The organism is Agrobacterium radiobacter (assembly GCF_040801995.1).
GTDB lineage: Bacteria > Pseudomonadota > Alphaproteobacteria > Rhizobiales > Rhizobiaceae > Agrobacterium > Agrobacterium radiobacter.
Genome location: NZ_JBEGHX010000002.1, coordinates 1 through 115,343, shown reverse-complemented (window position 1 = coordinate 115,343; position 115,343 = coordinate 1). Strand labels below are relative to the sequence as shown.

At 54.7% G+C, this 115,343-nt stretch carries 92 protein-coding genes, 2 tRNA genes and 14 pseudogenes (1 of these 108 running past the window's edge); 52 read left to right on the top strand and 56 right to left on the bottom strand.

The genetic code is table 11. From position 1 onward, the window contains the following. A protein-coding gene (locus MRBLRC7O_RS14520; protein WP_364653781.1) for a sensor histidine kinase crosses the window boundary here: on the bottom strand, window positions 1-299 show its 5' end (the start). The gene continues 1,282 nt to the left of window position 1, outside the view; only the first 299 of its 1,581 coding nucleotides appear in the window; its start codon is at window positions 297-299; its stop codon lies off the left edge, out of view. Window positions 300-549: 250 nt separating this feature from the next. Then, window positions 550-2,844 carry an FdhF/YdeP family oxidoreductase gene (locus MRBLRC7O_RS14515; protein WP_080866677.1) on the bottom strand — a complete coding sequence of 765 codons (2,295 nt, stop codon included), beginning with the start codon at window positions 2,842-2,844 and terminating at the stop codon, window positions 550-552. 415 nt (window positions 2,845-3,259) lie between these two features. Here MRBLRC7O_RS14515 and MRBLRC7O_RS14510 point away from each other — a divergent pair, with 415 nt between their 5' ends. The 4 genes from MRBLRC7O_RS14510 to MRBLRC7O_RS14495 all read left to right on the top strand — a co-directional run bounded on the left by MRBLRC7O_RS14510 (window position 3,260) and on the right by MRBLRC7O_RS14495 (window position 5,371). After that, entirely contained in the window at window positions 3,260-3,778 is a 519-nt protein-coding gene (locus MRBLRC7O_RS14510; protein ID WP_060723817.1) for a Dps family protein, read from the top strand. A gap of 19 nt (window positions 3,779-3,797) precedes the next feature. Next, window positions 3,798-4,778 carry an alpha/beta fold hydrolase gene (locus tag MRBLRC7O_RS14505; RefSeq protein ID WP_112354845.1) on the top strand — a complete coding sequence of 327 codons (981 nt, stop codon included), beginning with the start codon at window positions 3,798-3,800 and terminating at the stop codon, window positions 4,776-4,778. 67 nt (window positions 4,779-4,845) lie between these two features. Next, window positions 4,846-5,016, top strand: coding sequence for a hypothetical protein (locus tag MRBLRC7O_RS14500; RefSeq protein ID WP_003508313.1), 171 nt, complete (start codon window positions 4,846-4,848; stop codon window positions 5,014-5,016). A 151-nt stretch (window positions 5,017-5,167) separates the two neighbouring features. Next, the gene (locus MRBLRC7O_RS14495; RefSeq protein WP_003508314.1) at window positions 5,168-5,371 is read left to right on the top strand and encodes a hypothetical protein; all 204 of its coding nucleotides are present in this window, start codon (window positions 5,168-5,170) and stop codon (window positions 5,369-5,371) included. A 153-nt stretch (window positions 5,372-5,524) separates the two neighbouring features. Here the strand turns inward: MRBLRC7O_RS14495 and MRBLRC7O_RS14490 are convergent, their stop codons facing one another. The 10 genes from MRBLRC7O_RS14490 to MRBLRC7O_RS14445 all read right to left on the bottom strand — a co-directional run bounded on the left by MRBLRC7O_RS14490 (window position 5,525) and on the right by MRBLRC7O_RS14445 (window position 16,532). Continuing rightward, entirely contained in the window at window positions 5,525-6,847 is a 1,323-nt protein-coding gene (locus MRBLRC7O_RS14490) for an epoxide hydrolase family protein (protein ID WP_364653784.1), read from the bottom strand. Between the two features lie 186 nt (window positions 6,848-7,033). Next, window positions 7,034-8,452: an aldehyde dehydrogenase family protein gene (locus tag MRBLRC7O_RS14485; protein WP_112354847.1), complete on the bottom strand. Its 1,419-nt coding sequence runs from the start codon at window positions 8,450-8,452 to the stop codon at window positions 7,034-7,036. 307 nt (window positions 8,453-8,759) lie between these two features. Continuing rightward, entirely contained in the window at window positions 8,760-9,176 is a 417-nt protein-coding gene (locus MRBLRC7O_RS14480; protein WP_111797096.1) for an organic hydroperoxide resistance protein, read from the bottom strand. A 149-nt stretch (window positions 9,177-9,325) separates the two neighbouring features. Further along, window positions 9,326-10,642, bottom strand: a complete 1,317-nt coding sequence (locus MRBLRC7O_RS14475; RefSeq protein WP_111797097.1) for an ATP-binding protein — start codon at window positions 10,640-10,642, stop codon at window positions 9,326-9,328. Further along, the gene (locus MRBLRC7O_RS14470; protein WP_026372362.1) at window positions 10,639-11,379 is read right to left on the bottom strand and encodes a response regulator; all 741 of its coding nucleotides are present in this window, start codon (window positions 11,377-11,379) and stop codon (window positions 10,639-10,641) included. Before MRBLRC7O_RS14470 ends, MRBLRC7O_RS14475 begins: the two co-directional genes overlap by 4 nt. 94 nt (window positions 11,380-11,473) lie before the next feature. Continuing rightward, window positions 11,474-12,520, bottom strand: coding sequence for an alpha/beta fold hydrolase (locus MRBLRC7O_RS14465; protein WP_111797098.1), 1,047 nt, complete (start codon window positions 12,518-12,520; stop codon window positions 11,474-11,476). Between the two features lie 202 nt (window positions 12,521-12,722). Next, a complete protein-coding gene (locus MRBLRC7O_RS14460; RefSeq protein WP_111797099.1) occupies window positions 12,723-13,481 on the bottom strand; it encodes an alpha/beta hydrolase in 759 nt (252 codons plus the stop codon). A 41-nt stretch (window positions 13,482-13,522) separates the two neighbouring features. Beyond that, on the bottom strand, window positions 13,523-15,274 hold the full coding sequence (locus MRBLRC7O_RS14455; protein ID WP_080866671.1) for a cytochrome c biogenesis protein DipZ: 1,752 nt from the start codon (window positions 15,272-15,274) through the stop codon (window positions 13,523-13,525). A gap of 180 nt (window positions 15,275-15,454) precedes the next feature. Continuing rightward, window positions 15,455-15,964: a cytochrome P460 family protein gene (locus tag MRBLRC7O_RS14450; protein ID WP_111797100.1), complete on the bottom strand. Its 510-nt coding sequence runs from the start codon at window positions 15,962-15,964 to the stop codon at window positions 15,455-15,457. A 130-nt stretch (window positions 15,965-16,094) separates the two neighbouring features. Beyond that, window positions 16,095-16,532, bottom strand: a complete 438-nt coding sequence (locus MRBLRC7O_RS14445) for a hypothetical protein (RefSeq protein ID WP_112354850.1) — start codon at window positions 16,530-16,532, stop codon at window positions 16,095-16,097. A 346-nt stretch (window positions 16,533-16,878) separates the two neighbouring features. Here MRBLRC7O_RS14445 and MRBLRC7O_RS14440 point away from each other — a divergent pair, with 346 nt between their 5' ends. Continuing rightward, entirely contained in the window at window positions 16,879-17,967 is a 1,089-nt protein-coding gene (locus MRBLRC7O_RS14440) for a hypothetical protein (protein ID WP_112354851.1), read from the top strand. Between the two features lie 100 nt (window positions 17,968-18,067). Here the strand turns inward: MRBLRC7O_RS14440 and MRBLRC7O_RS14435 are convergent. From MRBLRC7O_RS14435 to MRBLRC7O_RS14415, 5 genes and pseudogenes are all read right to left on the bottom strand, one after another. Continuing rightward, a pseudogene (locus MRBLRC7O_RS14435) lies at window positions 18,068-18,694 on the bottom strand (MFS transporter); the annotation flags it as partial. Window positions 18,695-19,674: 980 nt separating this feature from the next. Continuing rightward, on the bottom strand, window positions 19,675-20,583 hold the full coding sequence (locus MRBLRC7O_RS14430) for an MBL fold metallo-hydrolase (RefSeq protein ID WP_112354906.1): 909 nt from the start codon (window positions 20,581-20,583) through the stop codon (window positions 19,675-19,677). Window positions 20,584-21,009: 426 nt separating this feature from the next. Then, window positions 21,010-22,962, bottom strand: a complete 1,953-nt coding sequence (locus MRBLRC7O_RS14425) for a mechanosensitive ion channel family protein (protein WP_112354852.1) — start codon at window positions 22,960-22,962, stop codon at window positions 21,010-21,012. A 218-nt stretch (window positions 22,963-23,180) separates the two neighbouring features. Continuing rightward, on the bottom strand, window positions 23,181-23,765 hold the full coding sequence (locus MRBLRC7O_RS14420) for a glutathione binding-like protein (protein ID WP_060726448.1): 585 nt from the start codon (window positions 23,763-23,765) through the stop codon (window positions 23,181-23,183). A 234-nt stretch (window positions 23,766-23,999) separates the two neighbouring features. Further along, complete coding sequence (locus MRBLRC7O_RS14415; RefSeq protein ID WP_060726447.1) at window positions 24,000-24,179, bottom strand: hypothetical protein; 180 nt, start codon at window positions 24,177-24,179, stop codon at window positions 24,000-24,002. A 284-nt stretch (window positions 24,180-24,463) separates the two neighbouring features. Between MRBLRC7O_RS14415 and MRBLRC7O_RS14410 the strand changes: the two genes are divergently transcribed. Continuing rightward, the gene (locus MRBLRC7O_RS14410; protein ID WP_111798614.1) at window positions 24,464-25,399 is read left to right on the top strand and encodes an MBL fold metallo-hydrolase; all 936 of its coding nucleotides are present in this window, start codon (window positions 24,464-24,466) and stop codon (window positions 25,397-25,399) included. 192 nt (window positions 25,400-25,591) lie between these two features. Here MRBLRC7O_RS14410 and MRBLRC7O_RS14405 read toward each other — a convergent pair whose 3' ends face one another. Both MRBLRC7O_RS14405 and MRBLRC7O_RS14400 read right to left on the bottom strand, forming a co-directional pair. After that, window positions 25,592-27,742, bottom strand: coding sequence for a PAS domain-containing sensor histidine kinase (locus MRBLRC7O_RS14405; RefSeq protein WP_060726445.1), 2,151 nt, complete (start codon window positions 27,740-27,742; stop codon window positions 25,592-25,594). A gap of 83 nt (window positions 27,743-27,825) precedes the next feature. Beyond that, window positions 27,826-29,139, bottom strand: coding sequence for an MFS transporter (locus MRBLRC7O_RS14400; protein ID WP_367727469.1), 1,314 nt, complete (start codon window positions 29,137-29,139; stop codon window positions 27,826-27,828). Between the two features lie 249 nt (window positions 29,140-29,388). Here MRBLRC7O_RS14400 and MRBLRC7O_RS14395 point away from each other — a divergent pair, with 249 nt between their 5' ends. Further along, on the top strand, window positions 29,389-30,342 hold the full coding sequence (locus MRBLRC7O_RS14395; protein WP_077998610.1) for an alpha/beta fold hydrolase: 954 nt from the start codon (window positions 29,389-29,391) through the stop codon (window positions 30,340-30,342). Between the two features lie 62 nt (window positions 30,343-30,404). On the opposite strand, the gene MRBLRC7O_RS14390 is transcribed toward MRBLRC7O_RS14395, so the two are convergent. Genes MRBLRC7O_RS14390 through MRBLRC7O_RS14380 form a run of 3 tightly spaced genes read right to left on the bottom strand, consistent with a single transcriptional unit; the run spans window position 30,405 to window position 33,492 of the window. Beyond that, window positions 30,405-31,544, bottom strand: coding sequence for a hypothetical protein (locus MRBLRC7O_RS14390; RefSeq protein ID WP_236731811.1), 1,140 nt, complete (start codon window positions 31,542-31,544; stop codon window positions 30,405-30,407). 54 nt (window positions 31,545-31,598) lie between these two features. Continuing rightward, window positions 31,599-32,810 carry an NO-inducible flavohemoprotein gene (hmpA, locus tag MRBLRC7O_RS14385; protein ID WP_112354854.1) on the bottom strand — a complete coding sequence of 404 codons (1,212 nt, stop codon included), beginning with the start codon at window positions 32,808-32,810 and terminating at the stop codon, window positions 31,599-31,601. 16 nt (window positions 32,811-32,826) lie between these two features. After that, complete coding sequence (locus tag MRBLRC7O_RS14380) at window positions 32,827-33,492, bottom strand: TehB-like domain-containing protein (protein WP_112354855.1); 666 nt, start codon at window positions 33,490-33,492, stop codon at window positions 32,827-32,829. 105 nt (window positions 33,493-33,597) lie between these two features. Between MRBLRC7O_RS14380 and MRBLRC7O_RS14375 the strand changes: the two genes are divergently transcribed. Continuing rightward, window positions 33,598-34,017 (top strand): Rrf2 family transcriptional regulator, encoded by a 420-nt coding sequence (locus tag MRBLRC7O_RS14375; protein WP_111801623.1) that lies wholly within the window; start codon window positions 33,598-33,600, stop codon window positions 34,015-34,017. 43 nt (window positions 34,018-34,060) lie between these two features. Here MRBLRC7O_RS14375 and MRBLRC7O_RS14370 read toward each other — a convergent pair whose 3' ends face one another. Further along, complete coding sequence (locus MRBLRC7O_RS14370; RefSeq protein ID WP_060726442.1) at window positions 34,061-34,474, bottom strand: cupin domain-containing protein; 414 nt, start codon at window positions 34,472-34,474, stop codon at window positions 34,061-34,063. A gap of 874 nt (window positions 34,475-35,348) precedes the next feature. Here MRBLRC7O_RS14370 and MRBLRC7O_RS14365 point away from each other — a divergent pair. Next, the gene (locus MRBLRC7O_RS14365) at window positions 35,349-37,355 is read left to right on the top strand and encodes a PAS domain-containing sensor histidine kinase (RefSeq protein WP_112354856.1); all 2,007 of its coding nucleotides are present in this window, start codon (window positions 35,349-35,351) and stop codon (window positions 37,353-37,355) included. 186 nt (window positions 37,356-37,541) lie between these two features. Beyond that, complete coding sequence (locus MRBLRC7O_RS14360; RefSeq protein ID WP_367727715.1) at window positions 37,542-39,038, top strand: catalase; 1,497 nt, start codon at window positions 37,542-37,544, stop codon at window positions 39,036-39,038. A 1,096-nt stretch (window positions 39,039-40,134) separates the two neighbouring features. Here MRBLRC7O_RS14360 and tnpC read toward each other — a convergent pair. The 3 genes from tnpC to tnpA all read right to left on the bottom strand — a co-directional run bounded on the left by tnpC (window position 40,135) and on the right by tnpA (window position 42,518). Next, on the bottom strand, window positions 40,135-41,712 hold the full coding sequence (tnpC, locus tag MRBLRC7O_RS14355) for an IS66 family transposase (RefSeq protein WP_111797203.1): 1,578 nt from the start codon (window positions 41,710-41,712) through the stop codon (window positions 40,135-40,137). Between the two features lie 69 nt (window positions 41,713-41,781). Then, window positions 41,782-42,135 (bottom strand): IS66 family insertion sequence element accessory protein TnpB, encoded by a 354-nt coding sequence (tnpB, locus tag MRBLRC7O_RS14350; RefSeq protein WP_135522033.1) that lies wholly within the window; start codon window positions 42,133-42,135, stop codon window positions 41,782-41,784. Then, window positions 42,132-42,518, bottom strand: a complete 387-nt coding sequence (tnpA, locus tag MRBLRC7O_RS14345) for an IS66-like element accessory protein TnpA (protein ID WP_112295772.1) — start codon at window positions 42,516-42,518, stop codon at window positions 42,132-42,134. Before tnpA ends, tnpB begins: the two co-directional genes overlap by 4 nt. Before the next feature lie 83 nt (window positions 42,519-42,601). Between tnpA and MRBLRC7O_RS14340 the strand changes: the two are divergent. The 8 genes and pseudogenes from MRBLRC7O_RS14340 to MRBLRC7O_RS14305 all read left to right on the top strand — a co-directional run. Then, window positions 42,602-43,648: pseudogene (locus tag MRBLRC7O_RS14340) on the top strand (alpha/beta hydrolase); the annotation flags it as partial. A 225-nt stretch (window positions 43,649-43,873) separates the two neighbouring features. After that, window positions 43,874-44,617: an SDR family NAD(P)-dependent oxidoreductase gene (locus MRBLRC7O_RS14335; RefSeq protein ID WP_060726439.1), complete on the top strand. Its 744-nt coding sequence runs from the start codon at window positions 43,874-43,876 to the stop codon at window positions 44,615-44,617. 229 nt (window positions 44,618-44,846) lie between these two features. After that, window positions 44,847-45,629 carry an alpha/beta fold hydrolase gene (locus MRBLRC7O_RS14330; RefSeq protein ID WP_060726502.1) on the top strand — a complete coding sequence of 261 codons (783 nt, stop codon included), beginning with the start codon at window positions 44,847-44,849 and terminating at the stop codon, window positions 45,627-45,629. Window positions 45,630-45,791: 162 nt separating this feature from the next. Then, window positions 45,792-46,445 (top strand): response regulator transcription factor, encoded by a 654-nt coding sequence (locus MRBLRC7O_RS14325; protein ID WP_111801602.1) that lies wholly within the window; start codon window positions 45,792-45,794, stop codon window positions 46,443-46,445. Window positions 46,446-46,643: 198 nt separating this feature from the next. After that, window positions 46,644-47,057: a hypothetical protein gene (locus MRBLRC7O_RS14320; protein ID WP_060726437.1), complete on the top strand. Its 414-nt coding sequence runs from the start codon at window positions 46,644-46,646 to the stop codon at window positions 47,055-47,057. Between the two features lie 518 nt (window positions 47,058-47,575). Further along, a complete protein-coding gene (locus MRBLRC7O_RS14315) occupies window positions 47,576-48,223 on the top strand; it encodes a response regulator transcription factor (protein ID WP_060726436.1) in 648 nt (215 codons plus the stop codon). A 220-nt stretch (window positions 48,224-48,443) separates the two neighbouring features. Beyond that, entirely contained in the window at window positions 48,444-48,923 is a 480-nt protein-coding gene (locus MRBLRC7O_RS14310; RefSeq protein ID WP_060726501.1) for a carboxymuconolactone decarboxylase family protein, read from the top strand. Window positions 48,924-48,980: 57 nt separating this feature from the next. Further along, a complete protein-coding gene (locus MRBLRC7O_RS14305) occupies window positions 48,981-49,742 on the top strand; it encodes an SDR family oxidoreductase (RefSeq protein ID WP_112354858.1) in 762 nt (253 codons plus the stop codon). Window positions 49,743-49,962: 220 nt separating this feature from the next. Here the strand turns inward: MRBLRC7O_RS14305 and MRBLRC7O_RS14300 are convergent, their stop codons facing one another. The 5 genes from MRBLRC7O_RS14300 to MRBLRC7O_RS14280 all read right to left on the bottom strand — a co-directional run bounded on the left by MRBLRC7O_RS14300 (window position 49,963) and on the right by MRBLRC7O_RS14280 (window position 54,548). Further along, a complete protein-coding gene (locus MRBLRC7O_RS14300) occupies window positions 49,963-50,931 on the bottom strand; it encodes an alpha/beta fold hydrolase (RefSeq protein WP_112354859.1) in 969 nt (322 codons plus the stop codon). 151 nt (window positions 50,932-51,082) lie between these two features. Then, complete coding sequence (locus MRBLRC7O_RS14295) at window positions 51,083-51,673, bottom strand: hypothetical protein (RefSeq protein ID WP_111801606.1); 591 nt, start codon at window positions 51,671-51,673, stop codon at window positions 51,083-51,085. 352 nt (window positions 51,674-52,025) lie between these two features. Further along, a complete protein-coding gene (locus MRBLRC7O_RS14290; protein ID WP_367727714.1) occupies window positions 52,026-52,556 on the bottom strand; it encodes an adenylate/guanylate cyclase domain-containing protein in 531 nt (176 codons plus the stop codon). A 914-nt stretch (window positions 52,557-53,470) separates the two neighbouring features. Further along, window positions 53,471-53,842 carry a response regulator gene (locus tag MRBLRC7O_RS14285; RefSeq protein WP_060726432.1) on the bottom strand — a complete coding sequence of 124 codons (372 nt, stop codon included), beginning with the start codon at window positions 53,840-53,842 and terminating at the stop codon, window positions 53,471-53,473. A gap of 67 nt (window positions 53,843-53,909) precedes the next feature. Next, complete coding sequence (locus tag MRBLRC7O_RS14280; RefSeq protein WP_112354860.1) at window positions 53,910-54,548, bottom strand: response regulator transcription factor; 639 nt, start codon at window positions 54,546-54,548, stop codon at window positions 53,910-53,912. 323 nt (window positions 54,549-54,871) lie between these two features. On the opposite strand from MRBLRC7O_RS14280, the gene MRBLRC7O_RS14275 reads away from it, so the two are divergent. The 5 genes from MRBLRC7O_RS14275 to MRBLRC7O_RS14255 all read left to right on the top strand — a co-directional run bounded on the left by MRBLRC7O_RS14275 (window position 54,872) and on the right by MRBLRC7O_RS14255 (window position 61,506). Next, entirely contained in the window at window positions 54,872-55,492 is a 621-nt protein-coding gene (locus tag MRBLRC7O_RS14275) for a glutathione S-transferase family protein (RefSeq protein WP_111801716.1), read from the top strand. Window positions 55,493-55,603: 111 nt separating this feature from the next. Continuing rightward, complete coding sequence (locus MRBLRC7O_RS14270; protein WP_112354861.1) at window positions 55,604-57,052, top strand: mechanosensitive ion channel family protein; 1,449 nt, start codon at window positions 55,604-55,606, stop codon at window positions 57,050-57,052. Between the two features lie 11 nt (window positions 57,053-57,063). Beyond that, window positions 57,064-58,032: a LysR substrate-binding domain-containing protein gene (locus tag MRBLRC7O_RS14265; protein ID WP_236731809.1), complete on the top strand. Its 969-nt coding sequence runs from the start codon at window positions 57,064-57,066 to the stop codon at window positions 58,030-58,032. A gap of 77 nt (window positions 58,033-58,109) precedes the next feature. After that, on the top strand, window positions 58,110-59,000 hold the full coding sequence (locus MRBLRC7O_RS14260; RefSeq protein WP_112354862.1) for a LysR family transcriptional regulator: 891 nt from the start codon (window positions 58,110-58,112) through the stop codon (window positions 58,998-59,000). A 202-nt stretch (window positions 59,001-59,202) separates the two neighbouring features. Next, a complete protein-coding gene (locus MRBLRC7O_RS14255) occupies window positions 59,203-61,506 on the top strand; it encodes a PAS domain-containing protein (RefSeq protein WP_112354863.1) in 2,304 nt (767 codons plus the stop codon). Window positions 61,507-61,546: 40 nt separating this feature from the next. On the opposite strand, the gene MRBLRC7O_RS14250 is transcribed toward MRBLRC7O_RS14255, so the two are convergent. Together MRBLRC7O_RS14250 and MRBLRC7O_RS14245 are read right to left on the bottom strand one after the other, a co-directional pair. Beyond that, window positions 61,547-61,909, bottom strand: coding sequence for a response regulator (locus tag MRBLRC7O_RS14250; protein ID WP_111801720.1), 363 nt, complete (start codon window positions 61,907-61,909; stop codon window positions 61,547-61,549). A gap of 11 nt (window positions 61,910-61,920) precedes the next feature. Continuing rightward, window positions 61,921-67,536 (bottom strand): trifunctional serine/threonine-protein kinase/ATP-binding protein/sensor histidine kinase, encoded by a 5,616-nt coding sequence (locus MRBLRC7O_RS14245; protein WP_367727467.1) that lies wholly within the window; start codon window positions 67,534-67,536, stop codon window positions 61,921-61,923. Window positions 67,537-67,921: 385 nt separating this feature from the next. Here MRBLRC7O_RS14245 and MRBLRC7O_RS14240 point away from each other — a divergent pair, with 385 nt between their 5' ends. Continuing rightward, window positions 67,922-68,401, top strand: a complete 480-nt coding sequence (locus tag MRBLRC7O_RS14240; RefSeq protein ID WP_060726807.1) for a carboxymuconolactone decarboxylase family protein — start codon at window positions 67,922-67,924, stop codon at window positions 68,399-68,401. Window positions 68,402-68,508: 107 nt separating this feature from the next. Here the strand turns inward: MRBLRC7O_RS14240 and MRBLRC7O_RS14235 are convergent, their stop codons facing one another. After that, a complete protein-coding gene (locus MRBLRC7O_RS14235) occupies window positions 68,509-68,742 on the bottom strand; it encodes a GNAT family N-acetyltransferase (RefSeq protein WP_269084498.1) in 234 nt (77 codons plus the stop codon). Window positions 68,743-68,970: 228 nt separating this feature from the next. Between MRBLRC7O_RS14235 and MRBLRC7O_RS14230 the strand changes: the two genes are divergently transcribed. Further along, a complete protein-coding gene (locus tag MRBLRC7O_RS14230; protein ID WP_367727466.1) occupies window positions 68,971-69,537 on the top strand; it encodes a YceI family protein in 567 nt (188 codons plus the stop codon). A 301-nt stretch (window positions 69,538-69,838) separates the two neighbouring features. Here the strand turns inward: MRBLRC7O_RS14230 and MRBLRC7O_RS14225 are convergent. Next, a pseudogene (locus tag MRBLRC7O_RS14225) lies at window positions 69,839-70,687 on the bottom strand (BID domain-containing protein); the annotation flags it as partial. Between the two features lie 266 nt (window positions 70,688-70,953). Between MRBLRC7O_RS14225 and MRBLRC7O_RS14220 the strand changes: the two are divergent. Next, window positions 70,954-71,399 (top strand): annotated as a pseudogene (locus tag MRBLRC7O_RS14220) (MEKHLA domain-containing protein); the annotation flags it as partial. 442 nt (window positions 71,400-71,841) lie between these two features. Beyond that, window positions 71,842-72,111, top strand: coding sequence for a hypothetical protein (locus tag MRBLRC7O_RS14215; protein WP_162734248.1), 270 nt, complete (start codon window positions 71,842-71,844; stop codon window positions 72,109-72,111). Here the strand turns inward: MRBLRC7O_RS14215 and MRBLRC7O_RS14210 are convergent. Then, window positions 72,056-72,196 (bottom strand): ATP-binding protein, encoded by a 141-nt coding sequence (locus tag MRBLRC7O_RS14210; protein ID WP_364653112.1) that lies wholly within the window; start codon window positions 72,194-72,196, stop codon window positions 72,056-72,058. The genes MRBLRC7O_RS14215 and MRBLRC7O_RS14210 overlap by 56 nt on opposite strands. A gap of 241 nt (window positions 72,197-72,437) precedes the next feature. On the opposite strand from MRBLRC7O_RS14210, the gene MRBLRC7O_RS14205 reads away from it, so the two are divergent. Together MRBLRC7O_RS14205 and MRBLRC7O_RS25525 are read left to right on the top strand one after the other, a co-directional pair. Continuing rightward, the gene (locus MRBLRC7O_RS14205) at window positions 72,438-73,085 is read left to right on the top strand and encodes an HD domain-containing protein (RefSeq protein ID WP_060726812.1); all 648 of its coding nucleotides are present in this window, start codon (window positions 72,438-72,440) and stop codon (window positions 73,083-73,085) included. A 365-nt stretch (window positions 73,086-73,450) separates the two neighbouring features. Further along, window positions 73,451-73,582: pseudogene (locus MRBLRC7O_RS25525) on the top strand (catalase); the annotation flags it as partial. Between the two features lie 54 nt (window positions 73,583-73,636). Here MRBLRC7O_RS25525 and MRBLRC7O_RS14195 read toward each other — a convergent pair. Continuing rightward, a pseudogene (locus tag MRBLRC7O_RS14195) lies at window positions 73,637-74,053 on the bottom strand (NAD(P)H-dependent oxidoreductase); the annotation flags it as partial. 106 nt (window positions 74,054-74,159) lie between these two features. Here MRBLRC7O_RS14195 and MRBLRC7O_RS14190 point away from each other — a divergent pair. Continuing rightward, a complete protein-coding gene (locus tag MRBLRC7O_RS14190; RefSeq protein ID WP_367727464.1) occupies window positions 74,160-74,690 on the top strand; it encodes a glutathione S-transferase family protein in 531 nt (176 codons plus the stop codon). A 22-nt stretch (window positions 74,691-74,712) separates the two neighbouring features. Here the strand turns inward: MRBLRC7O_RS14190 and MRBLRC7O_RS14185 are convergent, their stop codons facing one another. Continuing rightward, window positions 74,713-74,997: a GNAT family N-acetyltransferase gene (locus MRBLRC7O_RS14185; RefSeq protein WP_364653096.1), complete on the bottom strand. Its 285-nt coding sequence runs from the start codon at window positions 74,995-74,997 to the stop codon at window positions 74,713-74,715. A gap of 444 nt (window positions 74,998-75,441) precedes the next feature. Between MRBLRC7O_RS14185 and MRBLRC7O_RS14180 the strand changes: the two genes are divergently transcribed. From MRBLRC7O_RS14180 to MRBLRC7O_RS14170, 3 genes and pseudogenes are all read left to right on the top strand, one after another. Next, entirely contained in the window at window positions 75,442-76,977 is a 1,536-nt protein-coding gene (locus MRBLRC7O_RS14180) for an MFS transporter (RefSeq protein WP_113138265.1), read from the top strand. Window positions 76,978-76,990: 13 nt separating this feature from the next. After that, window positions 76,991-78,016, top strand: a complete 1,026-nt coding sequence (locus MRBLRC7O_RS14175) for an HlyD family secretion protein (RefSeq protein ID WP_364653098.1) — start codon at window positions 76,991-76,993, stop codon at window positions 78,014-78,016. Between the two features lie 279 nt (window positions 78,017-78,295). Further along, window positions 78,296-78,574: pseudogene (locus MRBLRC7O_RS14170) on the top strand (integrase core domain-containing protein); the annotation flags it as partial. A gap of 318 nt (window positions 78,575-78,892) precedes the next feature. Here MRBLRC7O_RS14170 and MRBLRC7O_RS14165 read toward each other — a convergent pair. Together MRBLRC7O_RS14165 and MRBLRC7O_RS14160 are read right to left on the bottom strand one after the other, a co-directional pair. After that, window positions 78,893-79,354, bottom strand: a pseudogene (locus MRBLRC7O_RS14165) (IS110 family RNA-guided transposase); the annotation flags it as partial. 6 nt (window positions 79,355-79,360) lie between these two features. After that, window positions 79,361-79,696: pseudogene (locus MRBLRC7O_RS14160) on the bottom strand (sigma factor-like helix-turn-helix DNA-binding protein); the annotation flags it as partial. A 137-nt stretch (window positions 79,697-79,833) separates the two neighbouring features. Between MRBLRC7O_RS14160 and MRBLRC7O_RS14155 the strand changes: the two are divergent. Continuing rightward, window positions 79,834-80,178: pseudogene (locus MRBLRC7O_RS14155) on the top strand (hypothetical protein); the annotation flags it as partial. Window positions 80,179-80,278: 100 nt separating this feature from the next. On the opposite strand, the gene MRBLRC7O_RS14150 reads toward MRBLRC7O_RS14155, so the two are convergent. Then, window positions 80,279-81,487 (bottom strand): MFS transporter, encoded by a 1,209-nt coding sequence (locus MRBLRC7O_RS14150; RefSeq protein ID WP_364653100.1) that lies wholly within the window; start codon window positions 81,485-81,487, stop codon window positions 80,279-80,281. A 153-nt stretch (window positions 81,488-81,640) separates the two neighbouring features. Here MRBLRC7O_RS14150 and MRBLRC7O_RS14145 point away from each other — a divergent pair. After that, a pseudogene (locus MRBLRC7O_RS14145) lies at window positions 81,641-81,772 on the top strand (HNH endonuclease); the annotation flags it as partial. A gap of 74 nt (window positions 81,773-81,846) precedes the next feature. On the opposite strand, the gene rsgA reads toward MRBLRC7O_RS14145, so the two are convergent. Next, window positions 81,847-82,872 (bottom strand): ribosome small subunit-dependent GTPase A, encoded by a 1,026-nt coding sequence (rsgA, locus tag MRBLRC7O_RS14140; RefSeq protein WP_112539459.1) that lies wholly within the window; start codon window positions 82,870-82,872, stop codon window positions 81,847-81,849. Between the two features lie 51 nt (window positions 82,873-82,923). On the opposite strand from rsgA, the gene MRBLRC7O_RS14135 reads away from it, so the two are divergent. Continuing rightward, a complete protein-coding gene (locus MRBLRC7O_RS14135) occupies window positions 82,924-83,475 on the top strand; it encodes a hypothetical protein (protein ID WP_162706166.1) in 552 nt (183 codons plus the stop codon). Here MRBLRC7O_RS14135 and MRBLRC7O_RS14130 read toward each other — a convergent pair. From MRBLRC7O_RS14130 to MRBLRC7O_RS14120, 3 genes are all read right to left on the bottom strand, one after another. Then, window positions 83,451-83,520 (bottom strand) — tRNA-Ser (locus tag MRBLRC7O_RS14130). The two genes, MRBLRC7O_RS14135 and MRBLRC7O_RS14130, sit on opposite strands and share 25 nt — an antisense overlap. Before the next feature lie 97 nt (window positions 83,521-83,617). After that, a complete protein-coding gene (locus MRBLRC7O_RS14125) occupies window positions 83,618-84,565 on the bottom strand; it encodes a hypothetical protein (RefSeq protein WP_162706168.1) in 948 nt (315 codons plus the stop codon). A gap of 2 nt (window positions 84,566-84,567) precedes the next feature. Then, entirely contained in the window at window positions 84,568-85,518 is a 951-nt protein-coding gene (locus tag MRBLRC7O_RS14120) for a DUF5655 domain-containing protein (RefSeq protein ID WP_112539463.1), read from the bottom strand. 128 nt (window positions 85,519-85,646) lie between these two features. On the opposite strand from MRBLRC7O_RS14120, the gene MRBLRC7O_RS14115 reads away from it, so the two are divergent. The 6 genes from MRBLRC7O_RS14115 (at window position 85,647) to MRBLRC7O_RS14090 (ending at window position 93,554) form a co-directional block, all read left to right on the top strand. Then, window positions 85,647-87,137: a type I restriction-modification system subunit M gene (locus MRBLRC7O_RS14115; RefSeq protein ID WP_112539465.1), complete on the top strand. Its 1,491-nt coding sequence runs from the start codon at window positions 85,647-85,649 to the stop codon at window positions 87,135-87,137. Then, complete coding sequence (locus tag MRBLRC7O_RS14110; protein ID WP_112539467.1) at window positions 87,127-88,395, top strand: restriction endonuclease subunit S; 1,269 nt, start codon at window positions 87,127-87,129, stop codon at window positions 88,393-88,395. The genes MRBLRC7O_RS14115 and MRBLRC7O_RS14110 overlap by 11 nt, the downstream gene beginning before the upstream one ends. A gap of 7 nt (window positions 88,396-88,402) precedes the next feature. Beyond that, window positions 88,403-91,417, top strand: coding sequence for a type I restriction endonuclease subunit R (locus tag MRBLRC7O_RS14105; protein ID WP_112539469.1), 3,015 nt, complete (start codon window positions 88,403-88,405; stop codon window positions 91,415-91,417). A 1-nt stretch (window position 91,418) separates the two neighbouring features. Then, entirely contained in the window at window positions 91,419-92,162 is a 744-nt protein-coding gene (locus MRBLRC7O_RS14100; RefSeq protein WP_112539470.1) for a M48 family metallopeptidase, read from the top strand. A 65-nt stretch (window positions 92,163-92,227) separates the two neighbouring features. Continuing rightward, the gene (locus MRBLRC7O_RS14095; RefSeq protein ID WP_112539472.1) at window positions 92,228-92,836 is read left to right on the top strand and encodes a hypothetical protein; all 609 of its coding nucleotides are present in this window, start codon (window positions 92,228-92,230) and stop codon (window positions 92,834-92,836) included. Between the two features lie 274 nt (window positions 92,837-93,110). Continuing rightward, complete coding sequence (locus MRBLRC7O_RS14090; protein WP_162706170.1) at window positions 93,111-93,554, top strand: hypothetical protein; 444 nt, start codon at window positions 93,111-93,113, stop codon at window positions 93,552-93,554. Window positions 93,555-93,665: 111 nt separating this feature from the next. Here MRBLRC7O_RS14090 and MRBLRC7O_RS25555 read toward each other — a convergent pair whose 3' ends face one another. After that, window positions 93,666-94,091 carry a hypothetical protein gene (locus MRBLRC7O_RS25555; RefSeq protein ID WP_162706172.1) on the bottom strand — a complete coding sequence of 142 codons (426 nt, stop codon included), beginning with the start codon at window positions 94,089-94,091 and terminating at the stop codon, window positions 93,666-93,668. A gap of 169 nt (window positions 94,092-94,260) precedes the next feature. Here MRBLRC7O_RS25555 and MRBLRC7O_RS14080 point away from each other — a divergent pair, with 169 nt between their 5' ends. After that, window positions 94,261-94,842: a recombinase family protein gene (locus MRBLRC7O_RS14080; protein ID WP_112539476.1), complete on the top strand. Its 582-nt coding sequence runs from the start codon at window positions 94,261-94,263 to the stop codon at window positions 94,840-94,842. 39 nt (window positions 94,843-94,881) lie between these two features. Here the strand turns inward: MRBLRC7O_RS14080 and MRBLRC7O_RS14075 are convergent, their stop codons facing one another. The 6 genes and pseudogenes from MRBLRC7O_RS14075 to MRBLRC7O_RS14050 form a co-directional block, all read right to left on the bottom strand. After that, complete coding sequence (locus MRBLRC7O_RS14075) at window positions 94,882-95,178, bottom strand: hypothetical protein (RefSeq protein WP_367727463.1); 297 nt, start codon at window positions 95,176-95,178, stop codon at window positions 94,882-94,884. Between the two features lie 180 nt (window positions 95,179-95,358). After that, the gene (locus MRBLRC7O_RS14070; RefSeq protein ID WP_367727462.1) at window positions 95,359-96,351 is read right to left on the bottom strand and encodes a hypothetical protein; all 993 of its coding nucleotides are present in this window, start codon (window positions 96,349-96,351) and stop codon (window positions 95,359-95,361) included. 945 nt (window positions 96,352-97,296) lie between these two features. Then, a complete protein-coding gene (locus tag MRBLRC7O_RS14065) occupies window positions 97,297-98,289 on the bottom strand; it encodes a site-specific integrase (RefSeq protein ID WP_112539482.1) in 993 nt (330 codons plus the stop codon). A gap of 139 nt (window positions 98,290-98,428) precedes the next feature. Then, on the bottom strand, window positions 98,429-99,121 hold the full coding sequence (locus MRBLRC7O_RS14060; RefSeq protein ID WP_367727461.1) for a hypothetical protein: 693 nt from the start codon (window positions 99,119-99,121) through the stop codon (window positions 98,429-98,431). Between the two features lie 48 nt (window positions 99,122-99,169). Further along, a tRNA-OTHER gene (locus tag MRBLRC7O_RS14055) sits at window positions 99,170-99,250 on the bottom strand. Between the two features lie 197 nt (window positions 99,251-99,447). Beyond that, window positions 99,448-99,711: pseudogene (locus MRBLRC7O_RS14050) on the bottom strand (site-specific integrase); the annotation flags it as partial. 182 nt (window positions 99,712-99,893) lie between these two features. Between MRBLRC7O_RS14050 and MRBLRC7O_RS14045 the strand changes: the two are divergent. The 3 genes from MRBLRC7O_RS14045 to MRBLRC7O_RS14035 all read left to right on the top strand — a co-directional run bounded on the left by MRBLRC7O_RS14045 (window position 99,894) and on the right by MRBLRC7O_RS14035 (window position 101,872). Continuing rightward, window positions 99,894-101,165 carry a PAN domain-containing protein gene (locus tag MRBLRC7O_RS14045; RefSeq protein WP_367727460.1) on the top strand — a complete coding sequence of 424 codons (1,272 nt, stop codon included), beginning with the start codon at window positions 99,894-99,896 and terminating at the stop codon, window positions 101,163-101,165. Window positions 101,166-101,180: 15 nt separating this feature from the next. Continuing rightward, window positions 101,181-101,534, top strand: coding sequence for a DUF6998 domain-containing protein (locus MRBLRC7O_RS14040; protein ID WP_364653107.1), 354 nt, complete (start codon window positions 101,181-101,183; stop codon window positions 101,532-101,534). Window positions 101,535-101,734: 200 nt separating this feature from the next. Continuing rightward, complete coding sequence (locus MRBLRC7O_RS14035) at window positions 101,735-101,872, top strand: hypothetical protein (protein ID WP_367727459.1); 138 nt, start codon at window positions 101,735-101,737, stop codon at window positions 101,870-101,872. A gap of 199 nt (window positions 101,873-102,071) precedes the next feature. On the opposite strand, the gene MRBLRC7O_RS14030 is transcribed toward MRBLRC7O_RS14035, so the two are convergent. Together MRBLRC7O_RS14030 and MRBLRC7O_RS14025 are read right to left on the bottom strand one after the other, a co-directional pair. Continuing rightward, entirely contained in the window at window positions 102,072-102,746 is a 675-nt protein-coding gene (locus tag MRBLRC7O_RS14030; protein ID WP_112539514.1) for a spermine/spermidine synthase domain-containing protein, read from the bottom strand. A 408-nt stretch (window positions 102,747-103,154) separates the two neighbouring features. Then, a pseudogene (locus MRBLRC7O_RS14025) lies at window positions 103,155-103,274 on the bottom strand (transposase domain-containing protein); the annotation flags it as partial. Between the two features lie 221 nt (window positions 103,275-103,495). On the opposite strand from MRBLRC7O_RS14025, the gene MRBLRC7O_RS14020 reads away from it, so the two are divergent. Next, window positions 103,496-103,921 (top strand): hypothetical protein, encoded by a 426-nt coding sequence (locus MRBLRC7O_RS14020; RefSeq protein WP_162734263.1) that lies wholly within the window; start codon window positions 103,496-103,498, stop codon window positions 103,919-103,921. Window positions 103,922-104,156: 235 nt separating this feature from the next. Here MRBLRC7O_RS14020 and traA read toward each other — a convergent pair whose 3' ends face one another. After that, window positions 104,157-107,888 (bottom strand): Ti-type conjugative transfer relaxase TraA, encoded by a 3,732-nt coding sequence (traA, locus tag MRBLRC7O_RS14015; RefSeq protein WP_112539488.1) that lies wholly within the window; start codon window positions 107,886-107,888, stop codon window positions 104,157-104,159. 379 nt (window positions 107,889-108,267) lie between these two features. On the opposite strand from traA, the gene MRBLRC7O_RS14010 reads away from it, so the two are divergent. From MRBLRC7O_RS14010 to MRBLRC7O_RS13990, 5 genes and pseudogenes are all read left to right on the top strand, one after another. Further along, window positions 108,268-109,299: an IS110 family RNA-guided transposase gene (locus tag MRBLRC7O_RS14010; RefSeq protein ID WP_111796833.1), complete on the top strand. Its 1,032-nt coding sequence runs from the start codon at window positions 108,268-108,270 to the stop codon at window positions 109,297-109,299. Window positions 109,300-109,976: 677 nt separating this feature from the next. Then, entirely contained in the window at window positions 109,977-110,903 is a 927-nt protein-coding gene (locus MRBLRC7O_RS14005; protein WP_112539490.1) for a nucleotidyltransferase and HEPN domain-containing protein, read from the top strand. 185 nt (window positions 110,904-111,088) lie between these two features. Beyond that, the gene (locus tag MRBLRC7O_RS14000) at window positions 111,089-111,397 is read left to right on the top strand and encodes a mobilization protein (RefSeq protein ID WP_162706174.1); all 309 of its coding nucleotides are present in this window, start codon (window positions 111,089-111,091) and stop codon (window positions 111,395-111,397) included. Beyond that, a pseudogene (locus tag MRBLRC7O_RS13995) lies at window positions 111,394-113,057 on the top strand (type IV secretory system conjugative DNA transfer family protein). The gene MRBLRC7O_RS14000 and the pseudogene MRBLRC7O_RS13995 overlap by 4 nt, the downstream one beginning before the upstream one ends. Window positions 113,058-113,474: 417 nt before the next feature. Continuing rightward, the gene (locus MRBLRC7O_RS13990; protein WP_112539498.1) at window positions 113,475-113,846 is read left to right on the top strand and encodes a hypothetical protein; all 372 of its coding nucleotides are present in this window, start codon (window positions 113,475-113,477) and stop codon (window positions 113,844-113,846) included. Window positions 113,847-114,775: 929 nt separating this feature from the next. Here MRBLRC7O_RS13990 and MRBLRC7O_RS13985 read toward each other — a convergent pair. Continuing rightward, on the bottom strand, window positions 114,776-115,084 hold the full coding sequence (locus tag MRBLRC7O_RS13985) for a hypothetical protein (RefSeq protein ID WP_112539500.1): 309 nt from the start codon (window positions 115,082-115,084) through the stop codon (window positions 114,776-114,778). Window positions 115,085-115,343: the final 259 nt, after the last annotated feature.

The window sequence follows — 115,343 nt, the reverse complement described above, 5'->3', positions numbered from 1 at the left end:
GCGACGACCAACCGAAGCGCCGACTGGAAATCCGCATCCTGCGCGTGGGTCGCTGCATAGGACAGGAGGGAAAGAATGGCGCAGGCGCAGGAGATCGCGATCAGTCCCGACCAGCTTACAGTCTGCGCAGCCAAAAGGACCGTGATGACATAAAGCACCGCGATCGCGCCTTCTATGTCGGTATAGGTATCGACGTAAAATACCGCGGCCGCCAGCGCCAGCGCCCCAAGGCCAAAGGCCAGATGGTGGGCTCGGCCTTCCGGCTCGCGCGCGCGAAACATCCTTGACGCAATCGACATTGTTCCCCCGATGCGATTTTTGCCGACAATACGGTTTTTTCAGCACAACCTGACCTATACATAGGTCTTGGTTGCCACCGTCGTCGAAACATCAGGATAGCGGTAAAACGGCACGGCGCTATATCGAAAAATCCGCATATATTGCCGGTCATCCACAGGCCATGCCTGATGGCCCGAGGTGAGGTCCAACCCAAACGGTGGGGAGAAGAGCGCGCAACGACCGCTGCGTTGCGCGCCGGGCCTTCGGTCGTCAGGCGGCTGCCGGGCTCACCGTGATCGGGACACCCTTGTAGGAAGGCGTTCCGGAAAGGCGGTCATAATGGCCGAGCGCCACCACCGCATTCATTTCCGGATAATAGCCTGCGGCCGACCCCTTCGGGATATTGTATTCGACGGCGGTGAAACCCTGAACGAGGTGTCGGTCTTTATTTTCTGGGCCGATGCCGTGAATATCGATGCGATCACCATCCTTCAGGCCGCGCTCCGCAAGGTCGTGCCGGTTCATGAAGATGATGTCCCTTCGGCCGAAGACGCCGCGATAACGGTCATCCATGCCATAGATCGTCGTATTGTACTGATCGTGGCTGCGGATCGTGGTCAGCACGAGGGCTTCCGGATTGGAGATGAGCGGATCTTCTTCAAGCCCCGTGGCGACAAGGAAATTGGCCTTGCCACTCTGCGTGTTCCAGCGGCGGAACGAGGCCGCGACATCAAGGCGAAAGCCGCCTTTTATCCGAACCCGGCTGTTGAAATCCCTGAAATCGGGAAAGACCTCTTCGATCTTGTCGCGGACGCGATCGTAATCGGCAATCAGCCAATCCCAGTCTATTCCATGGCGGCTGCCGATTGTCGCTTTGGCGATGCCCGCGATGATGGCCGGCTCCGACCTGACCAGCTCCCCGGGCGGGTTCAGGAAACCGCGAGAGGCATGCACCATCGACATCGAGTCCTCGACTGTCACGGCCTGCGGGCCCAAGGACTGGGTATCCAGATCGGTGCGTCCAAGGCACGGCAGGATCAGCGATATCTTCGCTGTCAGAAGGTGCGAGCGGTTGAGTTTTGTTGCGATGTGAACGGCGAGATCGAGGTTGCGCATGCCCTTGAAGGTCGCGCCGGTATCCGACATGGCGACGGCGAGGTTTCCACCAAGACAGATTAGCACCCGGGACTCGCCGGCAATGATCGCCTCGACGGCCTCTATGGCATTGTGGCCTTTTTCCGCAGGGGGACGAAAACCGAAAGCGCGCTCCATGCCGTCCAGCAGCGCCTTGTTCGGGATTTCGGTGATGCCGACGGTGCGGTCGCCCTGTACGTTGGAATGGCCGCGAATGGGCGCTATTCCCGCACCCGGGCGGCCCATATTGCCGCGCAGCAGCAGGAGATTTGCGATCTGCTGCACGTTGCCCGTGCCTTTGGCGTGCTGCGTGATGCCCATGCCGTAACAGATGATGACATTGGAGGCGTTCACATAAATCCGGGCAGCGCTTTCAAGCGCCTCCTTCGTCAGCCCACTGACGGAGCAGATGGTGTCCCAGGAGGTAGCGTCGATGTCGGCGCACAGTGCGTCGAGACCGTCGGTGTGTTCTTCGATGAAGGTTCGGTCGAGCACACCGGCACCACCCGCCTTCTGGTTTTCCGCATCCAGTTCGAACACCGCTTTCATGATGCCCTTGAGGGCTGCGAGATCGCCGCCGGTGCGCAGTTGATGGTAGGCGGAGGCGATGGGCGTCGAAGAGAGTGTCGCCATTTCGATCGGGTCCTGTGGCGCGGCGAAGCGTTCCAGCGCCCGTTCCTTCAGCGGATTGAAGACCACGATCGGCACGCCGCGTTTTGCGGCATTATGCAGCGTCGTCATCATGCGCGGATGGTTGGTGCCGGGATTGTGGCCGAAGCTGAAGATCGCATCGGCATGATCGAAATCCTCCAGCGTCACCGTGCCTTTGCCGACGCCGATGGATTTCGGAAGGCCGACGCTGGTGGCCTCGTGGCACATGTTGGAACAATCAGGGAAATTGTTCGTCCCATAGGCGCGCACGAAAAGCTGATAGAGAAAGGCGGCCTCGTTGGACGCCCGGCCGGATGTATAAAATTCCGCCTTGTCGGGGTCGTCGAGCTTGTTGAGTTCCTGCGCGATCAGATTGAAGGCGTCGTCCCACGCGATTGGCTCATAGCGATCGCTTTCGGCATTGTAATGCAGGGGAAGGGTCAGCCGGCCGGCATCCTCCAGCTTGTGATCCGTCCATTGCCACAGTTCGGAAACCGTATGCTGGGCGAAAAATTCGGGTCCGGATCGTTTCGCCGTCGATTCCCAGGTGATGGCCTTGGCGCCGTTTTCGCAGAACTCAAAGGATGAGGTGTGTTTGGGGTCGGGCCAGGCGCAGCCGGGACAGTCGAAACCCTCGGGCTGATTGGCCTTGAGCAGCGTCATCGTGCCCTGCGCGACGATCTGCTGGTGCGCGAGCGTTTTCGCGACGGCTTTCAATGCATCCCAGCCGCCGGCTGGGTGATCGTATTTTTCAATACCTTCGGGCCGTTCTTCCGCCATGTTGGAATTCCTTCGATTTTGCAGATTGACGATTGTCGTGCCCGCTGAGGCTAACGCAACGGCGAAAGAGTAAACATAATACTCAGGCATAGGTTGCCTGCAGGTCCGAGGCCGAAACGAAAAAAAGGCCGCCTCCTGCGGCGGGGGCGGCCTTGGCGGATCGGGAGGAGATCCGCAGCTCCGGGGGAGGGGGACACCGGAGACGATGGCTTCTGCGAGCCAATCGCCCTGGGGTGGGGCGACAGGTGAAAACTATCCCGGGTTCGAAATTGCCGAAACTACACTTAGGTATCGGGTGGACTGTACCAGCAGCCGATTTCTCCCGAGCCATCCTTCTTTCTATCCTCGGTGCCGATCAGACAGCCGCAACAGGGGCGCTCAACAACGGGCGGTCGATTGCAAAAGGAGAACGATCATGGACACGACCACAGCCGCCAAAAACCGCAAGCTTCCACTCGCAACGCCGACCGACCTTGGCGCTGAAGCGAGCCGCGACATCGCCGCTGCGCTGACCGCGCTGCTGGCGGATGTCTTCACGCTCTACATCAAGACCAAGAATTTCCACTGGCATGTTTCCGGTCCGCATTTCCGTGATTATCACACGCTGCTGGACGAACAGGGCGCCCAGATCTTTGCGATGACCGACGACATTGCCGAAAGGGCGCGCAAGATCGGCGGCACGACCATCCGCTCCATCGGCCATATCGGCCGCCTCCAGCGTCTCCTTGATAATGACGCCGACTTCGTCACGCCGGAGGATATGCTTGCCGAACTGCGTGAGGACAACAAGCAGCTTACCGCCATCCTGCGGCAAACGCACAGCCTCACCTCCGACCTCAACGACCACGCCACCACCAGCCTGATCGAAAACTGGATCGACGAGACCGAGCGCCGCACCTGGTTCCTGTTTGAAACCACCCGCCGCGCCCGCTGAAACCAGGCAGGAAACCGAAATGACCGACAATCCTATCGAGCTCGCAATTTCCAGACGGCATGTTCTGCTGGCCGGCGCCGCTCTTTCCACCGCGATGGCCATGCCATCAACAGCCTTTTCAAAATCCATCCCATCCCGCAACGAAGGAGCATTTCCAATGACCGGATCATTCGTAAAGACCAAGGACGGCGTCGATATCTATTTCAAGGACTGGGGTCCGAAGGATGCCCAGCCGATCGTCTTCCATCACGGCTGGCCTTTGTCCTCCGACGACTGGGACGCGCAGATGCTGTTCTTCGCCCAGAACGGTTACCGCGTCGTGGCCCATGACCGTCGCGGCCACGGCCGTTCCCAGCAGGTGAGCGACGGCCACGACATGGATCATTATGCCGCCGATGCATCCGCCGTTGCCGAACATCTCGATCTCAGGAATGCGGTTCACATTGGCCACTCGACCGGCGGCGGAGAGGTCGCGCGTTACGTCGCCAAATTCGGCGAACCGCAGGGCCGCGTTGCCAAGGCCGTGCTCGTCTCCGCCGTTCCGCCGCTGATGCTGAAGACGCCTTCCAATCCCGACGGCCTGCCGATCGAAGTCTTCGACAGCTTCCGCAAGGGCGTGGCCGAAAACCGCGCGCAGTTCTTCCTCGACGTGCCGACCGGTCCGTTCTACGGCTTCAACCGTCCGGATGCCAAAGTCTATCCCGGTGTCATCCAGAACTGGTGGCGTCAGGGCATGATGGGTAGCGCCAAGGCCCATTATGACGGCGTCAAGGCCTTCTCGGAAACCGATCAGACGGAAGACCTGAAGGCGATCACGGTGCCGACGCTCGTTCTCCACGGCGATGACGACCAGGTCGTGCCGATCGCAGATTCTGCCGAATTGTCGGTCAAACTGCTGAAGAATGGTACGCTGAAGGTGTATAAGGGGTATCCGCACGGCATGCTGACCACCCATGCCGATGTCATCAATCCGGATCTGCTGGCCTTTGTGAAGAGCTGATCACCGGAAACGGCCGCCGCCGGAAAAAGCGGATGGCGGCCAATTTCTCGCGCGGAAGGAGATTCCGATGCCGTTCAAACCATCTTATGAAGACCTTGCCCTTCGTGACGGCATCGCAAGCCTGCCCGAGATGGAGGATATTCAGCTGGAGCTTCCTCTGTCCCCGCAGGCCGAGGCGGAAAACCGGATCGACGCGAACCCGGAGCCGTCGAGCGACGAAACGAAATTTCAGGACTGATCGATGCGATCGCCGTCCTCGACGGTAGCTTATTGTATCAGCAACCAGTCTGACTACATCGAGGTACCGTTTTCGGTTTCGGTGGAAAACTCTCGACACAACGCTTCTCCATCAAGTGACGCAATATCGTTATTCATGATGGAGATCCGAGATGACCAACGCAGTGTCGCTTCTGTCGATCCGCAGGGTTTTGAATGAGTTCTGCGCAGAGAACCGCCTGCCGATCGGCTGCTCGATAGCCGTTGACGCCGCAAAATACCTGATCAGGATCGCCTCCACGGACGCCGTGTCCGGATCAATGCTGCGATCTGCGCTGGATCAGTGGATGGCGGAACGTGTCGCGGTTGCGGCCTGAAATCTCCTGGCCTCAGATACGGAAAAAGCCGTTCCTCGACTGGTGTCGAGCGACGGCTTTTTTGGTGCAGAAACGCCCAAGCGTTAAATCGGACAGCAACACGAGGATGTGGTGAAGCGCGGTCCGGGAACCGCGCTTCCAGAATGACGTCTCTCAGCGCAGCTTTCTGAAAGCGTCACGAAGCTCTCTTGAGAAAATCCCGGGCTGCTCCCAGGCGGCGAAATGTCCGCCATGATCGACCTGATGATAATAGGTCAGCGATGGATAGGCCTGCCTGCTCCAGCTCTCCGGCGCCTGATAGATTTCCTTCGGGAAAACGGTGATGCCGACGGGGATCTTGATGTCCCTGGTCTTCTGGGCGTCCGCGCTGAAGTTGTTGTTGTTGTTTTCCCAATAGAAGCGTGCGCCGGACGCGCCGCTGTTGGTCAACCAGTAGAGAGTGATGTCGTTGAGCATTTCATCCCTGGAAAGCACGCTTTCGGGCTCGCCATTGCTGTCGCTCCATTGCGCGAATTTCTCGTAGATGAAGGATGCAAGACCGACAGGTGAATCCGACAGGGAATAGCCGATCGTCTGCGGTCTTGTGACCATCATTGCGCCATAGGCAGCGTTCCTGCCGAAAAACTCTTTGAGCGAGTCATAGGCATTTCGTTCCTGCGCAGACAGGTCCGCAGGGGCCGGATCACCGCTGTTGATGCCCTTCATGAGCGCGCCGGGAACGGCGGCCGGCATATTGAGATGGATGCCGAGCAGACCCTTTGGCGCCTGCCGGGCAAGCGCATCGGAAATGACCGAACCATGATCGCCGCCCTGGGAAACATAACGCGTGTAGCCGAGGCGCTTCACAAGGGTGTCCCAGGCGCGCGCAACACGGTCCGGTCCCCAGCCCAGATCGGTCGGATGGCCTGAAAAACCATAGCCGGGGATGGAGGGAATGATCACGTCGAACGCGTCTTCGGCTTTGCCGCCATAAGCGGTCGGGTCCGTCAACGGGCCGATGACTTTTGTGAACTCGAAGATTGAACCCGGCCAGCCGTGGGTGAGGATGACAGGCAAGGCGTTGGGATGGCGTGAGCGGACATGAATGAAGTGGATGTCGACGCCGTCGACCCTGGTGATGAACTGCGGCAAGGCGTTGAGTTCTTTCTCGGCATTTCGCCAGTCATAGTCGCTGCCCCAGTATCGGACGAGATCCTGAACCCGCGCCAGCTGGATGCCCTGGGAAATATCGTCAACGGTTTCCTTATCCGGCCAGCGCGCATTCCTGATCCTCGCCTTGAGGTCGTCAATCCGTGACTGATCGACATGAACCTGGAACGGCCGAATGCTGTCGTCGGCAGAGGCGGTTTCGGATTGGGGTGGTTTGACAGTCTCAACTGCCAAGGCAGGGGTGAAGGCCATCAACACGGTCATTGCAGACCCAAGGACAATCGCGGTGTTGTTTCCGCCTTTTGCAGGGTGAAGGACGTCGGTCATATTTCTCTCCATATCGATGTGTTTCGCGACCATTTCGCGTCCGAAACAGGTAGATGTTGATCGTATCCCGGCTGTTTCTTTCGACCTGCTGTTGCGTCACCAAACGTCGGTTTTCGCACGGCTGACACTTCTGGATACAAAGTCGGCCTGAAGCAGAACGGAGAGTGCGCCGGGATCGGCGCTGCGTTACGGGGTGAGAACGGCTCGCGGTTCGAGCATGCCGTCGAGACCGAAGGCACCGATCTCCCTGCCGATACCGGATTGCCTGAAACCGCCGAAGGGGGCGCGAGGATCGTGCGGTGCGCCGTTGATGACGACGCGGCCGGCCATCAGCCTTGCGGCTATGTGTTCGGCACGTCTGAGGTCGGATCCAAGCACATAGGCCTGCAATCCGTAATCGCTATCATTGGCGATCTCGACGGCCTCATCTTCGTCCTCATAGGCGAGAAGACACAGGACGGGACCAAAGATTTCTTCGCGGGCGATGCGCATCTCGTTCGTGACATTTGCGAAAATTGTCGGGCGGGCGAACCATCCTTTTTCAATTCCGTCCGGCCGTCCGGTTCCGCCTGTCAGCAGGGTCGCTCCTTCTTCGACACCAAGCCGGATGTAAGTCTGGATCCTCTCCCACTGGGCAAGGCTGGCGAGAGGGCCTATCCGAACCTCCGGATCACGGGGATCGCCAACTTTGAATTTTTCAGTCGCCGTCCTCAACCGCTCGGCAATCTCGGGGAGACGGGACCGCGGAGCCAGAATGCGGGTACCCGCGACGCAGGCCTGGCCGCTGTTTGCAAAGCCAGACATCAGGGCGACTGGTATGGCCTTGTCGAGGTCGGCATCCGGCAGGATAATGGTGGGTGCTTTTCCGCCCAGCTCCAGAACCACTCTTTTCATGCCGTCGATCGCCGCGCGTTGAATGATCTTTGCAGCTTGGGTGGAGCCGGTGAAACTGATGGTCGCAACGTCGGGATCCTGCGTCAGTGCCGCGCCGACCACCGGACCCGTGCCGTTGACAACGTTGAAAACCCCTGCCGGCAGGCCGGCCTGATGCAGTCTTCGCACGAGAATATCCGTCTGAAACGCACTCTGTTCGGCCGGTTTGATGACGAGGGACGAGCCGGAACCGATTGCATGCGCAAGCTTGGTGGCGATAAAACCGAAATTGCTGTTCCAGGGCGTGATGGCGGCGAGAACGCCGCGCGGCAGCATCGTGACCGTGCTTTTACCCACGACCCGGTCAAAGTCGTAGTTCGCCACGGTCTCAGCCATAACATCAAAAATCGACGCTGCGTTTTGAACGGAGAAAGCCGTGAAATAAGCGGGCGCGCCGTATTCTTCGGTCATGGCCTGCGTGAGTTCATCCGGCCGCTCTGCGATCGCATCACGCAGGCTGCGCAGCATATCGATACGTTGCGCCTTGGTGGATGTTGCCATGGCGGGAAAAGCGCGTTTCGCGGCTGCCACTGCGGCCCTTGCATCATCAGCGTTGCCAAGCCTGACATCGCCGATTTTTTCTTCCGTTGCCGGATTGAAAAGGTCCAGCCGTTCATTGCCGTCTGGCGCTACAAATTCACCGTCGACATAGATGTGTTCAATTGATCGCATTGATCTGGCCTCGTTTAAGATGGTTGGAAATCCCGCTCGTCTGGCCGCAGTGGAACGCGCTGGAAGCGCGCCGCATGGGGCGCAGGCAGGCTTCCTTCAGTTGATCAGAGGGGTAGGAAGAAGTGGAAACGCGAAAACGGCTGCGGCGGGCGCCGAGCCGTTCCCTTGTGGTCACATCGATGAGACCGCGCCCAGAAGTCCCGCAAGCGGCGTGGGCTCGTCGGACGTAACATCATATACGCACGGTGCTGCGAATATCGCCGCAAACACGATGGCGATGACAAGCGCACGGACGGAAACAATCGGCTTAAGCGAGCTTGAGCGTAACATCGATGTTCCCCCTGGTTGCCTTCGAATAGGGGCAGATCTGGTGGGCATCCTCGATGATCGCCTGTGCCACGGCACGATCGATCCCGGGCAGGCTGACCGAGAGGCGAGCCTGCAGAAAGAACTCGCCGCCCGTCGTGCCGAGGTCGACTTCCGCATCGACGGCGGTGTCGGCTGGAAGCCGGAGCTGGCGTTTCCCCGCCGCCTTTGTCATGGCGCCGATGAAACATGCCGACCAGCCGGCCGCAAAAAGCTGTTCGGGATTCGTGCCCGGCTTTCCGCTGCCCGGAGGCGAGAGCTTGATGCCCAGCGCACCATCATCGCTTTGGGCCGATCCGTCACGCCCGCCGGTCGTGTGGGTCTTGCCGGTATAAAGAACAGTCTCGATCTTGGTCATGGGAGGCTCCTTTCATTTGCCGCTGCTGCGGCGTTTCGTGATAGGAGCTTTGTGATGGAGCAGCGTATCCGGCATGTTTCCGGAAACTGCGAAACTGTATCGAAAAGTATCGGCGCTTTGGCACCGGTTGTCGCCGACCCGCATCCCTGTCAGGGAAAGGCCACCTCGGCCGCAAGCCCGCCGCCCTGCCTGTTATAGAGGCGAACCGAGCCGCCGATCGTTCCGGCGAGCTGCTGCGCGATCGCCAGTCCGAGACCTGTTCCGCCCGTGTCGCGGTTTCTGGATGTTTCAATCCGGAAAAAGGGCTGCATGGCATTTTGCAGCATCTCGTCAGGGATGCCCGGCCCCCGATCGAGCACCGTGATGATCACGGTGCCTTCAGGACGCCGGTCCACTTTAATTTCGGCGCTGCCGGCGAATTTGAGGGCGTTATCTATGAAGTTCGTCAGGATTCTTCGCAATGCATGTGGCTTTGTCGACGCTGTGCCGCGCACCATGCCGGCAACCGTGACGGCTTTTCCTGTATCCTGATAGTCGTAGGCGATGCTGTCGATGAAAGAGGCCAGATCGATACGGGAGGATTTCTCGCCATTGCCGTGAGCGCTGCGTGCGTAAGCGATCCCATCCTGCACCAGACGTTCGATTTCACGCAGGTCGCTGACCAGCTTTTCCTTTTCCGGCGTATCGTCTGCCATATCAGCCCGCAACCGCATCCGGGTGATGGGCGTCTGCAGGTCGTGCGAGATCGCTGCAAGAATCTGGACGCGCTCCTCGAGATATTGCGCGACGCGATCACGCATGGCGTTGAACGCGCGGGCGGCGTGGGCAACTTCGCTTGGGCCGCTCTCACTCATCGGCAACCCCTTTTCCCCCGGATCCAGCGCTTCGGCTGCCGCAGCAAGCGCGCTGAGCGGTCTGGTCGTCTGTCGCACCGCAAACCAGGTGCAGAGGAGGAGAAGCGCCATCTGCGCGGCGAAGACATATGGCAGCCACTCCGCCAGGGGCATCACGCCGCGCGGTGTCACGTCGATTGTCAACGGCGAGCCGTCCGATAACGTCAGATGCGCCTGAAGTCGCTTGCCGTCGCCGGGAATAGATTCGACCTTGACGGGAAAACGGTGTCCCGCGGCCTCCTCGATCCTCTGCGCAATTTCAGCGCCGCGGCCGGTCATGTCGGAAACGCCGGGAAGACCGGGGCCGAGGACGAGTTGATAATTGCTGCGGCTCAGGCGATGGACCCATTGCGGCCGCTCTTCCGCAGGCAGGCGGTCGATGATGGCGATCGATACCGCCAGATCCTGCTCCAGAGTGCCGAGCATGACCGCCTTTGCCGACATGTATCGTTCGGCAAAGAGGATGCTGAACGACAGGCTGTAGGCGATGGCGAGACCGGCAAACAGGATGAGGAAAAGTCTGGACCGCAACGAGCGCGGCCACCAGCCGGTGAGCAGGCGCGAGCCGTTCATATCCTCGGCTCCGAAATCTCCACGGGCACCGCAAAGACATAACCCTCCGCCCGTACCGTCTTGATGTAGATGGGTTCGCGCGCGTCATCCCCCAGCCGCTGGCGCACGCGGCTCACGAGAAGATCAATCGACCGGTCGAAAAGTTCGGCATCGCGTCCCTGGGTGAGATTTAACAGCTGGTCCCGGTTGAGGACGCGCTGGGGATGATCGATGAAGACCCTGAGGAGCCGGTATTCGGCCCCGCTCAAGGCAACGGTCGTGCCCTCCCTGTCGAGCAGGTGACGGCCCACCGTGTCGAGGCGCCAGTCACCAAAGGTCAGGAGCTGCCCGGCCTCGCTGATCTGCAGATTGGGAGGCAGCATCCGCGTGCGGCGCAGGATGGCCTTGATCCGCGCAAGAAGCTCACGGGCAGCGAAGGGCTTCGACAGATAGTCGTCGGCTCCCATTTCGAGCCCGATAATGCGATCCATCTCGTCATCGCGGGCGGTCAGCATCAAGACCGGCGTGGCTTTGTGTTTCCCCGCCCGCAGCTCACGGCATAAAACTAGCCCGTCATCACCAGGCATCATCACGTCGAGCACGATGAGATCGACGGTATTGCCGTCGAGAAAACTTCTCATCTGCCGTCCATCGGCTGCCACGCTCGTGCGCAGGCCGTTCTTCTTCAGGTAGCTGGAGACCAGTTCCCGGATTTCCCTGTCGTCGTCCACGACGAGAATATGGTCGATATGTTCCATTGGATGCCTTCGTCGTCCGGACGGTTCGAGTGGCCCGCTACCGCGTCCCCTGCGTCACATGCAGTAAGACAACGGTTTGCGGGCTTCGGCAAGTTTAAAGCTTTACGACGTCCAGAACAGCCCTGGCAAAAGCCTCGGGCGCTTCCTGCGGCAGGTTGTGGCCGATGCCGCCGCTGATGTTGCGATGCTGGTACTTGCCGGAAAACTTCGATGCGTAGGCGGAAGGATCCGGATGCGGCGCGCCGTTGGCGTCGCCTTCCAGCGTTATCGTCGGCACGGTGATGACGGGAAGTTTCGCAAGCTGGCGCTCGTAATTATCGTACTTGGCTTCCCCGTCTGCCAGTGCAAGCCGCCAGCGGTAGTTATGGATGGTGATGGCCACATGGTCGGGATTGTCGAATGCGGGGGCCGAACGATTGAAGGTCTCGTCGCTGAATTTCCAGGTCGGAGATGCCGTCTGCCAGATCAGGCGCACGAAGTCGCGGGTGTTGGCGGCATAGCCCGCACGGCCGCGTTCCGTCGCGAAATAGAACTGATACCACCAGGAGAGTTCCGCCTTGGGCGGAAGCGGCTTCCTGTTGATCTCCTGGCTGCCGATAAGATAGCCGCTGACCGATACGAGCCCGGTGCAACGTTCGGGCCAGAGTGCGGCCATGATGTCGGCGGTGCGAGCGCCCCAGTCATAACCGGCCACGACGGCCTGTTTGACGCCGAGCGCGTCGAGAAAGGCGATCATGTCGACCGCAAGCGCCGCCTGCTGTCCGTTGCGTGCCGTGTCGTCCGAGAGAAAACGGGTCGTGCCATATCCGCGCAGATAGGGGATGAGTACCCGATATCCAGCCGATGCAAGGATGGGCGCGACATCGACATAGCTGTAGATGTCATAAGGCCATCCGTGCAGCAGCAGCACGACCGGGCCGTCTGCGGGGCCGGATTCTGCATAACCGACGCTGAGTACGCCCGCTTCAACCTGCTTCAGGGTGCCAAAGGAGGTGGCTCCGTCGCGTCCGGTTGACGGCTGAGGCGAAGGCGCTTCGCCCTTGGCATGAGCAAGGCCTGCGGCCCCGAATTCGACGGCGGCAACCGTCATTGCGGCAATGCCGAAGAAGCGGCGGCGCTGGAAATTGATCTCGGAATTCATTGCTGTCTCTCCTGTCCATGTTGGATGCGGGCAGGTAACGCGGTGCGTGTATCCTCGATGTGTCCCAAGGGGGACGAATGTGAATGGTTTTGTAGCAGGGGGGCATTCCGGATACAGACTGATACATTCGGTCAGCCCTCCGGACGCAATCAGCCGCCCCGGTGTCTGGGGCGGCTGTGTTGGACTTCGAGGCGGGCGCGGTTTATTTCGCGGATTGTCGGGCGGCCTGTTCGATGACGTCTGCGACCTTTTCGGGCTGGGAGGCGAAGACCGCATGGCTTGCCGCGATCTCGGTCACCGCACTGCCGGCGCGCTTGGCCATCTCGCGCTCGAGATCGGGGTTGATCGACCGGTCCTGCGTTGCGACAATCGACCAGCTTTTCCTGGTTTTCCAGGCGGGCTCGCCGGCTTTGGCGGCAAAGGCGGCCTTGGCGGCGAAGACCTGACTTCTTGCCATGAAGGCCGCTTCCTCACGCGGCAGATCGCCGGCGAAATCTTGTCCAAAGACGGCGGGATCGAGATAAAGGAACGCGCCATCCTTCGTCGGCTTGATGCCGTTGCCGGCCGGCGGTTTCGAGCCGGCGAGGTCGAGAAGGCTCTCTCCCTTCTCCGGCTGGAAGGCGGCGACATAGACCAGCCCGGCCACATCCGGCCGGTTACCCGCTTCCGAGATCACCATTCCGCTGTAGCTGTGCCCGACAAGCAGGCTCGGCCCCTGCTGGAGATCGAGAACACGGTTGGTGGCCGCCACGTCATCGGCAAGAGAGGTGATGGGCTCCTGCACGATCGTGACGTTGAAACCACGGCTTTCAAGGATCTCTGTCGCCCGGCGCCATGCCGAACCATCGGCCAGCGCGCCATGGACTATGACGATATTCTTCACCTCTGCCGCCTGTGCGGCAAAAGCGATCAGTGCGGTTGCGATGGCAATCGCGAATTTTGGCATGAGACGATGGTGCATCATATTTCTCCTTTGGTTTTGATGGGGGGCGAAAATCCGGGTCAGCCGAAAGTGAAGGCATAGGCCTGCACGCCGGGGTCGAGGAAGCGGATGGCAAAGGTTCTCGCTTCGACGGCGCCGGACTGGCGGACGAGCTGGTAAAGACGGGTTGAGGTGACGACGCCATTGCCCTCGGCATCCGTGTCGGCGCCATGATCCGCACCCGGCGGATGCCCGTCGATGGTGACCTGGAAACGAACCGGTTTTCCGGCTGCATCCGGCCCAAGGACCAGATGCAGGTCACGGGCGCTGAAGCGATAGGTGATGCCGCCATCAGCCGCATCAAGTGTTGCCGCCTCCGCGCCAACCGTCCAGGTGCCGGAAAGTCCCCATTCGTTGAGGGAAGGCGTCTTGACGGAGTAGTCGCGCGGCGTGTCTGCACGCATCGCCTCGTTGGATGCGAAGCTGCGAGCCTGCCGGTAGCCTATATAGGTTTCGCCCGAGCGCATGTGCCCGATATCCGCACCGGCTTCGGCTCCTTTCGCCTCCGGGCTCACCGGCGCGCTGGCGGAGGCGCTGCTGCCGGCCTCGCGCAGCAGGTCCTGGATCGCCTCTTCGGTCTGCCGGTAATTGCCCTCGCCGAAATGGTGGTAACGGATCTGGCCCCTGGCATCGATCAGGTAATGCGCCGGCCAATAGCTGTTATCAAAGGCGCGCCAGATCCTGTAGTCATTGTCGATTGCCACCGGGTAATCGATCTTGAAGCCGGCGACGGCCTGTCTGACATTGTCGATCTTCTTTTCAAAGGCGAATTCGGGGGCGTGAACGCCGATGACGACGAGGCCCTGATCCCGGTATTTGTCCGCCCAGGCACGCACATAGGGAATGGTGCGGATGCAGTTGATGCAGGAATAGGTCCAGAAGTCGATGAGCACCACCTTGCCACGCAATTGTTCCCGCGTGAGCGGCGGGGAGTTGAGCCACTGGACGGCGCCATCGAGGGATGGGGCCTTGCCCTCAACCGGCAGCTCCGACCGGGCCGCGGCTGCGCTGCCGCCTGCCGCCGTTGCCGCTTCAGGCGCTTTGGCGGTGTGGAGCCGATCGAGCACCTGTTGTTCGAAGGATGCCGTGCTCGCATAGGAAATCTGCGACAGGAAACCCGTATCCAGCCCGAGCGCGATGACCGCGACGCCGGCAAGCACCGCCGCGCCAAGCACCTGCCGAATCCGCTCGCTGAAACCCAGAGACCGCTTCATGGCTGCAAATACCCTGCCGCCGACGAGGATGGCGACGGCAAGGGAGGTCGCAGCCCCGGCGGCATAGGCGGCAAGCAGCAGGCTGGTTTCCAGATTGGCCCCCTTCAGGGCCGCACCCGTCAGCACGAGCCCGAGGATCGGTCCGGCGCAGGGCGCCCATAAAAGGCCGGTGGCGATGCCGAGCATCAGGGAGCCCGCAACCGTCGGCATTGCCCCGGGCTTGCCGGCGGCATTGGCGAGCCGGTTGCCGAGTTCGACGACCGGACGGGTGATGATGCTGGCCGCACGGGGCGAGACCAGCCCGACGCCGAAGACCGCAAGCAGCGCAAGAGCCGCGAGCCGGCCATATTCATTGGCGCTGATTGCCCAGCTGCCGCCCACCGCGGCCAGCGTCGCGACGGCGCAAAAGGTTGCCGCCATTCCCGTAAGCAGGGGCAGCGTGCTGCGCAGGAACGGTTGCCCGGCCCGCGCAAAAACGAAGGGAAGGATGGGCAGGATACAGGGGCTGAGAATTGTCAGCGCCCCTCCGAGATAGGCAATGACCAGAAACGTCATCATCGTGTCCTTTCAGGCAGGAGTTCGGGGCTGCGGGCGGCGAAGGCGACCCGGCGATGGCGCCAATCTCCCGGCCCCACGTATCCCTGATGTGTCCGGGCTTCGGTGAATTTGTAATCGAGTGTAGAGGCCGCCGTCCGGCGAACAGTCGTGAAAGCGAAATCGCCCGAGCCCCGGCATCGGTTACGGTGCATATCGCGTGAAGACGAAATCATGGTCCTTGACGTTGCCCTCGTGGCAGGAGAGGCACGTCTCATGCTGGGCGGCATCCACCGGCTTGCCGTTGACAAACCGCCCGAAGCCCCAGCCGTGGCTGGCGGCATATTTCCTGGAGTCTTTCACCATCACCTGCACTGTGGTCGCCGCGCCCGGAATCGTGGCCGGCGGAAACTCCGTGGATTGCTGCCGCTTATAAGCGAGCTTCACCAGTATCGAGCCGTCGGGAAAGGGCAGGGTTCCGCTCTTGTAGGCGTCGACGGTGACATCGTTTGCCAGAACAGCGCGAAGCTCGTCCAGCGGCGGCGCTTCCTGCGCGGGCGCGATGAACTTCCAGTCACGATATCCTTCAGGAAGCGTGACACCATAGATGGGAGAAGCAAGTTCCGGCGGCGTGTCCGCTGAGTTCGAATAAACGGTTCCAAAACCTGCTGCCGCACCCGATATGGCGACGGCGAAGAAAATCTGCCTCTTCATGGGATATCCTGCCTGATCCGAAATAGATCAGGCAATGATCTGCCCTGCAGGTATCCGGCATGTTTCCTGAAACCCGCATTTATGTATCAGATCGTAGCGCTGCGCAGTGCCCCCGGGAGGCATGTCACGCTTAAAGGCCGGCGAGCACGCTCACGTCATCGTCTTTTGGAGCCTCCATCGCGACCCTTATCGCCTTCTGGATCTCGTCCTCTATTGCCTTTCTTTCGTCGGGCGGCATGGCGGCAAGGTCGCCTTCGGACAATCCCCGCGCCTCCAGATATTGGGCCCGGATTTTCTCGCCAAGGCTCATATTTGCCCAGCGGCTAAGCTCTTCCTCATCGGAGCCTGTGCCGCCGCCCTTAAGCGGCGTCTCGTCTATTCTGCCCTCTTGCCCCCGGAGTGACCAGAGTGCGTTGGCAAGATTGGAGGAGAGCGAAGGCGCGGCGCCCCCTCCGATCAACGATGCCGATAGTTCGGGTGCGGGATTCGGCACGGCTTGGGAAACGTCCTGTGGCCGCGGGCGTGTGTAAAGCGAAGCGGTGGAGCCAATTCGATCGATTGCAGACATGGTACATCTCCTTCGGTCGCAATCTGGTTCGGGTGGCTTGTGTCTGGCTGGTCATGCTGCTGCCTGCGTTCGGCGACCTCTCTTTGCCGACCACGAGCACATTTCTTTCGTCACCTCGCCGGCGGAAATGCGCAAAATCGTTCCGAAGCAACGAGAAGTCGTGAAACTTTTTGGAGCGCGGCGAGTTTGGTGAAGGAGCAATCAGCTCGCATGTCTCACTGCATATAATCGCCGCCACGCGGAGGATTGATCGTCCATTCGGAGGAGATCGCATGAATTCCATCATCTATCTAGTCGGCCTCGTCGTCGTCGTCCTGTTCATCCTCTCATTGTTGGGGCTACGCTGATGGTTGATCCAACGGGTATCGAAACGAATCCAAACCGCAGCTATGTGGACTGGCCAGCGATTTTCGCCGGTGCCGTCATTTCCTCGGGCGCCATGGCTATTCTCACCGCATTTGCGGGCGGCCTAGGCCTGAGTTCAATCTCGGCGGACAATGGTGGCGAGATCAGCACAGTCTGGCTCATCATAACCGCGCTCTTCGTCATCATTTCCATGGTCGGCTCCTACATGCTGGGTGGCTATATCGCCGGCCGCATGCGTCGGCCTGCCGGCGCTGCCGACAGGAACGAACTGACGGTCCGCGATGGTGTGAATGGCCTGGTCGTGTGGGGCCTCGGAACAGTCGTTTCGGCGTTCCTCGCGCTCGGCGTGCTGTCTGGTGGTGCCAAGGCTGTCGGCAGCGTGGCGCAGACCGCCGTTGAGGCAACGGGTTCCGCGGTCGGCGGCGCAGTACAAGGCGCCGGTCAACTGGCGGGTGGAATCATTTCCGGCGCTGGCAGTGCGGCAGGTGGTCTGGCGCAAGGCGCCGGTCAGGCTGCAGCACCCAGCATCGAACAAATGCTTCCGCAGGGCCTGAAAGCCAATCCAATCGACTATTTCACGGATAGTCTTTTGAGAACCGATGCGCCCGCCGCCCCTCTGACGGGTGACCAGAGCGCCGGAGACTATCAGCGCCAGATCAGCGGCATCCTCGGCAATCTTCTTGCAACCGGTGAGATATCCGATGCCGATAAGACATGGCTTTCCAACCAAGTCGCTGCCCGCACAAACATCAGCCAGACGGATGCGCAAACGCGCGTAAACCAGACGGTTGAACGCGTGCAGGCCGTCAGGGCGGAAGCGCAGAAGAAAGTCGATGAAGCGCAGAAGCAGGTAGAGACCGTGAAGACTGAGGCGCAGAAGGCGTTGGACGATGCTAAGGCCAAGGCTGCGGATGCCGCAGAAAAAGCGCGCGTCGCAGGCATTCTAACCGCGTTCCTGCTGGCCGCTTCCGCACTCGTTTCCGCTGCCGCTGCCTATATCGGCGCAGTACACGGTGGCCGCCACAGAGACGAAGGCCGTATCTGGGGTGGTCTTTCCTACCGCAAGTAATCAGAGCGACGGCAAGAAAAATCGTCTTTTCACAAATGTCCTGCCCGGACCAAATTCCGGGCGGGACTTTCGTTTTAGGTATCTGCCGTCACGGACAGGTTCAATCGCGACGTTGCAGCAAGGCAAGTGCGACCGTGGATGCCGCCAGGATCGCGGTCAGCGCCAGCGGCGCAGTGGCACCGTAGGAATCCACGATATAGCCGCCGACAACCGCCCCGATACTGATAGCCACCTGGAAAGAAACAACCATCAGGCTGCCTGCCGCCTCCAGCGCGTCGGGTGCGCCGCGGGAAAGGTTGGTCGGCAGCACCACGGGCGCCATGCCAAAGGCAAGGCCCCAGAGCGCGACGAGCGCGAATGCGGCGCTGCTATGAACACCCCATAGGACGAGGGCGATTGTTGCAAATGCCATCAGGGCGGCGGTAACGATGAGTGCGAGGCGGATGCTGGTGTCTGCCATGCGGCCCCCCAGCACGTTGCCGATCACGGAAGCAACGCCAAAGCCGAGCAGGGCAAGAGCAATCGGCGTGGTCTCAAGCAGCGTCACCTGTTCGAGGAACGGACGCACATAGACCGAACCGGCAAAATGCCCCGTCATCAGCAACAGGATGGCAAGCATCCCCAGCTGAACGCTGCGCCGCCGCGTCAGGCGGAAAACATCGGAAAGACTGTTGCTTGTACTTGCCGGCAGCGAGGGCAGGCTGAATATTTGTAGCAGCATGGCGATTTAGCATGTGGGGAGACGTCTTATTCCACTCGATCCACTCGAACTGTTCGATTTCGCGCAGGACCTCGCCATTCACCGGGATGTTCTTGCATGCTGCTTCAAGCTGCGCCTGAACCTCGTCGAGCATTTTCTCGGCCTTGTCTTGAGTTCCCTCTGTGTATTCAACATACCCGCGGATCAAGAGCGTGTGCGCGCACAAAAGCTGGATTACCGACGACCAATCGGCCAACGAACTGGACATTTTGAAACTCACTGTTTCGGATACCGTCCATTTACGTTGGCAAGCTTTATGATACGTTGCAGTCTAGGGTAATGGCTAGAAAAAGGCGGAGAATATCGGCTAGGAAAACAACCTCTCGGCCAAACCTACCGTGACTATCGCCAACCCGCATCTCGGCCGCTTTCGAAACATTGCGCGACCAAGCGGCGGTACTGGACCGTGTCGATCGCTCGGCATGCTTTCCATCTGTAATGGTGTGCACCTGCAGCAGCCTTGCTGCGCGGCCATTCATTGCGACGGGAGCCTGTTGTCTACTTAGCATGCGTCAATCGCAGCAAACTAGGCGCCTTCGCCCGGAACAATGTCCCGTGGCGATAGTTCATAAATAGCACGTTAAGGGTGTCAATAGGATGCTCGCGTTGTGTTTATCAGTCAGGCATTTAACGTCGAGTTTGGATGCGCGCCTTTGCTACTCGCTCCAAGCAAAGGCAGAATTCGCCATGATCGATACGATCGGCTTTGTTTACGAGTCTAACAAGTGGGTCTTCAGCAATATCCACCAACGAGAGTTCAATCACGAGTGCACAACGACGCGAACGTACGATCCGCTTTCCGGGGGCCTCTAGATCAGTCATGGCTTTTCGATCGCCTCTTAATATGCGCCGCATTATCAAGCGAATTGTAGAAATCTGTTCCGGGACCAATTGAGCCCGTGAGACCGCCCCTACACGGGGCGGCCAAGTCCGAATAAAATATGCGATTAGTAATCCCAAGGGGCAGGAACCCAACGATAAAGCTTTTCTGCAGCCGCTACCCTACCTAGCGAGGGAAAGGGCAAATGCGTCGAGACAAGCCATGAGCCCGTTTCTGCGAGCTCTTTCATCAGACGGAGGCGAACATTCGTCGCCTCTTCTGGGTCATGCTCGAAACCGTTGTGCCACTCGGGGTGGTCAAAGGAGACGGGAAACAGTGCGTCGCCACCAAACATAAGCTTGTCGCCATTTGACGAAATGCGGACAACACTATGGCCCGGAGTGTGGCCTCCCGTTTTCGTAACAACAACGCCAGGTGCAACCTCAACTTCCTGTTCGAAAGTACGTATGTTTTTCGCATATATGCTGAGGAAGTCCTTCGATGCACTGCGTGCGAGGTCGGCCAAATCAGGTGGCATGGCGGTGCGGGAAAAATCTGGATCCTTCCAGAAATCTGCTTCTGCCGTAGAGAGGTGAACACGGATCCCGTCTCCGAGGCGTTCCTTAACGCCGTTAACGAGTAACCCTCCAACGTGATCGAAGTGCATGTGTGTGAGAACTACATCGGTAACAGAATCGAAATCGACACCAGCTGCCTCAAGGCGGGAGACAAACTGACCAGCCCGAGGAAAATCGGGGTATTCTTCCCCCAAACCACTGTCGATGAGGATTGTCTGATCTTTGCTACGAACTACGACGGCGTTCAGCGCCCAATCAAACGCGACATGATCTAGGAAGCGTTCATCGAGCCACGCATTGCGTGTGGCAGGGTCGGCATTGGTTGCCATCGACTCGGCGGGAGGCGTCAAAATTCCATCGCTGATGATGATTACTTCAATGTCACCAACTTTAACTACATAGCGAGAAGGGACGATATCGCCAACGGCGCTTTGGTTTTCAGTCAGACTGAGGTTCATTCTTTGCTCCATTATCTCCGGATACATGGCTTTCGGGGCAGGGAGAATTGCCGCATTGCACGGGATGCTTTTGCCCGTTCGCCATGTGCTATTTGTAGTCCTTGCGCGGCAGGGATCGAGCTAAACATGAGTATGGGTTAGGGGGTGGCGGGTATTGTTCAGGTCCGCGCCGAAGATAATAGTCTATATGAAACAGAGGCTTGCTGTATTTTCTGACGCAGGAGATGAGGAAGCGTTCTCGTAACGATGCCCGTTGCAGTGCAACTTCACCTTGACCAGATAACAAACAGTAGAATCATATAACCCAACAAAAAATGCACGGAGGACAAGCGCCCGGTCCAGCCCGTCGTGAGCCGGACGCAGTTCGGATTTACTGAAAGACGAACGCCACAAAAGGAACCTTACCGTCGTCGGGCTAGTTCACCCTCAACTGGCCAAACTATCCTCTGTGTCGTTACTGTCATCCTGCGCTTGGCGTGCACTTGTTGACTGACGGTGTTGAAGAGCTGCAGCGGCGATATCACCAGCCTCTGGTCGACTGACATCAACCGTCGGACGTGCAAAGGAAATACCGTTCTCTTGAAATGACTGGCGCAACATTGCGTAAGCGGTTCGTCGGATGAAACTCTGTTGTGATGTTGGCACAGTTATCATGGCAAAGCTCACGACGATCCCATACTCCGCAAACTCCTCGACACCCTTCATTTTGAGGGGTTCAATGAAGAGCCCAGCAAACTCCGTATTCTCGGAAAGGCGTTGCCCGATAGCTTTCCCGATCTTTCGAACCTTTTCGAGATCTGCGTCATAGGGGATGGTGATGAGTAATTTTACCTTCGACCAATCGCGGCTCATGTTTTCAACAGCGCCAAGCTCGCCAAACGGGACAGTGAAAATTGGTCCTCTATGGTGTCTGAGCCTCACTGAGCGCAAGCTAAAGCCTTCAACCGTTCCCTTGTAATTTTTGGCCTGTATGTATTCTCCGACACGAAAAGCATCGTCGAACAAATAAAAGATACCACTGATCACGTCGCGGACGAGTGCCTGTGATCCGAAACCAATTGCCACGCCGAAGATACCAGCTCCAGCGATCAGAGGTCCAATATCAACACCCAGTTGCCCTAGGATCGCGAGACCAGCAATTACGACGACGGCTACTGCTAGTAGATTTTTTAGAATTGGAAGCAGCGTATGCAACCTTGTGGCATGAGTATCTTCAGACGTCGATTCCGCATAACCCTGCACAAGTGTTCGGGTATGTATCATCCGATCTACCGCGGCCTTCGCGAGGTGCCAAACGAGGTCCGCGGTGAGAACGACCATTATTATTCGGAACATCGAAAATATCAGGTCGTCCGCGTGCGGAAGGTCATGCCCTACGAAATGGGTGTCGGTCTGCCAAACGTAAGCGATCCACATCAGACCGATACCAATAACAATCGCGCGGCTCCCGCGAATGAGCAAAATGTCCCTGGTATTTGAGGTAGGAACAGATACGGCTTTCGTGAGGTGATCTCTCACAGCGTGTGAGACGGTGCGTAACAAGGGTGGAAATGCGACCAAATAGACGGATATCCAGAAAAGCGTTTTCCAAGCGAGTGCCCAGATTATCCAGACCACGATGAGGTAGAGCGATCGTGCAATACGCACGGGGGAACGTTGGGAGCTTACGCCCCACGTCAATTCAATACCCAGGACTAAAACGACTCCAGAGCTCAGAAACGAAATCGACTGGAGCACGTCGCCGTTGACGTCTAAGGCGGTTCCCACCATTGCTGAGGAGTAGGCAAAGATTAGGGTACCTATAATCAGCTTAATCCTGCCGTGCTCTTGGCGTTTCTTCGGGCTATGTTGGATTACGGCGGCTACTAAGCGGTAGAGGATAAATGCGAGCAGGTAGCATCCGGCGACAATGCGCAAAGAGCGCGGTAGATTGAGCGCAAAATACAGAGCTCCGGCGAAAGCAGTGAAAATCAGCGGGAGCAAGTAGTTTTGAAATCCTCCCCAATGGTGAAGAAGATTTCTTCGCACAAGCCGCTCTGCCGCAATGGCAGCTAGCAACATAATCAGAAAAATCACTGATGTTTCGGAATATCCAAGGTCGACAGACTCCGCGCGCATCACCCGGATTACCCTGTCGATTTCGCCGGGGATTTCAGGGATATGGGATACCATGATATGGATACGATTTCGTACATCCTGTTCCCAGCTCAGGACCCGGCTGGCTTGAGACGCCAAAGATCGCTCATTCACTTGCGACTGCGGCGTTCCCATTTGGAGGTGTCTGGTCTGATCTCGATCTGGTTTTGCGGATGACCCGTCTGATTGGGCCATCGCATACGTTGAGACGACTAGGAGCAGAACTGAAAGAAACCATTTCATTACAATGTTCCCGCGTGGTTTCAGGCGATGGTTCAAGATCGGTTTCTGCTATGGATTTGGCGGTCCCTCTTTCACCCACCTTGGTTTGGCCTGTTTCTCCGGACATTTGACCAATGAAACGACACCCTTAACGAAGGGGCGGCTGCTCCCCCAATGATTGGGAGAGAAACCAAATTCGTGTAGCACCGAATGCAAAGTGACCGGGCTCTTGTCATTTCCTAGAGAAGGGCTTCAGCTTCCATTGCTGCCTTCACGGATGGTCTTCCCATCATCATTTCGCGGAACTCTGCAAGGTGCGCAGGGACTGCAAGCGAGTAGCGCTCGCCCCACAAAAGCATCACAAATAGATAAAAGTCGGCGACTGTCGGCTTATCTCCAAATAGAAATTGTCCCTTGAAGCTATTGGAGAGGAATGCAAACTTTGGAGAAAGGCTTGCCTTGGCACGTGTCCGTTCTTCGACACTTCGGTGAGACCAAAGAGATTCAAAGCCTTGGTGCAATTCTGTAGAGATGAATGCAAGAGCTTCAAGAAGACGAGTTCTCCCGAGCTCCCCTGTTACGCCGAGGTTTGGGAATTTCGACGCGATCCAATCCAGTATCGCAACATTTTCGCTCAGTTTATCTCCAGTGTTCAATACCAGAGCTGGTACGTATCCCTTTGGGTTGATTTGCCTGTAGTCGTCACCTGACGCAGTGATTTTAGTTGAAAGATCTACTTGCTCGATCTCGAAGTCGGCCCCGGCTTCTCTGAGCGCGATATGGTCCGACAAACTACAAGCGCCGGGATAATAGTAGAGTTTCATAGGAATTTTCCTGTTCGATGTTTGCAGCTTAGAAGCTTCAAGTGCGCCTAAGCGGCGGTTGGGTATTCAGAATTTTGGCAGCTGATGTGGGAACGAATGGATGCGGCAGCTTTCTTTCCCAAGGGGTGCGCTGACACCTTATTGACGCATGTTTTGATCGGATTTTCGTATCGACAACGAGCAGGACAGCGCCATCCTGCTTGAATTCCGCGGTTGTCAGATCCAAAGTTGGCTTCACTTGTCGAACCACTTTTCGCCACCGGTGCTTACAGCTGAAACGGGGTCAGATGCAGGAAAGGTATCTTCAAGGCCCTCTTCAAGTTCATCCTCGACTGCATGCGCTATCTGTCCCGCATGCTCTCGTTCTCGTTCGATGGATTCGACTGCGGGCGATTTTTCGACGGGATCTGCCATGGGTTGCTCCTCAATAATGCGCGTCTACTGGTGTAGCCGCGTAGCGCCTGCCTAAACCGCGACGCCAAGATGAGAGCCTACCAGTGAGACGCGGAGACCTCTTCCCAAACCTTCGTTTGGATTACGGGGGCTACCGAGCGACGGTAAAAATGAAATCAGCCGTCATCGAAGATGGATAGATGGTTGTTCGATCCGCTCGAACTTGAAGAGTAACCGTCTCTTAGCTTGTGGAGTTTCACCTCACAGGAGCGACGGTGGCGTGCCAATCAACACAGGAGTATCTCATGTCCCTGCAGACAAATGTCCCCGCAGATAACACCTTTCACCAGGGCAAGCCTGGTAAGAGTGAGCTGGTTCCGTCGCGCTATGCTGTTAAAATCGGCGATATCGACGTGATGGTCATCAGTGACGGCGTTTTGCCATTGCCGACACAGATGTTGGGCCACAATGCGGACCCCGCCGTCCGTGCCAATTGGATGGCGAGCCAGTTTTTGCCAGCCGACGCGTTTGACTGGCCGCTAAACGCCGTTATCGTCCGCAGTGGCGATCAGATCATTCTTCTCGACGCAGGCCTTGGTCTCGACCCTGACCTTAATCTTCCGCGTGCAGGTCAACTGCTCAAGCGTTTGGAAGCCGCGGACATTGATCTCACCTCTGTTACCGATCTCGTCCTGACGCATCTACATATGGATCATATCGGTGGTCTCGTAGTCGAAGGTATTAAAGAAAAGCTTCGTCCTGATCTTCGTATCCACGTTGCTGCAGCGGAAGCAAAATTCTGGGAAGCACCAGATTTCACGCACACCAAAATGCCGGAAGGCTTCCCAGATGCTCTACGCGCAACGGCCAAGAAATTTCTGGCTGAGTACGGTAATCACTTGCATCTGTTCGATGAGCAGCAGCAAGTCGCACCAGGCGTTGTTGTTCGTCGTACGGGCGGACACACGCCGGGTCACTCTGTGATCCGCATCGCCTCGGGCGAGGATGCGCTCACTTTTGCTGGTGATGCGATCTTCGCAGTAGGATTTGATCAGCCTGATTGGCACAACGGATTTGAGCATGATCCAGAGGAAGCAGCGCGGGTGAGGGTGGAACTGCTTAAAGAACTGTCTTCGACAGGCGAGTTGCTCGTCGCGACCCATTTGCCGTTCCCATCGGTTGGGCGAGTAGCGGTTGACGCTGGTGCATTCCGCTGGGTTCCAGTGATTTGGGATTATTGATGAACGCTCTTTGTTCGCGTCAGATCTGTCGCCAGCATTGATGTTCCTGTGAGAACCTAGTTCTCTCAGCACATTTATCTCGTTTAGTAACCGAGCGCGTTAGCGTTCGGTTATTTTTTTGACTTCGTCGTTTCTAGATGTCGTCCATCTTGGCTGATGGAGAGCCCACCCTATGTGAAGTGGAAATGAGCTCTAGTTATCCTTCTGCTCCATGTCAGCCGTCCGGTGTTTCTGAATTATCGGCAATGTAAATGAAAAGATCGCGCCTTTGGGCTCATTGCTTTCGACCCATAGATCGCCGCCGTGCGAAGTTACGACAGAGCGACAAATCGCTAATCCCATCCCCATGCCATGCTCTTTTGTCGTAAAGAACGGCTCAAATATTTTTGCAGCATTCTCGATCCCTTGGCCTGTGTCACTGATTGAAGTGAGAACTGAATCGCCTTCACGCCGAACGCGCACAGATAAGACTCGATCGTCGCCACTCGCTGCGATGGCTTCGATGCCGTTTCGCATGAGATTGATAACCACCTGCTGGACCTGGACACGATCAACTATGAGCAGTGGAAGATTTTCTTCCAGTTCTACGTCAAGTTTTATTCGGTTTCGCTGAAGATTGCTGGAAACTAGCTCTCTTGCCTCCCCAACGAGTTCAGACAGATCAGTAGGGGCTCGGGCTTCGGGGGACTGGGCAAATAGAGCGCGAATCCGCCGAACTATGTCAGTCGCAGACTTCCCGCTTCGAATGATGCGTTCCAACGCTTGTTGAGCGCGACTTACATTTGGAGGTTCTGAAGCCAGCCATAGCTGGCATGCCTCCGAACTAGAAAGGAGCGCAGCCAGCGGCTGAGCTACCTCATGGGCAATAGAAGCAGATAGCTCTGCAAGATTTGCTGCTTGGCTCGAACGCGCGAGATTTTCTTGCGCTACGCGCAACTCCTCCTGAGCGAGAACCTGGTCGTTGACGTCAAGGGATACAGCGTACCATTCGATTATCGCTCCTTTTGCATCACGTATTGGTTCTGCACGGCTGTCCATCCACCGGTAGACACCATCGTAGCGCCGGACACGATATCTGATTGCAAGGCGTTGACTGGTCGTCATTGCTTGCCAGATTGATGTGCTAAGTCGCTTCAAATCATCTGGATGAATAGCCTCTCTTACGACATTGAGCGTGGCTGTAGGCTCGTCCACGAACTCCTCTCCCAAAGCGAAGAAATCGAATGTGGCCTTACTGATGAATGTTGGATACCCCTCGCTATCGAGCCGCATTATGTGGACCGGCACCATATTGACGAGTTGTGACAGTTCTTGTTCACGGAGTCGAAGTGCAGCTTCGGTCTGTTTATAGACGGTGATGTCGATAGACATGCCGTACCATCCGGTTATGCGCCCCTGTTGATCTCTCGTTGGCCTCATCGCAACTCTGTGCCAACCGTACTCTCCGGTCGAGACCCGTCTGAGACGGTACTCGTTGTTCCAATGGTCGCCGGTTATCAAACTGTGTCGGAGAGAGATGGCTACGCGCTCATACTCGTCCGGATGAAACATCTGTTTCCAGCCGAGATCGCCACCCGACAGAAAATCTTTGCCCGTGAGACGTTCATTCATCTGTTCAAGGGTCTGGCCAACAGTCGTTTGCGCATTCGGGGTCGCGTACGTAAAACGTCCAGCAGTATCCATGGACCATCCCGTACCGAATAATGTTTCCAACACCAGTGCGATGCGCGCTGCTTCGACTGTTTCACCGACCGACTCTGCTATTGACCAAGGTAGATGCTGTGCTGAAATTTTCGCAGGTGTGTCGCCTGCAATCTCGTAACCCGGTTCAGCTCTGAAGTCGCCCCAATCGTAACTACCGTCTGATTGCAGCCGTCTGTAACGGACAATCTGGGGGAACCCACTCCAGAACGCTCTGGATGATGCCTGGCTCACCACATCCCTGTCTTCAGGATGGACGGTCTTCAAAAATTTTTCATTTAACGAGTGGGGCCCGGGCTCACTTTGCTCTCGCGATACGTCATTTGTGGCACGTTGCCGCCCTGCTGAATGCGCAATAAACAAGGCGCTTATACATAAAGCGGTGCCGAAGAAAGAACTCCAAGATTTGGTGTCGAGGCTTTTCCACCCCAGCCAGTTGATCGATATCCCGCTAACAAGTGCTACGCAGATAACAACGGTCAGGATGACCCTCGTGCGCTGACTGGTATAGAGGCCAATGGTAACGACTGCCAAAAGAAGTCCAATTTCGTTGGCGGTCAGCCAATAGAGCAATAAGCCTAAAAAGCACCCAAAGATGAGAAATGCTCGGCGAACGTGATGGGACTCAGGCTTCTCCGTCATACTATCGGATCTCTTTTAGCCAACGAGCATGCATAGGCGCGCACGTTCATAGTTCATCGTCCTTAAAAGCCTGTAGCGCGTTATCAGTTTGCGTTTACTTTCGGCAGAATGAATGTGAGAAAAAGTACGCCAGCAATCAGGAAAAGCGAGCCAATGATTGGACTATCGGGGTTGTGTTGGTAGAGCGTTGTGCCAACCACGGGGCCGATTGCCGAACCGAGTCCTCTCGCTGCCATGTTCAATCCGCCGATTTTACCCTGAGCACCTTTTCCACCAAGTAGGCTTATCGCACCAAGTATCGCCGGTGCCAGGAAGCCGACAGCAAGCCCGATGATCGCCATTGCCAGGCACATTTCAAATGTGTCGTTGGCGGGCAGAAGCATGATTAGGCCAATGAAAATACCTATGCTGCCAAACTGCAGCATAAGAGTTGGCTTCCAATTTCGGCGTGTAGCGATCAGAACCTGCGCTGCGCAAACCGCGATGACGCCAACTGTTAAGACTAATCCGGTCTGCGATGCGGCAGACCCGCTATCAAAACCAAACTTGTCTATTAGCCTAAGCGCGAAAATCGGTGGCACCGTCGTGTAGCATGTGAAGCCAACGAGGGTGATTAACAAATATGGCAAAATCTTTTGTACGGGAACTACAGATTCGCCCTTGGAGATTGCCGTTTGTGCACCAGTCGTTGGCAAGAAGACTGCCGCACAAACGCTTGCAAGCACTCCAAACACAGCAATGGTCGCGAAGCCGGAAACTACTCCGTATTTGCCCGTTAGCCAGAGGAGTGCCGAACCAATCAAAGTACCCGCACTAACCACAGCGCTCAGGGTTCCCATCCCGCTAACCCGACGCGAGGGTAAAGTATAACGTGCCATCGATGCCTGAGCCACGGGTATCAGAGCCGCTCCGAAAACGGCTTGGATCAGCCTCGCGACACCGAGTGCAATGCCAACGATAGAAGCTGGTAACAATATCCATTGACCAACAATTACAGCCATCGCGGCGGGACCGAGCGTTACCATTGGGACGGCAACGAGAAGAATCTTGCGCGGACTCAATATCTCGGAAACGTAACCCCAAAATGGAGCCGCGATGACCCCGATGAGTGCGCCTCCACCAAGAATTAGTCCAGTTTGGAGTTCACTGAGGCCGAGTTGCCTTCCTGCGACAGCGAGACCTCCGGTCATGAAGCCGTTCGCAGATGTATAGATGATTACGCCGAATAGCATTGTCGCGACTCCAAGCAGGGAGTAGGTCCGCGGCATCTCAATCTCGCTGATGTTGGCTGTCATCTTTTGTAATTTACCTCGATTGCTAGGTGCTATGCTGGCCCTGAAATTTGTCGCGTTGAGTGAAGAATAGGCGATACTCCTCAATCGCATGGTCTTATTCACTCAAACAATGAATTCCTGAACAATCTTCGAACGCACGATTTCGTATGACGGATACGCCAATAAACGTTCCTGGAGCTTGTTCAGCTTACGTCGATTGCATCTATTCACGCTATCCAGACTACTGTCTTTCGCAGACTTTTTCAGTTTTGGCATCCTATTAAGGCACTCGCCCTACCCAAACGTTGGTTTTATATAAACCGATGTCGATTTGAGGCTCTTAGGCTCCTCTTCAAAGCTTGGGAGTTTGCGATGCGTTTTGGTGTTTTAGCCGCCCTGATCATTGGTATGGCGGCGTTCGAATGTGGGGCTCCGACACGTGCGACGGCGGTTGACCTGCGGATAGAATCCGTGGCCGCGATTGTCGACGGTAAATCGGATGTCGATGGGGTTTCTTACCACTATCTCTTGGCCCGTGGAGGACCTAAAACAGTAGTATTGCTCCACGGTTGGGGGACAACGTCGTACATGTGGCGTTACGTCATGCCCCAATTGGCAGCGTTGGGGTTCACTGTTATCGCCCCAGATCTAAGAGGGCTGGGTGACACTGCTAAACCCGTGGACGGATATGAAAAGGCGTTGATAGCTGAAGACATTCGTAAGCTCTTGCGAAACCTAGATGTCGGTCCAGTGGTGAATCTGGTCGGACACGATATGGGCGGAATGGTTGTCTATGCCTACGCAGCCCAGCATCCCAATGACGTAGAGACACTCTCAATCATGGATGTACCTCTGCCGGGTATTGCACCCTGGGATGAGATAGTTCAGGGCCCACGCACGTGGCATTTTCGGTTTCATTCAGTACGGGATGTGCCTGAAATGCTCATTGCTGGGCGAGAGCTTGAGTACCTGAAGTGGTTTCATAACGCAGAGGGTGTGAATACTCGGGCTTTTGACAATGAGGCCGATGAAATCTACGGGCGGTCTTATGCGCAGCCTGGTGCTCTCCGTGCTGGCTTCGAGTATTATCGCGCGTTTCCCAAAGATGTTGAAACGAACAGAGCGCTTGCCGCTAGGAAACTTACGATGCCGGTTCTTGCAATGAGCGGGGCAGGGGGAATGGGATCGATGTATGAAGGCCACATCCGAAACGTTGCTAAGAACGTTAGAGGCGTCGTTGTCGAAGGCTCTGGTCACTGGATTCCTGAAGAGAAACCTCAGGATGTGATCGATGAGCTAGTAAAGATCCTTCCGTCTCCCGAATGAAAAACCCAGATAGCGTCAGTGCTTAGTGCGGGGTGGATCCAACCCACCCCGCACTCATTTCACTAGTGATGCGACGTTGGTAAGTGGTTGCCGTCGGGTCCATGCGGATGATCAGGGTCGAAGGAGTGAGTGGTTTTGGAAGCGTCATCGATGGCAACGTATCCATCAGCTCCATAGAATGCGGTGTGCAGTCCCCAGTAGGCTGAACAGAACACCACAAGTACCACCCCCAGCCCGACTGGAATGTTTGTAAGCTTGCGTTTGAACACCGTGAATAGATCAACGCCGCTCCGTTGGTCCGCAGCAACCGCGAACAAGATTGCCATAATTAGGCCATGCCCGATGAGGTCTACACGTCCGAATGGCCAGACGGCCGCCGTGAAAATGATGAGAAGCGCAATAGCCGACAGTCTGCGGATCAACGGTGTCCAAAGCAGCCCGAAGCCTAGGGTGAACTCGGTGACGCCAGCCATAGGAATGAACACGTCGCGTGGCATCCCGAACGTCAGAAATGGCTTCTCTACGACGAGTGGGTAAAACCAGCTCGGAAAAGCAAATTTCTCAAGGCTCGACCACATCAATGCAATGGCCAGCCCCCAGCGCAGTGCCTCAAATCGTCGGGCACGCAATTTCTCATTCTTCAATGGTTCAAGGAGGAGATAACCGGCAACGCCCAATCCAAGCGCGAGATAGTCGAACAGGTGAAACAGGTCGTAATCGCGTAGCGCGAGAACCCAGAGGGCAATAATTCCGATCCCTGCAATTGGCATGGTACGCCGCGAGAATATGCAGCACGCGATCAGGAGCTGTATCCAGGACACCCATTCTGCCGGTGTCTTGAGGTCCGGTGTAAGATAGGCGCCACCGACGGCAAAAATGGCGACGAAAAACGCCGCGATAATTGCCCTGATGTATTCGTCCTGCCTGTTCCAGAGCGGCGCGGTTGCTGTGTTCAACCCGGCAATTGCCATTTCGCCGTACTTGCTCTTTTCGATCAGCCTTGTCGCAATGAAGAAGACCAGAACAAGTCCAATACCGACCCAGAACCACGGGTCATTCATCGTGTCAGAAATTGGCTCTGGCCGAGCGCCAACAATATAGGGCGCAAACCACTTCACATGTGCAAATGCGGTGACTGGAAGAACGCATGTGATCGACAGGGCGAGGAGAATTGTTTCGCGTGAATTTCGAAGCGTGCTCATGATTGTCACTTCGTTTGAGAGGGGAAGGCAGAGCGAGGCTCGGCCGGGCTTGGTTTATGCTGCAATCAGTTCATCGGTGGGCCCGAAAAACTCGTAGTGAATGCGATCACCAGAGACACCGGCCTGAAGCAATCCGTTGACCAGAGACCTCAGGAAAGGCTTCGGTCCACAGAGATAAAAGTCCGAGGTGAAGAGCGACGTATTTTTGCGCAGCCAGTCGATAGTGATAAAGCCATCATGGTCGTGAGACAGACCTACTGCATCTGAGCCCGAGGGTTCACTGTAGAAGGTAGTAACAGCGACCCGTCCATGTCCGGTTGCAAGTGATCGTATATGCCGGTCCATTGCATGGGTAGCGCTGTTTAGAGCGCCGTGAACGAAGTGTGCGCTCAGTTCCGGATAGTCCCTGGCGATTGCTTCAAGCATGCTGACCATCGGCGTAAGGCCAACGCCACCCGAAAGCAGAACAACGGGCCGGGCTGGCTCATCTGGCAGGAAGAAGTCGCCAGCTGGAGGCGTCACCTCCAGAACGGTGCCAACATGGGCTTCGTCGTGCAGGTATCTTGACCCACCATCGCCGTTTGCCTCGCGCTTGACCGAAATCCGATAGAATTCGTCGTTTGGCCCACAGGAGATCGAGTAGTTCCGTTTTACCTGGTCGCCATTCACGATCAGTCTGAGTGTCAGGTACTGGCCGGGGCGGTGCCTTATCACCTTGCCACCGTCGGTCGGGCGAAGAATGAAGGACGTGACGACCTCACTCTCGGGCAGCTTTTCCGTGATAGTGAACTTGCGCCAGCCGTTCCAACCACCACTCTGGCTTTCGATGGTATCGCGCAGGTTGGCTTCGCGACCCCTCAGGATGTCGGCCAGGAACCAATAGGCTTCGCCCCAGGCATCGAGAATTTCCGGGGTGGCCGCCTCACCGAGAATATCGCTGATCGCAGCGAGAAGTGCCCGTGCGACATAGGGGTAATGTTCCGGCAGGATGTCATAGCCGATATGCTTATGGGCAATCCGCTCAACAACCGGGGTCAAGACTGCAAGGTTTTCGATGTTCTGCGCGTATCCGAGGATTGCAGCGGCAAGCGCATGTACCTGCGAGCCACCTTCACCCTGGTTGGCGTGGTTAAACAGGTTCTTGATGTGCTCGTCTTCAAACAGCCTGGCATACATGCGCTTGGTGATTTCGCTGCCATGCGCGGCCAAGGCTGGAACACTGGCTTTCACCAGTTCGATAGTCTGAGGAGAAAGCTGGCGGGACATTCTGTTTCCTTTCTGATTATGCGTTGTGGATCGGGGGCCTGTCGTAGAACTCGATCTTGAGTTTGACCGGGCCTGTTAGAGCGAGGTGGTGTGCTGAGATGGGTGGAATGACTGTAGGCATCCCCGGGACGATCACTTTTGAGATGTCCCCTTCGTGGTACTGAATGCTGCCTTCCTCGACGCGAATGAGCCCCCATGATCCCGCTTTCAGCGAATGGTCTCGAAGCAATGCCGCGGGGAGCGACACTTCATCGAAAGCAGCGGTGGTTCTGTAGGGAACTGGCCTGGCGAGCGAGAGAGCCTCGTCCCTGTTTTCCGTCGTCGATGTGCCAAACAGAGCGAAAGAAAACCTTGCTGCTATACGAACGGCCTTTCCCTGCATTTCCTGGGCGACTTCCGGCGCGAGAAGATCGTTTGTCGTTTCTCCCCATAACTCCAGCCAACGGTCAAACATGTCAGGACGGATGAGGTGGGAGTGTATGACGTGCATTGAGAGCGGATTGCCTTTGTAGCGACCGCTTGTCAGCATCAGTGACGACCAGAAATCTGTCAGCCGGACCATGTGCTCGTCCCAGTCCTGCACGACCGAGAACGGGACCGAAAGGACCGGGTCGGTTCGGATTTTTGCGTAAAATGCCTGCAGGACCTCGTTGATTTTGGCTTCTGTCAAACCGCTGATCATGATCAATCCCTAAAATATGTATCTGAAATACATCTATTCCGATTACGAAAACATGCTAACAAAATGCATGTTATTGGCTTAGTCATTTTGACGCAGGCATCGCCCATGAGACTGACACGCTACACCGACTACGCCATTCGCGTATTGATATACCTTGGTTCACGGGACACGGGTCTGGGCTCGATCCGTGACGTCTCGAAAACGTTCGACATCTCCCAAAACCACCTGATGAAAGTCGTGCAGGACTTGGCGGCCAATGGTTTTATAGAAGCTGTTCGCGGTCGTAACGGCGGCATACGCCTCGCCCGTCCAGCAACCGACATCAATCTCGGAGAGGTTCTAAGGCATACAGAGGGGCTTGATGATCTCTTGGAATGTTCGACCTGCATGATCGCGCCAGCGTGCGGCTTGCCACCCATTTTGTCGGAGGCGATGCGGGCGTTTGTCAGCGTGTTCGATAAATATACGGTCGCTGATCTCGTGAGAAACAAGCAGCATTTACGAACACTCCTCGCAGTCGGGTAATACCTGCGAGGAGTAAGAGGTGCTTTAATTCTTCCGACGCCAATCAATCAACGGGTTTCGTGAGTTCCGTTTCAGCGGTATCAACAACGAAGACAGCAAGGATTTTCGCAGGCTTTGTTTGGCTCGCGTTCGCGCTCACCTGATGGCGATCACCTGGCATTTCTGTCCAGTTTTCACCTGTTTTGTAGATCTTTTCCTTGCCATCGTTAATCTTGCTTTTTATTTCGCCCTCAATCACCGTCGCATAGATGAATGCACTTTTGGCGTGGATATGAGATGGATTGTATCCACCCGGACCATATTCGACGAGAACCCCGCGCATGCTCTTCCCTGGTACGTTTGGAAGTTTCGCATCAAAAACTACAGTGATCTTTGCGTTGTGGGCTTTCTGAGCCGCGAACACTGGCGTGGCCAACATGCCGACAATTGCTCCAGCAGTGATCAATGCCTTGAACATCGTATGTATCTCCTATCATAGCCAACAGCGGCTTTGGCTACGCTATTGGTGTGGGAGTGAATTGAAGAGTTATACGATGGTTTGGAGTTGATCTCTCCATGTGAGTTTCAACGTGCCAAGGATCGTTCCAATGCATTTCGAAAGTGCTGGCAGGATTGGAAGCGCATAGTCGTTCTTGACATGCCCTTGGGGCATATTTCCATCAGGACTAGGTGAGCGAAACCAACGTATAATTTTTGAGCTCAGAATATTTACGTATAGTTCTAACGTCGCCTTCGCAATTTCCTCTCTGCGAGGCAGACGAAATCCTTGTCGTCCCCCCGCCAAGGTAAAGGACCGTCTTGCCGCCAAAGACGGTCCTTTTTTTATCTTAAGTTACAGCCCATTTGGCTCACTGCCTCAGTCGATGTTTGTACGCAGTCCTGTCCCAACTCTCCGGTTGCATGAACGAGCAAAATCACGTGGGCCCGTAGCTCATAATGCGCCAAAAGTCCGAAATCCCGAACGCTGCGTCCAAGTCAGCTCAGCTTGATTTGAAGGGCTATTTGGTGTGGGTCGGTGGCGCACGTGCTGTGCCCTTCGCTCTAAGCAGCGCACGTCAAACCTCGGTCCCGCATTTGCGGTGGCTAAATTGTCAATCGAGGATGTTTGTCGCCCCTCGCGACGTGATGATGATGAAAGCCCCAATTAGAATTTCAACTATTGTGACGACAAAGCCAGAACTTGGGTCTCAAGCGAATTCCGCGTGTCCCGGTTCCAACGTCGATTGGCATCTCGGCAACAACCGGCCCGCGCGACGACAACACTACAATCCGTACATGAGCCTGAAGCGGACCGTTTCAGCACCGAAGAACGCATTGAGGAGCCGTCCCGAATGACGCTACTGGTCCTGTCTGTCTCGTCAGCTAGTCTTACGGTCTTGGCAAGCGGTGCCCTAGCCATGATTTTTCTGACACAACGAAGGCTCTCTGGTTGCCGCGCAGAGCTGAAAGAATTGAGTCAGCTGATCGAATATCTGCCTGTTCATATCGTTCGGGTAACGCCGGGTGGCGAGCCGATTTACTTCAACAAAGTTTTGTTAGAATTCTTCGGTTTCCTTGATATCTCGGAGTTGGATGACGAGAACAGCACGCGATTATCCACCGTGCTCAATTCTCTGGTTCATCCAGCCGATCTGGCGTTGTTTAAGGACAAAGTCGAGAACTTTGTTGATGGGCAACCGTACTCGGTGAGGTACCGGTTACGACGTGCAGACGGTGTTTACCGATGGGTCGATGTCAGAGGCCAGCCGGTTCGCGACAAATCTGGGACGTTAATTCAGTGGCTTATCGTGTCGATTGATGTTGAGGATGAAGTCCAGGCATTAAACGCGCTTCACGAAAGCGAGAGACGCTTGCGCAACTTGGTTGATGCAGTGCCTGCTAACATATGGTGTTCAAATCCAACGGGCCATCCGACCGGAGTAAACCAACGCCTTCGTGAGTTTGTTGGCGTTGAGTTTCAGAATTTGTCTGAGTTCAATCACGCACACCAGCACATTCTGTACCAAGACCTGATCCATCCCGATGACCTATTTGCGGTATCGGAGAGATTTGCTCTTTGCCAAGCCCACGAAGAGCCTTTTTCTATGAGATACAGAATGCGCAGATCGGATGGAATCTATCGTTGGTTTGAAGCACGTTCGGAACCCTCAAGAAACGAAAGAGGCGAGGTCACTCAATGGTATGGAGTCCTGTACGACATTGAGGAGCAAAAGCGCACCGAAGATGCGTTAAAAGAACGAGAGCGCGCGGTGTGGCAGCTTGTAGAGTCATTACCAGCAATGATTGATTGCGCGGCTGCGGATGGTGAGCCAATTTTTCGTGGCCAGCAGCTTAGAGAGTTTCTAGGCTACGAACTTGAGGAATTGGACGGTGGTGAGGCCTCAAGACTTGACGCCACGCTAGACGCTGGGGTTCATCCAGACGATGTCGCTGGGGTGAAAGAGCAATATGCAATTTCCCTGAGGAGCGGTGAACCATATGCTCGCCGCCATCGCCTTCGGCGGTACGACGGAGAGTATCGATGGGTGGAGACACGTGCGAAACCGATGAGGAACAGCGACGGGCAAATCGTTCAATGGAACGTGATATGCCTCGATATCGACGGTGAAGTAAAAGCGCAGGAAAATCTCAGACTGGTGCAGGAAGCATTAGCCCGAGCGAGCCAGGCTGCGAGCCTCGCGGAACTATCGGCCTCTATTGCGCATGAGGTGAACCAACCATTATCTTCCGTTTTAAACTCGACAAATGCGTGCCTGACTTGGCTTCAGGCAGATCCACCGAATCTTCTACGCGCAGCAAAGTCAGCAGAACGAATTATACATAGTGCAAATTCTGCGGCCGACGTCGTTAGGCGGATCCGTGCGCTCTTCCACCAATCTTTGGATGTTCGAGATGCGACCACGTTGGATGAGGTCATCTCGGAAGTTCGCGATTTTGTCTCAGCCGAAACACTTAGATACGGCGCGACTTTGGAAATCGAAGTGGAAAACGAATTACAGCTCATGCCGTTCGATCGCGTACAAATTCAGCAGGTGTTGATGAACCTCGTACGAAACGGCCTAGACGCGATGTCGGGTAGCCTTTCGCAGAGGCGACTGAAGGTTAAAGTCTTCACGAAGGGCTATGAGATTTATACCGAAGTCAGCGACCGGGGTTCAGGAGTGCAATTTCCGGATCGAATTTTCGAACCCTTCTTCACCACCAAGGAAAGAGGAATGGGGATGGGGCTCTCAATATCGCGATCGATTATCGAGGCACACGGTGGGCGGCTTTGGATTAGCGAAAACGGTGAACGTGGTTCCGCGTTTACATTCACTCTGCCTAGAGCGCGCGACTAGTCGAAGCGACAACGGATTGTCCCCCGACTTATCAAGCCTCAGGTCGGCGGATCGTCAGCACTTTTACATGTCTAGCCGCTGACCGCGCTCTCCGCTCAGCCCAAACGGGCATTAGAACGACAGTATAGCTAGCTGGGGTCGTGAACCCGTGGCCTACTGTGACAGCAGAAATTTTTGGTAGAAAAAATGAAAAACCCCAAGCTCACCACTGCTGCTGGAGCACCAGTACCCGATAACTACAACATTGAAACTGCGGGTCGACGAGGCCCAGCTCTGCTTCAAGATATCTGGCTCATTGAGAAGCTAGCTCACTTTGATCGCGAGGTCATCCCGGAGCGCCGGATGCATGCAAAAGGGGCGGGCGCGTACGGCACCTTTAAAGTCACAGCAGATATTCGAAAATACTCCAAGGCAGCGATTTTCGCAGAAATTGGGAAAGAGACACCAATCTTTATTCGGTTCTCTACTGTTGCCGGAGAACGTGGTGCGGCCGATGCGGAGCGTGACATTCGCGGCTTTGCAGTCAAGTTTTATACTGAACAAGGGAATTGGGATCTCGTTGGTAATAACACCCCGGTCTTTTTCTTTCGCGACCCACTCCGATTTCCCGACCTCAACCATGCAGTTAAACGTGATCCAAGAACTGGCACGCGAAGTGCGGAGAATAATTGGGATTTCTGGACCTTGCTTCCTGAAGCGTTACATCAAGTTACGATCGTAATGTCGGACAGAGGTATCCCATCGTCGTTTCGACATATGCATGGGTTTGGCAGCCACACATATAGTATGGTTAGTGGACAAAACGAGCGCCATTGGGTCAAATTCACCCTCAAGAGCCAGCAGGGAATATCAAATCTCACAGACGCTGAGGCTGCGGAACTTATTGGGCAGGATCGGGAAAGTCATCAGCGCGACCTTTTTGATAATATAGAGCAGGGCAGATATCCAAAGTGGAAAATGTATATCCAGGTGATGTCCGAGGCTGACGCCCTGCATCACAAGCACAATCCATTTGATGTCACCAAGGTTTGGCCCCACGCTGACTATCCGTTGATCGAAGTGGGAGAGTTTGAGCTTAATCGAAACCCAGAAAACTTCTTCGCTGAAGTGGAGCAGGCCTCGTTTTCACCGGCGAACATCGTTCCCGGCATTGGCTTCTCTCCAGACAAGATGCTCCAGGCAAGATTGTTCCCGTATGGGGATGCGGCAAGATATCGACTTGGCGTCAATCATCACCAAATTCCCGTAAACGCGCCGCGCTGCCCGGTCCACTCGTTTCACCGGGACGGTGCGATGAGGATCGATGGAAACTTTGGAGCCGCTACGAGTTATGTACCGAATTCATCGAGCGAGTGGGACGACCAAGCTGACTTTAGGGAGCCAATACTACCTATTGATGGCCCTGCAGGTCGTTTTGATCAACGGGTGGATGAAGACCATTTCGAACAGCCTGGCAACCTCTATCGGCTTCTCACCGAGGAGCAGAAACTAGCGCTAATTTCCAATACCGTACGATCTATAAAGTCCGTGTCGAAACAGGTGCAGATGAGGCACGTCGAACACTGTCGCCGCGCTGACCACAATTATGGTGAACGCCTGGAGCACGCTCTAGGGCTTGGCGGTGATCCTTGCTCAGGTTGTCCCTGTGCTTGCGGTGGCAATTGCAAAAGCTCGGACACGTAGCGCTACGCAAACAACTCCGATTTTCAAAGCGACGTTGCATAGACGCCTGATCCTCCCGGTTCTTCGAGTGGCACGAGCCGGGGCTTTGGGACATCAAGTCCTCCAGGCCCGTGGTACTCTAAGAGGGAGCGAAAAACTTTGGCGCTAACAGGTCTCGTTCTGTTTCTGTCAGGCTCGGCAAAAAAGCGCATATTTTTTTGGCGCGCACCGCTAAGAGTTTTGCTGGGAATCCTCCTGGTCGGCGGTCTCGTAAGTTGTGGACCCTATCTCACAAGTGGTGGCATTTCGCCTGTGGACGCGTCTGCCAACTTAGAACCCAATAGGCTGTCTGGGTCACAACAAATATCAAGTGTCGATGACCTCCTCTACGTAACCGATCGACTGCCGTTGGAGCGGTCCGACGCCATGCTTTCGTACGGTGCTGAGCGTTCGATGTAAGCGGCGTTCTGAGACCACGGTGTTTTTTATGAAGTACCGACATCTCACCTCATGAAGGTGTTAACGGTTTCATTGATAACCTATGTTCATGTCATACAAGCACTGCTAACTAAACGTACTGGTTATGCTTAGACGAAACGGCCTCGCATGCAGTTTTTTTTCATCAGATTCTTGATATTTGCCTCTTTAATTTCACTGACGGCTGTCTGGGCTCACGGCTTGGAGGGCGTTAAAACGAATCCTGATGGGGTTATATTCAATGTTTTATTCTACAGTATTTCGGGGTCAATCGCCTATTTCATCGTTCTTTTTCTGGCGTCATTTCTAGCCACAATAATCACTTCGAAGAACAATTTTCCTTTGAACTTCCACACTGTAATGCTGGCTGATACAGTTTTCTCGTACGCATTTATATTGAGCTCTTCGTGGCTTTTTTTGATGCAGAGCGCGAGTAGTGTTTCTGTAGGGGGAAGCCAAGGGGAACAGGTCGTAAACGGCTTGTACACAGTTGTCGGATGGAAAAATGCTTCCTACAACGCCTGGGGCGCGATATGCTTCGCAATTGTGCTGCATTTCGCGTTTTTCATTCATAACTATATTTCAACAAGAAATCAGTCGACAGCAGAATGATAAATGTAGGCTGTCTCGGCGAGATGGCCTATTTATCAGCATAGTTCCACGGCAGCAGCTCATCGATCCGGTTCTGCTTATGGCCGTTGACGATGGCGGCGAGCGTTGCGGTCAGATAAGCCTGCGGATCGACGGCATTGAGTTTGCAGGTCTCGATGAGCGAGGCGATGGTCGCCCAGTTCTCTGCTCCAGCGTCATGGCCTGCGAAGAGCGCGTTCTTCCGGCTCAGGGCAATTGGCCGAATGGTCCGCTCGACGCTATTGTTGTCGATCTCGATGCGCCCGTCGGTCAGGAATAGTTGGAGACCATCCCAGTATTTGGCGATGTAGGCCAAGGCTTCGCCGAGCGGGGATTTTGCAGCGACACGGGCTCTGTTATGCGTGAGCCAAACCTGCATGTCGGCGACGAGCGGTGCAGACCGTTCCTTCCGTCCGGTCACGCGAGCCTCCGGATCAAAACCGCGCAATTCGGTCTCTATCCGATACAGCTCGCCGATCCGTTTGACGCCGTCCTCGGCAATCGGTCCTGAACCGTTGCGAGTTATCTCCACCAGCTTGCGACGAGCATGTGCCCAACAATAGGCAAGCCGAATGTCCGGGCCGACACGGTCAGGAGCGATCAGCCTGTTGTATCCGGCATATCCATCGACCTGCAGGATGCCGGAGAAGCCCTGCAATATCCGTTCGGCATGAATACCCCCGCGACCAGGCGTATAGGTGAAGGCGACGCCGGGCGGAGCACCGCCGCCCCACGGTCGGTCATCCCGCGCCAGCGCCCAGAAGTATCCAGTTTTGGTCTTGCGCGAGCCGGGATCGAGGACCGGAGCACGGGTCTCGTCCATGAACAGCTTGGTTGAGCGCTTCAGGTCGGCGATCAACGCATCGAAGACGGGACGCAGCTCATAGGCTGCTCGACCGACCCAGTCGGCGAGCGTGGACCGGTCGAGATCGACGCCCTGGCGACTCATGATCTGAGCCTGCCGATACAGCGGAAGGTGATCGGCATATTTAGAGACCAGAACATGGGCGACGGTCGCCTCCGTCGGCAATCCAGCCTGGATTAATCGCGCTGGAGCAGGAGCCTGAACGACGCCGTCGGTGCAGGAACGGCAGGCATATTTGGGACGGCGGGTGACCAAGACTCGGAACTGCGCCGGGACCACGTCCAACCGTTCGGAGACATCCTCCCCAATGCAATGCAGGCAACCGCCGCAGGCGCAGATCAGGCTTGCTGGCTCGATCACCTCTTCCACTCGGGGAAGATGTTTTGGAAGAGAACCACGATTGGTCGTGCGTGGCTTGGTCGTCCTAGTTCCAGCAGGAGTGTCCGCCTCATCCTCGGCATGGATGGCGGCCATGGCCGTTTCCAGGTCCTCCAATGCCAGATCGAACTGGTCGGGATCGGTCTTCTCGGATTTGCGCCCAAATGCTGCCTGCTTGAAGGCTGCGACCAGCTTCTCAAGCCGTTCGATCCGCTCGTCCTTGCGAGCGATATGCTCGTCCTTACTGGCTATCGCGACGTCCTTGGCCGTCTCGCGTGCCTGGGCTGCGATCAGCATCGCCTTCAGGGCAGCAACATCATCGGGAAGATTAGCAACGTCCAACATGGCCAGAGCCTACCAAAACCAAATCCGTTTTGCTTCCGGAATCTATCGTGCTGAGTCATCGTGTCGCAGCTATTCGATGGCGACCGGCGCTCTCGTTTCGACAGCCCGAACCCGCCTCCAATCAAGCCCGGCGAACAGTGCCTCGAACTGAGCGTGGCTCAATGTCATCAGGCCGTCCTTGATGCCAGGCCAGGTGAAGCTATGCTCTTCCAGCCTCTTGTACGCCAGCACGATGCCGGAACCATCCCAGTAGATCAGCTTCAGCCGATCTGCCTTGCGAGATCGAAACACGAAGACTGCTCCGGTAAACGGGTCCTTGTGCAGCTCGTTCTTCACCAGCGCCGCCAAGCCGTCATGACCCTTGCGGAAATCCACGGGTTTGGTTGCCACCATGATCCGCACGCGGTTCGAGGGGAAGATCATGTCGCCGCCACCAAGGCACGCGCGATGGCGGCGATCCGGGCAGCAGACGCACCTTCCTCAAGACGGATCGTGACAGGGCCCACGACAATCTCGGCGTGACCAACCGCTTTAGACGGAGGGTCCGAAACAGGTGGATCGACGATCACCGCCGCGAACTCTACCGCATCCTCTGGTGCTGGCAGGATCAACTTGCCCTGCCGCGCCATCGTCCGCCAGGTGGAAAGACTGTTCGCCCGCAATCCATAGCGCTGCGCAACTTCATTGACCGTCGTGCCAGGCCTCAGGCTTTCCGAAACGATCTTCGCTTTGATCTCGTCAGGCCATTGACGATGAACCTCACGCACAGGCTTCTTGGTTGTGAGAAACTCCAATGTACTCTCCATGGAGAAACTCCCGTTCTTCATCCATGGAATGTCGATCACAGATCAGGCGGAAGCGAGCAATGTGGGGATAGAACATCGGTTACCGTTCGATGTTTTTGAGTTTTGGATCTCTAACGATGAAGAGGGGCATTACGCCAGGTGACAATCTTTGGCGGGTCAGCACCGTATCCGAGATAGGTCGTTTCCCCGCAGCACCCTATGGGGTGGAAATGACTGAGAATGGATTACGTCGTACGCCATTATCGATCAAAGCACACGAGCAAGCAGCCACGGCACTGCGGGCGGAAGTTGCACGCCGTCTTGCAATAGCTCGGCGCAAAGAGGTCGTCGTGTTTATTCATGGGTACAATACGAAGTTTGACAGCGCGGCACTCGCTACGGGAGACATTTGCCGATCACTGAAGAGTGAATTTGTCTGTGTCGTACTGACGTGGCCAGCCGGTGGATCAGGTGGATCGTTCTTCGGATACAATATTGACAGAGAATCGAGCGAATTCGCTGTTGCGGATTTCAAAAAAGCTATCCGGATCATCTCTGAAACTAAAGGAGTTGAGCGGCTGCATTTATTGGCGCATAGCAGGGGAACCGATGTCCTTGCCAGTGTAATCCAGCAGCTAGCCATTGAAGCGTATGTCAGCCGATCCTCGCTCTGGGAGCGTTACAAAATCGCCAACGCTGTCTTTTTCGCTCCCGATATCGATTTAGACGTCGCCTCTTCCAAGCTCTTCGCATGGGTCTCTGACCCCGATTTGGCATTTGGCCGCCGGGCAAGTCCCAGTATGCTGCCGACCCAGGGAGCGATGCATCTTACGATTTATTCATCGCGAAGAGATGAGGCATTGAAAGCTTCGAAGCTTCTTTTCGGTAGCGCTTTGCGATTAGGGCAGCTGGCTATCGGACACCTTCCCCAAAACAAGAGTGACCTTGTTTCCAAATGGACAGGAACTCACATGGGTGGCTTGGTCGATTTCATCGAATTTTCAGGACGGGGAGACTTGATTGGGCACAGCTACTTTTTGTCCAATCCTGGCGTCAAAGCTGATATGGTTGAACTCATCCGAAGTAGAGCCAAGGCGGACGATCCCCGTCGTCAGCTCCATGAGATAAAGCGTCCATTTTGGCAAATTTGAGGATCCCCTTTTCAAGGGGGATAGCGGTGGACGACGGCTGTGTCTCCGCGAGCCACCGTCGTCGCTCGCGGATGTACCACCGCGGAGTCGTACCTGTTAGGTTTTCACATCTGAATGGCGCTTGATCCATTGCGTAGCTGGAGGAACACCAGTTGTTCCTGGCAAACCGCTAAACGCGAACAGACCTTGCCATTAAATTCTCCGTGTCGAAAACGGAGTCTGAAAATGAAATCTCTAAATGGAAAAGTCGCGATAATTACTGGTGGGAACAGCGGTATAGGCAAGGCGACTGCACGACTATTTGCCGAACACGGAGCCCAGGTTGTTATTACCGGACGCCGCCAAAACGCATTGGATAGCGCGGTTCAAGAGATAGGGGCTGGCGCTATCGCATTTTGCGGTGACGTTGCTGACATTGAGTTTCATGGAAAGTTAGCTGCAGAAATCAAAAATCGATTTGGCACGATAGATATCTATATGGCCAACGCTGGAGTCATAAATCTTTCACCGTCTCATCTGGTAAGTGCTGAGGAATATGACAAGCATTTTGCGGTAAATAGTCGTGGCGTCTTCTTCGGCGTGCAGGCAATTGCTCCTCTTATTCGTGATGGCGGCAATATCATCGTTACCAGTTCGCTGGCGGCTACCAAGGTGTTGCCGCAGCATACAGTCTATGCAGGTTCGAAAGCTGCTCTCGCAGCTTTCGCGAAAAACTGGGCTATCGAATATAAGGAGAGGCGGCTACGCGTTAACATCCTTAGCCCTGGCCCGGTTGAAACTGAGATTTTGGGGAAGCTTGGGATCGATGAAGCCGATCTCCCTTCTATGGAGAAGGAGATGTCGAGCGTCATTCCGGTGGGTCGGTTTGGCCGACCCGAGGAGTTGGCACAGGCAGCGTTGCTTCTTGCAACCAACAGCTTCCTAAACGGAGTTGAGCTGCACGTCGATGGAGGCATGTCACTTGTTTGACGCGCTGCATACTCGGGCAAACCCGAAGTGTAATCACAAATCCGCGGTAAGTCGCGACGACACCTAAACGAAAGCGATAGTCGCCAAAACCTCTGTTTAGGTTGTCGGTCGAGACCCAATAGCGGAAATTTGCGAGCGCCTTCATCATGGAGACGCGCTCGCTCAACTCTAAAGCTGTATTTGGAAAGCCTGGGCGGGTTTCTCGAAAAATATGAAAAAAGGAAGCCTGATGCGCAAGAAGGTCACTTTTGCAGCATGTGCTGCGCTCTTAGCTGCGTCATTCACCCATGTGAATGCCGAGACCTCAAAGCCGATGATTGTCCTTGTCCACGGCGCGTTTGCTGATGCCTCAAGCTGGAACGGAGTTGCTTCAAGGTTGGAGAGCGACGGTTACTCAGTAGTCGCAGTTGCTAACCCCCTCAGAGGTTTGAAATCCGATGCAGACTACCTGGCTCGTTTTCTGAAGGGCTTAAACGATCCAGTGGTATTAGTCGGGCATTCCTATGGCGGCTCGGTAATGAGCGAGACGACTGCTGACACGGGAAATGTCAAAGCGCTTGTTTTCGTTGCGGCGTTTGCACCCGCTCCAGGAGAATCTGCTGTGGATCTTTCCGGAAAGAACCCAGGTAGTACACTTTCTTCAACACTCTCGAACCCTGTTGTTCTCGCCGATGGGTCGAGCGATCTTTACATCGACAAAGATAAATTTCCGCAGCAATTCGCTGCAGACGTTCCCATCGCGACTGCGCAACTGATGGCTGCGAGCCAGAGGCCGGTAGCTGACACGGCTCTGATGGAACATTCGTTTAATGCTCGGTGGCAAATGACCCCATCCTGGTTCGTTTATGGTGACCAAGACAAAAACATACCGCCCGTTACACTCCAATGGATGGCAGAACGAGCACATTCGAGAGGGACGTACGCTATCAAGGGCGGCTCGCACTCCGTTATGATTTCACACCCGGAGGAAGTGTCAAAGGTGATCGAAGAGGCGGCCGAAGCGACACGATGAGGCAGACCACTACTGGTGGTGCATAGCATTGTCAGTAGTACCAGATTCTAGAAAATGAACTCTGCCTGGAACCTTCGTATAGGTGTTTATCCGTTGCCGATATGATACCGCGTAGTGGAACCGCTATAAGCTCTTACTGCACTGCGGTTTGGGGAGCGGGAAATGCAGTTTTTCGGCGATCTGACGTTAGATCCAAACAATTCTACGATACATATTGTAGATGATGATGCTCACCTCTGTCGATCTTTGGTCGACCTGTTTGAGTCCGAGAATATGCACGCGGCTTGCTACAGCAGCGGCGATGAATTCATTGCTCACGCAGATCTGGAAAGAGCAGGGTGCATTCTTTTAGATATCTACATGCCGGGAGCTAATGGGTTCGAAATCCAGCAGCATATGGCTGATCGAAAATGTTTGGTTCCCATTGTCTTTATGACGGGGAGGGGAACTGTTGCCCTATCCGTTCAAGCTATGAAAAGTGGAGCTGATGACTTCCTGTTGAAGCCGCTCAACCGGGATGAAGTCCTCTCAGCTACGGGACAGGCAATTCGGCGTAATGCCGAGCGGCGGCTCCAGGCTACTGAGCGCAAAAACACGTTGTTCTGCATAGAAACGCTTACGCCTCGTGAGAGAGAGGTGATGAACTTCGTAGTGGAGGGCTTTCTAAACAAGGATATAGCGCGCGAAATGTCCGTAAGTGAAATGATGATCAAGCTTCATCGAAGTCGGATGATGAAGAAGATGCAGGCTGCATCCGTTCCAGAGCTCGTTAGGAAGGCTGAACTGCTCCGCAAACATTTCGGACACGCAACATAGTGTGTTCCAGGCTGCGGCAGATAAGCCCCTGTGGTCCTGAAATTAATCAACGACGGGGCCCACCAGCCGTGACCCATTTACACGACCCTATATGCAACGATCCATCTGCTCATGGATGGCATGCCTAAACCTTTGTTTGGGAGGTGCCTGTAGGTGCACAATGCTAGCCTTTGTCCTGCTCAAACGTAGGAGGTTAAAATGCAAGCAATGAAGTATATCGCTCTGGGGATGGTCTGGTTCAACGTCCTACTGGCAAGTTGGCTGTCGCTCCACATGCTCTACAATCCCGAGAGCTGGTACTATTTTGTACCGGGCGTCACAGATACAGGCTTTTATAACCAGCATTTCATTCGTGATATCGGGATTATTCAAGGGTTTGTAGCGGCAGCCTTTATTGTTGGCGTTTTTCGTGAGGAACGGCGCATCGAGCTGTGGGGTGCTGCAACATTGTGGCTCATTGCGCATGGCACCTTTCATTTGTGGGAAGTGGCCGTCGGTATTTGCTCATCGTCGGTTATTATCCGTGATTTCCCTGCCGTTAGCCTCCCTGCAATCATCGGGATTGCTGCGACAATCTGGGCGTCTAGCCAGAGGAAATTAGTGCGGGCTTGAATTGGCGAGCTTGGGTAGGGAATGCAGGACGTCGACGTTCGGCGTTCCTTTCCGGGCAAACCATCGTTTGGGATGCAATGTCCGTCGAATGAAAATATCTCAAGGCTGTGAGCCGTGTTAACCGGACATGATGGAGATGATGAACGCAGGGATTTTTCCGGTTTCGTCCTGCGGCCAACGAACTGGCAGCCGAGCGTCCCACCCATCCGGCTCCGCCTCTGATTCACTCATTTAGAAATCTCACGGAAACAAGAAAACGCCCGTGGTAGCCCGAGACAGACCTGGGAACTAGCGACGTTGTAAGCTGGATATCATAAGCAGCTCCTATTGACGTGGTTGGCACGCATATAAACCATGGTTTATGGTCCATCTGAACCGAAGTGATGGTATGCTTAGTTCGACCTATAATCGTCGCAACTTGAGGTTTCCTATTTGCGCCTGTGCGGCCTCTGAATCACCTGGCCAGGTGGTTTACACGAGGCTGGTGTGGATGGCGAAATCTCGATCGAGGCAAAATCATGCAATCTGCTCAAGCTATGCCGGACCCCTCAGCTGATCCAATCATCTATGTAGTGGATGACGATGAAAACCTGCGCGAATCTTTGCTCGACCTATTCCTGCTGACAAAACAGCGGGCGGTGGCGTTTTCCAGTGGAACTGAATTCCTACAATTTGCTGATAAAACTGTGCCCGGTTGTGTCGTTGTTGATCTCAGGATGCCGGGCGTTACTGGGCTAGATCTCCAGAAGCAGCTGGTATCAATAGGATGCAGGCTACCCATCATCTTTTTGACAGCCTATGCGGATATACCAACGAGCGTTCGTGCGATGAAAGCGGGTGCTACTGACTTCATAACAAAGCCCTTTACGAACCAGGATTTGTTGCAAGCGGTAAACCACGCCATAAAGTTAGATACTGAGCGCCGGAAGATTGATGCAGAAATTGACCAAATTCGATCGCTGGCCGAAAGCCTGACGCCACGTGAAAGCGAAGTAATGTTTGCTGTGGTTCGTGGTTTGATGAACAAGCAGGTCGCCTATGAGCTTGGCATAAGCGAGATGACCGTGAAGATTCATCGAATGAGCGTTATGCGCAAGATGCAAACAAGATCATTGGCTGACTTAGTTCGCAAAGTCGAACAGTTGACACGCGACAGCGCTTCGTAACGGTTCGAGCATCAAACTCGTCAGAAGGTTCCTCAGCGCTTACGCTGTACGCAAAAGCAAAAGCGCTACCTGCTAAATTCATTCGATGTTTCAGATGCTTGCAAGAACGTAAGAGACCTCCCCAAACCTACGTTTAGCTATTCGTCGTTCGATATTCGCCTAGGGTTGAGGAAGATCGCCACAAGAAGAGGCGATCTTCACACAAGCTAGGAATGAAACAATGACACAGCGCGTTAATTTCGCAAAGGAATCCACGGACATTACGAAAAAGTTCGTGGAGTTCGTGGCCGCTACGAAGGAAAGTGCGGTCGAAGAGTCAATCCGTGATCTAGTAAACGTTCGCATAGCTCAGCTGAATAATTGCACCTTTTGCATCGACATGCATGTCAAGCAGGCGAAGATTCACGGCGAACGCGAACTTCGACTTTTTCATCTGGCCGCGTGGCGCGAGTCTACGTTGTTCGCACCGAGAGAGCGTGCTGCTTTGGCTTGGGCTGAGGTTCTGACCAAACTTCCGGATCTGGGCGTGTCAGACGACATCTATGAGCGTGTCCGCACGCAACTAAGCGAAAAAGAAATTTCTGATCTTACCTTTGTCGTCATGGCCGCCAACGCTTGGACACGTGTGAATAGTGGCTTCAAATCGGTGCCAGGTTCCTCAGATGCGATGCTCGGGCTCGATAGCTCGGGTTTGAAATAATCACTGCGCTAGCGGCGCGGTGAAGCGCCTAACGCAACCAAACTCAAGGAGAGAACAGTGAAAATTGTCGTTATTGGTGGAACCGGCCTGATTGGTTCCAAGCTTGTCGCTCGTTTGCAAGCCAAGGGCCACGAAGTTATCGCGGCCTCACCAGCATCGGGCGTGAACACAATCACGGGCGAGGGCCTGGCTCAGGTGTTGGAGGGCGTTGATATCGTTGTGGACGTCGCGAACTCACCTTCATTTGAAGACAAGGCGGTCATGGAGTTTTTCCAGACCTCAGGACGAAACTTGTTGGCAGCAGAGGCTAAGGCCGGAGTGAAGCATCACGTGGCACTCTCTGTGGTTGGTACGGATCGCCTGCAGGACAGTGGATATTTCCGTGCGAAATTGGCTCAGGAGAAACTCATCAGGGAAGCAAAAATCCCATACACCCTTGTGCATTCGACGCAGTTTTTCGAATTTATGTTCGGAATTGCGCAATCGGGTACTCAAGGTGATAAAATCCATTTGTCGCCCGCAATGATGCAGCCCATTTTCTCTGACGACGTTGCAGACGCACTTGCGGATCTTACCTTGGGTGCTCCGCGCAATGGTATAGTCGAAATCGCTGGCCCTGAGCCGATCCGGATCTCGGAGGCAGTTGAGAAGTACCTTCTCCAGATTGGTGATCGCCGAGAGATCGTAGTTGATAATCAGACGAAATACTTCGGTGCGTTGCTCGATGACAAGACGCTCATGCCGGGAGTTGGTGTTCGCGTTGGAAAGACGCGATACTCAGAGTGGGTGAAGACCGCTACGCCGCCACCTGGACGGTAATCTTAGCGGCGACCTTCGCCGCCAGTCTCTATTGATAAAGATATAAGGGGTCGCGAGAACGCGGCCCCTTTTTTTTCTTCAACTCCGCAGGGTTAATGGGTGTCGTTGCTACGATAGTTTATCAGAATTTGGTAAGCTTACCGACGGTACCTCCATAGAAAAAGCCTGGTCCGGTAAACCGAACCAGGCTGAATATGTCCAGAATGAGCTGACGTTATTGTCAGCCTTCAATGAACTTTAGGATGTCAGCGTTGATGAGATCTGCGTGCGTTGTGGCCATCCCATGAGGGAAGCCCTTGTAGATCTTGAGTGTCGCGTTTCGCAAAAGTTTAGCAGAGAGAACCGCAGAGTCTTCCACCGGGACTACCTGATCGTCATCGCCGTGCAACACGAGGGTCGGCACGCTGATTGCCTTCAAATCGTCGGTGAAGTCTGTTTCTGAGAAAGCTGTGATGCCGTAGTAATGGGCATTTGCAGCACCGGTCATACCCTGCCGCCAATAGTTCTCGATGAGTGCCTTTTGGGGTTCAACGCCGTCGCGGTTGAACCCGTAAAACGGACCGCTTGCCACATCGTAGTAGAATTGCGATCTGTTCGCTGCCAAAGCAGTACGGAAATCATCAAAAAACTCGATCGGTAGTCCGCCTGGATTATTTGCGGTCTTTACCATAATCGGTGGAACTGCACCGATCAGTACGAGCTTAGAAACGCGCCCCTTGCCAAATTTGGCTGTGTAGTGGGCTGCTTCACCGCCTCCTGTTGAGTGCCCAACGTGAATTGCACCCTTGAGGTCGAGGTGTTCAACGACAGAAGCGACATCGGCGGCATAGTGGTCCATATCATGACCGTCGCTGACCTGTGCTGACCGACCATGTCCCCGGCGATCGTGAGCAACGACACGATAGCCTTTCGATAGGAAGAACAGCATTTGGTTATCCCAGTCATCGCTGCTCAGCGGCCATCCGTGGTGGAAAACGATTGGAGTCGCATCCTTTGGGCCCCAGTCTTTAAAGAAGATCGCTGTGCCGTCTTTCGAGGTTACATACCCGAAGTCACGCGGACCTACACTGGACGCTTTCTTTTTATCGGCTGCCTCAGCAGGCACCGAACTGATAGCTGCAGCTGTCGCGGCGATGAGCGTCCCTGCCATAACGCCTCTCCGAGAAGAAGTCATGGATCTAATATTCATTTCAGGTCTCCTAATGAAAGTATTGGAAGCGAGCCTGACCAGTGAAAATTGATATTCATTTTTTTTGGTCAGGGAAATGACGCTATCGATCTGTAATAATTGATGAAACTATACATAGGTTTCCCTTCTTCTAGGGCGTATTACAATGTGTTTAGCTCTCGATTTTCGGTGAATTTCGTGAGGGGTAGTTGGAAGTCATCGTTGCCGTGAGCGTGCGACCAATATCTACATCTGCTGTCTGCCACTCAAAAAGTTGCGTCCCAAGGATATGATCGTGGACAATTAGGTCCCGATCAGTCGTAAGGAAAAATTCTGCATGGATACTGTCGTTGAACCCTGCGAAAAGCATTCTTTGCATTCTCGGCAGGCTATTCCGTTCGCATACGACGATTTCAAAAAGTCCTATGGTCGCGTCCCAATGTGCCTTCGACAAGGGATTTCTCGTCGCTGTAAGCGCTCTATCAGAGTAGGCATAGATCTCTGGTAGACTGAAAAACTCATCGATCTCCGACCGACCAATGCCTCCACGATCAGGCTGCCAGTCGTATTGGTTCAGCGCACCCATCTGATATTCTGAGACCAGTCTATTATGGCTCAGGATTTCCCTACTCTTGTATCCGTAGCCGTTTTTAAAGATCGCCGTCTCCATCGAGGCGTGAGAGTAGTCGTAGGGCTTATCCCTAACGCGTTCGATGGTATCCTTCAGGTCCCTGATGTACTCCATGTACGATGTGACTGGCATATTAAAGCTCCGCTAGAGCAGCCCAGGTCAGCCTTCGAGGAAAGCGAAATGTGGCTTAAGTTTCATCTGTGAATACAGAACTGCTATCGTTGGATGAGTCGCTAATGATGGAATGATCCCATCGCCGCGCGACCATTTTTACCCAGCTCTAAACTCAGTTCACAGCTATACGGAGGTTTGTTGGCCAAGCGAGTTGGTGGCACGAGATGATAAACGAAGGGGGTACGCGACCTGGAGAACCCAGAGACTAGATGATCGGGGTCGCCAGGCACCGTTGAAGGGTACTTTCCTTCCTGTGCCGTAACAAACGAAAGAGGATACGTGGAATGCCTTGCGCGTTTCCATTGCTCCATCAAGAATGATTTCGTTTCAATTTCAGAGCGTGCACTTCAATCGAGTTGTCGAACCCACTAAGCTTGTGCGCCCCTAGAAATTCTGTTCTTGACTCACAGTTCGCTGCTTGCACAAACTCTCTCGATATCAGAACTTGGCGTCCAAGAGTTTTTGTGAGACTTTCCAGGCGCGATGCGAGGTTTATGGCCTCTCCGATAACCGTAAAGTCTAGTCGGCGCGCAGATCCAATGTTCCCATACATAACCTCTCCCAGATGGACTCCGGTCCCGAAGTTTATCGGATGATGTAGTGGATCTCTGTGTTCTAACGCCGCATGAGCATCTGTTACAGCTGCCAGCAGGCGACCGCACGCATCAGGTCGATCTAACGGAAACACCGACAATAAGCCATCGCCGATGAACTTTAGGATTTCACCACCGTATCGCTCAATAGGCTCAGAAATGATGTCAAAATAGTCGTTAAGTACGCTGATGACCTCATCTCGGGGTTTGCGGGATGACATCTGAGTGAAGTTTCGGAGATCGCACATCATGATAGCAGCCCGGACTGTGACACCACTGCCGCGCGTGGTCGCACCATCCAAAATCTGCTCACTCGCATGTGGACCTACGTATGTTTCGGGTAATGTCCGGGCGAATTGGTTCTTTAGCCGGATCTCAGTAACTAGCGAAAATAGTGGTAGAATTTCACTAATGAGATTGATTTCGTTTTCCTGGAACCCGTCGGGTCTATCAGTTGAGAATGTTATGAGATGACGCCGCCCTTGCGTATGATCTAATGGCCACGCCGAATAGTCTGAGTGACCCAGTGCTCTCAACTCGTCATACAAATGGAATAAATGAGGTCCTATTATCTGAAGCCGTTGCCGGATCGGTTTGCCGGTTAGGATAACACGGTGAAATGGACTGCGTTGGAAAGCGTCCGTGGCTTCAACATCGTAAGCGATAGTTTGTTCTTCAACTTCTTCTCTGTCCCTGCACCAAATAATTCGCGTGCCGAGCCACTGCGGATGATAGACGCGAAAATGTAGGGTACACCTACTAAGAGCTAGGCCTGCCTCACTAAGTCGATCGCAGAATTGCTTGAAGATTGCGGGAGCACTTGGCTCGTTCCGAAGAGCAGTTGAGAGCCACTGCTGTAACGTCCCCCGATAGCTGCAATCCATTTCTTCGCCCTCAGTTCTACTTTGGGGGAAAGACCATATGATGCTCATTCCCGTTCGACTGGAGAGTTTATTCCACCACCGATACAGATGCGGAAAAGACGGAATCTCTCCACCAAGACTGTTGACGGCGAAGGATTTCGATCTCGCGCATTTGGCTTTACGCGTAACTTCGGACGCTTCGGCGTGTTAGAAATGGCCCGATTTTCATTTTTACATCTAGGTTCGCGTATCGGCAGCTAAACTTACGTTCAATTTCGGGGGCGCATCGGGACAGGCACTCATCTAGCGTAGCAGCCATCAATGAATGCGAGCAGGTCAGCAGAATTGATGGGTTTTTCGACAAATGCTGCAGCGCCCGACGCTTTAGCCGCGATCCGCGTGCGCGCATCTGAAAATGAGGTCATTATGCAGACAGGGGGGCCACCACGCTTCACTATAATTTCTAGCAGCTCTATACCGCTGGTACCCGGCATTTTCAGGTCTGCGAGTACACAATGTGCTAGGTCAAGCTCACCAGACTGAAGGAAGATGTCGGCCGATCTGTAAATTCTGTTCCTGATGCCCATTGCGTCAAAGAAATCGCGCAATGACTCCAGCAGAAATGGGTCGTCGTCCACTATCGCTACCGCTTTAAAAAGTTCGGAGTTCATTTCACCTCGGACATTCACGGGCAGATTGGACCACGGGGCAGGATTGAATTGCAAATAATATGGACGTCTAGTCAAGCATTTCGAATTGCCGAACGAGTTCCGCGAGCGACGTGGCCTCCATTTTTCGCATGACGCTACCTCGATGTAGCTTAACCATGATTTCGCTTATGCCGAGTTCATATGCGACTTGTTTATTCATAAGCCCGCTTGTTACTAGCCCGAGAACCTGCTTTTCGCGTGGAGTTAGGGTCTCAGCGCGCTCGCGAATAATTTGGCGATAAGCTCTCTGCTCTTGCTGCCCGCTATCGATCGCAAAGGCTGTTCTGATCGCGTCTAGTAATTCATAGGTCCGTAAGGGTTTTTGCAGGAAATCGACCGCCCCGGCTTTCATAGCATTTACGCTGGTTGCGACATCTCCATGTGCAGTCATAAAAATCACTGGCAGCTCATATCCTCGTGTTTCCAGCTCACGCTGGAACTCGATGCCGTTTACCCCTGGTAGTCTCACATCTAGCAAAACGCAGCCGCCGGTACCTCTAGATGCTCGGGAAAAAAAGTCGTTAGCATCACCAAACACATCTGTCTCAATACTGAGGGACAGAAACAGGTCCTGCAAGGAAAGACGAAAAAGCTCGTCGTCCTCAACTATGTGTACGATTTGCCGCGATGCGGGCATCTTGTCGAGGGATTTGGCAGCGACCGCCATGAAATTTCCTCCCGCCATTGTTGGACTGTTGGCTATACCAACTTTGCACTAGTGCTCCCCTTAGGGGCAAGTAAACCAACGTTTGCTATCTCATTGCAAATGAACGAAGAAGCCTATTGCGAGTTGAGGGATGTGCCGGTGGCTACCACCGCTAGGCTGAATTGAAATTACACCCGCTTCGTTCGTTGGTATCACGTTCTGCGTTCACAAGTGGCCTCGAATTATGCTCAACTTCGGTCGACACCTTAAACCTTGATTTAATAGCCAAAGCGCTTGGCCTCACGTTACCCTCACGTCCGCGGAACATGCATGCGAGGGATGGAATGTTGAGACTCTACGATAGCCGACTTTCTGGAAACTCTTGGAAAGTTAGGATTCTTCTGAACCAACTTAAACGACCATTTCGGCGTATTTCGCTTGAGTTGGAGCGCGGGGAAACAAGGACGGAGGCGTTCACCGAGCTCAATCGGTTTTCTCGTGTTCCTGTTCTCCAGCTATCAGACGGCCGTACCATCGTGGAGTCAGCGGCGATTTTGTTAAACTTGGCGGAAGGCAGCGATTTCCTTTTTGATGATCCATACCTCAATTCCCAAGCGCTGGGCTGGATGTTCTACGAGCAAGGGGACCTTCAGAAGTATCTGGCATGGCCTCGGGTTTACCACATTAGGGGTATGGCAGACGCCCACCGAGAGCGAATTTTGCAGCTGCAGAGTGATGGGTACAAAGGTCTAGATAAGCTTGAGTTCTGGCTCGAACAGCATTCGTGGCTGGTTGGTGAGCGTTACTCCGTCGCTGATATTGCCGTGTTTGGTTACGTTTCGCTAGCAACCGAGGGCGGCTATGACATGGAGCGTTTTCCAGCCATTAACCGTTGGCTGGACCTGGTAAAATCTCAGCATGATTGGTTGCCGATATTCGCGAAGGGCAACTTCGAGACCGACTAATCTTCGTCCCCCATCAAGTGGTTAGTCAGCTTGTAGTAACAGAGCATTTTGCAAACTGGTCATCCTTATTGACCTGACGAGCTTGAGCTGACCCCAAATCGAGTGCGATCCATGGCAACTTCTGTTTCTATCATTGTTTTAAATCTTCTCGGTGTTGCAGGCATCGTGATCTGGCACATTCAAGGTCGCTCCAGACCAACAGAGCGACTTGTTACGCAGATCGCTTTTTTTCTGGTAATGACGGGGACACTCGTTTTCACAAACGTTTCGCCTTTTCGGTTCAATGCCTCCGAGATTGATAGCCATACCACGCTAATTGTTTCAGCGAAAATTCTGTGGTGGACCCATATGGCATGGGCCACAATTGGTTTTGTGCGCCTTTACATCGTACTTGATGGCATGCCGCGCGAGGCCAGATTAATACAGGACCTCTTGGTCGCGATGACTTATCTCGGCGTCCTGCTTTCCGTTATGGCCTTTGTCTTCGGGGTCCCAATTGGGACGTTGTTGGCCACTTCGGGGATCGTCGCGATTATTTTGGGTTTGGCGCTTCAAAATACTCTCGGTGACGTCTTCTCTGGGATAGCCCTTACCTTGGGCCGACCTTACGTGCTCGGTGATTGGATACTCTTAAGTGATGGTGTCGAGGGGAGAGTCGTAGCCAGCAATTGGCGCTCAACCTACATTCTCACGTACGCACACAATGTGGTGGTCCTGCCGAATAGTGTCCTGGCGAAACAAGGCCTGACGAACATTAGCAAGCCAGACGAAAATCACCTGATCACGCTTCCTTTGAGAATTATCCCGACCAAAAGACCCCGGTTTGCAGTTGATGCACTTAGGCAGGCATTGAGCAATTGTAACAGCATAATCCAACAGCCACCCCCAATCGTGGCCGTTGTGGGTATGAATGGCGCTGCTCTTGAGATGGAGCTCCATTTTCGTGTTCCTGGACCGCTACAACGCGGTATCGCCCGGAACGAAGTCATAGATTTGGTCTATCAACACTGTCTTGCAAATGGATTGACCTTAGCAAAACCTATCGGTTCGCAGATATTTGAAAGTCTGCCGACGTCCCAGCGCACGGCATCTGAAAAGCTCTTCGACTCTGCACCTTTACTAGAAGGTCTCACAGATCACGAGCGTTCCACTCTCGTTGCTTCTGCAAAATTGAAGGAGGTAAATGCCGGTGTGACACTTACCTCAAAGGGGCAAGTCGCGAAAAGTTTTCTGCTAATTAATTCTGGCATCGTTAGCTTGAATGACGACAGCGAAGAAATCGTCCGGCTTGCGCCTGGCGACTACTTGGGTGCCAAAAGTATGATCACTGGCGAACCAGAAGTTCATGAAGCCAGGGCTACTACGCTCACGACGTTCTACGAGATTGAAAAGTCTGATTTCGAAAACTTGCTGTCTAATCGAACTTTCCTCGTCGACGATATAAACCGTCGACTTACTCAGGCCCGTGTACCGCAACGAAATGGGGAAGAACCTGTCGTTTCTCCGCAGGTCAAAGCTGACCTCATACGCACAATTCGCTCTGCATTTGGTAGCCTTTGATGTTTGCCCGAATGGCAACGCTGAGCAGAAAAGGGTATTTTGATATGCCGTCCCAGATGCCTAGGCTTGATCTCAAGGACGTTTACTTCTTTGTTCATGTCGTCAATCGGGGAGGTTTCACCTCTGCGAGTGGTAGTCTTGGTGTGTCAAAATCCACACTGAGCCATAGAGTACGAGAACTTGAAGGATCTCTGGGGCTCAGGCTCATCAACAGAAGCTCTCGTCATTTCGGTATGACAGATATTGGTAATGAGTTTTATCAACATGCCCTGCAGTTGCTCGCGAGTGCAGACATAGCTGAAGGATTCATGCGGCAACGCTTGGTCGAGCCTAGCGGTACGATCCGAATGACGACTGCTGTAGAAATCGCCCAATTCGCGATGAGTGATCTCATTCCCGTTTTTTTGAACAAGTATCCAAAGGTAAAAATCGTTCAAATTGCCACCGACAGGTTGGTGGATATCGTTGGGGAAGGGTTTGATCTTGCCTTGAGGGGACATGTCGCAGCTCTACAGAATTCCACTCTTGTTCAGAAAGCGATTGCAGCAGTGCCATGGCATATCTTTGCAAGCCCTGACTATCTCGACCGCGCTGGTTTAATTGCTGAGCCGAAGGACCTCACCGCCCACGCTACGTTATCAATGGACCGTCACGGTGCCGAAAGGTGGCAGCTAAAAAGCCGGAATGGCGAAACTGTAGATGTGTCGATTGACCCACGGTTCTTGAGCAACAATATGATTGCTCTCAAGGAGGCCGCCTGCGCCCATCTTGGTGTGGCCGCGCTCCCTGGATACATATGTCGGCAGGAACTGGCGTCTGGAAAGTTACGTCACATTCTTCCTGATTGGATCGCCGCAGATGCGCGTATGAGCGCGCTCATACCATACCGAAACGGCCTTCTACCCGCTGTGCGCTCGTTCGTTGATTTTCTTGCTGATGAAGTCCCCAAAGTGACAGCATACACACCGACTAGCTGTTAGCTCGTACGGAACCGCAGCGTTTCTCCATGGCGCTGGTTCCAGCCACATCGGTAACTTGAACAAGGAAGATAGCCGCGATGATCGGTCTTTTGGAGGAAGCCGTTGGGCTGGTTACGTTCGTAAGGACGGTTCAGACAGGATCTTTTAGCGCCGCAGCCAAAACACTTGGTGCCACTCCTTCTTCTGTATCGAAAAGCGTTACAAGGCTGGAGGCGCTCGTAGGAGTTAAGCTATTTCTTCGGTCGACCAGGACGCTGGTTCTTACTGCCGAGGGAGAAGCCTTTTACGGAAAAGTTGAGCCGCTGCTTCCTGAACTTGAAAGTGCTGCTGATGCGGTCCAGTCCCACGACGGTGTGTCCGGACATCTTAGAGTCACCCTTCCTGGCGAGATGGGCCGCTATCTGATTGGTCCAATCTTCAATGAGTTTATGAGATCCTACCCTGCTATTTCATTGGAAGTAAGCATGAGTGATCGGCACATCGACGTACTGCGAGACCGATTTGATATCGCTTTTCGCGTGGGGAATCCTGAACAGGGCGGGCTGATGTCGAGAAAGCTCGGGGATCTTGAGATGGTGCTGGTTGCCGCACCATCATTCGTGAAAACTTATCCTGATGTACGCAGTATCCATGACCTGATCGAGCTACCATTTGCGAGATACGTTATTGGCGGTCGCGCCTACCCAATTCGTTTTTCTGGTGGTATGGAAATTCAGCCTAAGGGGAGAGCTGATCTGGACTCTGCGAGCGGCATAAGGGAGGCGGCGCTCAGTGGATTGGGTGCCGCACACTTGCTCAAACGGGTTGTACAAGAAGACATAGACAACGGATCGCTTGTCATGCTGCTTCCAGATTTTCGTTTAGAGAAGGTTCCGCTGATCTCGCTGCATGCTTACGGTCGAATGCCAAATCGAAAAATGCAGCTTTTGATCGACTTTGTGGCACAGACCGTCCGGAGTTTTCGTTGAGGGTAGCCAAACACACCACATATTGAAGCCGTCCAAGCGTGTTGGACGCGCTGTGGCCGCTTGGTTGTAAAACGATGCTGCATTACTTTTGTCCGCCGAATTTCGTACCAAAAATTTCGACGCTGACGGGAGTCGGACGTGATAGCCCCGGGTCGTATCAAAATTGAACTACTAAGCCCCGTCTTCAACAGAGATTTCACGAATGACTGAATTAACTGTTCGACGGTCGGTTTTGCTTGCAGGCTTGGCGCTGGTTTGCGTGAGCGTGTACTGGGCGACAGACCGCATTTTTAGTCTTCTGCCGGTTCTGATCCTATTTGCCCTGATTATTAAAGAACGTGCGTACAAGTACGCGCTATCGATACTTTGTCTGGGATTGCTGGGAGCCTTAATTGCACTTCACAGCGAAAGCGGGGTCGGAGAGCGAGCTGCTACTTGGGTGGAATTTCTTCTGGTCGCTCTCGGGACAAGCGTTATCGCAAGACGCCTACCATCATTGCTCAACGTAATCGAAAACACGCCAAATAGCCTACATGAAGACCCGGTCGGACAAGGTAGGTCGATTGATATTGAGGTCCACCGAAGGACCGTTGATGCACTTCGGAACCGAGAGAGAGAGTTGCTGGAGTTCGTAAACGCCGTGCCTAGTAATCTGTGGAGGCTCTCAGAAAGTGGAGAGCTCAACTTTTTCAATACGAAAATGGCAGATTACTTGGGGCGTACGGTCGAAGATATTGGGGCCAACGGTATAGGCCGCCTGGACACAATGATCGAGATGGCGATCCATCGCGATGATAGATCGGCCTTCAAGTCTGCAATGAGCCAATCACTCGAAACGGGAGAAGCTTTTTTCCTAAGATATCGGCTTCGGCGGTTCGATGGTGCCTATCGATGGATGTCCAGCCGAGCTGAAGCGTCGCGTGGTGACAACGGTGAGATACTGCAATGGTATGGTCTTTGTCATGACATAGACGAGCAAGTGCAAGTGGAAGAAGCCCTGAAACGTAGTGAGCGTCATTTGCAGCAGTTGATCGACGCTCTTCCAGCCCGTGTTTGCAGTTGGACACCGGAAGGTAATGTCTCATACATAAGTAGGCGCTACCTCGAAGAACTAGGTCTTCAGCAGGCGACTTTTAATGAGATGAGCGTTGCGGCGATGAAGCTCGTACATCCTGATGATGCTTCTAGGATTAGTTCAAGCGCCACAGAAGCGATCAGAAACGGAAAAGTTTTTTTGACGCGATACCGCAGACGATCAGCGGATGGCAATTATCGATGGACAGATGGAAGATTTGAGCCTCTACGAAATTCTGCGGGACAGATAACGGAGTGGTTTGGCCTAGCCATCGATGTCGATGACGAGATGCAGGTACAACGTGCACTTCGCGATAGTGAGCACGCCTTGCAAGAGCTAGTCGAGACACTTCCAGCCCTCATTTACTGTGCCGCACCTGACGGCAAGCCGATCTATCGCAGCAGAAAATTGCGGGAATATCTCGGGTTTGGCTTGGAGGATAAGGATGAGTTGGGCAAAACTCGCCTGGATGGAACGCTCGATTCAATTATCCACCCCGACGATCTGGACCTGGTACGGGAAAAGTATGGCCATTGTCTTGCAACCGGTGAACCGTACCTTCACCGACATCGCTTGAGACGTCACGATGGCCAATACAGATGGGTAGAAACGCGTACTTCGGCGATGCGCGACAATGACGGCAAAATCGTTCAATGGAATGGCGTGTGTCTCGATATCGATGATTGGATGCGAGCTCAGGAAGAATTGGGGCAGGCGCAGCGAAATTTGGCGAAAGCTGGCGAAGCGGCCAGTTTGGCAGAGCTAACCGCTTCTATCGCGCACGAGGTCGGGCAGCCTCTTGCGGCAGTAATATCGAGTGCAGATGCCTGCCAACAATGGCTTTTGGCAACCCCGCCCAATCTTGATCGCGCCGAGAAAGCAATGAACCGCGTGATTAAAAGTGCAACAACTGCCACAGCAGTTGTGAACCGGATCAGGGCACTGTTCAGACACAGCAGCGACGTGCGGCAACCAGAGTTACTTGGTTCGGTGTTAGCGGAAGCTCGCGAGCTCCTGACTGAGGAGGCTTTGCAACGAAACGTGCGCATGGAAATACAGAGTGTACCTGGTCTACCTCCGGTATCCGTTGATCGTGTGCAAATCCAACAGGTATTTATCAATCTTGTGAGAAACGCATTTGATGCTTTGGAAACGGTTTCTCCCAATAGGATACTGAAAGTAAGAGCTTCACTACTCGATGATTTTGTCCAGATCGAAATCACGGACAACGGTATAGGCATTCAAAATCTCGATAGAATATTTGAGCCATTTTTTACGACAAAGGAGCAGGGGATGGGAATGGGGCTGGCTATCTGCCGTTCTATTATTGAATCCCACGGTGGACGCCTATGGGCTGAAAATGTGTTGCCTATTGGCGCCAGGTTTACGTTCACACTTCCTATGCTTGTCGATGAACGATCAGCGGCTTAGAGATTTAGCAACTGGAGAGTAATGTCCGGTTCAGCGCATTCTATGTGTTGATTGCGAGTTCTATAGCGGATCTCAGATCTAGACTTGCAAACGGCTTGAAAAGACACGTTCCTGCTTTTTGTGCTTCGTAGATTGCTGCTTCGTGCGCATGTCCGGTCATGAATACGACGGGAATTTTTATGTTTCGGCGTCGGAGCTCGACGTTCAGCGCTACACCACTCATACCTGGCATAGTGATATCGAGTATCAAACAGTTTGTTTCAGGAAGTAGCGGTGAGTCCAAAAATTCATATGCGGACGCAAAAGTTTTTACTTGGTAGCCAAAGACTTCAAGCAAGTCGAGTAGGGACTCCCTTACTGATTCATCATCGTCAATGATTGATATGAGCAATGAATCTCTCATGCCGTTCCTACTTACTCCCGCGCGCCGTATTCTGCGGTGGGAAATTGCGACACCGCCGACAAACGACCAGCGCCGATTTCAGAAGCGTCTTGTAGAGTAAAGCTAAAGGTTGCTCCGCAATCCTGATTCAATGAGGCCCACAAACGTCCTTGAAATCCATGGAGGATTGCTTGACTAATTGAAAGGCCAACACCCATGGCGCCCGACTTCGTAGTGTAAAACGCATCGAACAATTTATCGCTAATCGCCGGATTGAATCCGATACCATTGTCGCTGATATCAACGCGTATTTCAGTTGTTGCTGAAACCGAAGTTCGAACATTTATGCACTTTGGTTCTCGGCTGGTTGGAGCCGTCGCTTCAATTGCGTTCAGAAGCAAATTCAGGACGACTTGTTGGATCTGTATCCGGTTTCCAGCTGCGAGTGAGAGGTGTTGCGCAAAGTCAGTGTAGACAATTATACCACTTCCATCGAGTTCGCTCGCTACAAGAGCGATAACTTCATTGACTATGAGGTTTATATCGACGGGTTCGATGGCCGTGCTGCGTTGACCAAAAAGACTTCGTAGACGCTTTATTGTTTCCGCAGCGCGATATCCGTCGCGCTCAACTCTTTTCGCAGCTCGGATCGCACCTTCAAGGTTTGCTGGGTCCGTACTCAACATGAGTTGTGCCGTCTCGGCGCTGGCTACTATCCCAAGTAACGGTTGACTTATGTCGTGAGCAATAGATGCTGTCAGCACGCCTAGCGTCGCAGCGCGAGAAACTTGCGCCATATCAGACCGAAGATGAATCAACGCATCCTGAGCTCGCTGTATCTCCGTTACGTCTTGAACTGAACCAAGATGACGCCGTCTGCCAATTTCGTCGGTCTCACTATGGGTAACAATTCGAATATCTTTCGTCGTCCCATTCTCAAATTGAAGTCTCACTTGTCGGTCGACGTCCTCTCCCGAGTGGCGCGCATTATCAACTAACTCTCGAAAAACCTGCTGATCAGATGGATGTATTTTCGTCTTAATCAGGCTGATTGTGACCGCAGCGTCTCTAGAAATTTCAAATATTCTGTAGATCTCTTCAGAGCACTCAATAGCGTCTAAGTTGTCGCGCCAGAAAAAGCTTCCTGTTGAACTTAATCGCTGCGCCTCCCTCAGCCAGGTCTCGTTGCGTTGTAAGTTCGAATACAATCGCGAATTTGCTAGCCATGACCCTGCCTGAAACGCCAGAAAATCCAGAATTGCAACGCGGTTCGACGAGAACACACCAGGCATCAGACGATTTTCAGCGTATAGGAGCCCAATGACATTATCGGCGTTTAAGATTGGGAGGCAAATAAACGAGCGCGGACGTTTGTCTTTCAGGTACGGATCGTCCTCATCGAGGACCCCGGGTGTAAGCTCGTTACGTATAACCGGTGCTTTAGTTCTGAGAACGTACTTGACCACTGAGCTAGGAAGATCGGTAGGGTCGTTGCGACGTTGCTCTACGACTACTTTGATCGTACCGACATCGGTGGTGCCCGTCGCTTCAATGTTTAATTCACCGTTGCTGAACAGAAGCAGTACACCGCGTTCTGCGCCAGCATGTTGAATTATAAGCCGTATAAACTTTTCGAGGAGGTTGCCTAAGACCATCTCGCCGGAGAGAACTTTTGAGGCTCTCACAACCGCCTCAATGTCCATTGCCGCGACTGGCATCTCGACCGTTTGCAACGGAAAGTCAGATTGCGGTTTCTTGGCAAGGTGAGGATATCGCAAATCCAATAGGCGAGTCTTAGCAACACAGCCCCATCTGTCGAAACACTCCCTTGAAACATTCAGATAGGCGTCAGACGCAATGGCCAATTTTTGCGATGCAAAATATTGTCCCGCAAGTTCGGCAGCGAGTGCTTCGATCTGCAGAAATCGATCGGCGCGAGCTAGCCTGATCGATTTTTCGTAATGTGCTTGTGCTTCACTATCTCTCTTCTCTAGCCTTGCCAATTCTGCACTGAGGAGCGCCTCCCGGCATCGAAAGTTTTCCGGGCAGTTATCGGCCCATTCTATCATTCGATCACGATGGCGGCGAAGATTAGAAAGATAAGTCGCTCGACTGCTTGAAGACAAGCCCACATTTTCAGCAAGCTTTGCGTACGTTAGCCCTGCATAAAAACAGTGCTCGGCCTCCTCGATGGAGGACCTCATTGCCCACCGAATTGATTCAACATTTTCGGCAGCGAGTCGTGCAGCAATAAAATCTTCGGTGAGATAATGTTCTATCAACCTAAAGACCCAGTGATAGCCTATCATCATCGCGACGCCGGGTTGGGGAGCGGTCTCTCTAGTCGCCCAAGCATCTTCATCGGGTGAGACAGTGACATCGCGGGCGAGAAGCTTGCGGACTAATCGTAGCTGGCTGAAAAACTTTTCAGTTGGAAGGCCCAATTGAATATTTGATGCAAAATCGACGGCAGCTTCAACTTCTAACCTCACGGCATCCAATGGTTTGCCGCTCATAAATTCGTGGGTTATCCGGTTCCTGGTATTATAAGCTGCAAACGCTAAGTCGCCAGTGGAGGTAGCTATTCGAAACGCCTCAGCCATGAGCGGTGTGCTCTCCGACAAAGGTTTAATCCAAGGAGTCGTAAACCCGGAAAACAGAGAATAAACCCTAGCTTTGTATCTGCCTCCGCGACTCCGCTCAACAAGTCGGCGTGCGAGCTCGCCAAAATCATAGGCGGTTTTGTAGTCGCCGAATTGCACGCCGACCGCCATATTTAGTGCGGAGTAGGCGATTGGCGTGGTTTCGCTGAGCCCATGATGGAGACTTAGATTCGTCATCTTCAGTAGCAGGAATTCCATCAACCGGCGATCCACTGCATACGCTGCTGGGAACACTTCTGTCATGACCGATACTGCTGCCATGAGTGCAGGATCTGACATCTCAGGCATTTTTTCGATGTCAGCGAAGTGCAAGTTTGCAAGATTGCTGCGCAGCGTTTGAAACTCTGCCCGGACATCGTCCTCGATTGCACTCTCCGGCCATTCAGGGTCCAAAGTCCTTAGGAATGAGACGCCAATATCGACTGCCTTACTGCTTCGGCCTGTCGTGAAAAATAGGAGCACGGAGAGACAAACTACCGCAGCTCGATCAGCGTACCCCGACGCAGTAGTCAGCAGCGTCGATAGTCGTTTCTCGGCGGCTTCGAACGCACCCGTAACAATCTCACTTTCAGCCTGGTTTAATTCCAGTTGAAATAGTAGCGGGTAATGATCCTGCCAATCATCGGCGATCAGTAAGCGGCCGCGCTCAAAATATTTTCTTGCAGATGAATGAGCGCTTGCTGCCTTTGCCCGGTTTCCGGCAAGAAGGTACAGCTCAGCGACAACTGCTGCTTCCTGTGTCGTGATTGCATCGAAACCTCGATCGAACTGGTTTGTTAGCTCGAAGATTCTCTCTTCGAGTTCGCTCTTTTCAATGTTCGCGAGCAACAGCCTCCCTATCCTAAGGTGTTCGCTTGTGCGCGTAACTAGTTCAAATGACGAGTATGCCGCAGCCTGGATGTGGTCGTGAACGAACGATAGCGTGTTGCTTGTGAGCCTTACCAACCCGGCGTTGACCGCAGGGTCGATTACTTCCTCTAGCGCTTTCTGGTTTGTCCCTAAAACGAGCGCTGCCGTACGGACGTCGGAAACGTTTCCTAGCAATGATAGCCGAGCGATCGCGATACGTGATGACTCTGGTAGACGATTGAGTTGCATGGCCAAGAGTTGCCCAACATTATCGGTCAAACCTTTCTTGCTGATCGCAGCTGTATTCCACTCCCATCGTGCTCGGCTTTGCTCAAAGAAAAGCGATCCTTCAGCAGCGAGCTGACGTACGAATTGAGAGGCAAAAAACGGATTCCCGCCTGTTTTCTCACCGACTAGCTCGGCAAGAGCATGAATTCTATCGGGTGGCGTGGAAAGTGACTTTCCAAGCATCTCTTGAAGTTCGTGCTTCTGCAAGGGTTCAAGTTTGATGTGTGTTGACGGGGTCCGAGTTGAGCTCAAATCTTCTAAAACACCTGAGAGCATTGCGTTTTTCTCAACATCTTCATCGCGATATGCGACAACAATGAGGACGTTCCCGAACACAGCGTCGCTGGTGAGTTTGTTTATGAGGTCGAGCGTAGCAGCGTCGAGCCATTGCAAATCATCGATAAACAGGACCAACGGGTGCTCGTCCGTCGCGAATACATTTATAAAAGCGCGGAAGGCAAAATAGAACCGCACGACCGCGGTTGTCATATCTGAGGGTGAGATTGTCGGCTGAGGACCGAGGATATGACCTAGTTCCGGGATCATATCGATAATCAGTTGCGCGTTCCCGTCGAGTGCAGTTGCTAATTTTTCTCGCCACTCGGCTAGATCAGCTTCTTCCTTCACCAACAACCGCTTAACTAGCACTGAAAACGCTTGCGCTATTGTAGCGTAAGGCACATCCCATCGGTGCTGATCAAACTTTCCCGACGCTACAAAAACTGGTTTTCCGGAGAGCCAACGAAACAGCTCCTCAATCAGCGAGGATTTTCCTATGCCGGGAGGTCCAGATACGAGAACAAGTTCGCTCTCGCCGGTTTCGATAACACGGTTGACAGTGTTGGCTAATAGCTGCCGAGGTTCGTTCCGTCCGAACAGCGCCGAAACAGTGCTTGGGACTACGAGGTCGGTAGTGGCCAGTTGGAAAGATGCAACGGACTCCGCGCACTTAAGATCTGTTAAACAACGTAGGAGATCATTTTCAAGGGCCTTCGAGGACTGATACCGGTCGTCAGGATTTTTCTCAAGAAGCTTTAAAATGATCGTTTCGATCTGAGGAGGCAGCGCTCTACAGCGGTCGCTGGGGCGAGGTGATCTCTGTGCGAGGTGCCGATGGGTCCACTCAAGTGTGTCTTGAGCTTGAAAAGGGAGCGAACCCGTAAGGAGTTCGAACATCGTTACTCCGACCGCGTAGAGATCGCTTCTGAAATCTACCGCCCGGTTCACCTTACCGGTTTGCTCAGGTGACATGTAGGCCAGTGTGCCAGCTATGACATCGATCGGTTTGTAGCTGTACCGTTCATTTATCCGTTGTCCCGCAAGCCCAAACCCGATCAGTTTTAAGTTGCCTGTGGGATCTATTAGACAATTCTTGGGTCGAATATCTCCATGACACAATCCTAATTCGTGTGTTTGGCGGACGGAAACCGCTAACTGATAAGCAATTTCCAGCCTTTCTAGGAGGTTTCCGTCAATGGGCTCAGTGATGGTCTCAGGAAATTTATTCTCACCGCCATCCCTCAGCAACAGGACCAACTGTCCATTGTGACTATAGGTGCAAAGATGTTCGAAGATTGCCGGGCAACTCACTCCTGCGAGCAAATCGTATTCCCTCTGAAGACGAGCATTAGCTCTTTCAGCGGATTTGCCATCGTGACTCAATATCGCAATGACGCTGGTACCCGGCTCGACGGTAACACGAAACGAAGTGACGCCCATATCAGACGTGAGGACCTCTAAGCCGGTTATCTCTCTTCCGAGAAGAAACCGAATTGCCGCTTTGACTGCTTCGGGATTCGGTGGGTTGACCGATTGCTCGGAGCCAGTTGATGTACGGGACGTCGACATATTGTTCACTAACTTGCTGGTGGGTTGTCTAAGCTAGTCCATGAAAGGTTGCGCTTTAGAAAGGTGGCCTCATGGTAGCCCCAATCTCGGTTGACGTAGGGCACGGATATTTTCCTGGGTATAGACCACCGGGCGCACAACTTTGTTGGCACGAGTAACTCTGCTCAGCATCTCAATCAATTCGCACCCCACTCCACCAGAAACGTATCTCGAACACCCGTCTACCCAGCTCCTAGCGGTAGGATTATATAGCAATCAATCGAGAACATCGCTCCCAACTGACGTATAGCTAGCTCACGCAAAAACAGTCGGTCACCTTTCGATGTGTCAAGCGCTCGTTTCAAAGACAGCTCTAACTTGATCTCAAAAAAATAGGTGAAACCAAATGACTCAGCGGCTCAACTACGCGCAGCTATCGCCTCAACAGTTCAAGGCTCTGATGGACTTTAGCGAAGAGGTGAAGAACGGCTCTATTGAAAGTTCCATCATTGATTTAGTTGATATTCGAGCGTCGCAATTGAACGGTTGCACATTCTGCCTCGACATGCACGTAAAGGAAGCGACTATTCATCAGGAGAGGCCCCTTCGCCTTCACCACATCGCGAGCTGGCGTGAATCTCAATTGTTTAGTCCGCGGGAGAGGGCTGCGTTGGCGTGGACTGAGGCGCTTACCAAACTCTCTGATATGGGCGTTGCAGATGAGTTGTACGAGCGGGTACGCGGTCAGTTCTCGGAAAAAGAAATTACTGACCTGACATTTCAGATTATGGCTATCAATGCTTGGAATCGAGTTAGTGTCGCGATGCGTTCGATACCAGGCTCTGCCGACAAAGCTTTCGGCTTGGATAAAGCAGGCCTTGCCTAATTTTCGGAGACATAAGAACGTCAGCTTGGCTGACTTATGTGCCATCCCTTAAATACTGCAAATGAGGTGGCCCGGATCAAACGGGCCACCTTTGTTTGGACTTCTTACTATCGACCCAAGAGATCGTTGAGCTCTGGATGTTTCGATACATAACGAGCCATAAACTCGCATGTTGGCCAGACCTTCTGGCCTCGGGTGCGAATGATTGAAAAAATCCCTTCAGCAAGGCTGCTCGCATAACCTTGCCCCGAGTGCTCGTAGGGCACCTCAGTATGGAATAAGATCACGACTCCGTCTTCCATTCTAAAATATGCTAATGCAGACGCCTCTTCATCTATCACCAACTCAAAGCGTTTGAGAGCGGCGTTCTCGAATACGTGTTGTGGCAAATCGTTGCTCCTGTGTGGATGAGCGGACAGCGTAGCCTGAGTGCTACCATCGTCAACGCAAACGAACGTTCGGGTGGCGCACGAGCGGGTCCGAGAAATAACCTCCGATAAATCCGTCGCTGCGATCAGCTTTATTCGCTTTTCTGAACATCGACGAAACGAAATTCGATTGGAGTTCCGATGAGCAACACAACGACGCAAACGCTCGCTGTCGATAAAAACCCTAAAAATATTGTCGGTGGTCGTTACGTTATCGATTCAGTGCACTCAAGAGTGCTGTTCAATGTGCTTCACTTTGGGGTTAGCAACTATTGGGGCGAGTTTTATGGCCCTGTCGGCTGGCTCGAAATTAACCCGATGGAACCAGAAAAAACCAAGATGAGCGTGAGCGTACTGGCCGCGCAGGTAAAAACCAACAGCCCAAAACTGGATGAAGAGCTTCGCAGTGCAGAGTGGTTTGATGCTGAGAACTATCCAAATATCACGCTCTCGGTCGACGAAATCCAACCGGTCACTGAAACGAGCGCCACCTTGAAAGGCATATTCACGTTACATGGTGTGTCGAAGCTCGTGAACTTTGACGTGGAATTTGTGGCGGGCGCGAAAAATTCGTTTACTGGATTGCCAACCATAGGTTTTGAAGCCTCAGCGAGGATAAGCCGTCGAGAGTTCGGCGTTAGCGCCAAGTATCCAGTAGTAGGCGATACCGTGAACATCATTGTAAGCGCTGCGTTTGATTTTGCGTAGGTCGTGGGTAGGTCTGGCTACGAGCTGCCCACAAAAGAGTGGTGCGCAAATCCACTACGTCCATATTGGATCGAACGTGGAACGCACGGCGGAGGCGGCAGCTCTTTGGACAGGATATCTTTGGGTTTCAGTGCTCAGTGACAATCCGTGGGCGATCGTCTCCACACCCATCTCGGCAAGCTGCCGAATATGTTTTCAGCACTTTGGGGTAAGGCTTTCGCGTTCACGTCTCATCTCTGGAAGCGTGGCGCGCTTCCAAGGCGTAACCGCTAGAAAACGCTAATTTTGTCGTCGGCGCCTACTATCGGCTCAACCCAAGTCCCTGAGACCGGGCAAGCTGCTGTTTCAGCGCATAGTCATGGCTGAGCTCGGCATGGCATGTCCGATCCACCATGCGGGCGATTGTGTTGATCTGCTCGGCCTGCTTTGCGAGCTCCGTGCGTGCCTCGAGTTCCTTGGCGAACCTGCGGGGATCAGAACTACCAAACCGCCGCGTGAGCGCGTCAGCGACCAGCTTTGCCTCATCGAGCACGGCTCGGCCCTCAGCTGACGAGCGCAGCTCCGCGATAAACTGGCTCCGCTTCTCCAACGGCGTCTTCTCCACCTTGGCAATGATCTCGGCACTACGCGGCGTGAGGCCAGGGACCTCGATGACGTCACGCTGTTCCCGCTGCCATCGTTCGCTCGCGCGTTCTTCGCCAAGCCGGCGCTCCCATGCCTCGGAGACATAGCCAATATGGGCTGAGAGAGACCTGGCATATTGCAGCGCCTCTTTCCGCTCCTTGTTGTTCCCGAACAGACCCGACTTGCCGCGTAGCTCCCCGAAGCGCTCTGGCTGCTCGGCCATGGCCTTTGCCATGATCTTGCCATTGCCTTCCTTCTCGGTCATCGCGGTGCGCAGTCTCGCGGCGACCTCGACCGGGTCGCGGAACACGCGCCGCGCGAGAGGTTCCACCGTATCGAATCTGTGATCGATGACTGACATCGCTTTTTCCCGGGCCACCTCTTCGATGCTGCGGTGGTGACGGGTGATGGCTGGCACCAGCGGAGTGGGCTTGCCGGGTCCCATCGGCAATTGCTGGCTGACATCTTCTGTGGGGGCAGGGATGGCGCCGTCTTGCGACATGACCTCGGACCACCCAGCTCGTCGTGCCCTGGCTTTGCTTCCTGGCTGACAGGCCGGAACTTGGTTTCAATGTTCGACATAATACGCTCCAGTCTAGATTGACAATGTGACGGTCATGCCGCGTCCTGGATCGTAGAATTCGAGGTTCTAGCGGTCGAGGTATGCCAAAGTTTGGGTCGTTCTCACCGGCGCGGTGTGTATTATTGTAGATCACGGCTCCCATTCGAGAAGCACGTTGAGGGGCGCGTATCTCGGGGTAAGCGACAGGCAAGAGAAGGGTGATATACGTCATGAATTCGAGGGAGGATCGCCTCAAAATCGACCAGGCATTCTTCGACCTGCTGGCCGGTTCCTATGCAAGGCTCACTCGTAACGCTATCGTCTCCGGAGACACGTCACCCACCTAGCTCTATGAAGAAGCGCCTTTCGCCGTCATTGCACACAACATCGAGGTCGATCCCCGGTTCATATACGCCGATGTAACTGCGCAGCGCTATTCGGCTATCCTTGGTCGGATCTCATGCGTCTGCCGTCGCGGCTCTCGGCAACGGCGCCCAACAGAGAGGAAAGGCATAGACTGCTGGACGCGGTTTCGAAAAATGGGTTCGTCGACAATTATCGCGGGGTACGAACGACGAAGAACGGTCGCGAATTTTGGATGGAAGACGGGCTAGTCTGGCAGCTTATCGATGAGCACGGCGCATATTGCGGACAGGCTGCGGCGTTTTCGAAGTGGACCTTCGCAAATCACACGCCAATCAAACCGCCGAACGTTGCGGTGCCCTGCCTACAGCTCTTGGCGAAAGCCTAACCAACGTCATATCTCTTTGCGATTTCGGCAGAGGTCTTCTCCAGTCCGGGATAGATGGATGTTCAGTTGGCCAACTGCTCGAGGATTCTTTGCTTGTCTCTGACGGTGACGCGTTGGATGTTGAGACCGTTGTGGCCTGTCTCAGGTAGGACGGCTTATCTGCCAAAGATCAGATAGGTGTCCGACTGCGACATGATGCGCTCATGCGTACTACTGCCGCGAACGAACTGGATCCTCTCCAGGTCGCTAGGCACGATGCGCGCCTCAAAGTAGGGCTTCTCCCGCCGGATAAAATTCAAAAGCCTTCCTTATTCGGAAAGTCGGTTGAAGTCCTTAAGCGAATGGCTGGTGTCCGAGGGAGGACAGCATGACTTTAAGCGAGCGACTGCAGTTCCGCGTTGAGAAGACGGCATGCGGTCATCCCCTCGATCACTTCTCTCCCACGCGCTTTTTGAACGCGGTCGATATCGCGGTCTGCTCGCTCGGTTTCCCCGGCGATTTCCCCACCATAGCAATTGCCGCCGATTGCGATGAGTTCGTTGGAACCGTTGGGCCGATCCTTCAATGTCGCCAACGGTCAGTTAGCTTTGGGTGTCTCGGCAGCAGGTGGTTCGGCAATTGGTATCGTAAAAAATGAAGACCGCTCCATTTGGCTCATTCTTCTCAACCCACAACTGGCCGCCATGTGAGGTGATAAAGGATCTGCAGGTTGCGAGTCCCACGCCCAAGCCGTGTCTCTTAGTCGTATGCGGCCAACTGTCGATGTCGGCGATGGGCCGAGACTGTTTGAGATTTCTAGCGCGGCCGCACTTCCCTACACTCAGTCACGAGATGGACGACCATTTGCTTGCAACATCAGAAGTACTCCGAGTAGCCCGCACGTATAGTTACCTCCGCGCCGCCAACATTCTAAAACAGTCCGAAATTCGATAGACATTTGGCGCTCGCGCGGGAGAAAACCTTATGGAAGACCAAAGAAGCCGTTTCTTGGCCGGCGTCGTTGTTCCTGACACCGACGTGGTTAGGCTCGCTTGGGAATTTGCTGAGGCAAGGTGCGAATCCTATCTCTTCAATCACGTGGTCCGATCCTGGTTGTTCGCGACCAGCATCGCTTCACTACAAAATATAGCTCATGATCGGGAGGTGCTCGCGCTCGGTACGCTGCTCCACGACGTGACACTAAACATGTCGTTTCGTGGTCCAAGACGCTTCGAGGTCGAGGGGGCAGATATTGCCCGCCAGTTTGCCATTGACGCGGGGCTTGATGCGCGCCGAGTGCAGTTGGTCTGGGATTGTGTGGCGCTGAATTCGACGCCATCTATCGGCCTCTACAAGGAAGCAGAGGTCTCATTGTGCACGGCAGGGATCTGCCTGGACGTAGTGGGCCTAGGGTATGAAAAGATCTACGCAGTCGAGATGAAGGCGATCACTACGGCTTTCCCGAGGCTGGAGATGAAAAAGAAGATGACGAAGTGCTTTTGCCACATGGTGGAAGCAGCGCCGCTAACCTCGCACGACAATTTTTTAAGAGACTTCGGAGCGCGCTATGTTGACGGATATTCGCCTCCGTCTTCCGTCGACTTCGTGATGAACACTCCCTTCGACAGCTAAGATCCAATCGATACTCTACGGTAAGGGCCGCCGACAACTTCACAAGGCGGTCAGACCGCATCTGTATCCGTTCGAGATTCTCTGCCCACCGTCGCAGATGCACCGCCTTTATCGTGGTGGCGTGGATTCCCTGTCACTTCGCCGTCAGGTTGAGCTACGATCGCGTGGTAGCTGCTGCCGCTTTGGCGTAACCTCCAACTCACTGCTTCCACAACCATTTAACCGGTTGGGGAGCACGACTGGGCGACCACCACCGCAACCTGAGGCGACAATTCCGGACCGCAGGCTCTCAAACGAGCGTATAGCTAGCCCGCTTCGGCCGCGGCTGGCCTATTGGCGTGGAATAGAACGGCGAGGCAAGATCCATGACAAACGAGAAACTGACCACGGTCGCAGGCGCGCCGGTGCCTGACAATTTCAACATCGAGACTGCAGGGCGCCGAGGGCCGGCGTTGCTCCAGGACATCTGGCTTATCGAGAAGCTTGCCCGCCTTGAACATGGCCGGATCTGCGTAGCCGAGGGGCACGATGATCAGGCCGAGGTGCGCCATTGGCGTGTAGATGGATAGCAGGGTCGACTCGTTTCCACCGTGCTTTGACGATGTCGAACCAAACACCGATCCGACCTTTCCATTCAACTTGCCCTGGAACCAGATGCCGCCCAGAGCGTCGATGTATGCCTTGAGCTCCGATGAGATGGAGCCGAACCTGGTAGGCGTGCCGAAGACGATTGCGTCCGCCCATTCAGCGTCCGCCTCGGTGGGCGCCTCGTACTTCTCATTCATGGCGAGCGCGCTTTCGCGCCAACCGGGAACCTGGGATATTACGTCCTCTCCGACAAGCTCCCTCGCGCGCCGTAGGCGCACTTCTGCACCTTGCTGAACCGCGCCTTCGGCGATCGCATTCGCCAAAATATCGGTCGAGCCGTTGCGTGAATAAAACGCGATCAGCACTTTTGGTTTCGTCATCTCATGCCTCCACCCGCCTGTCCGAGTACCGCGATTGCTCCTATCCGTCCACATAGACGCCGTTCTGCCGGGAACGAACCGGCTCGTTCCAACGGATCTCGTTCAGTTGGAGAACGTGCAGAGACAGCTCAACGCAGTCGATCTAACTCCGCATCCTGGCCTCCTCTATGGTTTTCATCCGGAAGACGACAGGCGCCCTCAGCCAATCAAGCAGGCGATGTCTTCGGTCTACGAGGAGAAGATCGAAGCATTGACCGCGTTAATCAAAGCCAACGAAGCAGACGCCTACCTCGTTGCTGCGTATCAGGCGAAGATCGCGAAGGAAGCTGGCGGCAGAGAAGTCCGCCACGATCCCGGCTTCCAGAAAGATCTCCGCGGTTTCACCCGGGACATTCTTCTCAAGCTCGACGATGACTTGCGGCAAAAAGAATTCATTTGGCTTTGCGCAGCCCACTTGACGCTGGCCGACCTCTTCTGGGCGGTCAGTCTGGTTCGTTTGAAGTATCTGGGATTAGCAAGGCTATGGAGCGACTTGCCGCAGATCGATGTATACCTTGAACATCTCCTCAAGCTGCCTTCGATTCAGTCCGAGGTCCTCGCCTCTACCATATCATCCATGCCCCCTCCGACTACCTGACCACCTGAAGTCTCGACCAACCTTAGCGTCGGGGAATGAGATCGTTAAACTCCGGATGTTGAGTGGCATACCGAGCCATGAACCCGCACCTAGGCCGAATTTTCTCATTGGTTGCCCGAAGGCTGGCGAAAATCGCGTCCGCCAGCCGGGTGGCATAGCCTTGGCCGGCGTACTCGAAGGGCACCTCGGTGTGGACCAGAACAATAACGCCGTCTTCCTCGCGGTAGTAGGCTGCCGCGACCGCCTCTTCATTGATTGGCAGCTCGAAGCGGCTCAGAGTTAGGTTCTTCGTGATATCGTATAGCATTGGGATCATTCCTTCTTGTGCGCCGTAAGGTCGGCGGCCCCCCGCCAACCGTCAACGCAAACCATCGTTTGGCTGGTCGTCCCGATGTATTGCCTACAGACTTCCATTCGATAATGCCGCGAAGTCGGGCAAGGCTCAATGGGAGGAATATCCTAGGACCTTGGGCAATGTTCTCAAAGTCACGTCGCGGCAGATAATTCGCGAATAGAAATGTCTGGATCATATTAGGGCGCTTGTGTCGTTTGCTCCGATTAACGTTTGCGACGTCAGCGCCCAAACATTCGTTTGGATTGTCGGGAAGCTTGAAGTGGTTAGGAATAATCGGGCGCCCGTTCTGCCACTGCAAATCCGAGCAACCGGATACTGGAATAGAGCGCCATCGATATCAGCGCGGCGGTGTACTGAGTTGGTGCTTAAGAGACCAACGAAAGGCACAGAGGCAACATGGAACAACAGCATCACGTGAAATTCAAAATCGGCACCCTGAATATCAGATCACTTGTCGGTCTCTCCGGCGTGTTCATCGGTGCCATTACGGCCGGGTTAAACAGCAGGTCAGGCTCTCTCGGCCTCGCAGATATGCGTGGTGGATTGGGTTTCGGGCTCGACGAATTTTCTTGGGTCAACACAAGCTACGCGGCGGGCGAGTTGGCCGTCATGCCGTTCGCATCTTGGTTTGCCGTCACCTTCGCAATGCGGCGCTACCACCTTGTTATGATTTCAATGGCCTCCGTCCTCGCCATCCTGACCCCGCTGACTACCAACATAAACACGCTATGTCTTATGAGATTTCTTCATGGCGTTGCTGCGGGCGGGCTTATTCCGTTGCTCATGTCAGCAGCGTTAAGGATCCTCCCTTTGAACCTGCGCTTGCATGGCCTTGCTCTTTACGCGATGACGGCAACATTTGTACCGAACATCTCGGTTTGGCTTGTAGGGATCTGGACGGACGTTCTTGTAGATTGGCGGTGGATTTACTGGCAATTCCTGATCTTCGCGCCGTTCTCGGTCATGATGGTATGGTGGGGGTTCCCCAGGGAACATATCCAGTGGTCGAGGTTCTCAGGAATAAATCTCAAGGGATTGGCGACAGGCGCGCCGGGGTTGATCGCAGTCGCCATTGCGATAGACCAGGGCAACCGGCTGGACTGGTTCAATTCGCCGGTGATCTGCTGGGCGCTGACGTTCGGGATTGTCTCGACGCTGCTTTATGCATTGACGGAATGGCACCACCCGATGCCGTTTGTAAAGCTCCAGCTCTTAGGGCGTCGTAACCTTGGAATCCTGTTGTCCGCCTTCGTTTTCTTGTTGATCGTGTTCGCCTCGGGGGCAGTTGTTCCGACCAATTTTCTGTCTCTTGTGTGGGGCTATCGTTCTGCGGACAATGCGCCAATCGCACTCCTGATAGGCCTCCCCCAGGTCCTTCTCGGGTCTCTCGTCGCGGTGCTGATCTATCAAAAATGGGTGGATGCCCGGCTCGTTCTGGCAACGGGCCTATGCTTCATAGCGGTTGCGTGTTTCTGGGGCGCGCAACTAGATAGCAGCTGGATATGGCGGGAGTTCCTGACGCTTCAATTGGTGCAGGCAATCGGGCAACCGCTGGCGGTTGTCCCCCTGTTGTTTCTAACGACAAGTGTCGTCCATCCAAGTGAGGGACCCTATATTTCTGGTTGCGTTAATACGTTGCGTGCCCTCGGCTCACTTATGGGGGGGGCGGCGGTCGGTCGGCTGCTCGAACTCAGGGAGCGGTTTCATTCAGAGATCCTGGTGGATCGTCTTGGGGCAGTCGATGCCGTGGTTCCTCAAAACTACACCCCATCCGAACTCGTGGCGCTAATTGCACCGCAGGTCGCGACGCTCGCAACCGCAGACATTTACCGCGTTCTCGGATGCCTCGCCCTCATCCTGGTCCCGGTCGTATTGCTGGCTCAATACATCCCCCCTCCTACGTATGCTGAAGAAAATCACAACAAACCTTAACTGGACACGTCTTATGAAAAATTACACCTCTTACGGGGTCGGCGGCACCGCCGCCATTGTTCTTGCCTTTGCCTATGCTCATTTCAACAAACCTGAATCAGAGGCTGACAGGCAATGGACAAATGATGCATATGTGCAGGCGGACTATACTAATGTGTCTTCGCGAGTATCAGGGGTTATATCCGATGTGCTCGTTGAAGACGATCAGTGGGTGAAGGAGGGCGACGTTCTCGCCATTCTTGATCAAAGGGATTATAAAGTTGAAGCCGATCAGGCCGAGGCGCTGGTTGGTGTGGCTGAGGCGGCGGTGAACTCTACGCAAGCTCAAATTTTACGCCAAAGTGCGCTAATCGCGCAGGCACGTGCTACGGTTGACGCCGATAGAGCTGCACTCGCGCTCGCCAGCTCGGTAGCAGTTCGACAGCGACAACTCGCGAAAAATGGATCGTCTACGATTCAGGCACTCGAACAGGCAGAGTCATCGCTTTCGGCGGCAACGGCTTTAGAAGCAAGTCATGTCGCTGCTTTCGATGCTGCCACCAGTCAGTTGCCAATTCTACATAGTGACTTGAAGGGTGCAGAGGCAGCATTGAGTAAGGCGAATGCTGCGCGAGACGAGGCAGAGCTGAAATTGTCATACACCACAATCAAGGCCCCGATCTCAGGAATGATTGGCCAAAAGGCGTTACGGAAGGGTGCGTTCGTTGCGACGGGCACCACGCTCGTTTCCGTCGTCCCCCTCGATGAGATCTATATTCGTGCCAATTATCGGGAAACGCAGCTTGCAAATGTCAAGTCGGGACAACGCGTCACGATTGAAGTCGACGCCGTTCCAGGAGTGAAGCTGAATGGGGCCGTTAAAAGCATCGGTGCTGCGAGCGGGCTAAGTTTCGCACCGATAGCACCACTCAACGCCACAGGGAATTTTACGAAGATCGTTCAACGGCTACCAGTGCGGATCAAGCTTGAGCCGGGCCAACCCTTCCTAGAGCGTTTGCGGGTGGGTATGTCCGTTGCGCCGGAAATCATCACTGATTAAGTCAAAAGGATGGGTTAGCCTCCAAATTGACGACGCTGTTCTATGCCTTCCCAGGCTACGTGAAGTGGCTAACGATACCAGCTGTGATTGGCGCGCGCGGTCTGGGGAGATTTGACCGGCAGGAGATCTTCGATTTGGGCGATGTTGTCGCGCTGCGGCAACTCATTGATCACGAGCTAAGCCAAGTATGCGGCTCCGCGCCCCTGGGTGCGGCATGTCAGTATCAAACTATAGATCCTGACGCCCGCCTTTTTTCAATCAGCGGTATTCTCAGCAGGCTCGTTGGACTTCACGGTGGTGCTGAAGAAGGCGGAAATCGCCATATCGAGGGATGGCAAGGGTGCGTGGCATGACAACGTCTTCGTCGAACGGCTCTGGCGGTCGATCAAATACGGGGAAGTCTACTTCCACGTCTACAAGACCGTGTCCGAGGCTCGCGTCAGCATTGGTCGATATCTGTCCTTTTACAATAGCCGTCTCCCATATTCATCCCTTGACCGGCATACGCCGAATCAGGCCTACTTCAACGCGCCGGCACCAATGATGGTGGCGGCATAATCGAGGCGGGAATCCACTTAGCAAAACGCCCGAAACTGGTCAGACAAACCGAGCCATGTGTGGACGGCCCCGTTTTTGCAAGTGGAAAAAGTAAGTTTCGGTGCGGTCGGGTGCAGCCATGTGTCCGGCCTCGATGTGCGGCGCACATATGGCCGCGGGCCTTGATGAAGTCCGCAGATTGGATCCCAATCACCTCTACGCGCACGAAGCGCTTGGCTCGGAAGGGTTGTCCCAATCCCCGGTTCGACCGGTTCGTCATCAATACTCAGTCCTCATGCAAACCACTTCGAGAAGATATGCCTCGAATGTGGATAGGTGTTACGCAACCGTCGCTGCGTAGGATTGCTTCCGGATCAGCAAGGCCCAGACGATGCGTGCCAATTTATTCGCTAACGCCACCGTTACCAGTCTGCTCGGTTTGCGGTCGAGCAATTGGGATGCCCAGATTTTGATGCCGTGACCCTGGCGAGTGAACCGGGTGACTGCAGTCGCCCCAAGGACCAGAAGTCGCCGAATATATCCGTTCCCCTGCTTGCTAATTCCTACAAGCCGTTCCTTCCCGCCGCTGCTATGCGATTTTGGCGTTAAGCCAAGCCAAGCTGCATATTGGCGCGATGACTTGAATAGTGTTGCATCCGGAACCGCTGCAACAATCGCGCTGGCAGTTATGGGTCCGATACCCGGGATTGTCGCAAGACGCTGGCTGACTTCATTTGCGCGGTGCCAGTCTTTGATCTCGGTTTCGATCTTATCGATCTCAATCCTTACGCTGTTGAGTTGCCGTTCGCGATATTCCTGCCACAACAGCGTCAGTGTCACGCCCTTCCGCTTCAATTCACTGGCGATCTTGCCCCAGTCGGGTTCGTGCATGTCCTGGGGCGGACGGCCGCGACGATGGAACAGGCGGCGCTGCAGAATGCCATCATCGTCCAGCCCAGGTGGCAACGGCCAGCCCGTCAGCCCGGCCTCACGCGCCCGCAGCAGGTAGGTCGAAATGGTCGTTTTGCTGATCTTCAGCCGTTCCGATATCGCACGAACCGAAAGCCCCTGTTCGTGCGTCAGTCGCAATATCGATCGAATGTCCTTCACGTCAGTAAGTCTCACCTGCTTCCGCCTCCCCATTCATCAGCCCCTCGTTCAAATCGAGGTCCAGAATGGCAAAACGGCGCGTGCGAAAGTCGATCTCTTTATGCCGAAAGACTGTCCGGGATTTACCGGAATCGCTGTCCGCGAATTAGCGGAAATGCTGTCCCGGATTTAGTGAAATCGCTGCCCGCACAAACATCAGCCAGACGGATGCGCAAACGCGTGTAAACCAGACGGTTGAACGCGTGCAGGCCGTGAGGGCGGAAGCGCAGAAGAAGGTCGATGAAGCGCAGAAGCAGGTAGAGACCGTGAAGGCTGAGGCGCAGAAGGCATTGGACGACGCCAAGACCAAGGCTGCGGATGCTGCAGAAAAAGCGCGCGTCGCAGGCATTCTGACTGCGTTCCTGCTGGCCGCTTCCGCACTCGTTTCCGCTGCCGCTGCCTATATCGGCGCAGTACACGGTGGCCGGCACAGAGACGAAGGCCGTATCTGGGGTGGTCTTTCCTACCGCAAGTAACCAGAGCGACGGCAAGAAAAATCTGCTTTTCACAAATGTCCTGCCCGGACCGAATTCCGGGCAGGACTTTCGTTTTAGGTATCTGCCGTCACCGACAGGGTCAATCGCGACGCTGCAGCAAGGCAAGTGCGACCGTGGATGCCGCCAGGATCGCGGTCAGCGCCAGCGGCGCAGTGGCACCGTAGGAATCCACGATATAGCCGCCGACAACCGCCCCGATACTGATAGCCACCTGGAAAGAAACAACCATCAGGCTGCCTGCCGCCTCCAGCGCGTCGGGTGCGCCGCGGGAAAGGTTGGTCGGCAGCACCACGGGCGCCATGCCAAAGGCAAGGCCCCAGAGCGCGACGAGCGCGAATGCGGCGCTGCTATGAACACCCCATAGGACGAGGGCGATTGTTGCAAATGCCATCAGGGAGGCGGTAACGATGAGCGCGAGGCGGATACTGGTGTCTGCCATGCGGCCTCCCAGCACATTGCCGATCACGGAAGCGACGCCAAAGCCGAGCAGGGCGAGAGCAATCGGCGTGGTCTCAAGCAGCGTCACCTGTTCGAGGAAGGGACGCACATAGACCGAACCGGCAAAATGCCCCGTCATTAGCAACAGGATGGCAAGCATCCCAAGTTGAACGCTACGCCGCCGCGTCAGGCGGAAAACATCGGAAAGACTGTTGCTTGTACTTGCCGGCAGCGAGGGCAGGCTGAATATTTGTAGCAGCATGGCAATAATCGCAAGCCCCGCCGTCATCGACATGGCAATGCGCCATCCCACCCAGTCGCTGATCAAGGCGCCCATGGAGGGAGCCGCAATGGTGGCCAGTGAAACGCCGAGTGTGACGATAGCCATGCCGCGCCCGGTCGAATTCGCGCCAACGAGCCGCGCCACGACAGCAACCGAAAGCGCCCAGAAACCGCTGAGCGCAATACCCAGTCCGGCCCGGCCGACCAGCAATAGCCAGAAATCGGCAGCAACTGATGCGAGAATGTTGGAGCCGATCGCCAGCGCACTGAGACCGACAAGCACGGTCTTGCGGTTCAGTTTGCCGATGAGAACATTGCTCAGCAACGCGGTCACAGCACCCACGGAGGCCGTCGCCGTGACAACCTGTCCCGCCGTACCCTCCGTAATGCCGAGATCTCGCGCCATGGGCGTCAACAAACCTGCGGGCAAAAACTCGGCCGATACCAGCGCAAAGCTGGTGGCCGCCATCGAAAGAACCGCAAACCAGGTTGCGGCGGTCCATGCGGGTTCCTCTGCGGCCTCCAGGCCAATCGTTGACCCATCAAATTCTGATGTCGTGTCCGTCATGGTGTCTCTCCTTGAGTTGGGAGAGTTTTAACCGAATTTTTTCGGATGATATGTATCTAAAAATCCGAAATTCATACCTATTCCTCCGAAATTTGTGCATTGCACAAAGTTGGATGTGCTCGCGCGCAGTCGAGTGCTCAGATAACAACCGTTCATGCGAACGATCGCGACAGCATCCGAGATATTGTCAACAAGACCGGAAGAGCGATCGTGCCGCTGGGTTTTCACGAACGCCCGCATCCCCAGTTTTTAAAATGGCATCGCGAGGATTCGTTTAAGCACTAGAGCGTAAAGGGGAATGCCTATGTCACACTCGCAGGCTCAAGATCTGATAAGACTTACGCCGGTGGATTGAATGTCTACGGTCGAAGCAGATGATGCTTCTTCCTGTTGACCTTGTTGCCGCGCGGTCCGCTCACCACTGGCGTCCGGTCGGCATTTTCAGCGTGCAAACCTCGCCACCTTTCTAGCCGATCGGCACCAAGCTCGCCGCGTGCGACAGCGCCTTGAACGGCGCATCCTGGTTCATGAGCATGGGTACAGTCGCGAAACCGGCACAACGGCGCCAGCTCGGTAATCTCGGCGAACAGCGTATCTATTCCATTGGTAACGTCGCTGACATAGAGCTTCCTTATACCCGGCGTGTCTATGACCCAGCCGCCGCCTGAAACCGCATGCAGGGATCGCGCCGTCGTGGTGTGCCGACCCTGCGCATCATATTCACGAATAGTGCCGGTTTTCTGCTTCGTATGAGATCCGGTCAGCGTATTTACAAGCGTTGACTTTCCGACGCCGGAGGACCCTACCAGCGCAATGGTCTGACCTTTACCCAGCCATGGCCTCAACAAGGCGACAGCATCGGCCGAGCGTCCATTAAGCGCTATGACTGGCAGGTCGCGTTGCAGAGCCTCCGCCTGTGACTGAAACCGGCCGACGTCTTCCGCAGTATCAGCTTTGGTCAGCACGATGACCGGTTCGCTTCCGGCTTGATCCGCCATTATCAGATAACGTTCGAGACGTGCGGGATCGAAATCTGCATTGCACGATGTAACTACCAGTAGGGTGTCAACATTGGCGGCAATGAGTTGCAGGCCACGTCCGCCTTCCGGCCTTCGCTGGAACAGGCTTTTTCGGTCGAGACGTTTGACAAACATGCCCGTCAGCGGGTCGGCAAGTATCCAGTCTCCGACTGCGAAGTCGGCCGTATTACTATTGCCCGGGAGCTCCAGGCGAACGGGCCCTGTCATATCGATTGCCTCGATGCGCGAGCGGTGGACAGATGATATACGCCTGGACGCGAGGCCAGCGTCGCCGTCTCTGAGTTGATCCGCAAAAAATGCAGACCAGCCGAGCTGCTCCAGTGTCGAAGGAAGCGGGACAGTCATCAGCCGTGTTCTCGCCTACTGGTGCGGCTCGCGTTTCGGCAAGAACTTAGCGTGAGCAATAGCCTCGCCGGAATAGGGAAAATCGTCTCCGAGTTGACGATTGCCGTCGAATACCTTGAAGATCGGACCGTCTACTTCAACGATTTTGTAGCCATTTACGTACTCGAATTTCGGCGTCTTCCAGCCCATCAGAAGTCCTTCAGTTGGTTATCATCTCTGGTCGCGAGATGGCGCCGGGCAACGTTACCGGTTTTCACTGGCATTTGCGCTAATTTTATATTTGGCTGCGTATCACTCAATCGGAAGCGCTGGCTGACGGTTGGCTTGCCAAAGTATGCGGCGATGCGCAATCGTCGAACTTTCTCACCGGACTTGTCTTCGATGCACTCGCGGGAAATGATCGATGATCCGACACTTCTGCCGGTGACCCGCGTTCGCAAGTCGTTCGCGGCATCTGGTCTCCCAATCATCCACTACGGCGATCGCTCAATTTGCGACATTCCCGCACTCTGGAAGCCGGTGTTGATAAGCCTTGCCGCGCGCCTGTCCGGTTCAAAAGAAGCAGATGCCTTAATCGAAGGCGAGGGCGGGATTTGCAGGTAAGCCGCATTTCGAGTGCGGTGCATTCGACCACTCTGCCACCTCTCCGCATGCGCGAACGCTTGCGTTGCGCGCTCCTCTTAGGGAGAATAACAGGCTGGCGTTCGTTTTTAGAGGTAGTCCGTGCCGTGATAGTGCCCTCTCTCTAAGTGAAAGATCGTTTGTAAAACCCTTCCAAGCCGGGCGGAATGGGTAAACCCATCACTAATGGAGATAAGAGAAGCTGTCGCTCCTCAAAATCAATGCTTTTGAGTATAAACAGGCCCGCGAATCGTTGTCGCCCGCCTCGAAAGGCCGAAAATGCCGTAGAAGTTGTCACCCATCTCGGATCGTAAGGGGATATGACCTTGAACCCATCTGCCTTCAAATAAATGTGTGGCGATTTCTTGAGATCAAAGCTCTCTACAATGTCAGTATGGTCTTCCCGCCCAGGGAGAACACCGTTCCTCGTATAAAACATTTCATTTACGGATATGACGGATCCAATGAAATCCTCAGACAGGGGGAACAAGTCGAGTAGCTCAATCGCTCCTATATGGAGATTGGAGACAATTTCGCCGAGATGAGACAGGTGCCAGATCATGCTTCCATCCGGAAAACCAGTTTTGGTCTCAACGAATACAGGTGACTCTTTGTCCAGGTCTGATACAAAAAACTGGAGTCGCGGGGTGTTGATATAATTTATGTAAATGTAGTTTCTCAAGAAGGCCGGAACATGTAGCTCAATTTGTCCGGTCTGAAGCTCCTTTGAAGCCCGAGCCTCAGCCTCTTCCTTCCATTGTTTGAGCCGTGTAGCTGGAAACGAGGCACCGCCATTTACATCAATCATCGTCGCGCAGTTACTGCATAGCCAAAGCGCGTTTGCGAGCGAGGCTCTCTCCGCAGGCATCTGCGTCCCATCGTAACGAGGCCCTCCGGGAGAAGCGGCATGGATGTGAGCGGCTTTACCAATCGAGATCGCCGCATCAACTACCGTAGTATCAGGTCCGACAGTGACACGGTCGCAGGCTGGGCTTGAGCAGCGATAGGCGACTCTTTGAGCTGCAATTCGTTTTACTGCGGCAGAAAAATCGTCACGTTTACTCGCTCTCATGTTCATCCCCACTCGTATGCCCGCCGAAAAAGGGGCTGTGCTTTTTCGAAATCCGTCATCGACTTAAGCGAGAGTTCCAGATCGCCAGTCCCGTGGTGCCCAATATTTTTAACGTCACGAGAGAACGCCTCTTCAAGCTCCACCGTGGAGGGATCCAATTTTAGGTATGCGACGACGCATCGCGCCTGTGGATAAATCTGCAGGCACACGAAATTTTTGAAGCGCTTAAATCCCGTATATTGTTGCAATTCCTTCACCTGCACATCGTCACCGAGCCCCAAAACAAATTGTTGCACGGCGTCGTAGATGTCGCGCAATTCGGTTGACGACTGGGAGAGACGATAGGCCATCCGATTTCTCCAATAAGGATCGCTTTCGTCGGATTCGTCTTTTGGAGTGGTATCCGTAGTCGCAGCCTTGCCAGCTACGGGAACAATAGTCCTCGCCGATTTAGGTGCGTGGACAAGCTCAATCATCAGCAGGTCGTCACCAAACTTACGGTAACGGATAAGCTCGATGTTTCGGGCTATCTGCTTCACTGCATGCTCATCATACCGCGTGAAATCGCCGGCGATACAAAGCAGACGCGGCGCAGTCCAATCGACGGCTTTAGCTACATCCGGCCCCAGGCGCTCCATCACCAGCCATTGAAACTCCTTGCGATGATCCAGCAACCAATCGAGGTAGAAGAGCCCTTGATTGATGACATTCTCATTGACCGAACGCTTATATTCGATGATGACGGGCGAATTGTCTTCATCCACACCCAGCGTATCAATCCTGCCGCCATGGACTGCACCAGTTGAATGTTCGCTGGCGAGAAATCGAATTCCAAGGAGAGCTTCTAGGTTTGCCTCGAATAACTTTTGGAGCGATTTCTCGACTTGGACCGCAGCACCGGCAAGCTCCGTCACTTGGGCACCATGGAAATGAAACAGCTTGATATCGCTCAAAATTTACTCCGGTGAAGATCAGAAATTGCATACAAAGTTCTATTCGCCTTTGCGCCGATGTCCAGATAAATTGCCACGCGGCTCCGATTTGCTATTGTGAGCGCTGAGCATGACGGGGAATAAATAACGTGACGACTTTGAGCCTTTCGCAGCTGGAAAACCATCTCTGGCGGGCGGCGGATATTTTGCGGGGATCGATCGATTCCGGTGATTACAAACACTACATTTTCGGCCTTCTGTTCTTCAAACGCCTCTCGGATGTCTGGGAGGAAGAGTATGAAGCCGCGATGTCGTTGTATGCCAACCAGGAGATCGCTGAGCTTCCTGATCAACACCGCTTCGATATCCCCAAGGGCCATTTCTGGAGGGATGTGCGCAAGCACACCACCGATATTGGAACGCACCTGAACCGTGCGTTTCACATAATTGAAGACGCGAACATAAAGCTGCGCGGCGTCTTCCAGGATGTCGATTTTAACAACAAGGAGCGCTTTCCGGATGCCATGCTGGAAAAGCTGCTCCAGCATTTCGAGACCTACCGGCTGCGCAACGGCGATGTCGAGCCGGATGTGCTGGGTCAGGCCTATGAATATCTGATCGCCCAGTTTGCAGATGATGCCGGGAAGAAGGGCGGGGAATTCTACACGCCGAAGATGGTCGTGCGGCTGATTGTCGAGTGCCTGAAGCCGGAAGAAGGCATGTCCATCTATGACCCCACGTGCGGCTCGGGCGGCATGCTGCTGGAAGCCGTGCATCATCTGGAAAAGCAGGGCAAGAACCCCGAAAGCCTTTCGCTGTTCGGGCAGGAGCGGAACCTCAATACCTGGGCCATATGCCAGATGAACCTGTTCCTGCATGACATCGACGACGCGCAGGTGGCGCGCGGCGATACGCTGCTGGAGCCGAAGCACCTGACGGGCGATAGCGTGAAGGCCATTCGCACATTCGACCGGGTGCTGGCCAACCCGCCCTTTTCGCTGAAAAGCTGGGGTCATGACGTCTGGTCGAAGGGCGATGCCTATGGCCGCGACCGCTATGGCTGCCCGCCGAAATCCTATGGCGACCTCGCCTTCGTGCAGCATATGGTGGCGAGCCTCAAGGAAGATGGCGTCTGCGGGGTGGTGCTGCCGCATGGCGTGCTGTTTCGCGGTGGCGCGGAGGGCAGGATCCGCGAGGGGCTGATCCAGGATGATCTGATCGAGGCCGTCATCGGCCTGGCGCCGAATCTGTTTTATGGCGCGGGCATTCCGGCCTGCATCCTGATCCTGCGCAAACAGAAACCGGCGGCGCGCAAGGGCCAGATCCTGATCGTCAACGGCGCCGAACGTTTCATTGAAGGCAAAGCACAGAACCATCTGTCGGAGGCAAATGTCGCCGCGCTAGCAAAGGCCTATGGCGACTTCGCCGATGCCGAGCGGTTGGCGCGGGTAGTGCCTGTGAGTGAAATCGAAGAGAACGACTTCAACCTCAATATCAGCCGCTATGTGCATCTGGGCGAGGAGTCTGAAGAGGTCGATGTCGCGGCGGAAGTGGAAAAGCTGGTGGAGCTCCAGGCCGAGCGCGATGCGGCTGAAACGCGGATGATGGGCTTTCTGCGGGAGCTGGGCTATGTCGCGTGAGGTTCCGAGCGGGTGGTCGCTAGCGACGCTCGAGTCATTCGTGGAAGAATTCAAGGTTCTTGACAGCGTAGGTAACCTGCCGCCACTGAGCGTTACAAAAAGCAACGGCATTGTATTCCAGTCAGAGAAGTTTAACAAACGCATCGCCAACGCATCTTCAAGCAACTACAAGGTAGTTAGGAGCGGCGAATACTCCTACGATCCGATGTCTCTATATTACGGCGCAATCGGCAGGCTGAATGTCTGCGACGCCGGCATTGTGAGCCCAGCTTATGTAACATTTCGTCTCAAAGGAGCCATCGAGAGAGATTTTTTTGACCTCTACGTCAAAACCAGTGACTTCTTAGTCGAGGTTAACAAGGTTACCGAGGGAGGTAACCAAGACGGAAAGCGAAAGAAAACCGATTGGAAGTCTTTTTGCTCGCTGCCCATCTCGGTCCCCCCACTCCACGAACAGCGCCGTATCGCCGAAACTCTGTCCAGCGTCGATGCGGCCATTGCGGCAACGCGGGCGGTGATCGAGCAGACCAGAAACGTCAAGCAGGGTGTGCTGGAACGCCTGCTCACCAAAGGTATCGGCCACACACGCTTCAAAGAGACGGAGATTGGGGAGATCCCAGAGAGATGGGAGGTTTTTCAGGTATCGAACGTCGCGGCATCGATTGACTCTGGGTGGAGCCCTGACTGCGAGAAGGTTGCTGCTGCCGAGGGAGAATGGGGGATACTCAAGACGTCAGCGGTTATATGGGACGGATACCGGCCAAATGAAAATAAGAAGCTTCCAGGTAATTTGACACCAAGGCCAGAAATTGAGGTCAAGACAGGTGATGTCTTGATCACAAGGGCTGGGCCAGTCGATAGAACCGGCGTCGTTGCTCTGGTAACCAACACGCCAGAGAGGCTTATGCTGTCCGATAAGATCATACGAATTCAGACTAATCCGGCGCAATGTCTGCCCGGCTTCCTCAGCCTATGGCTTTCTTCAGCTGCCGCCCAGAGCGAGGTCGTCAAGAAGAAATCTGGAATGGCACAGTCGCAAACGAATATTTCTCAGAAGGTCCTTCGAGGCCTTTGCGTTCCACTTCCCCCGATAGATGAGCAGATTAAGATAGCCGAGGCAGTTCAATCAGTCGAAGACGATATTAGTGCTGAAAACAAAAAACTGGGTGCTCTTGGCGCTGCTAAAACCGCCCTGATGTCCGACCTCCTGACCGGCCGCAAGCGGGTCAGCGAGGCTCTGTCCATGGCTGCGGAGTAAGCGCCCGATGAGCCATGGTCCCGAATGGCATTTTGCCGAGCGCCCCACGATCGAGCATCTGAGGGCCATGGGCTATGGCTTCTTAACCGCAGCGGAGCATGCAGGTCTTCGTGATGGCGAGAACCAGGTCCTGTTTCGCCTGCATCTGATCGACGCGCTTATGCGGATCAACGGTATCGACCGCACCTCTGCCGAGGCCGCCTATGGCGAGCTTGCGGCGATCAGCGACAACGAGGTCTGGCTAAAGGTTCTGCGCGGTGACTATGCCCGCAAAGTGACCGGTCAGGAAACGCAGCAGACGCTGCGTGTTATCGATCTTCTAGACCCTCGCAACAACCAATTTTCCGTAACGCACCAGCTGCTGGTGAAGGCGGAGAACACGCGTAAACCCGATATCGTTGTTTACGTGAACGGCATTCCGCTGGTGGTAATCGAGGCAAAAAGCCCGCTGAACACCAAGGACAAGACAGGCGAGGCCTTCGAGCAGATCAAGCAATACGAGCAGGATATTCCGCGCCTGTTCTTCTCCAATGTCTTCAACATTGTCACCGACGGTGCGCTGGTGCTTTATGGCTCGACCGGGTCCGGCTCCAAATATTTCGCCGAATGGCGCGATCCCTGGCCGAAGACTGATGCCGATTTTCCCGACTCACTCGCCAAGGGTCTCTGGTGCCTGCTGGAATCGAGCCGGCTGCTCGACCTGATCGCGCACTACGTCGTGTTCGAAAAGACCGAGACCGGCACGATCAAGAAGATCTGCCGCTACCAACAGTTCCGCGCCGTCAATCGTATCGTTGACCGTGTCATCGAGGGCAAGCACCGGCAGGGGCTGATCTGGCACACCCAGGGCAGCGGCAAGTCGCTGACCATGGTGTTTGCTGCGCTGAAGCTTAAGACACACCGGACGATCCAGACCGAGCGGCTCGCCAATCCGAACATTCTGGTGCTGACCGACCGGGTGGACCTGCACAGCCAGATCAGCGGCACCTTCACCGCTTGCGGACTGCCGAACCCGACGGCGATCGAGAGCATCAAGGATCTTCACACGCTGATACGCAGCGGCAAGGACGGACATACGGCGCTTTCCACCATCTTCAAGTTCCAAGGCTCGAAGGAGGCGATTGCGAATTCCGAAAACTGGATCGTGATGGTGGACGAGGCCCACCGCACCCAGGAAAAGGATCTCGGCGCCTATCTGCGCGCGACGTTGCCCCATGCCCGCTTCTTCGGCTTTACCGGCACACCTGTGAAGAAGGACGACAAGAACACCTATGAGAATTTCGGTTTGCCCGGAGAAGGCTATCTCGACAAATACGGCATTGACGACGCCGTGGCCGATGGCGCGACTGTGCCGATCTATTATACCGGCCGCAAGACCGACTGGCATATCGACGAGGCTAAGATCGACATTCTGTTCGACACCTGGTTTGCCGAACTGGACGACGACAAGCTGAACGAGATCAAGAAACGCGGCGTCCAGATCGAGGATCTGGTCAAGCATCCCCGCCGCATCGCGTTGATCGCCTACGACATCTGGACCCACTTCAAGCAATATGCCCAGCCGGATGGGTTCAAGGCCCAGATCGTCGCCATAGACCGCGAGGCGGTGATACTCTACAAGCAGGCACTGACCAAGGTCATTGCCGAGGATCTGCGAGCCGAGGGCGTAGAGCCAGCCGAAGCGCTGGCCCGCGCCGGTGCCATGTCGGCCTGCGTTTATTCGATCAACCAAGAAGACAGCAAGCCGAGCGAGGATCCGCACAAGCAGGCGATCCGCACCAAACTTAAAGCGCATTACCTGGATTCCGAGGCGGAAAAGCTGGCGAAGAAATCTTTTGGCCGTAAAGGCGACGACCCGCAGTTCCTGATCGTCTGCGACAAGCTTCTGACCGGCTTCGATTGCCCGATCGAAAGCGTGATGTATCTCGACAAGCCGCTGAAGGAACACGGGCTGCTGCAGGCGATTGCCCGCACCAACCGCGTTTCCGACGCCAGGAAGCGCAACGGGCTGATCGTCGATTACATCGGCGTTTCCGGTCACCTCGAAGAAGCACTCTCCTCCTACCGTGCTGATGACGTGAAGAACGCCATGCGCGACCTGGACGACCTGCGCAACCAACTGCAGGCTGCCCACTCGGCTGTTGCCGCGATGATGAAGCCACTCAAGCGCAAGGCGAGCGACAAGGACGCGCTGAAGGCGGAATATGATGCCTTCATCAAGCTGCTCGGCACCGAGGACAAGTGGTTCGACTTCAAGGCAAAGACCCGCAGCTTCATCGCGCTCTATGAGACGCTGAGCCCGGACCCGAGCGTTCTGGATTTCACCGCCGACCTGAAATGGGTCGCCAACTTCCTGCTCTATGGCACCCAGCACTTTGAGAAGCGTCAGGCCTTTGACCAGATGAACTACAGCGAGAAGATCCGCGAGATGCTGGAGAAGCATCTGGAGGCGACGGGTCTGAGCGTCACCGTCAAGCTGCGCCACATAACGGACCCGGAGTTCTGGGAGGATTTCGACCCCGAGGCCAAGACCGAGGAAGACCTGATGACGGCGGCGATCCGCAAGACGACGGAGCTGCGCAAGACCGTAACAGAGCGGATCGACGACAGCCCGCATCAATATGGCAAGTTCTCCGAGCGCCTTCGCCAGTTGCTGGAAAAGCTCGAAAGCGCACAGCTCTCTTGGGGCGAGAAGCTGAAGGCGGCGGAAGAGCTGGCGAAGGACATCACGGCGGAAGATGCCGCCCATGTTGAGGCGGGCCTCTCTCCCGGTGCCTATGGCATCCTGCAGATCCTCAACGGCTTTACCTCGGGGCCGGAGGGCGAGGATCTGGCGATCCAGCTGGAAGGTCTCTACACAGACCCTGTGACCGCTCCATCAGGCTGGTGGCAGAAGGACGGACTGCGCAAGAGCCTGCGCCAGCAGGTGCGTTCTATGGCACATCTGGCTGGCCTCACCCAGCTCAGGGAGATTCCGGAAGAGGTCGAGGCCTACGCCCTCAAGCACTTCGCGAGGCAGTGACATGGCCGTCTATCGCATCGGCAGCCAAGAGATCGAATATAACCTGCGGCGATCGCCCAAGGCCCGCAAGGCGAGTCTCAGCGTTACGCCAAAGTCCTTCGAGCTCCTGGTGCCGGAAGGAACGACCGACGAACAGATCTGCGCAGTGCTGGATCGCAGGCGCGCCTGGATCATCGATACCGTGCAGCACATGGCCGAGCGCGCCAAGGCGCAGACACGCGTCTACCAGTTCGTCACCGGTGCCAAGATTCCCTACCGTGGGCGGATGGCCAAGCTCACCATCGAACCCTTCGACGGCTCGCTGGTCGAGGTCAGCTTCAGCAACGGCTTCCATATCCGCATGCCCTCTGGTCTGCCGCCTGAATCCTCCGACGCAATCATCGAGAGCGCGCTGAGGCTGTGGCTGAAACGCCGTGTGCGCGACGACGCCCGCGACTTCGTCCGCAGGCATGGTGAGCGCCACGGGCTCAAGCCTCGCGGCGTGCAGATCAAAGACCAGAAGCACATGTGGGGCAGCTGCGGCCAGGACCGCCAGATCAATCTCAACTGGCACCTGATCTTCGCCCCGAAGCCCGTGCTGGAATACGCTGTGGTCCACGAGATGTGCCATCTGAAGCACCGCAACCACGAACCGGAGTTTTGGGATTTCGTCGGACGGGTTCTGCCGGACTGGCAGGAGCGTAAGGCATGGCTCGACAAGAACGAGCACATGCTGGGCTGGGAGAAGGTGGAGCTTCAGCGATGACTGTTCCACCAGTGCTCCCTTCGCCTCTATCAACCGAGCCCAGCTCTACAAAAGGAACATCTAACATGTCGGACATATTGAGCTTTATCAGTGAGTGGCAGACACTAATTAGCGCTCTGATCGCGCTGATTGCAGCTCTCTGGACAATCAAGCTCATGTCTAAGCAAAGCCGCGGAGAGGAGATTCGTCACGCTGCCGGCTTGGAACGCAAGAAGCTCGCCGCACGGGCGCAAATGCCGGACGCACTCAGTGGTATGGCGAAATATGTCCAATCGTGTTGCCTCAGCCTGCTGGAAGGGGCCGAGAAACCCGAACCGCCGCTCCTTGAGATGAGCACACTCAAAAGCGTCATAGAGCACATCGACGACGCAGAGGCGGCCAAGACTTTCACGTTGGTATCCTGGTATCAGGTCCAGCACGCTCGAATTCAAGCAGACCGAAAACTGAAAGAAATCGAGCGGAATGATATGCTCTATGATGCGGTGCTGCTTTTGGCTCATGTAAATGCCCTGTTTGACTACGCCCGTAACGAAGGTCGTAGTCCTGAAAGCGCGGAGCCGTCCCGGGAGGAGATGATGACGGCGTTCAAAAATGCCCTTAGTCTGAACGCCACTATAGCGAAACGCGATCAATTGCATGGCGTCATCGAGCTCATTAATCGTCGCCATCACTAGAAGGCATCCAAACATTCGCGGTCGTCGCGCACCATCCAAGATTCGCTCATGCTCCACCCATGCTATTTGAGGTCGAAAAATGGCTGGTGCGACAGCGTAGTGCAACAGGTCGCTCCCATACCTCATCCTTAACTCACTGGCGCTCACCGGCTGGCTCTCAGCTGTTGGTCGATGTCGGCCGCGGAATGCGAGCGACGCGCGCCGGTGAGTCGTTCTGGCGCTTTTGTGTCTGCGCGCTTAGATCGACCACATTTTTATCCGGATGGATTTTGAGATGCCGAAGAAGCAGAAACGGGATAGCGCATATTACGAAGAGCGACTGAGGGGGGAGTTCCCGGCGATCTACGCAGACCTACAGGCGGGAAAGCACAGGACGATCACCGAGGCCGCAATCGCTGCCGGCTTGAAGAAGACCCGGACTCGGCTCCACGAGCTGAAGAACGCATTCGAGAAGGCGAAGAAGTCCGAGCAAACGGCGTTTTTGGGCAGGCTGGCAGCTCAAGGCTTCTCAATAGCACCAAGTTCGTCAACAGGAACGGGTGGTGCCGGGGTCGCGATGGACAGGAGACTGTTGCCAGCTACAAAAATGCGGACCGAGGAGATCATTGCGAAGCGCCGTCTGAAAGTCGGCGATGTGATGGCCGAGATGGGTTTCCCAAAGCTCAATGCTTCGCTTGGCGGAGCCCTTCATCGCGGAGACAGACTGCAACCCATGTAATCACCGCGCTGGAGAAATGGCTGATTGCCAACAAGAGCTTTTAGCTCAGCAAATAGATAAATCTACTCCGCCAGCCCTAGTGCAAGTATTGTCCCACCGAAATCACCATATCTATTGATAATTTTTGCTGACATAATCGCGTAGATCGCGAATTGTCGTGTTGTAAATTGACGTTGAACTCGCGATCTGATCGGGTGTCTCGGGATAGCATTTTTTACCCGCAAATTGCTTCTCCCTCTCATAGCTCTTCGAAAAATGGGACATGACATCGCTGACATAAAGGCCAGGAACTTTGATAAGCGTCTCGATGACTCTTCCTTCCAACATGGGATCGACAGGAATCTTGCAGTTCTGAGAGAGCACTTTGATGCTGGCGATTTTCATAGCGAGCATATTTACCATTGTGTCCAGCTCACCAGCTTGAGCGTGTGAAACCGGTTGCAGGATCAAGAATGTGGAAGCTAGGATTGCGGGAAGCCGTGCCATAATAATTTGTTTCTCGATTTCTTGGCACACAAAAGGGAAGGGTTCCGTCATAACGAACTAGCGTTCCTACACGTCGCGCTAAGGTATTGATCTCCTTTAGCGTCACGAGCGCGGTCAACAGAAACCCCATGCCGCACAAAAAGGTTCCTTTAAATCAATGCCTTGGCGGGTATTCTGTAGTGAATACCCATCCTGGTTGCAGGATCAGAACGGAATCGATATGCGCAATTTGGGATACGCCCGCGTCAGCACGACCGAGCAAAACATGGACCTTCAACTCGCGGCACTGAATGCGGCTGGTTGCGTCAGAGTATTGACCGACGAGGGCTTCTCCGGCGCGAATTTTTCACGACCTGGACTGAATGAAGTGCTGCGAGTCCTGCGAAATGGTGACATATTGACCGTCTGGCGACTGGATCGCCTCGGTCGCTCGCTGTTCGAGCTACTCAAGCTCGTCCGCGATCTCAATGAGCGCGGCGTCGAGTTCCGATCGCTAAGCGAAAGCTTAGATACCCGCACCTCAGGTGGCCGACTGCTGCTGCATGTCCTCGCGTCGATGGCTGAATTTGAGCGGTCGCTGATCAGCGAACGAACGCGTGCGGGCATGGCTGCGGCTCGGGCTCGCGGCAGCCGAATTGGCCGGAGACCAGCGATGACAGCAGAACAACTCATCGCTGCTAGGGCGGCAATCGATATTGATCATCGCTCGGTTGCCGATGTTGCGGGTGAATACCGAATTCACCCGCGCACCCTTGGGCGGCTGCTGCGAGAACAGCAACCTCGTCAATTTGAATCAGGTTGAGTGTGGCACGGCGTTCGTCGACACAGCGTGCATTTTCCGTCATGCGAAGGTAGCCACGTGTCCCTCCTCTTCTGCAAACTTCTGGTTTAGCACGGCAACCACGTCGCTATAGGTGCGACGCTTATCACGCCACATGGGGTAGAGCTTGCCGCAGAGCCTGCGAAATTCAGGCTCGTATTCGAGAGGGAAGGGTTCCGGATCGAAAGCGAGGCATTCGCACAGCTGACGCAGAGTCAAGCGGCAACCGTCGTGAACGCCCACGCAGTGGCTGTCACGGATGTAGGCGTAGTAATTGACGCGGTTTCGAAAGAACCGGCGTATATCAGTAAAGTTCATTTTGGCTTCCTTAAATAGAAAAAGGCTGCAACCGCGCTTTCCCTGGAACGCTATCTATTTTCGTAGCTGATGGCTTAACCGACTTGCCGGTATGATATCACCTCTTAATCGTTCCCTATATTTACATACTCTTTGAAAGAAAGAGCTATAATAGGGAGTGATTACATCCCGGCTCGGCGTTTATTGGCAAAACTTGACCGGAGCGGCAACTGGCTTCCTACGATGGTTCGCGACGTTAATAGAGATCCGCTTCCGGTCTGCGTCCAGAACAGGGGATGCGGACCCGGTGATCTTGACGGTGATATCGATGGCCTCAGCAGATGCGGCGCTACATCTAGCTATTAGCGGGCAAAGGTCGCACGGCGCACGATTGACATCGATGGTCTCGGCGATTCCGAAACAGCTGGGGAGTAGATCTGCTTCATCAAGCTTGACGACCGGCCTGACCTCCCAGGCACGATCGTCGGCTGCGGTCTTCGCACGGCGCGTAAGTTCTGCGAGATCGGTGTTCGGGCGCGCAAGGGCCAGAGCCTGCTCCAGGGGCAGGTGACGCTTAATGAACACGCGGTCTGCGATCTGATCAACCAGCGGCCTGTGCTCGTGCCGCATCTCTGAAAGCATGAGCTCACGAAAATGCTCCTGCGGCGGCAAACCAATGTAGTTCTCTGCCCGGTAGTGCGGGATCTCTGCAACGCTCTTCATGCGGAGCGGGAGCACATCTTCAACGTGCTCGTCGAACAATGCCCGCCATGCCTCTCCATTCTTCTTCGAGGCATGAAGCTGGCCCGGCCTCATGGTCCAGTAACGCTTCCGACGCGACGCAAAGTCAAAGCTGAAGTCGACCAACAAATCGTAAGGGACAAACATCTCGTCCGTCCGAGCGCGTGCGCGCCAAAGTTCGGTATACCAGGGTGCGCGGGCAGCGGGGATTGCTCCCTTGATGACCGATACCTTTTCAGCAAGCCCGACATCAAAGTTGCGCCTTACATAACGCCGGAGCCCAGCAACGTAGTGCTGTCCGAAGATCATCGTCGCCTCCACCGGGGACATGAAGCGGTAGTCAAACCAACGCCTCATCATCAACTGGCTCTCGTCCTTCCAGTCCCTGGGGTGGAGGACAGTCCGCATGCGAACGACATCTTGAATCCGCTTATCAAGCTTTGCTTTATCCATTGGCACAGGTTCTCCTTCGGGCGACAGAAATCGTCCGGCTATTGTTCTTCGATGATGGGCAAGCGCTTGCTCACTTACAGTTATAGCGAGACGGCAAGGCGAGCGCATAAGGTCGCCAAAGAATTTTCAAGCGTCGGCTTGTGCGCTTCGACTCGAGGTTTCGCGTAGGCGCGCTCCATTGATCAAAGTGATGAAGCTTGTGCCGTCGGGCAGATGATGCTCGCCTGTGAGTCTCTCTGTCGATTTGCGGCATGGGAGGATAGGTCACCGGAACGTCGCCACTACGGAATGCATCCCCATCGTGCAGCTTAATTGCTTCTAGGACTTCGATGTTTGCTCATAGACCAGAGCTCGACCGTGGATCGCCGCAGCCATGGCAGAGGAGGTCCAACGGCACCGGGCGGACATGAAAGAGAGGTAGACGCTCGGCGCTCGATCGTCCACGGCGACGCGGGGCTTTGGTGCCGCTCGACTGCTGTCAGCTTCGTGTCGGGCTGGCGCGAATCCCCATGCGAGGATACGCTGAAATAAATTGATCTACGGCTGCGTCCTGGCACGCCGGTGAATATGTTTTCGCCACTGGCACCTAAGGGGTCGGTAGCGTTGCACATCCGGCTCAACCGTGCGCCGGTCGCGAAATTTGGCAGACACAGCTGGTTGACTGGCAGGAGACGAGTCACCAAGCGACCAACGCAACTCAGGCGGGTTGCGCAACCTTTACACAGACGCCAAAAACGCTCGAAACGGACAAATCCGTCAAGTTAATGTAAACTTCGTGTAAAGGTCGGCAATGAAAATTCGGCATTTTCGCAGGTCTCGGCAAGGAAATATGCAACTTTAGATTCATATTTGCAGTCAATTCTGCCCGCAACCTTGACGCATGCGGCTCTCAGGCAAGGTTGATGTAAACGTTGCGCAAGGCAACGTCGTCAGCCTTAGATGAATCTATTCCAGGCGCGCGACCAGATCGTCGGCTGATAGATGTGAGTAGCGCCTAAGCATCCGGAGCTCTTTATGTCCGCTGATCGTGGAAACCTCGATCACGTTCAGACCGCGCTCGAAGAGACGGCTGACGCCTTCGTGACGTAAATCGTGGAAGCGTAGCGACTTGATCCCGACCCGGATCAGCAATCGGCGCCATGCCTGTTCAAGCGCTCCAGGCGTCATTGGAAAGACCATAGATTGATCTACCGGCGCACGAGCCCTCCAATCCATCAGGGCGTCAAATGCCCGCTGAGACAAAGGCACCTCGCGACCGGAGCCGTTCTTGGTCATGGCGAGTGTGATGACGCGGCGGTTGTGCGAAATGTCGGACCAGCGCAGTCCGAGGATCTCCCCTCGGCGCATCCCGGTCTCGATCGCCAGGATAAGCAGCGTCTTGAAGTATGGCGTCTGCCCGCCGTCGCAGCCATCAAGCAGACGTCGCTCCTCGTCGCCCGTCAGTCTCCTGCTCCGTTCATTGCGGATAACCGGACGGCGAACCAACTTCACGACGTTCTTTGCGAGCGGCAGGCCCCAATCGCGGATAGCGACCTCAAGGACGTGGCTCAGGATAGCGAGCTCGCGGACAGTCGTAGATGGAGCTACGGACTGAAGGCGCTCGTCGCGAAAGGACGCGATGTCCTGCTGGCTCAGTCCGATCAGTGTCCGGTAGGCGAGACCATGACGGCGCAGCACATTGATCCGCTGGATCTCCTGCACGGATCCGCGCTTCAGAGCCGACACTTCGCGTTGGTAACGTTCGAGAAGCTGCCCGAGCGTCGTGCTTTCAAGGATTTTCGTGTCTGGGGCAGCGCCGAACCTGTCGACCTGTGCTTCGAGGTCGCGTGCCCACTTTTCAGCTTCGAGCTTCGAGTCGAAGCTCTTGCAGCGCGGCTTCAAGCCGCGACGACGCACCTGCGCTTGCCAGCGTCCTCTAAGTTTTCTGATAGTAGCCATGTGATCTCCAACTGTTGTTGAAGTTCACGCGTAGGATGCCCTTGAAGGGGTGCCAAGGATTATCCCGGCACCGTTTCTCAACCAAGAAAATCGTTATTTTAAAAGCTATATACCAAATACTTTCGAGAATACATATAGATCAAATGGAAGATTTTTTCTGCTTAAGGCGTGATTTCTTAGTTTCCAGCGTCCATTTCGAACGCTGACTATACATAGTCTCAAGCTGATACATCAAATTACGGTATGTTTTAATGAATGCTTTATTCGGCGATACAATTAGGTGCTCGACTATTACGGAGAGTTTTGACTGGCAATCAAACCACATGTCTATTTTTACAACAGACAGCTCGGATATTGCCGCAGTGGCAACTTCATTAACGTCTGTATTTTTACCGTTTAGAGCACGAACCCACTGGCCGTGAGCGATCTTGTTCCTGAGCTCACTCGGATCCTTAATTAAGTCTTGGACTGCAACTTGAAGACGATCCCTGTCTGACTGATCAAAGCCGCTCATATCAGCGTCATGGTCTTGAATAGCAATTTCGATGCACTTCTCCCAACCCCGGACAACATTTTTACTCGATGCGGCCTTGATCGTTGCAATCTCGTCCAGATCAAAACCATCCGGAGTATGCAGCAACTTAGAAAAGCTAGCTTCGACCCATGCCGTAAACACTACGGCTAACGTTTTGGTTAATGCCTTAGCCTGATGGTCTTTGCTCGACCTCAACGCCTCATTGATATTGGTTTTGATCTGCTTACGAGCAGCGAGAAGAGCTCTAACGTTTTCGCACTGAGCTTCATAAATAGCTTTACGATTAGCGTCGTCCACACTCTTCTCCTAGATTCCGAGCCGCCAGAATGCACCGTTACTTGCACTCTGGCGGCCCGGAATCGAACCGAGGTCTCCCGTAGATGCCGGAGCCTCTACGGACGCTTTACCTTGCTAAGCTACCACCCACGGCGCTTTTATTACGACATTCGTTAATCTTAGGTGAATGAGAGAGCTGCTCGTGCCGGCAGTGTGGCCCTAGCCAATTCAGCAGCGTCACAAATGGCAAAAGAAAACAGCTTATTTCGGAGAAAACCTTACGGTCTAAGCCAAATTATGGCGGAGAGGGTGGGATTCGAACCCACGATACCCTTGCAGGTATGCCGCATTTCGAGTGCGGTGCATTCGACCACGGAGCCGCGCTTCAAAGGCGAAACTTCGCGCTGGTATCGTTCGAGAAGCTGTCCGAGCGTAGTGCTTTCAAGGATTTTCGTGTCAGGGGCTGCACCGAACCTGTCGACCTGTGCTTCGAGGTCGCGCGCCCACTTTTCAGCTTCGAGCTTCGTGTCGAAAGATTTGCACCGGGGCTTCAAGCCGCGACGGCGCACCTGCGCTTGCCAACGTCCTCTGAGTTTTCTGATTGTCGCCATGGTGATCTCCAACATTCATTGTCGATCATGCGTAGGATGCCCCGGAGAGGGGGCCAAGGATTATCTCGGCGCAGCAATCACACGCATTGACTGCAACCAAAAATCATAGGCGATTTATAATTGAGCGCCTTGCACGCGCGGCGTCAGTATAGTTTGATATGCATGGGTAAAGGGTATTGCGTATGCGTGGATTACTTCGCTTTGTTAGCGCCAGCGTTATTTTGGTGGCAACTTTTTCCGGAGCATTTGCCGGAGAGAGAACATTCGGCCCTTTTGCTGTAAGTGACGCAAATCCGGACGTGATCGCATTGAGTGGCGATATCGACGTCAATTCAGGCCTAAATTTTCGCCGCGCGCTCCAGGCAGCGCCAAATGCGAAGCTCGTCACCCTCAATAGTCCCGGTGGCAATGTCCAGATGGGCTTGCTCATTGCGGACGATATCCATCAACGCAAGCTGGCGACCTACATTCCAAAGGAAAGCAAGTGCTTATCCGCCTGTTCGTTCGTTTTTCTCGCCGGTAATTTGCGGAAGGTCGATGGAGCCTTGGGTGTTCATCAGATTTCGTCCGACTCGCCGGACCTAGTAGGCGCACAACTCGCGATCTCGGACATTATCGAAGTCCTCAATCGCTTTGGAACGCCAGTAGACGTCATGCACGTCATGTTTAAGACGCCCCCTGATGACATGCATATATTCAGCCAAGACGAGGTGGAGAAATACATGCTCAATCGAACGGCGCAGGAACGATCAACGACACCCACGACTATCAATGTTCCCGTGGCAGTCGCTGGCCAAGATAGCGACCAGAAACCAATTGATGCTGATCTTCTGGGAGATAGTCGCACGTCGCCCCCTGCGCCAGATTCAAAACAACAGGCAAAACTGTCGACCCTCGATGAGTTCACACGGCGACCCAATCGCATTGCCATCTACACTGGGCTAGACCTATTCGGTGACGACATTTCATCGCAGCGGGTCGCGGACGCTAGCGAATGTGCTCAACGTTGTCAGATTATGAACGGCCAGTGCAAAGCTTTCACATACAATGCGAATCCCAAAATCAAGAAAGGTCCGAACTGCTTTCTAAAATCCAGCGCGGGGCGAGCTGACGGCAATAGCGTTGCCTTCTCAGGTCGTTTTCTGAGTGGAGCAGAAGCAGACCCATCTGCCTTCATGCTCGGAGCGATCGATCCGCAATCAGCTCTGTTTGATGACGTCGATCTACCCGGTGGCGATTTATCCCGGCGTCCAGAGCGTTCGGCGAGAACTCCTCTGGAATGTCGTCTGGCGTGCATCGATGAGAAGCAGTGCGTGGCCTTTACCTATATCAAGCCGAAGAAAGAATGTTGGCTGAAAGGTGCGGTCGGAACACCCATGCCGGGCAAAGGAATGGTATCCGGACTGAAAAAGCTGGAACGGTTTGCACCTGCCAAGATCATCAGCTTGGACTGAAACGGAAACAAGAGCATGCTTGCTGTAACCGACCGACCAACACTCACCCAAGTCCAGATAATCCAGTCGCTTGCTGAAGCGCTATCTTGGCTCGAGAAGGAAATCAGTTGGGGTGTTAGCCCCGGCGAGCTCAATCACCTGACTGGGCGCATTGGCGAACTTTACGCCGCGATGATTACTCGTGGTCAGATGGCCCTCGATACCAATCAGCGGGGCTATGACGTAGTGTCCGCTTCAAATGAACGAATATCGGTCAAAACCATTACCAGCTCCACTCACGTCGATTTCAATCTGAACACGTTTAATCATGTGGATCGCGTGATGGTCCTCCGGGTCAACATCGATGACGAAAAAGGCGTCTCGGTGTAAGAGCTTTTGGACGCGCAAGTGGAAACGGCTCGCGGGAACAGGGTAGCAAGCTTGTCTATCTGATCAAACGGGCAACGCGCGAAGAACGTCCCGTTGAGTCTCTTGAAATAGCCGGGAAAGCTCCTTATTCCGACTTCGAGATTGTAAAATATGAAAATGGCGCGATCCGTATTTTTCGCAACGGAGAACCGCAAAAGGTCATGGTCAAAGAGACGCTACGTTCGGTCGCGGCAGATATCGGGGTCGATTTGTTAAACTCCAAGGGTGGATTGAAAAACACTCAGCAGCTTGGTGCCGATGTCATTCGTTGTCTGAACGCGGCAGCAGGTTTGTTGTGAGACATTCCGCGACGGCACACCTTTGCTTGCCACCGCCCTCTGAGTTTTCTGATGGTCGCCATAGTGATCTCCGTTTGTGATCACGACGATGCGTAGGATGCCCCGCAAACGGGGCCAAAGATAATTCCGGCGCGCCAGCAACCAATCCGGACATCCAACTGATATGGTCCTGCAGGTCACCGCAGGGAGAACCGGAATGCTAGCGCTTGGTCGCCATCCACAAGACATGGCGGGCACCGCCGCGTTTTCCATTGGCGCGCACATTCACCTCATTGGTAGCAAAACCCGCTTCTCGCAATCGACGTGTGAAAGCGCTATCCGGTGCAGATGACCAGACCGCAAGCACACCGTTCGCACGCAGGGCATTTCTGGCGGCAAGAAGACCGCTGCGATCGTAGAGGCTATCGTTGGAGGCGCGCGTCAGCCCATCGGGACCGTTGTCGACATCGAGCAGAATGGCATCGTAAGCCGTTTTCTGGGACCGGATCAGCGAACCAACATCACCTATACTGATGGCCACACGGGGATCGTCGAGCTTGCCCTCGTGGAGATCCGACATCGGTCCCCGGGCCCAATCAACCACCGCCGGAACAAGCTCCGCCACAGTAACCCGAGCATCGTCTGGCAGTTCGCTTAGGGCCGCCCGCAATGTGAAACCCATACCGAGGCCACCGATCAGGATGCTGGCGTTGTTCCGTCCCGCGATACGCTCACAGCACAGCGTAGCCAGCGCCTCTTCGGAGCCGCTCAACCTGCTGTTCATCAGCTCTGTCGAGCCGAGCATGATGGAAAATTCGCTCCCGCGTTGTTTCAGGCGCAATTCACCCCCATTTCCGGGAATGGTCGCGCGATCAAGCTGAATCCAGGTAAGCATCGGCATATCTCGTTGTGTTGCGTCTGGCCACCTCGTAGCATGGGCGCAGTGTTGAGGCATCTGAATATCAGGGGATAGAAAAAGAGCGCCCGCGAAAAGAGTCTGGAGGCCCGAATTCCATTGCGCTTGTGTGGCTACCGGTGCCGTGGAAATGGTTGGGAAGAATCCTTTGAGTGCCAGGAGCGTGGCCCTATGAATGGAATCTCTTTTCCGACAAATTGCTCTGGTGGGATTTATATGTCCGGGAACCGTCGCCTACTCAAGGTTCATGATGGCGGAGAGGGTGGGATTCGAACTCACGATACCCTTGCAGGTATGCCGCATTTTGAGTGCGACGTAAGACCCGCTTTGATTTTTCTCTTTTTACCGCCTGCCGCTGGTTTTCGGTAAGCGACAGGCTGAGGCCGGTCAGGCCTTGTAGCTCTGCCGCATAAGTGCATCGTTTTCGCTGCTAGGCCAGCCATTTGGTAGGCGCTTTACCGTCTGCGTCAGCCAAACCTGGGGATCGACAGAATTCATCCTTGCAGTTTATGCCTACCGGGGAACTATGCCGAGTAATCAACTTGTTACCAACGCTTCCGGCATCATAGCTGGCACAAGCATAGCCAGATTGATGAGTTGCTAACATGGAGCTCACAGGGATCAGTCGTGTGCTCCGAGGACAGCAGTCGGCGCTTAGCCGTGATTGGGTCACAATGTGCGGCTCCTATGGTGCGATGATAGCGGGCGGAGCCCGGGGCGATGGCCACATGCTTAAAGGCACATATTTTCTTTTTTCGGTCATGGCGTGCGTTGCCCAGTCAACAGCTACAGCTTCAGCCCAAATCGGTACGTTCGATGAGTGGCGTATTCAAGCCGCTGTCATGCTGGACGGGCTGGCAGATCCCATCGTTGGTGAAGCCCATTGCCGGGTCGATAGTAAGTGCGAGATCATTTCTGGTTCAGGATCAGGCGTCAAAGTGGTTGTTACCTGGCGTCGCCAGGGGGCAGTCGAGTCTGCAGATTTGACTATTCAGTGCCCAAAGGACTGTTCGTTCACATCAGGTCGGTCGAAAATCACTTTCCAAAGCGAACGAAAATTCGATCTTTTTCGCGGCCAAGAGAACGACGTTGAGATAAGGTCGGTGTTAAGGCCGAGGATCAAAATCGGGCGAATTTTTCTGATCGTGGAATAAGCTTACTGATCGCTGCAATTGACGCATTATTGCCATCCGCCTGACAGCGGAAGTCGTTCGAAACGGCAAACGTGTGTGGTCAAGTTGCACGGCAAACGGCGCTTACCAAACACGTCGGAACGGAATGCTCCGGTCGCGACGGGTCAGGTCCATCGCGACGCCTAGGAAATCTGGAAGCGTGGCGCACCTTCCAGGGTGACCGATTAAAAGACGCCAATGTTGTCGTCGGCGCCTACTATCGGCTCAGTCCAAGCCCCTTAGACCGGTTAAGCTCCCGTCTCAGCGCGTGGTCATGGCTAAGCTCGGCATGGCATGTCCGATCCACCATGCGGGCGATTGTGTTGATCTGCTCGGCCTGCTTTGCGAGCTCCGTGCGTGCCTCGAGTTCCTTGGCGAACCTGCGGGGATCAGAACTACCAAACCGCCGCGTGAGCGCGTCAGCGACCAGCTTTGCCTCATCGAGCACGGCTCGGCCCTCAGCTGACGAGCGCAGCTCCGCGATAAACTGGCTCCGCTTCTCCAACGGCGTCTTCTCCACCTTGGCAATGATCTCGGCACTACGCGGCGTGAGGCCAGGGACCTCGATGACGTCACGCTGTTCCCGCTGCCATCGTTCGCTCGCGCGTTCTTCGCCAAGCCGGCGCTCCCATGCCTCGGAGACATAGCCAATATGGGCTGAGAGAGACCTGGCATATTGCAGCGCCTCTTTCCGCTCCTTGTTGTTCCCGAACAGACCCGACTTGCCGCGTAGCTCCCCGAAGCGCTCTGGCTGCTCGGCCATGGCCTTTGCCATGATCTTGCCATTGCCTTCCTTCTCGGTCATCGCGGTGCGCAGTCTCGCGGCGACCTCGACCGGGTCGCGGAACACGCGCCGCGCGAGAGGTTCCACCGTATCGAATCTGTGATCGATGACTGACATCGCTTTTTCCCGGGCCACCTCTTCGATGCTGCGGTGGTGACGGGTGATGGCTGGCACCAGCGGAGTGGGCTTGCCGGGTCCCATCGGCAATTGCTGGCTGACATCTTCTGTGGGGGCAGGGATGGCGCCGTCTTGCGACATAACCTCGGACCACCGGATGCGGCGATAGCCTTTGTTGTCCTCAGCCCTGTGCTGATCTTCGCGGTGAACAGGACCGGCCAGATCGCCGGCACGTTCCTCGTAAACCTGCTGACGCTCCGATGGCCGGTCCTGCTGCTCCCGTTGCAGATGGGCCGCACGGGACAAGACCTCTTGACGCTCATCTTTGGCGGAAGCAAGTTCAATCTCGCTTCTCACCCCAAACTCTTGCCCGATCCAGGGGTCGCTGGCGATCCATCTATCGCTTGCGATCCCGCGCCGCTCGGCAAAGTCGCTGATGTAATCCAGGGTGGTTTCCTTCGCGCCGGAACGCGACAGGCGGCTTGTCAGCTGCTGGTACGCCAACGCGTCACCCTTGACGACACGCCACGCATTGCGCTCGGCCTGCGTGCCATCCGGAAGCGTGACAGGCGTGGCGCCTTCATGCTGAAGCTCGATCCTGTCCCCGATTGCGGGAGATGCATCTCGCATGGCCCGTTTGAGATCAACACCCCACACCGTGCGCTGATCGCCCTTGTCATTCTCCAGCGTCACAAAATAGTTTTCTCGCGCCTGGCGATGATGCTCGTAGGGCGCAATGCCGTGATCAACCAGCCGGCCCGCATTGGTGAACTCCTTGATGTCCGCATAGAGCTGCACGCCGTCGCGATGCCTGGTCATGGCAACATAGGTCAGATGCCGATCCATGGTGCGGGACGCCAGCACAAAGGCGCGATCGACTGTCGCCCCCTGATTTTTATGGATCGTCGTCGCATAGCCGTGGTCGATCGCCTGATAGCTGTCTGTCGGAATGCTGACACTGTCGCCACCTCGACCATCGAGCCGGGCGATGATCTTGCCCGGCTCCACATGCTCGACCGTGCCAAGCATGCCGTTTTTGACGCCGAGGTCGCGGTTGTTTTCGAGAAAGATGATCCGGTCACCGGGGCCGAAGGCGCGCTTGCCGTTGTTGGTCTGGAAGGTGAGTTCGCGACCGGCCTCACCATCCCCACGGTCAACATCGTCGCCCAGCCCGTGGCTGCGCTCCAGCCTTTGTCTGTTCTGAAGCTCGGAGCGGATGGCGGCATTGAGGGCTCGCACATCGGCACGGCGATGCGCCATGGCAACCCGGGTGCCTTGCGGATGCTCTTCGTTATCGGCAAGATAATCACGCACGATCTGCGCCATCGCCTTGTCGCGGCTTTCCGCAAAGTGGATGTCGCCGTGATCGCGGTAGGCGGCCAGCCCCTCGGCCGTCTTGTGGGTCGCAAAGGCAACCGACGCCTGTCTCTGCCAATCATGGCGCTGGCGGCGAATATTTGAAAGTTCGACATGGCCGATCTGCTCGGCAATCGCCCTGAAGGGTGCACCGGCCCCGATTGCCTGTAGCTGCTCATGGTCCCCGACAAGAACGATCTTTGCGCCGCGCTCTTCCGCTTCTCCGATAAAGCGGGCAAGTTGACGGCTCCCGACCATGCCGGCCTCGTCAATGACAAACACGTCACCGCGACCGATCAGATCCCCACCATGGTCCCAACTGTAAGACCATGACGCAAGCGTGCGGCTCTGGATACCGGAACTTTCCTCAAGAGCCTCGGCAGCCTTTCCGGCAAGTGCCGCACCATGGACCTGATAGCCTTGCGCCTCCCACGCCTCGCTAGCGGCTGCCAGCATGGTGGACTTTCCAGCGCCTGCAAACCCGACCACAGCTGCAATGCGTTCTGGACCTGTAATGTGCGCAATCGCATGACGCTGTTCGTCCGACAATCCCGCTGACGGATCGCTCGCAGCTAACATTCCGCCGGAGCTTCTCCGAAGAGCGTTATCCTGCCTTTCCATGGCACGCTCGACATGGCGAGGATCGACGCCATGGGAATGCGCCTGATGCAACCGCTCCGCCGATCGCGCCATGCCAAGTTCCAGATCGATCATGTCCCGCGTCGAATAGCGCGCATTGGACACTTCGCCTGTCTCGGCATCGATGCGCTCAGGCTGAAGTTCCACGAGCGCTGGTGATGCCAAAACAGCCGCAAAGGCGTTCTGGAATGTCTGGGCGTCATCGTTGATGTAGCGATGCAAGGTTTTGGCAATGTCGTGGCGATCGAACACGCTCTTCTCATGGCTGATCAGCGTCAGAACCTGTTCCGGTTTTTTGCGGATCAGCTCGGCATTTTGCCGTGCTGCCTCGTCATCCAGCCGGCCACGCTCGACTGCCATTCCTTGCTGCTGCATCTGCGACGCGTGCACGCCCATATGTTCGGTCGGCGACAACTCAAGACCGCGCTCAATATGCGAGCGATGATCGATGCGAACATCCAGGCCTTCGCGTTGAAGCTGACGGTTGGCGATGCCTTCCCATGATTGCCGGATATCGCGAAGCTGCATGTCGGTCGTCGCCATGCCATTTGCCAACAGCCGTGCGTTCTTGTGCTCAAGACAGGTCTTCTCGCCAAGGCCGGCTTTGCCAACCTGTCGCGTCGTCATCAGCACATGCGCATGGTAGTTCCTGATATCACCATGCTCGCTTGGCGAATGGATTGCAAAATCCACGGCCGCGCCATAGCGGTTTGCCAGATCCTGGGCAAAGGCACGCGCAGCCTTCAGTCGCCCCTCTGGCGAAAGCTCATGTGGAAGCGCGATTTCGAATTCGCGCGCGACACGGGCATCCTTGCGCTTTTCTGCAAACTCGGCAGCATTCCACAATTTCGAACGATCCAAAGCCCAGTCGGCAGACACGCCTTGCGGCAGCACGATCTCATTATGCTCGACACCCTCTTTGCGGGTGAAGTCATGCACAAGGCCATCGCGTTGATTGACGAGAAGAACCGCGCAACGGTAGGCGGCAGATGCGACAGCGCTGCGACCAGATGAGCGCGAGACAGGTTTCGTGCTGAGATGATAAATCGCCAAACGAAATCTCCGATACGCAAACGGGGAGACCAAACGCCCAAACGCGCTGCAAGTCGTAAGTGCGCCCTTGTCTGTTTACCGGTGGCGAGGCTAGCAACAACGAACGGGCATTTCGACTACTAAAAGTAGTGGTCGAATGGAGGCAATTTCTTGTGTTTGAGCAGGGAAGCGAACGCATCAATCAGGGGAGGTGATTTTCTCCCACCGAAAGAATGGGACATTCGGTCAGGTCGATGTCAGGGGGACATCGAGACTTTAATCAGCGGGCTCTCCGAGGCCTGAACGAACACCGAAGACGGCGTCATGTGCTCACATCATCAATTTGAAATCGAGCGATGATATCGTGGCATCGATCCCCAAGGTTTCAAGGGAGTGGCCGATGCAGGACGTGGCGACGGTAGGGCTCGATATAGCCAAGCAGGTTTTCCAGGCGCATGGAGCAGATGCGAGCGGAGAAACTCTTTTCAACACGCAGATCAAACGTGAGAACGTTCTGGAGTTTTTCAGCAAGCTCAAACCATGCCTGATCGGAATGGAGTCCTGCGCTACTAGTTATTACTGGGCACGCCAGTTACTAGAGTTTGGGCATGACGTGCGGTTGATCCATACCAGTTACGTGAAGCCCTTCGTGAAACGCGGCAAAACCGATGCCAATGATGCAGAGGCAATTAATGTTGCGCTTACGCAAAAGACAATGCGCTTCGTTCCAGTCAAGACCTTGAACCAACAAGCGGCGATTACGATTTTTCGAACCCGCAGCCTTTTTGTTTCACAACGGACTCAACTCGTAAACGCGCTGCGGGGGCACCTAGCGGAGGCCGGCCTAATAGCGGCAAAGGGCATTCAAAATTATTCGAAACTAGTAAATCTGATGGAAACCGCAGCGGATACCGTCCTGCCTACAGTTATGAAACAGGCTCTCACCGACATTTGCGACCAGATACATCGATTGAATGATTTGGTCACGAAACTAGACAAAGAGATTGAGCGACGTGTCCGACACGATGAGAACGCGTGTAGGCTTCTGACGATACCTGGTGTTGGCCCGAAAATTGCAATGTGCGTTATTGCGACAATTCCTGATATCCATCGGTTTCCGTCTGGCCGCCATTTCTCTTCATGGCTGGGTCTTACTCCTCGCACGCATTCAAGCGGAGGTCGTTCGGTTCTGAGGCGCATTACGAAAATGGGGAATAGCGAACTCCGAACGATGCTTTATCTCGGGGGCACAGTAATCATGATGCGAGATAAGAAAACTCCAATCGGTCGTTGGGCCAGTCGATTGCGCGCGAGACGACCGTACAAAGTTGCCGTTATCGCTGTGGCAAATCGTATAGCGCGCATCATTTGGGCTCTTTTGACAAATGGGGGAGTTTACGATCCGACATACGGCCGAGAAGCCTCAGCGTGACGCAGCGATAATCTTGGGCGTTTGAATAGGTGGTGGTCGGCGGTAAGCTAACGGGTAGCGCACTAGAGAGCGAATTGTCCGAATGACTAGATGTACCTGGAGTACGGGACCGCTATAGGCATTTGCTCTGCGTTTCGCAAAATGGCGACCTTGAGAGGTTATGCCGTCAGGACTCATGCAGCGCTTCCAATTGCCTTGCCGTCGATCATCCATCTAGCGGGTCGCTTCCAATTAGGGGGCGGCCCGCACTCCTGTCTGGATGGTGATGGCCGCCTCCATGACCGTGCCTTTCTTGACGTGGCTGTGTTACCAAAATTGCGTCGAAGTGAGCGGCAATGCAGGCGGGCATCTGGCTGCAGCGGTTGGATAGGGTGCGTCGTTAACGGTCCTTCGTAACCTCTGCGCTCCACTCAGTCGGCCACCGTATGGCGCCCGGAGCGCCTGCGATTGGGAAAAACCGGGACGCGATATACAACCTAGGATAAAGTACCATTGAATGTTCGCTATTGAGGAATGAAGGTATTGCAATACCATCTGCATAAATCAGAGCCGGTTGCCTCAAGATCGAATGTGCATCGCCCAGGAAGACAGGCATTCGTTTGGTGGCTTCCAAAAATCGGAGTTTCAAAGGCCTCTGGAATGGCTCATACAGGACACCGTCGATAAGCGGAGCAGACATGAAGACCAGCCTTGAACATTTGCCAGAACGAAAGCAACGCGAGCTCGCGCGCGTCGTCGGAATTATTCAGGAAGAGTTTGCTGATCTGGTGGAGCGCTCGAAGTCTGACGCCAAGAGGGATGGGCGGATTTTCAAAATCATTCTGTTCGGTTCTTACGCGCGTGGCACCTGGGTGGATGAACCGCATACGTCGAAAGGCTATCGCTCGGATTTCGATATCCTCGTCATCGTCAGCAACAAGGAACTGGCCGATCCCAAATACTGGGACAAGACAACAGACCGGCTGATGTGGGACAAGGAGATCGAGACGCCCGTGAGCCTCATTGTCCATGGTGCTCGAGAAATCAGCAATTTCCTGCAGGAAGGGCAATATTTCTTCAGCGATATCCGACGTGATGGCATTGCGCTCTACGAACTTGATGACAGAGAACTCGCCGAGCCGAAAGTCTTGATGCCGCGCGAAGCTTTTGAGGTGGCGCGAAAGAATGCTGCCAATCGTTTCAAGGTGATCGATAGTTTCGTGAATTTCTCACTATTCGGCCTGCAAAACAGAGACCTTCCGGGCACTGCCTTTCAGTTGCACCAAGCAGTGGAGCACATGTACGGCGCTCTACTTCTTACCCTTACAAATCACACGCCAGCATCCCATAACCTCAAATTCCTAAGAGGACTTTCCGAGGATCGTGATGTCAGGCTGATCGACGCTTGGCCTCGCGACCAAGCCAGATATGTCAGCTGGTTTAATCTTCTCAATGAGGCGTATGTGAAAGCCAGGTATTCTGAACACTACGAGATGTCAGAAGAAGGTCTCTCTTGGATAATGAGCCGAGCATCGGTGCTCTACGACATTGTTAAAGTGGTGTGTGCTGAAAATCTCCAAAACCTTGAACGGGCCGCGGGACAAGCCGCAAATTCTAGCGACTGAGCTTCGCGGGTGGCAGAGTAATCCTGAGCCCAGGCAACAGCCACTACAGCGTCATGAACCATAGAGTCCAACCTCCACTTTCAATCGCTATGTCGATCTCCTCATAGAAACTGGTCTGTCTTCCAGGAACGAAGCCGCAGTCAACAGCGGCAGTTCCGGTGCGACCGCAATCGAAAGGAATAATCGTGGCAAGGAAAACCATCGAACAGCGCCTGGCTGAACTGGATGCGCAACGTTCCGCGCTCAAGGCACGGCTCGCGAAAACCGAGCGCAACAACGATATGCGCCGCAAGGTCCTGATCGGGTCGCTCGTTCTGCATCACCTGGAGACCTCGAATGATCAGGAGTTCAACAAACAACTCGGTGACTGGCTGCGCCGCGAACTGCCGGGCTTTCTGACGCGTGACAATGACAAGGCGCTCTTTGCCGATCTGATCGGACAAGGACTGACGGGCACAGCAGAGAATGGTGACAGCGTGCAGGGCACCCCATGAACCGATTGCGACTTTCTCGGGACGCATTCAAGAACATGATGCGAGCCGCCGCGCGTGATCCGCTTTGGGCATTTCTCGCTTTGATCGCCATGCCCTTCCGAATCTGGAAACGGCTCCTCGGATTTATGTTCATCCTGTTCAACGTCACCTTTGTGATCGGCATGGGTGGCGGTCATTTCCTCGAGCAAATGGGTTTCGAGCGGGGCTCGCTTGTTCACATCATCCCAGGTCTCTTAACCCTGCTGGCGCTTGCCGTTATCACCTTTTGGTTCATCACCACTCCACTGATTTTGCATTTTGGGAGAATGACGATGAGACCCATGGCTCCGCCCGCTTTGCGACAGACAAGGAGATAGCCGCTCTCACCTTATCCGGTTCCGGCCTGTTGATTGGTCGTGATACAAAATCAGCCAAACCTCTGCGCTATGATGGCCCGGCTCATCTGCTCACAATGGCACCGACGCGAACCGGCAAGGGGGTGGGCACTATCATCCCAAACCTGCTGACCGCCGACCGCTCCGTGATCTGCGTCGATCCGAAAGGTGAGAATGCAAGAATCACCGGTCGTGCTCGCCAGAAATTCGGGCCGGTTCATGTGCTGGATCCTTTCGGGGTCACCGGTAGACCCTCGGCCGCCTTCAATCCGCTGGCCCTGCTTGATCCCCACAGCCTCGATGTCGCGGACGACGCCAACACCCTTGCCGACGCTCTCGTGTTCGACGAACCGGGAATGGCAGGCGAGGCGCATTGGAACGAGGAGGCAAAAGCTCTTATCGGCGGATTGTTGCTCGAGATCGTTGCATCTGAGCCTTTGAGACGCAGGCACCTCGCGACACTCCGCGACTATCTCACCCTTGCTCCGGAACAGTTCGCAGCGCTGCTCAAGCGTATGCAGGAAAGCGATGCGGCAAGAGGTCTTGTCGCGCGCGCCGCAAACCGCCACCTCGGAAAATCCGATCGTGAAGCTGCAGGCGTTTTGTCCGCAGCCCAACGCCATACGCATTTTCTCGATTCACCGCGCATGACGGCCGTCCTCAGCCGCTCTGATTTCCGGTTTGCCGATCTCAAGCACAGCAACATGACGGTGTTCCTCGTCCTTCCTCCTGATCGCCTCTCGACCTATTCGGGCTGGCTGCGACTGCTTGTCTCGCAAAGCCTGCTCGAAATGGCCCGCGATACAACAAAGCCGGCGACACCGGTTCTCTATCTGCTCGATGAGTTCGCATCCCTTGGGCATTTGGCTCCAGTCGAACGCGCAATGGGTCTGATGGCAGGCTATGGTGTCCAGCTTTGGCCCATCCTCCAGGACATCCATCAGTTGCGTGCCACATACGGTCATCGAGCCGGAACTTTCCTGTCAAACGCCGGCGTGCTGCAGGTCTTCGGCGTCAACGATCATGACAGCGCCCGCCTCATCTCTGATCTGCTCGGGCAGGAGACGGTCGTGTTCCAGACGATGGCGAGAGCGCTCGATTCCGATAAGACCGGGATCTCCTACAGCCAGCAACATACCGGCCGACCGCTACTCACCCCTGATGAGGTGCGCAATCTGCCGGCGCACGGACAATTGCTGTTCCTTGCCGGACAACGACCAATATTTGCTGAAAAGCTCGCCTATTTTGCCGATCCGGAATTCAGGGAGATGTTCGATCCAGTTTAACGGGAATGGTGGTAAAAAGGCAGTTCGACAACCCGTCAAATCCTTGTACGCGCGGCCCTCCGGCTATCTTGATTGTGAAGGCAATTTGCGCGCAATTCACTGGCCACGCAGTTCGCGAACGCAAGTTATTCGGCCATATCAAAGTCCGACCGCTTAATGCTGTTCGGCAGAAAATCGAGAGCTTCGAGGCCGATGGAGAGAGTTTCACTTTTGCCAAGCCCGTCTTCGTAGTGACACGAGACGTGCACCGTATTCGGCGTGCGCCTTAAACCTCGACGCGGTCTTTGTGAGCAGTTTCGACCAAAGCCGTTCGAGACAGTTTTCCTAATGCGCTCATCGAATGGTTTAGAAATACGCGGTAAAGTTTGGCCGCGTTGGCTTTGACAATTTGTATGTCAGATTGCTTTGGGAGCGAATATGCGGAGCGTCGTTTTATCGTCTATTGTTCTGGGCGTGGCCATTGGCGGTTCGCCGGTCCAAGCGCAGACGCGAATTCCATATGAGAAAGCACCTTACAACGACACTGGAATCCAATGCGGCGCTTTGTTCGCCCTCCTTGCCGAAGGCTACGAAGAGGCAGGCGAAAAAGGTAAATCCGTCGATTATCAACAGAAATTCGCTAAGCAGTTGAAGGCTTCTGAGGAAGAATTTGAAAGCGTAGGGCGACCTAAGCTAGAAGCGAAACAAATTTACCAAGAACGTCGCGGCATTCTCGCTACCATGATGGAAAAGGATACTCAAATGATGGCGGGACTCGTCCGTTTCTGCGATCAAAAGTATCCCCTCTGAGCTGTTCCTGCAGTGAAAGTGCAGACGCATGTGCCCCACACGTCCTCTCCGATGCGATGTAGGCCGCCGCCACAGGTGCAGATCGGGCTTTCCGGCTCGATAATCTCCTCCACACGAATACAGTGGCGAGCCGGACTTGATGTCTTCGTCTCGCAGCATGGGCGTCAGGCTTTATTGACCCATTTCAGTGGGTCATTTACGGCGGATTTTCAATGAATTGACCCATTATAATGGGTGTTTCAGACGCATTCTTGCCGCCCGCGGAAATTTCACAGCGGTTTCAGCGTGACAAGCGCTGCTCGTCATCTATCAGGATCAACTGATGTGGGAGATTGTCCTAACGGGAACGCACTCCTCCATAGCGTCGAAGTGAGCAACAGGACAGGCGTGCTTTTTGCTGGGAAGTCATAAAACGCAGGCGTGCTGCAGGTCTGCGACGTCAACGACCATGAAAGCGCCCGCCGCATCTTTGGCGAGGTCCGGGTCGCATGTGCTGTCTTCTGCTTCCATGTCCCTACGCCTTACCCAGTCGGTCTACCGTGACACCAAGGGCATTTGCCAACGCGAGCTTGCCGTTGTCTGGCATTAATACGAGGCCCGACGAGGTCAATCTGCTTCATCGCCCGATCCCGTTATAATGAATTTGCAAAAACATTATAACTATGCTGTCAGATTTCGATGGAGCGAGGGTAGATCGGTTCGTTTTCATTCAGAGAGGGGAGACTGGTTCGCTTCGACACCATTGCATTCAGGCCGTCGAGGCGGAGACTGTAGACGGCCGCAACTGCCAGACTGAAACGCCGCTCCTTCGACCACAAACGAAATAGTAGAGAGGGATACACGCTCTGGCGGATGGGATCGATGTTCCAGGCGACCGCGTTGAGATCGTAGTGGCTAGTGCCGAACTTGGAAATCCTCCCCCATGTCAGTTAAAAGACATGTACCGCACGACTTGCGTTTTCACTCAGGTCAAAGCCCCTATTCGGTATCGTGGCGTGCAGCAGAGCGTTTCGCACGTCGTCATCGCTGCGCCATCCGTGTTCGATGGACAGGGCGACGGTGTGGATGTCGACGACACTGTCGCGACCGGGACCGGAGGGGATTCCGATCGTTTCGCGCATGTCGCGAATTGTTGTGACGGCCCGTTCAAGCATGCGGCGCTTCTGATAGTCGTCGAGGTTCTCGAGCCGGTTGGCGTCGCGGACGAGTTCGGCAATGAAACTGTTGGTCAGGGTCATGGTATGAGGTTGCCGGGACGGCTGACGGGCGTCAATGGAAGGCCTTCAAGGTGGGATTAAAGCCCCGAAGTTGACGCCAGGCTGTGACGCAGATGCATCACGGCGCGTGGGCACAGAGGCGTGCAATTTTACAGAGCAATAGCTGAATTATTCCTATTCTTATCATGTTGTTGATGGAGGTTCCGGAAGTAAGGCGTGAGGCCTGCATCGTGCTGTGTTGTTTTTTCGGACGGTTGGTGGCCGGGTGCAGAAATCTGGT

Excerpts from the sequence above, each read along its gene's own strand:
- MRBLRC7O_RS14515 (WP_080866677.1), bottom strand. The coding sequence starts at position 2,844 with ATGGCGGAAGAACGGCCCGAAGGTATTGAAAAATACGATCACCCAGCC.
- MRBLRC7O_RS14510 (WP_060723817.1), top strand. The coding sequence starts at position 3,260 with ATGGACACGACCACAGCCGCCAAAAACCGCAAGCTTCCACTCGCAACG.
- MRBLRC7O_RS14505 (WP_112354845.1), top strand. The coding sequence starts at position 3,798 with ATGACCGACAATCCTATCGAGCTCGCAATTTCCAGACGGCATGTTCTG.
- MRBLRC7O_RS14500 (WP_003508313.1), top strand. The coding sequence starts at position 4,846 with ATGCCGTTCAAACCATCTTATGAAGACCTTGCCCTTCGTGACGGCATC.
- MRBLRC7O_RS14495 (WP_003508314.1), top strand. The coding sequence starts at position 5,168 with ATGACCAACGCAGTGTCGCTTCTGTCGATCCGCAGGGTTTTGAATGAG.
- MRBLRC7O_RS14490 (WP_364653784.1), bottom strand. The coding sequence starts at position 6,847 with ATGACCGACGTCCTTCACCCTGCAAAAGGCGGAAACAACACCGCGATT.
- MRBLRC7O_RS14485 (WP_112354847.1), bottom strand. The coding sequence starts at position 8,452 with ATGCGATCAATTGAACACATCTATGTCGACGGTGAATTTGTAGCGCCA.
- MRBLRC7O_RS14480 (WP_111797096.1), bottom strand. The coding sequence starts at position 9,176 with ATGACCAAGATCGAGACTGTTCTTTATACCGGCAAGACCCACACGACC.
- MRBLRC7O_RS14475 (WP_111797097.1), bottom strand. The coding sequence starts at position 10,642 with ATGAACGGCTCGCGCCTGCTCACCGGCTGGTGGCCGCGCTCGTTGCGG.
- MRBLRC7O_RS14470 (WP_026372362.1), bottom strand. The coding sequence starts at position 11,379 with ATGGAACATATCGACCATATTCTCGTCGTGGACGACGACAGGGAAATC.
- MRBLRC7O_RS14465 (WP_111797098.1), bottom strand. The coding sequence starts at position 12,520 with ATGAATTCCGAGATCAATTTCCAGCGCCGCCGCTTCTTCGGCATTGCC.
- MRBLRC7O_RS14460 (WP_111797099.1), bottom strand. The coding sequence starts at position 13,481 with ATGCACCATCGTCTCATGCCAAAATTCGCGATTGCCATCGCAACCGCA.
- MRBLRC7O_RS14455 (WP_080866671.1), bottom strand. The coding sequence starts at position 15,274 with ATGATGACGTTTCTGGTCATTGCCTATCTCGGAGGGGCGCTGACAATT.
- MRBLRC7O_RS14450 (WP_111797100.1), bottom strand. The coding sequence starts at position 15,964 with ATGAAGAGGCAGATTTTCTTCGCCGTCGCCATATCGGGTGCGGCAGCA.
- MRBLRC7O_RS14445 (WP_112354850.1), bottom strand. The coding sequence starts at position 16,532 with ATGTCTGCAATCGATCGAATTGGCTCCACCGCTTCGCTTTACACACGC.
- MRBLRC7O_RS14440 (WP_112354851.1), top strand. The coding sequence starts at position 16,879 with ATGGTTGATCCAACGGGTATCGAAACGAATCCAAACCGCAGCTATGTG.
- MRBLRC7O_RS14430 (WP_112354906.1), bottom strand. The coding sequence starts at position 20,583 with ATGAACCTCAGTCTGACTGAAAACCAAAGCGCCGTTGGCGATATCGTC.
- MRBLRC7O_RS14425 (WP_112354852.1), bottom strand. The coding sequence starts at position 22,962 with ATGAAATGGTTTCTTTCAGTTCTGCTCCTAGTCGTCTCAACGTATGCG.
- MRBLRC7O_RS14420 (WP_060726448.1), bottom strand. The coding sequence starts at position 23,765 with ATGAAACTCTACTATTATCCCGGCGCTTGTAGTTTGTCGGACCATATC.
- MRBLRC7O_RS14415 (WP_060726447.1), bottom strand. The coding sequence starts at position 24,179 with ATGGCAGATCCCGTCGAAAAATCGCCCGCAGTCGAATCCATCGAACGA.
- MRBLRC7O_RS14410 (WP_111798614.1), top strand. The coding sequence starts at position 24,464 with ATGTCCCTGCAGACAAATGTCCCCGCAGATAACACCTTTCACCAGGGC.
- MRBLRC7O_RS14405 (WP_060726445.1), bottom strand. The coding sequence starts at position 27,742 with ATGACGGAGAAGCCTGAGTCCCATCACGTTCGCCGAGCATTTCTCATC.
- MRBLRC7O_RS14395 (WP_077998610.1), top strand. The coding sequence starts at position 29,389 with ATGCGTTTTGGTGTTTTAGCCGCCCTGATCATTGGTATGGCGGCGTTC.
- MRBLRC7O_RS14390 (WP_236731811.1), bottom strand. The coding sequence starts at position 31,544 with ATGAGCACGCTTCGAAATTCACGCGAAACAATTCTCCTCGCCCTGTCG.
- hmpA (WP_112354854.1), bottom strand. The coding sequence starts at position 32,810 with ATGTCCCGCCAGCTTTCTCCTCAGACTATCGAACTGGTGAAAGCCAGT.
- MRBLRC7O_RS14380 (WP_112354855.1), bottom strand. The coding sequence starts at position 33,492 with ATGATCAGCGGTTTGACAGAAGCCAAAATCAACGAGGTCCTGCAGGCA.
- MRBLRC7O_RS14375 (WP_111801623.1), top strand. The coding sequence starts at position 33,598 with ATGAGACTGACACGCTACACCGACTACGCCATTCGCGTATTGATATAC.
- MRBLRC7O_RS14370 (WP_060726442.1), bottom strand. The coding sequence starts at position 34,474 with ATGTTCAAGGCATTGATCACTGCTGGAGCAATTGTCGGCATGTTGGCC.
- MRBLRC7O_RS14365 (WP_112354856.1), top strand. The coding sequence starts at position 35,349 with ATGACGCTACTGGTCCTGTCTGTCTCGTCAGCTAGTCTTACGGTCTTG.
- MRBLRC7O_RS14360 (WP_367727715.1), top strand. The coding sequence starts at position 37,542 with ATGAAAAACCCCAAGCTCACCACTGCTGCTGGAGCACCAGTACCCGAT.
- tnpC (WP_111797203.1), bottom strand. The coding sequence starts at position 41,712 with ATGTTGGACGTTGCTAATCTTCCCGATGATGTTGCTGCCCTGAAGGCG.
- tnpB (WP_135522033.1), bottom strand. The coding sequence starts at position 42,135 with ATGATCTTCCCCTCGAACCGCGTGCGGATCATGGTGGCAACCAAACCC.
- tnpA (WP_112295772.1), bottom strand. The coding sequence starts at position 42,518 with ATGGAGAGTACATTGGAGTTTCTCACAACCAAGAAGCCTGTGCGTGAG.
- MRBLRC7O_RS14335 (WP_060726439.1), top strand. The coding sequence starts at position 43,874 with ATGAAATCTCTAAATGGAAAAGTCGCGATAATTACTGGTGGGAACAGC.
- MRBLRC7O_RS14330 (WP_060726502.1), top strand. The coding sequence starts at position 44,847 with ATGCGCAAGAAGGTCACTTTTGCAGCATGTGCTGCGCTCTTAGCTGCG.
- MRBLRC7O_RS14325 (WP_111801602.1), top strand. The coding sequence starts at position 45,792 with ATGCAGTTTTTCGGCGATCTGACGTTAGATCCAAACAATTCTACGATA.
- MRBLRC7O_RS14320 (WP_060726437.1), top strand. The coding sequence starts at position 46,644 with ATGCAAGCAATGAAGTATATCGCTCTGGGGATGGTCTGGTTCAACGTC.
- MRBLRC7O_RS14315 (WP_060726436.1), top strand. The coding sequence starts at position 47,576 with ATGCAATCTGCTCAAGCTATGCCGGACCCCTCAGCTGATCCAATCATC.
- MRBLRC7O_RS14310 (WP_060726501.1), top strand. The coding sequence starts at position 48,444 with ATGACACAGCGCGTTAATTTCGCAAAGGAATCCACGGACATTACGAAA.
- MRBLRC7O_RS14300 (WP_112354859.1), bottom strand. The coding sequence starts at position 50,931 with ATGAATATTAGATCCATGACTTCTTCTCGGAGAGGCGTTATGGCAGGG.
- MRBLRC7O_RS14295 (WP_111801606.1), bottom strand. The coding sequence starts at position 51,673 with ATGCCAGTCACATCGTACATGGAGTACATCAGGGACCTGAAGGATACC.
- MRBLRC7O_RS14290 (WP_367727714.1), bottom strand. The coding sequence starts at position 52,556 with ATGTGCGATCTCCGAAACTTCACTCAGATGTCATCCCGCAAACCCCGA.
- MRBLRC7O_RS14285 (WP_060726432.1), bottom strand. The coding sequence starts at position 53,842 with ATGAACTCCGAACTTTTTAAAGCGGTAGCGATAGTGGACGACGACCCA.
- MRBLRC7O_RS14280 (WP_112354860.1), bottom strand. The coding sequence starts at position 54,548 with ATGGCGGTCGCTGCCAAATCCCTCGACAAGATGCCCGCATCGCGGCAA.
- MRBLRC7O_RS14275 (WP_111801716.1), top strand. The coding sequence starts at position 54,872 with ATGTTGAGACTCTACGATAGCCGACTTTCTGGAAACTCTTGGAAAGTT.
- MRBLRC7O_RS14270 (WP_112354861.1), top strand. The coding sequence starts at position 55,604 with ATGGCAACTTCTGTTTCTATCATTGTTTTAAATCTTCTCGGTGTTGCA.
- MRBLRC7O_RS14265 (WP_236731809.1), top strand. The coding sequence starts at position 57,064 with ATGGCAACGCTGAGCAGAAAAGGGTATTTTGATATGCCGTCCCAGATG.
- MRBLRC7O_RS14260 (WP_112354862.1), top strand. The coding sequence starts at position 58,110 with ATGATCGGTCTTTTGGAGGAAGCCGTTGGGCTGGTTACGTTCGTAAGG.
- MRBLRC7O_RS14255 (WP_112354863.1), top strand. The coding sequence starts at position 59,203 with ATGACTGAATTAACTGTTCGACGGTCGGTTTTGCTTGCAGGCTTGGCG.
- MRBLRC7O_RS14250 (WP_111801720.1), bottom strand. The coding sequence starts at position 61,909 with ATGAGAGATTCATTGCTCATATCAATCATTGACGATGATGAATCAGTA.
- MRBLRC7O_RS14245 (WP_367727467.1), bottom strand. The coding sequence starts at position 67,536 with ATGTCGACGTCCCGTACATCAACTGGCTCCGAGCAATCGGTCAACCCA.
- MRBLRC7O_RS14240 (WP_060726807.1), top strand. The coding sequence starts at position 67,922 with ATGACTCAGCGGCTCAACTACGCGCAGCTATCGCCTCAACAGTTCAAG.
- MRBLRC7O_RS14230 (WP_367727466.1), top strand. The coding sequence starts at position 68,971 with ATGAGCAACACAACGACGCAAACGCTCGCTGTCGATAAAAACCCTAAA.
- MRBLRC7O_RS14215 (WP_162734248.1), top strand. The coding sequence starts at position 71,842 with ATGACTTTAAGCGAGCGACTGCAGTTCCGCGTTGAGAAGACGGCATGC.
- MRBLRC7O_RS14205 (WP_060726812.1), top strand. The coding sequence starts at position 72,438 with ATGGAAGACCAAAGAAGCCGTTTCTTGGCCGGCGTCGTTGTTCCTGAC.
- MRBLRC7O_RS14185 (WP_364653096.1), bottom strand. The coding sequence starts at position 74,997 with ATGCTATACGATATCACGAAGAACCTAACTCTGAGCCGCTTCGAGCTG.
- MRBLRC7O_RS14180 (WP_113138265.1), top strand. The coding sequence starts at position 75,442 with ATGGAACAACAGCATCACGTGAAATTCAAAATCGGCACCCTGAATATC.
- MRBLRC7O_RS14175 (WP_364653098.1), top strand. The coding sequence starts at position 76,991 with ATGAAAAATTACACCTCTTACGGGGTCGGCGGCACCGCCGCCATTGTT.
- MRBLRC7O_RS14150 (WP_364653100.1), bottom strand. The coding sequence starts at position 81,487 with ATGACGGACACGACATCAGAATTTGATGGGTCAACGATTGGCCTGGAG.
- rsgA (WP_112539459.1), bottom strand. The coding sequence starts at position 82,872 with ATGACTGTCCCGCTTCCTTCGACACTGGAGCAGCTCGGCTGGTCTGCA.
- MRBLRC7O_RS14125 (WP_162706168.1), bottom strand. The coding sequence starts at position 84,565 with ATGAGAGCGAGTAAACGTGACGATTTTTCTGCCGCAGTAAAACGAATT.
- MRBLRC7O_RS14110 (WP_112539467.1), top strand. The coding sequence starts at position 87,127 with ATGTCGCGTGAGGTTCCGAGCGGGTGGTCGCTAGCGACGCTCGAGTCA.
- MRBLRC7O_RS14105 (WP_112539469.1), top strand. The coding sequence starts at position 88,403 with ATGAGCCATGGTCCCGAATGGCATTTTGCCGAGCGCCCCACGATCGAG.
- MRBLRC7O_RS14100 (WP_112539470.1), top strand. The coding sequence starts at position 91,419 with ATGGCCGTCTATCGCATCGGCAGCCAAGAGATCGAATATAACCTGCGG.
- MRBLRC7O_RS14095 (WP_112539472.1), top strand. The coding sequence starts at position 92,228 with ATGTCGGACATATTGAGCTTTATCAGTGAGTGGCAGACACTAATTAGC.
- MRBLRC7O_RS14090 (WP_162706170.1), top strand. The coding sequence starts at position 93,111 with ATGCCGAAGAAGCAGAAACGGGATAGCGCATATTACGAAGAGCGACTG.
- MRBLRC7O_RS25555 (WP_162706172.1), bottom strand. The coding sequence starts at position 94,091 with ATGACGGAACCCTTCCCTTTTGTGTGCCAAGAAATCGAGAAACAAATT.
- MRBLRC7O_RS14080 (WP_112539476.1), top strand. The coding sequence starts at position 94,261 with ATGCGCAATTTGGGATACGCCCGCGTCAGCACGACCGAGCAAAACATG.
- MRBLRC7O_RS14075 (WP_367727463.1), bottom strand. The coding sequence starts at position 95,178 with ATGAACTTTACTGATATACGCCGGTTCTTTCGAAACCGCGTCAATTAC.
- MRBLRC7O_RS14070 (WP_367727462.1), bottom strand. The coding sequence starts at position 96,351 with ATGGATAAAGCAAAGCTTGATAAGCGGATTCAAGATGTCGTTCGCATG.
- MRBLRC7O_RS14065 (WP_112539482.1), bottom strand. The coding sequence starts at position 98,289 with ATGGCTACTATCAGAAAACTTAGAGGACGCTGGCAAGCGCAGGTGCGT.
- MRBLRC7O_RS14045 (WP_367727460.1), top strand. The coding sequence starts at position 99,894 with ATGCGTGGATTACTTCGCTTTGTTAGCGCCAGCGTTATTTTGGTGGCA.
- MRBLRC7O_RS14040 (WP_364653107.1), top strand. The coding sequence starts at position 101,181 with ATGCTTGCTGTAACCGACCGACCAACACTCACCCAAGTCCAGATAATC.
- MRBLRC7O_RS14035 (WP_367727459.1), top strand. The coding sequence starts at position 101,735 with ATGGTCAAAGAGACGCTACGTTCGGTCGCGGCAGATATCGGGGTCGAT.
- MRBLRC7O_RS14030 (WP_112539514.1), bottom strand. The coding sequence starts at position 102,746 with ATGCTTACCTGGATTCAGCTTGATCGCGCGACCATTCCCGGAAATGGG.
- MRBLRC7O_RS14020 (WP_162734263.1), top strand. The coding sequence starts at position 103,496 with ATGCTTAAAGGCACATATTTTCTTTTTTCGGTCATGGCGTGCGTTGCC.
- MRBLRC7O_RS14010 (WP_111796833.1), top strand. The coding sequence starts at position 108,268 with ATGCAGGACGTGGCGACGGTAGGGCTCGATATAGCCAAGCAGGTTTTC.
- MRBLRC7O_RS14005 (WP_112539490.1), top strand. The coding sequence starts at position 109,977 with ATGAAGACCAGCCTTGAACATTTGCCAGAACGAAAGCAACGCGAGCTC.
- MRBLRC7O_RS13990 (WP_112539498.1), top strand. The coding sequence starts at position 113,475 with ATGCGGAGCGTCGTTTTATCGTCTATTGTTCTGGGCGTGGCCATTGGC.
- MRBLRC7O_RS13985 (WP_112539500.1), bottom strand. The coding sequence starts at position 115,084 with ATGACCCTGACCAACAGTTTCATTGCCGAACTCGTCCGCGACGCCAAC.